A 113531-nucleotide genomic window follows, 5' to 3' on the forward strand; every position below is an offset into this window, starting at 1 on the left:
TCGACTGGCTGAGGTACGACCTGGAACGCACCCTGGACGAAGCCCGCGCCGAGCAGCCCGCTCCCCGTCCCGCGCCCAAACCGGCCTCCACACCCCCGGCCGGGCCACCGGACCCACCCGACATGCCCGGTCGGCCGACAGGCGGTCTGCTGAACTGGCTGCGCCGCCGGAGCGAGTGACGCACCTGGCTGCGCCGCCGGAGCCAGTGACGCACCTGTGCTACAGCGCCCGGAACAGTCCCTCCTGGACGACCGACACCAGCAGACGTCCCTCCAGGTCGTAGATGCGCCCACGGGCCAGCCCGCGTCCGCCGGTGGCGATCGGTGACTCCTGGTCGTACAGGAACCACTCGTCCGCGCGGAACGGCCGGTGGAACCACATCGCGTGGTCAAGCGACGCCATGTCGAAGTTCCGCGGACCCCACAGAGGCTCGACCGGAAGACGGACGGCGTCCAGGAGGGTCATGTCACTGGCGTACGTGAGCGCGCAGGTGTGGACGAGCGGGTCGTCGCCGAGCGGTCCGACCGCGCGCATCCACACCGCGCTGCGCGGCTCGGCTTCCTTGACGTCCTCGGCGCTCCAGCGCAACCGGTCCGCGTACCGGATGTCGAAGGGCTGACGGCGCGCCATCCGCTCCAACTGCTCGGGCAACGCGCCCAGATGTTTCCGGATCTCCTCGGTGACCGTCGGCAGGGACTCCGGGTCCGGAACCTCACGAGCCGGCGGCAGCTGGTGCTCGAAGGGACCTTCCTCAGGCTTGTGAAAGGAGGCGGTGAGATTGAAGATCGTGCGCCCCTGCTGCACGGCGGTGACCCGGCGGGTCGTGAACGACCGCCCGTCCCGCACGCGTTCGACCTGGTACACGATCGGCACACCCGGCCGGCCCGGACGCAGGAAGTACGCGTGCAGCGAGTGCACGGGCCGGTCTCCGTCGGTGGTCCGGCCGGCCGCGACCAGTGCCTGGCCCGCCACCTGGCCGCCGAAGACCCGCTGCAGGGACTCCTGCGGGCTGCGGCCGCGGAAGATGTTGACCTCGATCTGTTCGAGGTCGAGCAGATCGACGAGCCTCTCGGCCGGATTCGTCATCGGTGCGCTTCTCCTGTGCCCTCTTCTGTACCTGCTTCTGTACCTGCTTCGGGATTCACAACTGGCCGACGGAAGTGACCCGGACGACCGCGCGGCCCTCGGCGTCCGACGCCGTGAGGTCGACCTCCGCACTGATTCCCCAGTCGTGGTCGTCGTTGGGGTCGTCGAAGATCTGGCGGACCCGCCACAGGGCGTTCTGCGGCTCCTCCCGGATGACGAGCAACTTCGGCCCTCGGGCGTCCGGACCGGTGCTGAGGTCGTCGTACTCGTCCCAGTACTTGTCCATCGCCTCGCCCCACGCGTCGGCGTCCCAGCCGGACTCGGCGTCCATCCCACCGAGTTCCTCGACGTGGTCGAGAGCGGCGAGCTCGACACGGCGGAACATCGCGTTGCGGACCAGCACCCGGAAGGCACGCGCGTTGGCCGTCACCGGCTTGACCTCGTCGGCCTTCTCCTGGGCCTCCTCGGCGGTCATCTCCGCCGGGTTGGCGAGCTGCTCCCACTCGTCCAGCAGGCTCGAGTCCACCTGACGCACCATCTCGCCCAGCCACTCCACCAGATCCTGGAGGTCCTCCGACTTGAGGTCGTCCGGGACGGTGTGGTCGAGGGCCTTGTAGGCGCCGGCCAGGTAGCGCAGCACGATGCCCTCGGTGCGGGCCAGCTCGTAGTGGGACACCAGTTCGGTGAAGGACATCGCCCGCTCGTACATGTCACGGATGACGGACTTCGGCGACAACGGATGGTCACCGACCCACGGGTGACTCTTGCGGTAGGTGTCGTACGCGTGGAAGAGCAGCTCCTCCAGGGGCTTCGGGTACGAGACGTCCTGGAGGCGCTCCATCCGCTCCTCGTACTCGACGCCGTCCGCCTTCATCGCGGCCACCGCCTCGCCGCGCGCCTTGTTCTGCTGGGCGGCCAGGATCTGGCGCGGATCGTCCAAGGTGGACTCCACGACGGAGACCATGTCGAGAGCGTAGGAGGGCGACTCCGGGTCCAGCAGCTCGAAAGCCGCCAGCGCGAAGGTGGACAGCGGCTGGTTCAACGCGAAGTCCTGCTGGAGGTCCACGGTGAGGCGGACGACGCGGCCCGTGGCATCCGGTTCGTCGAGTTTCTCGACGATCCCGCCGTCCAGCAGCGAACGGTAGATCGCGATCGCGCGCCGGATGTGCCGCAGCTGCTGCTTGCGTGACTCGTGGTTGTCCTCGAGCAGGTGACGCATCGCCGCGAAGGCGTCGCCGGGCCGGGCGATCACCGACAGCAGCATCGTGTGCGTGACCCGGAAGCGGGACGTCAGCGGCTCCGGGTCGGACTCGATGAGCTTGTCGAAGGTGTTCTCCGTCCAGCCCACGAATCCTTCCGGCGCCTTCTTGCGCACCACCTTGCGGCGCTTCTTCGGGTCGTCGCCGGCCTTGTTGAGGGCCTTCTCGTTCTCGATCACGTGCTCGGGAGCCTGCGCGACCACCAGGCCCGCCGTGTCGAAGCCGGCCCGGCCGGCCCGGCCCGCGATCTGGTGGAACTCACGGGCCCGCAGGGTACGCACCCGGTTGCCGTCGTACTTGGTCAGCGCCGTGAACAGCACGGTGCGGATGGGCACGTTGACGCCCACGCCGAGGGTGTCCGTGCCGCAGATCACCTTCAGCAGGCCGGCCTGGGCGAGCTTCTCCACCAGACGCCGGTACTTGGGCAGCATCCCGGCGTGGTGGACGCCGATGCCGTGCCGCACGTAGCGCGAGAGGTTCTGGCCGAACTTCGTGCTGAAGCGGAAGTTGCCGATCAGGTCGGCGATCCGATCCTTCTCCTCGCGCGAGCACATGTTGATGCTCATCAGCGCCTGCGCCCGTTCCACCGCCTGAGCCTGCGTGAAGTGCACGATGTAGACGGGCGCCTGCTTGGTGACCAGCAGGTCGCTGAGCGTCTCCGTCATCGGCGTGTACCGGTACTCGTAGGACAGCGGCACGGGCCGGGTCGCCGAGCGGACCACCGACGTGGGGCGGCCGGTGCGCCGGGCGAGGTCCTTCTCGAAGAAGGACACGTCGCCGAGCGTGGCCGACATGAGCACGAACTGCGCCTGGGGCAGCTCCAGGATGGGAATCTGCCAGGCCCAGCCGCGGTCGCCCTCCGCGTAGAAGTGGAACTCGTCCATGACGACCTGGCCGACGTCCGCGTTCCTCCCGTCGCGCAACGCGATCGAGGCGAGCACCTCGGCGGTGCAGCAGATGACCGGGGCGTCGGAGTTCACGGACGCGTCGCCGGTCAGCATGCCGACGTTCTCGGTGCCGAAGATCTTGCACAGCTCGAAGAACTTCTCCGACACCAGCGCCTTGATCGGAGCCGTGTAGAAGGTGACCTCGTCGCGGGCGAGCGCCGCGAAGTGCGCCGCCGCCGCGATCATGCTCTTGCCGGAGCCGGTGGGCGTCGACACGATCACGTTCGCCCCGGAGACCACCTCGATCAGCGCCTCCTCCTGGTGGGGGTAGAGCGTCAGACCACGCTCCTGCGCCCAGGACTCGAAGGCTTCGTACAGGGCGTCGGGATCTGCGGTCGGCGGCAACTGATCGATGAGGGTCACGCCCCCATCTTGCCTGCCCGCGCCCCTGAGGGGGGAATCGGATGCCGGCCCGAAGATCACGACCGCTACGCTGTGTCGCCGACGGAGCGTCAACGCACCCGGTCAACTGGACAGCGGTATTCGAGGAATGGGGCGGGCCACGGCCATGATGGGACCAGCACACTCACTGTCGGGCGCCGCTGCCTGGCTCGGCGTCGGTGCGGCCGCCGCCGCGGCCGGGCACACGATGCCCTGGCCGGTCCTGCTAGCCGGTGCGCTGATCTGCGCCGGAGCCGCACTCGCCCCGGACCTCGACCACAAGGCCGCCACCATCTCCCGGGCCTTCGGACCCGTCTCGCGCTGGCTGTGCGAGATCGTCGACAAGCTCTCCTACGCCGTCTACAAGTCCACGAGGAAGCAGGGCGACCCGCGCCGCTCCGGCGGGCACCGAACCCTCACGCACACCTGGCTGTGGGCCGTCATGATCGGCGGGGGCGCCTCCGCGCTGGCGATCACCGGTGGCCGCTGGGCGGTGCTGGCGCTTCTCTTCGTGCACATGGTGCTGGCGATCGAGGGGCTGCTGTGGCGGGCGACCCGGGGATCCAGCAGCGATGTGCTGGTGTGGCTGCTGGCCGCGACCAGCGCCTGGATTCTCGCCGGTGTCCTGGACAAGCCGGGCAACGGCTCGGACTGGCTGTTCACCGAACCGGGCCGGCAGTACCTGTGGCTGGGGCTGCCGATCGTGCTGGGCGCCCTGGTGCACGACATCGGCGACGCGCTGACCGTCTCCGGCTGCCCGGTGCTGTGGCCCATCCCGATCGGGCGCAAGCGCTGGTACCCGATCGGTCCGCCCAAGGTGATGCGGTTCCGGGCGGGCAGCTGGGTCGAGCTGAAGGTGCTGATGCCCGTGTTCATGCTGCTCGGGGGAGTGGGCGGAGCCGCCGCCCTCAACTACATCTGACGCACCCGACGCACCCGACTCGCCCGGCTCACCCAACCCGTCCGGCGCGCGGCCCCACGGGCGTCGTCAGGGGCGGCGACCGCCGTGAGCAGGGCACGGGTGGTGGCCGCGCGGACCGCGATGGTGGACGGAGCCGGTTCAGGTCATCGCCCCGCCGTCGCCGTAGCGCCGCTCGAAGCGGGCCACCCGGCCCTCCGTGTCCACGGTCCGCGCCCTGCCGGTGTAGAAGGGGTGGCTCTCGGAGGAGATCTCCACGTCCACCACCGGGTAGGTCTCGCCGTCGTCCCACTCGATGGTCTGATCGCTGGTGGCGGTGGACCGGGTCAGGAAGGCGTATCCGGCGGTCCGGTCACGGAAGACGACCTCGTGGTAGTCGGGCTGCTTGTCCTGCTGCATACGTGCTCCTCGTACGGTGGAGGTGGCGGCGACCGGCCGGAAACGGCCGGGCCGGCCAGGGGCGGGTCAACCGGACAGGGCGTCCTCGTCGACGATGTGCATCGCGGCCTCCTCGGCGGAGGCCGCAGCGCCGTCGATGCCCACGTCCGTGGCGATCAGCGCGCTCTCCTCGTCCTCGTGAACCCCCTCGTCCGGTGCCACGAGCCGACCCGAGCGTGCGGAGCCGACCTCGTTGTCGAGGAGTTCCCCGTCGGTGCCGTCGCAGTCGCCGAGGCCGTCGCCGTCCGGCGCGTAGGGCTCCGGCACCTCCTCCGCGAGCCGCTGGTCCAGGCTCTCCCCCTCCCGGCGCTCCGCGGCGGTCACACCGGCGTGTTCCACCGCCCAGGGGCGGTCGGGCGGGGACCAGCCGCGGTCGAGGGGGTCCTCGACGCCGTCGTTCTCCAGCGTGTCCTCGCCGTCGAGCAGTCCGGCGTCGTCCTGGACGTCGGACGAGTCCGGCTGGTAGACGTCGTCTCCCCATCCGTCGGCACTGTTCACGGGTACCTCCAGGGGGTGACGTCCCCGTCCTCGTCGCGGTCGGCGGCAGGGTGCCGCCGCACGGGGCACCGGGCGGGCGCGGTGTGTTCCGGAGGGATCCCGACCGCCTTTCGCGCGGGTGCCGCTATCCAGCGTTCCACCCCCCTTCGGGACCGCGCAACGCCAGCGGCCGAGCCGAGGCGGGAGGGGACCGTCCCGGCCACGGCGAACGGGCCACGAACCGGGGGTGCCCCCTTCCGTGGGGCAAGGAGGTCACTGCCCGGCGCGGGGGCGCCCTCGGTACCCCCGACACGACCGTCCTCGCGCCCCCGCCCCACTCCCGGTACCTGCCGCGTCGCCCACGGCCGCCCAGCTGAAGGCACCCGCATCAGCACCCCCACCGGCGGCGATACCGGCGCCCTCACACCTCGCGTCGGTACACCTCGCGCCCTCACACCTCGCGCCGGCGTCGGCCGGCCGGGCGGGCCGGGTCGCTCCTCAGCCGTGCCACGACCGCCAGAGCGCCGCGTACGCCCCGTCCGCCGCGACCAGCTCGGTATGGCTGCCCATCTCGCTGATGCGACCGTTCTCCACGACGGCGATGACGTCGGCGTCGTGGGCGGTGTGCAGGCGGTGGGCGATGGCGACGACGGTGCGGCCGTCCAGGACGCGGGCGAGGGACCGCTCCAGGTGCCGGGCGGCACGCGGGTCGAGCAGCGAGGTCGCCTCGTCCAGCACCAGGGTGTGGGGATCGGCCAGTACCAGCCGGGCCAGGGCGATCTGCTGGGCCTGCGCCGGGGTGAGCGCGACACCGCCGGAGCCGACCTCGGTGTCGAGACCGCCGTCCAGGGCCCGGGCCCAGCCCTCCGCGTCGACCGCGCCGAGGGCCGCCCACAATTCGGCGTCCTCGGAGCCCCCGGTGTCCGCCGCGGCCGCCGAGGCCCCCTCGTCCGAGCGGATTCGCGCGTGGGGGAGGGCGAGCCGGAGGTTGTCGCGCAGCGAACCGACGAAGACGTGGTGCTCCTGGTTGACGAGCGCCACGTGGGAGCGGACCCGTTCGGCGGTCATCCGCGACAGCTCGGCCCCGCCGAGGGTGATCCGGCCGTCGCGCGGCGCGTAGATCCCGGCGAGCAGGCGCCCCAGTGTCGACTTCCCCGCACCCGACGGGCCGACCAGGGCCAGCCGGGTACCGGGGGACACCTCCAGGGTCACCTTGCGCAGCACGTCGACGCCCTCCCGGTACCCGAAATGGACCCGGTCGGCGTGCACGTCCCGCCCGTCCGGCACCAGCCGGGCGTCCCCGCCGTCCGGCTCGATGTCGCGCACTCCGACGAGACGGGCCAGCGAGACCTGGGCCACCTGAAGCTCGTCGTACCAGCGCAGGATCAGGTTCACCGGGTCGACGAGCATCTGCGCCAGGAGTGCGCCCGTCGTCAGCTGACCGACCCCGATCCAGCCCTTCAGTACGAACGCCCCGCCGAGCATGAGGACCGAGCCGAGCACCGTGACGTGCACGAGATTGATGACCGGGAAGAGCACCGACCGCAGCCACAGTGTGTAGCGCTCCCAGGCGGTCCACTGCTGGATGCGCTGCTCGGAGATCGCGATGCGGCGGTCGCCCAGCCGGTGCGCCTCGACGGTGCGGCCGGCGTCCACGGTCTCGGCGAGGGCGGCGGCCACGGAGGCGTAACCGGCGGCCTCGGAGCGGTAGCCGGCCGGCGCCCGCTTGAAGTACCAGCGGCAGCCCGCCACCAGCAGTGGCACCGCGACCAGGACGGCCGGTGCCAGCGGCGGCGCTGTGACGACGAGCCCGCCGAGCAGCAGCAGAGCCCACATCACGCCGATCGTCAGCTGGGGCACGGCCTCGCGCATCGCGTTGGCCAGGCGGTCGATATCCGTGGTGATGCGGGACAGCAGGTCGCCCGTTCCGGCGCGCTCAAGCACACCCGGCGGCAGCCGCACGGAGCGGACGAGGAAGTCCTCGCGCAGGTCGGCCAGCATCCGCTCACCGAGCATCGCGCCGCGCAGCCGCACCTGCCGTACGAAGGCGGCCTGGACGACCAGGGCGAGCACGAACATCGTGGCGACGAGCCCGAGGTGGAGCTCGCGCGCGCCGTCCGACAGCCGCTCCACGAGGTCGCCGAGCAGCCACGGACCCACCATCGAGGCGACCGTGGCGACCGTGTTCACGAGCAGGAGGAGCAGAAAGGCGCGGCGGTGCCGGCGCAGAAGTTCGGCCACGTAGGCGCGGACGGTCGCGGGGGCGCCGACGGGCAGCGTGTTCGCCGTCGTCGGGGCCGCCGGGTCGTATGCGGGCGGCGCCACGCCGATCATGCGGTCTCCTCGATCTCTTCGCGTTCGATCACTTCGACTTCGCCGTCTTCGAGTTCGTTGTCGTCCAGGTCCTGCAACACGCCGTGCAGGGAGGCGTCTTCGTCCCCGAGGGCCGCACCCAGCACGGCTTCCTCCTCGGTCTCCCTGGTCACCACGGCCCGGTACCGGGGTTCGGAGCGCAGCAGTTCGCGGTGCCCGCCCACCGCGACGGCCTCGCCCTCGTGCAGGAGCACCACCCGGTCGGCCCGGTCCAGCAGCAGGGGGGACGAGGTGAACACGACCGTCGTGCGCCCCGCCCGCACTTCGCGCAGGCCCTCGGCGATCCGTGCCTCGGTGTGCGAGTCGACGGCCGAGGTGGGCTCGTCCAGGACGAGGACCTCGGGGTCCGTGATGAGGGAACGGGCCAGCGCGAGCCGTTGCCGCTGGCCGCCGGAGAGGGACCGGCCGCGCTCGGTGATGCGGGCGTCCATGGGGTCCTCGGCGTCCAACGAGCCCTGGACGAGTGCGTCGAGGACGTCCCCGCACTGGGCGGCGGCCAGCGCCGCACCCGCGTCGATCCCACCCGAGGCCGGCACGTCGAGCAGCTCGCGCAGGGAACCGGACAGCAGCACCGGGTCCTTGTCCTGGACGAGGACCGCGGTGCGCGCGGAGTCCAGCGGCAGTTCGTTCAGCGGGACCCCGCCGAGCAGCGCCGAGGGGCTGTCCTCCGGGGGGTGCCCGCCCAGCCGCTCGGCCAGTCGTCCGGCGGCGTCCGGGTCGCCGCACACCACGGCGGTGAGCCGGGCGGCCGGCGCGAGCAGGTTGGTGACGGGGTCGTACAGATCGCCCGAGGGAGCGCCGGCGGCGCGTGACCCGCCGATGTCGGTGACCCGTTCCAGGGACAGCACGCGTGCGGCGCGTTTGGCCGACGGACGCGAGAAGGAGTAGGCCATCGCGATCTCCTCGAAGTGCCTGAGGGGATAGGCGAGGACCATGACGGAGCTGTAGACGGTGACCAGTTCGCCGACGGTGATGCGGCCCTCGCGGGCCAGGTGGACGCCGTAGCAGACGACGGTGATCAGCAGCAGGCCGGGCAGCAGCACCTGGATGGCGCTGATCAACGACCACATGCGCGCGCTGCGCACAGCCGCGTGACGGACCTCCTGCGAGGCACTGCGGTAGCGGTCGAGGAACAGTTCCTCGCCGCCGATCCCGCGCAGCACCCGCAGGCCGGCCACGGTGTCCGAGGCGAGTTCGGTGGCGCGCCCGGCCTTCTCACGCTGGAGGTCGGCCCGTCGCGTCGCCGGGGGCAGCAGGGGCAGAGCCGCGAGCGCGACGACGGGCAGACCCACGGCGACCACCACGCCGAGCGCCGGCTGGTAGACGACCAGGCCGACGCAGACCAGCAGGACCGTGAGCGCCGCGGCGGTGAAGCGGGAGACGGCCTCCACGAACCAGCCGATCTTCTCGACGTCACCGGTGGAGACGGACACGACCTCACCGGCCGCGACCCGCCGGGTCAGCGCGGAGCCGAGCTGCGCGGCCTTGCGGGCGAGCAGCTGCTGGGTCCGGGCGGCGGCGGTGATCCAGTTGGTGACGGCGGCGCGGTGCAGGAAGGTGTCGCCGATCGCGGTGGCGGCACCGCACAGAGCCATCACGCCGCCGGTGAGGGCGAGCCGGGTTCCGGAACGGTCCACAACGGCCTCGACGGCGAACCCGACGCAGAACGGCTGTGCCGAGACGGCGACGAAGTGCAGCAGCCCCCAGGCCAGGGCCTTGAACTGGCCGCCCAGCTGGTTACGGCCGAGCCACCACAGGAAACGGGGTCCTGAGCGTGCGTCAGGCACACCCGGGTCGGGGTACGGAAGGTCTTGGATCTGCATGACGTCCCAGTGGCTCGAGTCAGGGATGGGGGGAGGAGGGCGGAGGCCGGACGGGGGAGGGGGGTGGCGGGCGGGCGGGAAGGTCCGCGGGGAGCGGCAGCAAACCGTGCAAGGTTCGCGTCGCAGCGTGGTCAAAATCAACCGGTTTTCCGGGTCGGCGGCCGGATCCGGCAGCTGTCCGACACGGCCCGGATGTCCGGAACCTGGCGCTGGCGCCCGGAAAGTGGTGCGAGCATGGGCCGATGCGATCTGGCGATGGGCGGCGCCCGGGAGCCGCGACGGTGATCTGCGGCCTCCTGCTCACGGCTTTGGCCGCGTGCGGTGGTGCGGCCGTTGAACACGGGGGTGACGGTGCGTCGGGAGCGGGCGCCGGGAGAGTCGGTGCCTCGCCGAACGCAGCCGCGGCGACCGGTGTCCCGGGAGTGGGCGAGCGGTTGCAGCAGCGGATCCCGGCTGTTTCACGCCAGGTCGTGGCGGTGTACGGCGACGGGAAGGACTCCGGGAACTCCACCGTCGTGCTCTACGCCAGGAGTGGCCGCGGCTGGGAGCGCGTCCGGAGCTGGCGGGGGCACAACGGCAAGAGGGGTTGGACCGCCGAGCACCGCGCAGGCGACAACCGGAGCCCCGTCGGCGTGTTCACGCTCACCGACGCGGGCGGTGTGCTGGCCGACCCCGGCACCAGACTGCCGTACACACGGTCCGCCGCCTTCGCGGCGCCGCGCTGGTGGGCGAGGTCGCACTGGCACGACTTCGACTACGTCATCGCCATCGACTACAACCGCGTCAAGGGCGCGCCGCCCAACGACCCGGCGCGGCCGGAGGGGGAGGGGAAGGGCGGCGGGATCTGGCTGCACATGGACCACGGCAGCGGTACGTCGGCCTGCGTGGGCCTTTCCAGGACGGCGATGGAGTACCTGCTGCGCACCCTCGACCCGGATCGGCATCCTGTGGTGGTCATGGGGGACAGGGACGCGCTCACGTCCTAGGTGTTCTGCCTCGGGAGGTCGTGTCCTGGACCTCCCGGCGGAGGCGCTCCCGCTGAGGCGAACCCGGCGGAGGCGTCATTGCGGGGAGCGGTCGACTCCCCGTAGAACACCGGCAATGAGAAGCCGGATTATCATGTCCATGCTCACCGGAGTGATCCTCCTGGTGGGCACCGTCCTCGGGAGCGGCCGGGATCCTCGACGACGGCAGTGCACACCGCGTCGAGGTGTCGGTCGTCGGCGTCGCCGAGGGGCGGAGCGGCTGGAGCACACCGGTCAACGTGCTCGTCTGGCGGGACCCGGGGAAGGCCGTCGTCGGCGGGAGACTCCTCACGCACGACGCGGGTGAGCTCACCGACTCCACCACCTACACGCCCGGCACCGAGCACCGCGTCGACACCGCGGGCGGCCACCGTCTGACCGTCGCCGGGTACCTCGACACCTCGCACGGACGTGTGCGGACCACCGTGACCCGGACCCTCGCGAACACCTCCGCGCACCGTTGGACCGACGGCGAGACCGTGGACGGCCTCGACGCCTCCTGGACGGACGACGAGGCGGTCACCGTCGACGGCCGCGGAACGGCCCATGCGACACGCACCCATAGGGCGTACACGATGAACCCTGTCCGCGACCGCCTCCTCGCTGGGGGCCGTCCCCGCCGGCGCAGTCGCCCTGCTGCTGGGCGTGGACCGCATCATGGACTCGATGCGCGTGGTCACCAACCTCCTCGGCAACTGCGTGGCGGTCTTCGCCGTCTCCCGCTGGGAGGGCGCGCTGGACCTCGAGCGGGCGAAGAAGGTCCTGGACGGCGAGACCGTGCCCGCGGCGGACGGTGAGCCGGACGGCTCCGTGCGGCCGGGCGCCCCCGACAAGCCGGGCGCCCCCATCGTCTCGGACGCCCCCACCGAGCCGGACGGGTCCATCGAGCCGGACGCCCTCGCGAAGCCGGGCGGGTCCGAGCAGGCGGACGGGTCCGAGCGGGCGGAGAGTCCGGCGGAGCCGAAGGATTCGCAGAGTACGGAAACGGCGGCCGGGATTCCCGTGGTGGTCGTCCCCGCGGGGCTGGCCAGGGAGACGGCCCCCGAGATCGGTTGACGGACGGCGTCGGCGTACCGGGTCGTGGTCGTCCCTCCAACAGTGCGGAGGGGTGATCGCGGCCCGCCCTCGCGTGGTTCAGCAGCTCCGCCCCGGTCCCTGCCCCTCCCCCTGCCCGTGTCCTTGCCTCTGCTTCGGGGCTCTCGCGGACGCCCTGTCCGGCGTCCCGTCCACCAGCGCGTCCAGCAGTCCGCTCAGCACCTCGCGCTCCAGATCCGTCAGCGGATCGAGGATCTCCTCGGCGGCGGACATCCGCGCACCGCGCAGGTGCCGCAGGGCCCCGCGGCCGTCCTCCGTGAGCTCGATCCGGATCACCCGCCGGTTGGTGGGGTCCGGCATCCGCCGCACCTTGCCGCTCGCCTCCAACCCGTCGACCAGGGTCGTGACGGCCCGGGGGACCACCTCGAGCCGCTCGGCGAGGTCGGCCATGCGCGGCGGTGAGTCGCAGTGCGCCAGCGTGCGCAGCAACCGGGCCTGGGCCGGGGTGACGCCGAGCCCGCTCCGCTCCAGGTGGTGCTTCTGGATGCGGTGCACCCGGCGCGTCAGCCGCAGCAGCTGCTCGGCGAGCAGGCTGTCGGAATCGGGGGTGGTCATGTGGGAACAATATCAGGACGCCGTTCATTGTGAGTATAGGTAACAATGAGCTATGCTCCGTCAGTCCTCACCGTCTCACCCTCCGTAGGAGCCATGCCCCGCGACCACATCGACTGGACCCCCTCGCCCGGCACCTCGACCGACCAGCCCCGGCAGGTGCGCCGCATCCTCACGCTCTTCAAGCCCTACCGGGCCCGGCTCGCGGTCGTCGGCCTGCTGGTCGCCGCCGCCTCGCTGGTCACCGTGGCCACCCCGTTCCTGCTGAAGGAGACGCTGGACGTCGCCATCCCGCAGGGGCGCACCGGCCTGCTCGGCCTCCTCGCCCTCGGCATGATCCTCAGCGCCGTCCTGAGCGGCGTCTTCGGCGTCCTGCAGACCCTGATCTCCACGACGGTCGGCCAGCGCGTCATGCACGACCTGCGTACGGCCGTCTATGACCGCCTGCAGCGGATGTCCCTCGCCTTCTTCACGCGCACGCGTACCGGCGAGGTGCAGTCCCGCATCGCCAACGACATCGGCGGTATGCAGGCCACCGTCACCTCCACGGCCACCTCCCTGGTCTCCAACTTCACCAGCGTGGTCGCCACGATCATCGCGATGGTCGCCCTCGACTGGCGGCTGACCGTCGTCTCGCTGCTCCTGCTGCCGGTGTTCGTGTGGATCAGCCGGCGCGTCGGCAACGAACGCAAGAAGATCACCACCCAGCGTCAGAAGCAGATGGCCGCGATGGCCGCCACGGTCACCGAGTCGCTGTCGGTCAGCGGCATCCTGCTCGGCCGCACCATGGGCCGCTCGGACTCCCTGACGCGGTCCTTCTCCGAGGAGTCCGAGCAACTGGTCGACCTCGAGGTGCGGTCCAGCATGGCCGGCCGCTGGCGCATGGCCGTGATCGGGATAGTCATGTCCGCCATGCCGGCCGTCATCTACTGGGCCGCGGGCATGGCCCTCCAGTTCGGCGGGCCCGACGTGTCGCTCGGCACGATCGTCGCCTTCGTCTCGCTCCAGCAGGGCCTCTTCCGGCCCGCCGTCAGCCTGCTGTCGACCGGCGTGCAGATCCAGACCTCCCTCGCGCTGTTCCAGCGCATCTTCGAGTACCTCGATCTCCCCATCGACATCACCGAGCGCGACAACCCGGTCCATCTCGACCAGATCAAGGGCGAGGTCCGTTTCGAGGACGTCACCTTCCGGTACGAAGGCAAGGGCGGGCCCGTCCTCGACGGCATCGACGTCACCGTCCCCGCCGGCGGCAGCCTCGCCGTGGTCGGCCCGACCGGCGCCGGCAAGTCCACCCTCGGCTACCTGGTGCCGCGCCTGTACGACGTGACGGGCGGCCGGGTCACCCTCGACGGCGTCGACGTCCGTGACCTCGACTTCGACACCCTCGCGCGCGCGGTCGGCGTCGTCTCGCAGGAGACGTACCTCTTCCACGCCACGGTCGCCGACAATCTGCGCTTCGCCAAGCCGGACGCCACCGAGGAGGAGCTGCACGCGGCCGCGCGGGCGGCGCAGATCCACGACCACATCGCCGCCCTGCCCGACGGCTACGACACGGTCGTCGGCGAGCGCGGCCACCGGTTCTCCGGTGGCGAGAAGCAGCGGCTGGCCATCGCCCGGACCATCCTGCGCGACCCGCCGGTGCTGATCCTCGACGAGGCGACCAGCGCCCTGGACACCCGCACGGAACAGGCCGTCCAGGAAGCCATCGACGCGCTTTCGGCCAACCGCACCACACTCACCATCGCCCACCGGCTGTCCACCGTTCGCGGTGCCGACCAGATCGTGGTCCTCGACTCCGGTCAGGTGACCGAACGGGGCACCCACGAGGAGCTGTTGGCGCGGGACGGGCGGTACGCGGCCCTGGTGCGACGCGATGCCCGTCTGGAGCCGACAAGATGAAAATATGGCACGGTATGCCAGGTTTGTGACGATGTGAGGGTTACCGTGCCCGCATGCAGATGAACACTCCGCCTCGGAGCATGATTCGACTGACGCGCCGGGGCCGTCTCGTCCTCATCGCGACCGGAGCCGTCGTGGCCGGCACCGCCGTGGCGGTGCCGCTGCTGAGCCTGGAGAGCCCGAAGAAGGAAGCAAAGCCGGCGACCCTGGTCATCCCCGAGGGATGGCGCGCGAGCCAGGTCTACGAGGCCGTCGACAAGGCACTCGCCCTGCCGGCCGGCACCACCAGGAACGCGCTGCCGAAGGCCGGACTGAAGCTGCCGAACGACGCCGAGGGCAACCCGGAGGGCTATCTCTTCCCGGCGACGTACCCGCTGGACCGGAAGGCGACGCCACAGACCCTGCTGTCGTACATGGTCGAGACGGCCAACAAGAAGTTCGGCGGGGCGCCGATCGCGGCCGGAGCCCAGCGCAACACCATGAACGTCTACCAGACGGTCACCGTCGCCAGCCTCGTGCAGGCGGAAGCCGCCACCAAGGCGGACATGGGCAAGGTGGCCCGGGTCGTGTTCAACCGTCTGGAGCGCGGGATGCCGTTGCAGATGGACTCCACCATCAACTACGCGCTGAACCGCTTCACGCTGAAGACGACGGAGAACGACACCCGCGTCGCGAGCCCCTACAACTCCTACCAGCGCATGGGCCTGCCGCCGACGCCGATCGACAACCCCGGCGAGGAGGCGATGAGGGCGGCGATCAGCCCCACCCCGGGCGACTGGCTGTACTTCGTCACGGTCAAGCCGGGCGACACACGCTTCACGGCGAGCTACGCGGAGCACCAGCGCAACGTCGCCGAGTTCAACCGGAACCAGAAGAGCCCTGTGACCCCGAAGAGCCAGAAGCCCCCGAAGAGCCCTGTGACCCCGAAGACACCGAAGAGCCCTGCGACCCCGAAGAGCCAGTCCGCGGCGGCGGGGTGAGCCGACGGGGCATCAGGCGGCGACCGCCTCCTCCGCGAACAGCTGCCTGATGTCGCGTACGGCCGCGCGCCCCGCCCGGTTGGCGCCGATCGTGCTGGCCGACGGCCCGTAGCCGACGAGATGGATCCGCGGATCGGCGACGACACGGGTGTCCTCGACCCGGATACCGCCACCCGGCTCACGCAGCCGCAGCGGCGCCAGATGGTCGATGGCGGCCCGGAAGCCGGTCGCCCACAGGATGACATCGGCGGCGACCCGCCGTCCGTCGTTCCACTCCACGCCGTCCGGAGTGATCCGGTCGAACATGGGCAGCCGGTCGAGCACCCCGTCGGCGAGCCCCTGCCGGATCGCGTCGTTGAGCGGCAGCCCCGTCACGGACACCACACTCGTCGGCGGCAGGCCCTGTCGCACCCGCTCCTCCACGAGAGCGACCGCCGCCCGGCCCGCGCCCTCGTCGAAGGGGCCCTCGCGGAAGACGGGGGGCCGTCGCGTCACCCACGTCGTCTCCGCCGCGTACGGCGCGATCTCCAGCAGGTGCTGCGTACCGGACGCGCCGCCGCCCACCACGACCACCCGCAGACCGGCGAACGCCTCGGGCCCCGGATACGTCGCGGTGTGCAGCTGACGACCGTGGAACGTCTCCTGGCCGGGGTGGCGCGGCCAGAACGGCCGGTCCCAGGTGCCGGTGGCGTTGATCAGGGCCCGGGCGGACCAGGTACCGTCCGAGGTCTCTACGAGCAGTCGCCCGCCGGTGCCTTCGCGCACGGCCCGCACGTCGACCGGCCGCCGTACACGCAGGTCGAAGGCGCGCTCGTAGGCGTCGAAGTACTCGGCGACGACCTCGGACGACGGCCGGACGGGATCCGCGCCCGTCAGCTCCATCCCGGGCAGCGCGTGCATCCCGTGCACCTTGCCGTACGTCAGTGACGGCCACCGGAACTGCCAGGCGCCGCCCGGGGCGGGGGCGTGGTCGAGCACCACGAAGTCACGCCCCGGCTCGAAACCGGTGCGCCGCAGGTGGTAAGCCGCGGCCAGACCGGCTTGACCGGCGCCGACGACGACCACCTCGACCTCACGTACCTCGACCTCACGTACCTCGACCTCACGCACGTTGTTCACGGTTTCACCAACGGCAGGATGGGCGCGGATCTTCCCGATTCGGCTGTGAGCGGCGGTCCCCTCGCGTCACTGCCCGGTCCGCCGGGCAGGTGTGGAAGGCGGCGTATGGGTCAGGATGGGGGGCATGTCAGATGCGTTCACCACCCGAGTTCTGCACATCGCCTCAGGTTCCCGGGAGAGGGTCGTCGACCTCACCGGGGACTGCGAGACGTTCCTGCGTGACGTGGCCGCCGGTCGTGACGGCCTCCTGAACCTCTTCGTCCCGCACGCCACGGCCGGCATCGCGATCATCGAGACGGGGGCCGGGAGCGACGACGACCTGCTGGCCGCCCTGCACACCGTCCTCCCCGCCGACGACCGCTGGCAGCACCGTCACGGCAGCCCCGGCCACGGCCGCGACCACGTCCTCCCGGCCTTCGTGCCGCCCCACGCGACCCTGCCGGTTCTGGACGGGAAGCCGGCACTCGGCACATGGCAGTCGGTGTGTCTGGTCGACACCAACAAGGACAACCCCGACCGCCAGGTGCGTCTGTCCTTCCTCGGTCGGCTCTGAGACGGGGCGGTCTCAGGCCGGCCTGCGCCAGACGGAGATGTGCTTGGTGGAGTCCTGGGTGAAGGGCGCTCCGTCCCAGTCCGCGACGCGCCGTTCCAGGGCGAGCCCCGCGAGCCGTGCCATCAGGTCGAGTTCGGCGGGCCACGCGTACCGGTGGCGGGAGTTCCCGCGGCGGTAGTGACCGTCGTCGCCGTCGCGGGTGAAATGGTGCGAGACGAGGATCTGCTCGACGAGGTCGAAGGTGTCGAAGCCGAGGTGCCGCTCGGAGACGTCGAACGGCACCGCGACCTGCCCGGGCGGCAGGAACCGCAGCGGCGGCACCCCCAGCTCGATGACGAAGCGCCCGCCCGGCGCCAGGTGCCGTGCGGCGTTGCGGAAGCACTCGACCTGCTCGTCCTGCGTGAGCAGGTTCGTGATGGTGTTGTAGACGAGGTACACGAGGGTGAACTCGCCGGGGACGGTCGTCGTGGCCATGTCCCCGACGGTGACCGGGAGCGTGTCCTCGTCGATCTTGCGGCGCAGGACCGCCGCCATGGGTTCGGACAGTTCGACGCCCACCACGGGCACGCCGCGTCGCCGCAGCGGGACGCCCACCCGGCCGGTGCCGATGGCGAATTCCAGCGCCCGGCCGGCTCCGGCGAGGTCGGCGAGGAAGTCGACGGTCGGCCCGAGAACGGCGGCCGAGGACATCTCGCCCTCCTCGGTGTCGTAGCGGTCGGCGGTCGCGCGGGTCCACAGTTCGCTGCTCGTCACAGCCGACCACTCTGCCGGGTGCGGCGGCGGGCTGTCGACGCAATTCCCACCGCCGCACCCGGACCGCTAGGGGCCGACGATGTCCGGCGCCCGGCGCGGGCCCGTGCCGTCGGCCCGGGGCTCGGTGGGGACGCGGTGCCGACCGCCCGTCCCGGCCGTCCGCAGGGTCCGCAGCCGAGGACGAGTTCTCCTGGGACGCACCTCGTGTAATCTGAAAGTTAACCTTTCGCGTGTATTTGAGTTGTACGGGCTTGCGCGGCCGGTCCGGCGCCACGCGGGCGAAAGGTAGTGCGGTTGTATGGGCCGTGCTAGGCTTCAAGCTAGTTGCAGTTGTGGTTCCCGAAACTTCAAGTGCCTCGACGGCCCTCTGCCGTCGGGCATTTTTGTATCTCCGGTGCTTATCCGGACGGGGTTCATTGTGGCAACGCATGGGTCCACACGGTGTGGACCTCTGGGCACTGCCCCGAAGGAGATGTGACATGGCTACTGGCACCGTCAAGTGGTTCAACTCGGAAAAGGGCTTCGGCTTCATCGAGCAGGACGGCGGCGGCCCCGACGTTTTCGCTCACTACTCGAACATCGCCACCCAGGGCTTCCGTGAGCTTCAGGAAGGCCAGAAGGTGAACTTCGACGTCACGCAGGGCCAGAAGGGCCCGCAGGCGGAGAACATCACGCCCGCCTGACGCGAAGCGTATGTGGCAGCTGGGGCCCGCACCGTGTGGTGCGGGCCCCAGCTTGCTGCTTTTCCCGGTTTCCACCGGAATTCTTTCAGTCTCATTTTCAGTCTGGCTCTGGGTCTGGTCCGCGGCCCGCACTCCGGCTCGTGCTTGCAATTCATCCGGCTCATTCCTGCCGGGAATTCCTCGATGCGTGCCCCGTCGAGGAAGGTTCTCCCATGAACCGTTCAGCTCGCACGAATGACCGTTCCGAGTTCGCGCTGCCGGTCACCGTCACCCCCGCACTCCCCGCCGCCGCGACCTTCGGTGAACTGGACATGCCCAGCGAGTTGCTGGAGATGCTCGCCGGGCTCGGCCTGCACGAGCCGTTTCCGATCCAGGCCGCCACCCTGCCGAACTCGCTCGCGGGCCGTGACGTCCTGGGCCGCGGGCGCACGGGGTCGGGCAAGACGCTCGCCTTCGGACTGGCGCTGCTCGTGCGCACGGCCGGCCGGCGTGCCGAGTCGCGCAAGCCGCTGGCCCTGATCCTCGTCCCCACGCGTGAGCTGGCCCAGCAGGTCACCGATGCGCTCACCCCGTACGCCGGGCTGCTGAAACTGCGGCTGGCCACCGTGGTCGGCGGCATGTCGATCGGCAGGCAGGCCGGGGCGCTGCGGGCCGGCGCCGAAGTGGTCGTCGCGACTCCGGGCCGCCTCGCGGATCTCGTGGAACGCAAGGACTGCCGCCTGGACCGGGTGGACATCACCGTCCTCGACGAGGCCGACCAGATGGCCGACATGGGCTTCATGCCCCAGGTCACCCAGCTGCTCGACCAGGTGCGCCCCGACGGCCAGCGGATGCTGTTCTCGGCCACCCTCGACAGCAACATCGACGCCCTGGTCCGCCGCTACCTCCACGACCCGGTCGTCCACTCGGTCGATCCGTCGGTCGGCGCGGTCACCACGATGGAGCATCACGTGCTTCAGGTGCACGGTTCCGACAAGTACGCCACCGCCACCGAGATCGCCGCCCGAGAGGGACGCGTGCTCATGTTCCTGGACACCAAGCACGCCGTCGACCAGTTCACCCGGCACCTGCTGGGCAGTGGTGTCAGGGCCGCCGCGCTGCACGGCGGGAAGTCGCAGCCCCAGCGCAACCACACCCTGGCCAGGTTCAAGGACGGCCAGGTGACGGTGCTGGTGGCGACCAACGTCGCCGCCCGCGGCCTGCACATCGACGACCTCGACCTCGTCGTCAACGTCGATCCGCCCGCCGACCACAAGGACTACCTGCACCGCGGCGGCCGTACGGCCCGGGCCGGTGAGTCCGGCAGTGTCGTCACGCTCGTCACGCACAGCCAGCGCCGGGACATGGCCCGGCTGCTGTCCGACGCGGGCATCAGGGCGCAGATCATCCAGGTCCGCTCCGGCGAGGCCGAGCTGAGCCGCATCACGGGAGCCCGGACTCCCTCCGGCGTCCCCGTCGGCGGCAGCGGGCCCGCCGCCACGGAACGTCCGAAACGCGGCGGCGAACCCTTCCGCGGTATGGGCACCCGACCCGGCCAGGCCGGCCGTGGCGGCGGCGAGTCCCGCCGGGCCGCCGAGGCCCGCCAGACCGCCGAGGCGCGCGCGGCCGCCCGGGTGCGCCGGGGAGCCTAGGCCCCCGCTGGGCGGCACCCCTCGTACACCGACAGGCCCTAGGGTCGTCGCCATGAGCGAAGACTCCCTGCGCCACGTCACCATCGAGCGGACCGGTGCCGGTCGGTTCACCGCCACGAACGCTCGCGGTGGCACGATCGGCTTCGGTACCGGCGCCGGCCTCGAAGGCGGCACCGACTTCACCCCGGTCGAACTGCTGCTCGCGGCGATCGGCGGCTGCACCGCGGCCGACGTCGACGTCGCCACCGGACGGCACGCGGAGCCCGACGGGTTCACCGTCACCGTCACCGGCGACAAGATCAGCGACGAACTCGGCAACCGGATGACCGACCTCGCCGTCACCTTCTCCGTCACCTTCCCGGACGGGGCGTCCGGCGACCGGGCCCGAGTGATCCTGCCCCGGGCGGTCGCGGTCTCCCACAACCGGCTGTGCACCGTCAGCCGCACCATCGAGGTCGGTACTCCCGTCACCGCGACGGTCGCGGACGCCTGACCGGACCGCGGCATCACCGGCCCGATCTCTGCGGGCCGGTGACAAGGGCGCCGGCCGGCGCTGCGTTCTTGTGAGCACTTCCCCTGCGCGCGCTTTCCGCGGTCCTACGGTCCGGCTATGAACACGAGTCGTAGCAGAGGAAGGACGTGGCGCGGCGCGGCGCTGGCGGTGCTGCTGACCGCGGGGGCGCTCACCGCAGCCGCCCCGGACGCCCAGGGAGACGACGCGCGGACCGAGACGCCCGTGACGTCGACGCACCCGGCCGACGGCGTGACCGAATCGGTGGTACGGGTGAAGGTGCCGTTGCCGCGGTCCTTCGGGGACCGTCCGGCGGCCTGCGACCGGCTGTCGTATCTGCGCTACCGCTCCGCCGACGGACCGCGGGCATCGGCCGACGCCGACCGGATCCTGGTGGCCCAGCCCGGCATCCTGGAGGGCGCCGGAGCATTCGACAGCGTGGCCCGCGGCACGGTGGCGAAGGCGGCCGCGCAGGGGCGGCACATCGAGTTCTGGGCCCTGGACCGGCGCTCCAACTGCCTGGAGGACCGGACCGGCATCGCTTCCGGCGACCAGCACACCGCCGTCGACTACTACTACCGCGCCAAGCAGGTCGACGGCCGGGTCTTCGGGGGCTTCGTCGGCGACGGCCGGCTCGGCTGGATGGCGAAGCTCGGCATCGAACAGACAGTGCGGGACGAATACGACCTGCTGACCCGCGAACTGCCCGACCAGGGCCTGCGCAGGAGCAAGGTGCTGTGCGGCGGCCACTCGCTCGGCGGTGTGATCACCGGGTACTTCGCGGCGGCCGACTTCGACGGCGACCCCGCCACGGTGGCGGACGCGGGACAGAACCAGTGCGCCGGCTACTTCGCCCTCGACACGACGATCTCCACCTCGCTGACCGACCTGAGCGGCAGCCTGCCCGACGACACCGACCTGCCGGACGTCGGGCTCGGTTACACGGCCGTGCAGGCGGGGCTCGACACCGGGGTGCTGCCGCGATCGCTGTCCGCGCCGGTGCTGCTCAACCCGGAGACCATGACCCTGCTCGCCATCGCCGGCCTGGGCGCCGTACATGACCCGGACGGTGAGGCGGACCTGCCGGCCTACCTGCCCTCCGGCCTCAACATCGAGACCACCAACCGCTTCCTGTTCTCCAAGGACACCGCCACCTTCCTCATCGGCTCACCCGGGGTGAAGGACTTCCGGCTCACCAACGCCACGGTGCTCGGGGCGCTGATGGACGACAACTCCGTACCCCTGGCGTTCTTGCAGAGCAGCGTGGGCTTCTTCGACGGCGGGCCGGTCACGGACAAGAACTTCCCTGCCGCCAACGGGAGCGCGCAGCCGACGCAGCTGTTCGGCGTCGCGTACAAGGCCGTCCCCGCACAGCCCCACGGGCCGCTGTACACCTGGCGCGACTACGACCGGGTCGGCGACGCCGACGACCCCGGGTACCGGTCGGCCGACGGTACGCCCTTCACCGACGCGGGCAAGGAGGTCACCGACCTCCAGGAGCTGGCCCGCAGCCTGGCCGAGCAGCCGCTCGACTTCACCGAGCAGTACTTCCCGACCAAACTGGTGACCGACATCGAGCTGGCCACCTCGCCCCAGGTGAAGCGGCTGGTCGTCCATCCCGCGGGGCTGACGGCCAACCCGACGCTCACGGTCCTCGCGGGCGACGGGCTGCTCGCCGGCCGCATCCCGGCCGGCCTGCACCCCGTGGTCGCCGCCGGCTATCAGCACCTCGATGTGCTGACGGCGGCGCCCGTGCAGAACAACGGCCTGCCCGAGCCCGTGTCCGGGGCTCTCGCGACGTTCGCCCGCTCTCCCGGGTAGTCGCATCCCCCGCAGGCCGGCGGGGCCCGGGAGGCGATCCTCCCGGGCCCCGCCTTTGTGCCTCGTGCGTCGGAGCGGGTCAGACCCTGCCGGCGGCGAACGTGGCCGCCGCAGTGGCGTCGGAGGTGTAGCCGAGGTGCGCCAGTACGTCGTCCCCGCCGTTCTCGCAGATGGGGTCCCCGGTGGCGCAGAAGTCGATGGTGCGGCTCTGGTAGGTGCCGGTGACGCTCTTGCCGAGGGCCCGGATCGGGTTGCCGAACAGCAGCACCGCGGCGACCCTCGGCTCGACCGCCGCGGGCAGGGTGGCCACGATGGGGCTGCCGACGACCGCGCCGGCGCTGCTGATTCCGATGGAATTGTCGACGACATTCGCACCCTGCGAATAGCCGACGAGAATGAAACGCTGACTCGGGCAGGCCGCCGCCTGCGTCCTGATGTGGTTCACCAGGTCCGCGTTTCCCTGTGCGGCGGAGGTGAGGGAAAGGTCCGCGGGATAGTTCACCGCATAGCGGGACAGATTCCTGCCCGTCAGTTTCTTCTGGAGTGCGGAGAGTACCGGGTCGCCCACGATCAGGCCGAGCGTGCCCGGCTCGAAGGTGCCACGAGCGGCCGACGGCAGGACGATCCGGACCGGTGCGCTGCGGCCCAGCGCGAGGGAGGACACGGACACGTCGACGGTGCGCGGTCCCAGCCGGGTCGCGGCCCGGGCGCGCCCCGTGGCGCCGGTGGCGCCGAACAGGGCGGCCAGGCCGCCGGCCGCGACGGCCCTGGTGACGGCGCGTCGGGACGGTCGGGCGGTGTGCTGCGGCATGGCGGCTCCTCAGTCCGGTTCAGCGGGTCCGTCCGGTGCGGCGAGCAGTTGCCGCAGATGGGCGGCGATCTCGTCGACGTGCGGCGGGTCGAGCAGCGAGAGGTGGTGTCCCTGGACCGGCACGACCGTCAGGCGCGGGCAGATCCCGTCCCAGCCGAGGGCCTCGTCGTCCCGTTCGTACGCCGGGTCGCGCACGGTGTGCGGGGCCGGTCCGGTGGCCCGGTACAGGACCACGCGGCCGTCGTGGGGGCCCGGACGATGGGCCTCGCCGACCCGCAGGTCCAGGTAGGAGGCACGCTGGTGCTCCAGCGCGGCGGCCGGTACCTCGACGGCCCCGCGCAGGGTCTCCAGCACGAGGTCGATGCGCTCGCGGTCGTCCTCCATCGCCACGAGTTCGTCGTACGGCAACCTCAGCCGGGCCCCGTAGGTGCCGGCGACGTGCCGGGCGAAGCCTGTGAGGTGCGCGCGGACCCGGTCGGCCCCCGTACGGTCGGTTCGGAGGAGGGGCCGCACCGAGTCGATGAGTACGACCAGCGGTACGGCCCGCCCGGCGGCGGTGAGCTGTCGTGCCGTCTCCTGGGCGACGAAGCCGCCGAAGGACCAGCCGCCCAGCACACAAGGCCCGTTGGGGTGGACCGCGGTGATCGCCTCGACGTAACGGCGCGCCTTCTCCGGCACGGTACGGGCGTCCTCCACCCGCTCCAGGCCGTACACCGGGCGGTCGTCGCCCAGCCGTTCGGCGAGTGCGCGATAGACGTCGGAGCGGCCACCGGCCGCGTGGAAGAGGAACAGCGGCGGCTGGTGGCCGGCGGTACGCAGGGCCCGGAGGGGAGCGGTCTCGTCCGTTGCTGTTGTTGCTGTTGCTGTTGCTGTCGCTGTCGTTGTCGCCCGTGCCGCGGCCGACGGCGTGGGCGTCGGCTCGGCGGGGAGGGACTCCTCGATGCGAGTGGCCACTTCGTCGACGGTGGCGGCGCCGAGCAGGTCACGCAGCGGCAGTTCGATCCGGAACTCGCGCTCCAGGGCGGTACGGATACGGACGGCCATCAGCGAGTCCAGGCCGAGGTCGGCCAGTGCTGTCGCGGAGGTGACGCGGGCCGTCGGGTGGCCGGTGACGGCCGCGATGTGGTGGCTGAGGCGGGCGGCGACCGAGGGCGGCCCGTCGGAATCCCCGCCCGGCGCGGCGGCCTCCCCGGCCCATCGATCCGGTGCCGGTGCCGGTGCCGGTGCGGCTGCTTCCGCCGTTGCGCTTCCTGCCGTTGCCGTTGCCGTTGCTGCTGTCGTTGCCTTCGCCGCGTCGGGGGACCGGCCGTCCGTCCACCAGTACCGGGTGTGCCGCCAGCGTGGGGCGGGCAGGTCGATGACACGGCCGGGCGGCGGGGGCAGGGTCAGACCCTCGGCATACAGGGCGCCCAGCGCCGAGAGGAACCCGGCCGAGCCGTCCGCGTCCCGGCGCACGGTGCCCACGGCGAGGGCGCCGGGCACCGTGTCGGTGACCGGCCGGGCCAGGACGGGATGCGGCGAGATCTCCACGAAGGCGGTGTGGCCGTCGGCGGCGGCCGCGGCAAGGGCCCGGTCCAGGCGCACGGGACGGCGCAGGTTGGCGGCCCAGTGGGCGGCGTCGAAGCGGCAGTCGCCGCGCGGGTCGTCGAGGACGGTGGAGTAGACCGGGACGCGGGCCGGCCGGACCCGGATGCCGGAGAGGGCGGCGGTCAGTTCGGGGAGCAGCGGGTCCACCTGGGGTGAGTGTCCGGCGCCGGCCACCCGCATGGCCCGGGCGGCCCGGCCCCGCTCCTCCAGCCGTCGCACGAGCCGGGTGACCGCGAGCTCGTCGCCGGTGACGACCTTCTGCCGGGGCGAGGAGTGAACGGCGACCCGGACGCCCGGGAAGTCGTCCTCCAGAGTGGCCAGTTCGCCGTCGTCCAGGTCGACGACGGCCATCGCGCCACCGTCCAGCCCGCTCAGCAGGCGGGCCCGTACGGCGACGACCCGGGCCGCGTCCGGCACGTCCAGAGCGCCCGCGCAGACGGCGGCAGCCACCTCGCCCATGGAGTGGCCGATCACGGCGGCCGGTTCGGCGCCGTACGAGCGCCACAGCTCGGCCAATGCCAACTGGAAGCCGAACAGGACGGGTTGGGCGATCTCCAGACGGTCGAGAGGCGCGCCGGAGGCCAACCGGTCGTGGAGCGAGAAGCCGCATACGACGGCGAGTCGGGCGTCCAGCTTCTCCACGGCGGCGGCGAAGGCCGGTTCCTCCGACAGCAGCCGGCGTCCCATGCCGGGCCACTGACTCCCGTACCCGGAGAACACCCACACCGGGCCGCGACCGACGCCATCGCGATCGCCGGTCGACACCCGCGCGTGCGGCCGCCTCCGCGCCAACGCGTCCAGCGCGTCGGCCAGTTCCCCCCGGTCGTGGGCGACGACGCCGGCGCGCACCGGCCCGCGCCCGGCGCGTCCGGCGAGCGTACGGGCCACGTCGGCCGGACGCGCGGTGCTCCCCCCGGGCGTGCGGAGCCAGGCGGCGAGCCGGGCCGCGGTGTCCCGGACCCGCTCGGTGTCGACGTCGGACAGCAGGTGCAGCCGGGCGGCCGGCTCCTCGGCCGACGGCGGCAGGACGCCGGGCCGCCATTCCTCCAGTACCACATGGGCGTTGGTACCGCCGAACCCGAAGCCCGACACCCCGGCCGTGGCCGTGCCGCCGTAGCGCGGCCACGGCTCGGGCTCGCTCACCACCCGCAGTCGTACGTCGTCCAGAGCGCTGCCGTGAGCGCAGTGCAGCGAGGGCGGAAGGAGGTCGTGATGCAGCGCCAGGACGGTCTTCACCAGCCCCGCGACGCCCGCCGCGGACTCCAGATGACCGAGGTTGCCCTTGACCGAGCCGAGCAGCAGCGGCTGTTCCGGGTCACGTCCGGCACCGAGTACCGCGCCGAGCGCGCCCGCCTCGATCGGGTCGCCGAGCGGGGTGCCCGTGCCATGCGCCTCGACGTAGTCGATGTGCGTCGCCGTCAGCCCGGCCCGCGCGTAGGCGGTCCTCAACAGGGCCTGCTGGGCTGCCGGGTTGGGTGCGAGGAGACCGTTCGAGCGGCCGTCCGAGTTCACCGCGGTGGCACGGACGACGGCAAGGACGCGATCACCGTCCCGCTCGGCGTCGGACAGCCGTTTCAGCAGCACGGCCGCGCATCCCTCGCCGCGTCCGATGCCGTCGGCCGCCTTGGAGAACGGCTTGCAGCGCCCGTCCGGCGCGAGGGCGCCCGCCCGCGCGAACGCGACGCCGACGGCGGGTGACAGCAGCAGGTTGACCCCGGCGGCGATCGCCAGGTCGCTCTCGCCGGTGCGCAGGCTGACGCAGGCGTGGTGCACGGCGACGAGCGAGGAGGAGCAGGCGGTGTCGACGGCCATGCTCGGGCCGCGGGTGTCCAGGACGTACGACAGCCGGCCCGCGGCCACACTCAGCGCCGCGCCGGCCGGGGCCCACGGATCGACGGCGGCCGGGTCGGCGCCGGTGAGCCGGCCGTACTCGGGGGCGCAGATGCCGACGAAGACGCCGGTGTCCGTGCCGGCGAGGGAGGCGGCCGGGACGGCGGCGTGGCCGAGCGTCTCGTGGACGACCTCCAGCAGGATCCGCTGCTGCGGGTCCATCACCGTGGCCTCGCGCGGGGTGATGCGGAAGAACCCGGCGTCGAACCCGGCGATGTCGTCGAGGTAGCCGCCGTGGGTGGGCGCCTCGGCGGGCGGGAAGGCGGTGAAGTCCCGCCAACGGTCCCCGGGGACCGGCCCGATCGCGTCCACCCCGTCGCCCAGCAGCCGCCAGTAGTCGGCCGGACCGCGCACTCCGCCCGGCAGCCGGCAGCCGACCCCGATGACCGCGACGGGCTCGCCGGGCGCCGCGGGGGGAGGGGCCGCGGGCGTCGCGGTCGGCTGCCGCCCGGCCGGGCCGCGCAACTGCGTCACCACCGCTTCCAAAGTGGGCGCCGACCAGAGCAACGTCGCCGGCAGCTCGCGGCCGGTCAGCCGGGACAGCTCCCCGGCCAGGGCGACCGCGTCCCGGGAGGACATGCCGAGATCGGCCAGCGGCAGGTCCATCGGTACGTCGTCGCCGCCGGTGCCGCTCCAGGCGGCGACCCGCTCCGCGATCAGACGGCGCAGCGCGGTCTCGTCGACGGCCGTCATCGCGCGGTCCCCGCCCCGTAGGCGCCCGCCAGATACCGGGCCCGGGTCAGGGCGCGCGCCACCTTGCCGCTGGACGTCCGGGGCACGGTGCCGGGAGCGACGAGGAGGACGTCGGCGAGCCGCAGGCCGTGCCGGGCGGAGACGGCCGCGCGCACGGTCCGCGCCAGCGCCGGTACGTCGAGGTCGGCGACGCTCGCGGTCCGCGTGTGCTCGGCCACGACCACCACCCGCTCACCCTCACCGCCCGGTACGCCGAAGGCGGCGAGCCGGTCGCGCCGCACCGCCGGATGCGCGTCCTGCACGGTGGCCTCCACGTCCTGCGGGTAGTGGTTGCGGCCGTCGACGACGATGAGGTCCTTGAGCCGGCCGGTGACGATCAGCTGTCCGTCCAGCACCGTCCCCAGGTCGCCGGTGCGCAGCCAGTCGCCCGGTTCGCCGGTGAGCGGGGCGCCGAAGACGCGCCGGCTCTCGGTCTCCCTGTTCCAGTAGCCACGCCCCACGTTGGGGCCCCGCACCCAGATCTCACCGACCTCTCCCTCGGGCAGGGCGTCGTGGCGGTGGGGGTCGACGATGCGGACCCGCTGGCCCGCCGGGGTGCCGCAGCCGGTCAACCGCACGGCGTCGGCGTCGTCGGGCCGTGCGGGCAGGGCCTTTCCGGCGGCCAGGGCGTCCCGGTCGAGGGCGAACCGGCGCAGCGACTCGCCGGGGCGGGCGGCGCTGACGAAGACGGTGGCCTCGGCGAGCCCGTACGACGGACAGTGCACGTCCGCGGCCAGCCCCTGCGCGGCGAACGCCGCGTGGAAGCGGTCGGCGGTGCCGGGCCGGACCGGTTCACTTCCGTTGATCAACGCGGCGACACCGCCGAGCCGCAGCTCCGACTTCTGCGCGTCGGTGACGGTGGAGACGCAGTAGTCGTAGGCGAAGTTGGGCGCGGCGCTCACCGCGCGGGGATGCGCGGCGAGCAGCCGCAGCCAGCGTGCCGGCTCGCGCAGGAACGCGGCCGGGTCCATGAGGACCGACAACCGGCCCTGTACGACGGGGGCGGCGACGCTGAGCACGAGCCCCATGTCGTGGTAGAGCGGCAGCCAGCCCACGCAGGTCACCGGGTGCGCGTCGGCGCCGTAGGCGGTCAGCGCCTGGCGGGCGTTGGCGACCACGTTGGCGTGGGTGATCTCCACACCCGCCGGCGCGCGGGTGGACCCGGACGTGTACTGGAGATAGGCGGTCGCCCCGACGTCCGGCGCGGCCGGGTGCCGGTCCGAGGCGGTTGACGCGGGCCTGTCCAGAGCGGCCGCGTCCGGGTCCCGGGGAGCTGACGAGGGCCGGTCCGGACCGGCCGCGTTCCGGTCTCGGGTCGACGAGGGCCGGTCTGGACCGGCCGTGTCTCGGTCCCGGGTCGACGAGGGCCGGTCCGGGACGGCCGCGTCCCGGAGCCAGGGGGCTGACACGGGAGGGTCCAGGACGGTCGCGTGTCGGTCCCGGATGGTGGCGTGGGGTACGCGGTCCACCGCGATGACCGGGACGTTCGCGTGCTTCTCGCAGAACTCGGCAACCTCCGCCAGGGCCCGGCCGGTGGTCAGCACGACCGCGGGGCGGGCGTCGGCCAGAACCCCGGCGAGCCGGTCCCCGTGCCCGGGCAGGCCGGGCGGGTACAGCGGTACGGCGACCAGTCCGGCGGTGAGCGCCGCCAGGAAACCGGTGACGTACTCCGTTCCCTGCGGGCACAGCAGCGCCACCCGCGAGCCGGGCTCGGCCATCTCCGCGAGCCGGGCCGCCAGCGCCCCCACCCGCAGGTCCAGGCTCCGCCAGGTCAGTGTGCGGTGTACGCCGCGCGAGTGCGGGTCGGGATGGTCGACGAACGTGAACGCCCGGCGGTCGGGGGCGGATTCGGCCCAGTGGCGCAGGTACTCGGGCAGAGTCCGGTACGCGGGCGCGAGCGGGGGGCTGCTGCTGTCCATCGGGCGGGGCTCCTCACGTCGCGGTGTCGGCTCGCGGAACGGGCGGATCAGAGGGGGATGTTGCCGTGCCGGCGCTCCGGCATCGGGGCGCGTTTGCCGCGCAGTGCGCGCAGGGCGCGGCAGAGGTGCGCGCGAGTGTCGCGGGGGGCGATGACGGCATCAACGTAACCGCGTTCGGCGGCGGGATAGGGCGTCCCGTGGGTGGCCTCGTACGCGGCGACGAGACGGGCGCGCAGTGCCTCGGGATCGTCGGCGGCGGCCAGTTCACGCCGGTGCAGCACGCCGACGGCGCCCTCCGCGCCCATGACGGCGATACGGGCGGTGGGCCAGGCCAGGTTGAGGTCGGCGCCCAGGTGTTTGGACCCCATCACCGCGTATCCGCCCCCGTACGCCTTGCGCACCACCACCGTGATCTTCGGGACGGTCGCCTCGGCGTAGGCGTACAGCAGTTTGGCGCCGCGCCGGATGATGCCGGCCCGCTCCTGACTGACGCCGGAGAGATAGCCGGGGACGTCGGCGAAGGTCAGCAGCGGTATGCCGAACGCGTCGCAGAACCGCACGAACCGCGCGGCCTTCTCGGAGGCGTCGATGTCCAGGACGCCGGCCAGGTGCAGCGGCTGGTTGGCGACGACGCCGACCGTGCTGCCCTCGATCCGGGCCAGCGCACAGACGATGTTCGGCGCGAACAGCTCCTGCACCTCGAGCAGTTCGCCGTCGTCGACGACCGCGTGCAGGATGTCGCGCATGTCGTAGGCCCGGCCCGTCCGGTCGGGGACGACGTGGTCGAGCCGGTCGTCGGCGGGGGCGGCCCCGGGCGCGTACTGCGGGGGCCGCCCGAGGTTGTTGGCGGGCAGGTACGACAGCAGGTCGCGTACGGTGTCGAGGGCGTCCTCCTCGTCGGCGGCCAGGAAATGGGCGTTGCCGTTGACGGCGTTGCTCGCGCGGGCGCCGCCCAGGTCCTCGGCGGTGGTGCGTTCGCCGGTGACGGCCTCGATGACGTCGGGCCCGGTCACGAACATGTGCGAGACGCCGTCCACCATCACGGTGAAGTCGGTGATGGCCGGTGAGTACGCGGCGCCGCCCGCGCAGGGGCCCAGGACGACCGAGATCTGCGGGACGACGCCCGACGCCCGTACGTTGCGGTGGACCAGCTCGGCGTAGAGGGCGAGCGAGGCGACACCCTCCTGGATCCGGGCGCCGCCGGAGTCGTTGAGACCGATGACCGGGCAGCCGGTCTTCAGCGCGAGGTCCATGAGGGCCACCGTCTTCTCGCCGAAGGCCTCGCCCATGCTGCCGCCGAACACCGTGGAGTCCTGGGCGAACACGCAGACCGGCCGTCCGTCGACCGTGCCGTACCCGGTGACGACACCGTCGCCGTGGGGCCGGCGGGCGCCGTCCCCGGTGGACCGGGCCCGGACGAACAGGCCGGTCTCCGTGAACGAGCCCTCGTCCAGCAGCAGTTCGATGCGCCTCCGCGCACCCAGGGCCCCGTGTCTCCTGGGGGTGCCCGGCACCACCGCCCGTGCCCGACGGCGCTCCAGGTCCGCGATGCGTTCGGCGGTGCGATCGGCCGCGCCGCCTGCCGCTGTCCCTGTCCCCGTGGTCCGGGATGTTGTCGCCTCTCGCGTCACAGCCACCTCCGAAGTGGTTCTCGAATATGGCAGCGATGCGGGAGCGGCCCCGGAGGATCACCGTTCTGTTGGCGTGAGTTGAGTCCTGGGGGACGCGGGTTGGTGCCGACGTGACAAGGACGCCCCTGAGGAACATGCGCGGTCGGGGGTCGGTGACATCAACGGCATCAAAATGGGTGGCAGTTGACGCGACGTCGCGGGCGGGCGGCAGCGGTTCCCACGACAATGCCGGGCAGCGCCCCCGTCGTTCACCGCGGAGGCGTCCTGGGATAGGGTCCGTCCGTTCCGGCTACCGGGTGAGGACGCGCCGGTACGGGGAGTGGCGGAGGGCGGCAGAGCGATGGAATCGCAGGTGGGCGACGGCGGATCCGTGGACCTGGACGGCGAGCGGTTGGAGACGTTGGCTCCCGAACCGCTGCTGACCCGGGACTACGAGACCCGTCCCTCGCTCGTGTACGAGAGGCTCAGGCAGCGGCACGGTGCGGTCGCGCCGGTCGATCTGCTGGGGGTGCCCGCCTGGCTGGTCCTGGGCTACCGCGAGTCGCTCGAGGTGCTCCAGGACGACGCCGGGTGGCCCAAGGGGCTGGAGAACTGGCGGGCCCGCTCGGAGGGCCGGGTGCCGGCCGACTGGCCGCTCGGTCCGTCCCTCGAGGTCAACCATGTGCTGATCCAGGGCGGCCCCGGCTACCGGCCGTTGCGGACGGCGTGGGACGCGGCTCTCAAGCCCTTCCAGGACCCGCGCCACCCGCAGGCCAAGAGACTGAAGACGGCCGTCACCGCCTACGCCGACGAACTGATCAGCCTGGTGGGACAGGCCGGCGGCACGGGCTGGGCCGACCTGTCCGCCCAGTTCTCCCGGCCGCTGCCGCTGATGGTGGCCAGCCATCTGCTCGGCTTCCCCGGTTCACAGGGCGACGACGCGCTGATGGACATGTGGCGGGTACTGGACGCGGGTCCGGACGCGGAGCCCGCCCTGGAACGGCTGCTGGCGGCGCTGGCCGAACTGGGGGCCGGGAAGCTGGAGAAGCCGGGGGAGGACTTCCCCTCGTATCTGCTGGCCGCGCACCCCGACCTCTCCCTCGACCAGCTCGCCCGCGAGCTGTTCATGCTGCTCGGCATGACCTCGGACCACGTCGGCATCCTCATCTCCAACACGGTGGTCGAGGTGATCTCGGGTGAGGGCGGCGTGCGGGCCAGCCTGTCCGCCGGGATGGTCAGGGAGAGCATGAACCGGGTGGTCATGCGCAAGCCGCCGCTGGTGAACTTCGTACCGCGTTTCGCGGCCGAGGACACCCGGCTCGGGAACTACACCATCCGGGCAGGTGAGCCGGTGTGGGTCTCCTCCGCGGCGGCGCACGCCGACCCGCTCTTCGCCGGACATGTGGAGTCGGGCACCACGGTCAGCACCCGGGCGCACCTGGCCTGGGGCGCGGGCCCTCGCCAGTGCCCGGCGCGCGAGCTCGCGTCGACGGTCGCGGCGGTCGGCGTGGGCCGGCTGTTCGAGCGGTTCACCCACCTGGACCTCGCCCTGCCCGTCGACCAACTGCCCTGGCGTTCCTCGCCCTTCATGCGGGGCCTGCGCTCCCTGCCCGTACGGTACGAACTCGCCACGAGGCCGGAGCAACCGTCCGCTCAGGTCCCGGACACGGAACCGGCCGGGACCGATCTGCCCGACGCGGAGGTCCGGCAGCGCTCGTCGCTGTGGAGCTATCTGACGGGCCTCATAGGCATGGGCCGCTGACCCCGGGACGCGCCACGGACGCCCCGGGAGCATGGGCACGCATCGGACTACGGCCGTAGGAGGACCCGGCCCGGTTCGATGCGGGCGATGTGCGGGGCCCAGCCCGTCGCGCGAGCATCCGGCGGCTCGGCGCAGGGCTGGTCGCTGTCCGGCACGACGGCGTGGGCGTCCAGGGCCCGGACGGTCGCACAGGCGTAGGGTCCGGGCGGTTGCGCGGGCGTCCAGGCCCCTGACGATGCCGTCGACGGCGCCGGGGCCGTCGACGGCATCGTCCGCCGTGGGCGCCTCAGCCCATGCTCTTCGCGCCGTCCAGCGACTCGCGGATGATGTCGGCGTGACCGGCGTGCTGGGCCGTCTCGGCGACGATGTGCAGCAGGACCCGGCGGGCCGACCAGCGCACGCCCGACTCGAACCACGGTGCGGGCGGCAGCGGGTGCCCCGCGTCCAGATCGGGCAGTGACGCGACCAGCTCGTCGGTACGGCGCGCCACCTCGTCGTACTCCTTCAGCACACCCGCCAACGTCTCACCGGGCAGCATCCGGAACTCGTCGGCCCGGCGGGCCCAGTCCTCCTCCGTCATGTTGTTGAAGTCGCCCATCACCGACGGGCCGTCCACGATGAAGGCCGCCCACTTCCGCTCCATCGAGGAGACGTGCTTGATCAGACCGCCGAGACAGAGCTCGCCGGCGGTGGGCCGCAGGCCGACCTGTTCATCGGTGAGATCACGGGTGGTGAAGCGCAGGAAGTGCCGCTGCTTGGCGAGCGACTCCAGCAGATCGGCACGCTCCCCGCCGACGGCGGCTGCCGGTGCTGCTGCGGTCTCGTCGAGCCTGGTGGTGTGCTTGCTCATGGTCGCCTGCTTCCGTGAGTGCTGTTCCGCGGTCGAGCACCACGTTAGGAGCGATAGAGGTCAGATGCTGTCCTAGAGGCATCGGATTCAGCGTCCTTCCGCCTCCGCCGCCGCCTCCACCGTCGCCGCGGCCTCCACCGTGGTCACCGCCTCCGCCGTGGTCACCGTCTTCGCGTCCGCCGCCGCAACTTCCGCGTGCGCCGCCTCCCGTGCGGCCGTCGCCGCCGTCGCTCCCCAGGCCGCCGCGCACAGCGCCCGCTCGACCTCGCCGGTGTAGAGCGCGGCGGCCAGCCAGGCGCGGGCGAAGCGGCCCGGGTCCGCGGGGAGCAGCCGGCCGAAGGCGTCGCGTGAGCGGTCAGCCGCGGCGGCCCGGAGGTCACCGAGCAGGTCGGCCGCGGTGACGAGACCGACGCGCCGCAGCCGCCCGCCGTCACCCGTCCCGCTGTCCGGGAAGCCGAGCACTCGGCGGCCCCCGGACACGGCCTGGTGCACACGGCGGCGCAGGAGGTGCAACGGGGCCTCGTCCACCGGGGGAGCGCCGGCGGCGGGCGCGGCCGGCACCGTGGGCAGGTCCGCATGCTGGAGGCGGTCCAGGCCCAGGTCCAGCCGGGCACCGGGCCGGGCCGGGTGTTCGGCGGCGAGCAGCAGGGCACGCGGGAGCGGCCCCGGCGCGAGACGCGCGACGACCCGCAGCCGACCGCCCCGGGCGGCGGCCAGGAGCCGGAGGTTGTCGCGGTAGGGGAGCCCGGGGTCGTCGTGGGCCGTGGCGAGCCGGACCGCGAGGCCGTCGCAGTCGGCCAGCAGGCTGTCCCCCCTGGCCTCGCGGATCGCGCCCGCCAGGGTGACGTCGAGGAAGAGCAGATCCTGGCCGCCGTTCAGGGCGCGCGCGACCTGCTCGGCGACCGGCACCGTCCACAGCCGGTCCAGCGGCTCGGCGCTCCACTCGGCACCCGACGCGCGTACCGCCCGCACCCCGGCCCCCGCGCCGAGCCGGCCGGTCGGGGACACGGTGGCGCCGGAGACCGCGAGGCCCGCGCGCGACAGCTCACGGTGGGTCAGGGCGGTGTCACCGATCCGTACGGCTCGGTCGGCGGCGCCGGTCGCCCGGCCGGGCCCGCCCGGAGCCACGTCGGAGACCGTGTAGAGGCGGCCCTCGGCGTCGGCCGTCCAGGTGACGGCGCCCGCGTACCCGGTCGCTGTCAGGACGGGCTCGGAGAAGAGCCCGTACAGTCGCAGCGAACCGTCCGGGGTGTAGGGCTGACGTACGGTGCCGCGCAGTTCGGCCAGGTCGGGGCCGGTCGCGAGCGGCAGGCGGTGTGCCATACCGAGGACGGTGCGCAGGGCGTCGACAAGATCGGTCAGCCGGTGGGCGGGATCGGCGGAGCGGGCCGCGCGTATCCCGTTGACCACGGAGACCGCGGAGGCGGCGAACCGGGGGAGGCCCGCGAGTCGCGCGGTGTGGGCGGCACGCAGAAGCGCCGCCTGGAGCACGGCACCGGATCCGTCCGCACCGGCTTCGAGTACGGCGGCCCCCGCGTCGTACACGGCCCGTGCGGCGGCGAGTTGGGCCGGGGCGGCGGTTTCGGCGGCGTCCGGCGGCGGTGCCCCTTCGTCTTCCGGCTGCGGGGGAGTGCCGTCGGGCTGGTCGGCGGGCGTGCTGTCGGGAGTGTCGCCGGCCACCGGTGCGGCCGAGGCCGCCGCCGCGCGGTGCAGGCAGTCGGGGGCGAGCAGGCAACCGCAACGGATCGCGTCGGCGCTGGTCACCGCGCCCCCGGGGGCGCGCAGTTCGAGGTCGGTGTCGTCGTCGACGGCGATCCGTACGGTGTCGCCCGCACGGACCACCGGACGAGCCGCCAGCTTGGCGATGCCCGCGTCGAGCCGCTTGCGCAGCCGGGGCGAGAGCGCCTCGACGAGTTCCGCGGTGACGGACGGGGCGACCGGAGGCAACAGGTCCGGGCTCATGCGATCTTCTCCCCTACCCAGCGGGCGAGTTCGAGCGGACTGAGAGCGGCCACGGGCATGCCCGCGGTGACGAGTTGACCCGCGACGCCCGTGGAGTAGCGCGGCCGGCCCGTGTCGTCGAGGCTCGCGCAGCCCAGGACGTGACATCCCGCACCGACCAGCGCACGCACCTCGGAGAGCAGTCCGCCGAGCGGATATCCCTCCTCGAAGTCGCTGATGACCACGACCAGCGTCCGCGACGGGACGGTGACCAGTTCGCGAGCGTGCCGAAGACCCGCCGCGATGTGCGTGCCGCCGCCCACACTGACCTCCAGGAGCAGCGACAAGGGGTCCTCGACCTGGCCGGTGAGGTCGATGACCTCGGTGGAGAAGGCCAGGAAGTGCGTGGACAGCGTCGGCACCCCGGCCAGCACCGAGGCCGTCAGCGCGGCCCACACCGTGGACGCCTCCATGGACCCCGACACGTCCGTGACCAGGATCAGCCGCCAGTCGGCGGCCCGCCGCGCCCGGGTACGGAACACCGGGCGCTCGGGGATGACCCGGATCGTGCCGTCCGGGCCGCGCCGCGCGGTCGCCAGGTTGGCGCGCAGGGTGCGCGGGAGGTCGAGCCCGCCGCCCGGACGCCGGCTGGGACGCGGCAGGACCGTGCCGTGCAGGGCGGGGCGCAGCCGGGTGGCCAGCTCCCGGGTCAGCGCCTCGACCAGCCGGCGTACCAGCGGACGCAGCGCTGCCAGCCGGGCCTCGGGCAGCCCGCCCGCGTGCCGCAGCACCGTGCGCAGCAGATCGACCGAGGGGCGCACGCTGTCCGCGTCCAGCTCGGTGAGCACGTCGTTGCGGCCCGACGCGGCGGCCGCCGCAAGTACCTCCTCCCGGATGCCCGGCCCGAACAGCGCGGCCAGCTCCTGCGACCACTCCCGCACCCCTGGATACGACGCCTCCCGGCCGCCGCCGGCCCCCGGACCCGTCAGGTCCCCACGACTGCCCTCGCCCCGCCCGCTGCCGTAGAGCTCGTCCAGAGCCGTCGCCAGGGCGCGTGCGGAATGCGGGAGCCGGTCGCTTCGGCGGCCGAGCAGGAGCCGCCAGCGGTCGGCGGGGGCGAGAAGACGGTCCTCCCCGGCGGGTCCCGCCTCCTCGGTGGGAGCCTTGTCGGTGCGAGGCGCGGCGGCGGGCGCCTGTGCGTCGTCGTCGGGCGCCGGAAGCAGGCTCAGCGACCGCAGGGTGGCGCGGGCCGCGAGGTCCGCCCCCGCCCAGACGGCGAGCGCGGCCGGGTCGAGCCCCCCGGTGTCGGCCACGCGTCCCGTGCCCAGGCGTTCCTCGACAGCCGCGAGCAGACGGTCGCGGGCCGCGGGACTCAGGGTCTCGAAGCCGCCGCGCAGCGCGGGCAGCCGGTGGAGGAACTCCCGGTCGGGAAGCTCCGAGACCCGGCCCAACAGGGGCTCCAGCGCGGGTGCCGCCGCTTCCAGCAGCGGACCCGCGGCGCTCAGCAGCCCACTCAGCCGAGCCGTCAGGGCCGACCGCGATTCGGCGTCGACGGCTCCGTCCACCCAGGACGCGACCCGGTCGCCGAAGGCCCGGGCGCCCTCCTGCCCGAGCAGCACCCGGACGGCCCCGGCGGCGCCACGCATCAGCGGGGAGCCGTCGGCGGCCAGCCGGGCGAGGGCGTCGGTGAGCCGGATCCCGCCCAACAGGTCGGCCCGGTGCGCGAGTTCGACCAGGGCGTGGGCGTCGGCCGGATCCTCGGAACCGGTCAGCCCGTCTACCTGCCGCACCGCCGCCGCGGTGAGCAGCTCGGCCACGGCGGCCGCCCGCCGCGTACGCTCCCCGTCGGGGCCGAGCCCCGGCACATGACCGGCCCGCAGCCGGTCCGACAGGGCCAGCCCGGCCAGGAGTTCGGGCAGCGTCCCGGCCAGGGGCAGCACCTCGGCGACGTCGTCGAGCCGTTCGTCCGCCAGCGGCTGAAGGCCGCACTCCGCGGCCTGTGCGAGCCCTTGAAGCACCTGCGCGGCCGTCGATCCGCCCGCGTCCCGCTCCGCGCGCCGACGTTCCCGCAGCACACCGTCGGCGGCCTGCGCCGAGGTGACCCCGCGCACGCCGGCCGCGGTCAGCATGGCCGCCGTCGCCGGCGTCCACCTCACCTCCCAGCGCGAACCGAGGGCCTCGGCGCCGCCCGCGCCGACGACCTCCCGCGCCTCGCCGTAGGGCACCCCGCACACCGTCAGCCGGCGCAGCAGCAGCTCACGGCGCCGGTCGAGGTCCGAGCGCAGCGGGTCGAGCCGTAGGTCCCGCGCCGGGCCCCAGGCGTTCTCCGGCCCGGGCAGGCCCAGCCCCGCCACCTCGGCCTCGACCGCGGGGACGAGGCCGCTGCGCGGCGCGTCGGGCGCCGGCCGGCCGGTGCGCGTGCCGACCAGTACCCGTTCCATCGCCCTCGCGACGGCGCGTCCCCGCCCGTACGGCTCACCCTGCGCGAGGACCGTCTGCACCGCCTCGACCAACTCGCCCCGGCCCGCCGCCGGCAACCCCCGCAGCCGGGCCAGATCCGAGGCCAGCCGGGTGATCTCGCGCGCGTCGGCCGGACCGGACGGATGCCCGAGCTCCCGCAACGCCGCACACACCCGTACGGCCGCGCGTGTCAGCGCCTCCTCCAGCGCCGCCGGATCGCCAGCCGCCCGCAGGACCATGTCCTGCCACTCCGGGTCCCGGATACCGGCCGGGTAACCGGAACGCTCGTCCAGCAGGGCATAGGCGTACGGGATCAGCGAGGTCGTCCACGCCACCCGGCCCGGAACGCCGCTCGCGCGCCGTCCGCCCTCGCCCGAACCACCGTCTCCGGCTCGCCCGCCGACGGTGGAACCGGTGGCTTCGGCCCGGCCGGTGTCGGTCGGTCCGGTGGCTCCGGGGCGGTCCTCGAGGGCTGCGGCGGTGTCGTGGCCGGCGGCGGGCGGGCCGGTCAGTGCCGGTGCGTGGAAGGCGCCGACGATCACGGCGGCCCGCTCGCCCCGGGCGGTGGCCTCGGCGATCCGGGACCGCATCCATCGCTCGCGCCGCAGATCCAGCTCGGGCACCCCGCCGGAGGCGGCCGCGTCCTCGCGCAGCGCCCACCCGGTCAGCAGAGCCGCCCGGCGCACCGCCTCGGGCGGGGAGCCCGGGGCGGCGGCCTCGACGAGCCGGTCCCACAGGTCGTCCCCGGGACGGCCGGTGAGCCTGGCCCGCAGCGCACCGGCGAGCCCGGGAGACGTGCCCTGCTCGGTGCCGTCGCGGCCCTCGCCCCACGCCCGGTCCGCGAGGGGCAGGTCGCAGGCGAGCACCGGGACGCCGTGCCGGGCGGCCCAGCGCACGGCGGCCAGCTCGGGCGAGAAGTCGGCGAACGGATAGAACGCCGGGCCACCGCCCCCGCCGTCCCCGCTCCCGCCGACACCGGGCGCGGCGGCGAGCGCGACCGGGGCCAGGGTCTCCTCGTGCCCGAGCCAGGGCAGCCATTCCTGCATCTCGGCCGGCAGCTCGACGAGCACCACGTCGGGCTTCGCCTCGTCCAGCAGCGCGGGCACGGCCGCGGCCAGCGAGGGCGCATGATGCCGCACGCCGATGAGATAGGGCCCGGCCGGGCAGGTCAGGACCGCGAGAGCCTCGTCCGGATTCCCCGGGGAGTCAGGCAAGTCCGGGGAGCCAGGGGAGCCCGGACCAGGGGAGTCCGGAGAGGCCGCCGAGTCCGGGGGATCCGGAGAGTCCGTGGAGCCCGGAGAGGCCGAGGATTCCGCGGAGCCCGGAAAGCCCGGGGAGGCCAGGGAGCCAGGGGACTCCGGGGAGGCCAGAGAGTCAGGGGAGGGAGGGGAGGCCGGTGAGCCCGAGGAGTCCGGGGAGCCCGGGGAGTCCGGCAAGCCCGGGGAGCCAGGAGACTCCGGGGAGGCCAGAGAGGCAGCGGAGGGAGGGGAGGCCGGTGAGTCAGGGGAGGGAGGGGAGGCCGGTGAGTCAGGGGAGGGAGGGGAGGCCGGTGAGTCAGGGGAGGGAAGGGAGGCCGGTGAGTCAGGGGAGGCCGGTGAGCCCGGTGCGTCCGGTGCGGTGGGGTGGAGGGACACGGCTGTCAGCCCTCCAGGACCGTGCGCAGGTCCCACAGGGTGCGCCAGGTGGCGGAACCCTGTTCGGCGCGGCGCCGGACGGGCCCGTCCCAGTAGCCGCGCAGCCGGGCCGCGTCGGCAGGGTCGTCCTTGCGGACCACGCCCAGCAGATGGCCCGGCAGCAGCCCCAGAACATCCCGGTCGCCCGGGAAGTACGCCGCCGAGAGCGCCAGCGCGCCCGCGACGGACACGGCCTCAGCGGTGCTCATCACCGTGGAAGGCCGCTCGACCTCCCAGCCCTCCGCCGACCGGCCCTCACGGAGATCACGGAAGGCGGTGACCAGGGCCTCCAGCACGGCGTCGTCGACCTGGAAGGATGCCCCGACCCGCTCCACCGAGGCCCGGGCCTGGCTGCGCACCAGTGCCGTCTCGGCATCGAGGTCCGGGATCGGCCCGACCGTCTCGAAGTTGAAACGGCGCTTGAGGGCCGCGGACATCTCCGAGACGCCCCTGTCCCGGAGGTTGGCCGTGGCGATGAGGGTGAAGCCGGGCGCGGCGTGCGCCAACGCGTCCTCCGTGCCCGCGAGTTCGGGTACGGCGATGCGCCGCTCCGACAGCAGCGAGACCAGGGAGTCCTGCACCTCGGGCAGGCAACGTGTGATCTCCTCGACCCGGGCGACGGCGCCCCGCGACATCGCGGTGAGCACCGGCGAGGGCACCAGCGCCTGCCGGCTGGGCCCCTGCGCCAGCAACAGGGCGTAGTTCCAGCCGTACTTGAGCTGGTCCTCGGTGGTACCGGCGGTACCCTGTACGACCAGCCCGCTGGTGCCGCACACCGCGGTGGACAGCAGCTCGGACAGCATCGACTTGGCCGTACCGGGCTCGCCGACGAGCAGCAGCCCGCGCTCACCGGCCAGCGTGACCACGCACCGCTCCACCAGCGCCCGGTCGCCGACGAACTTCCCCTCCACCACCAGTCGGCGCGGCACCCCGTCGGGCGCCCCGGCTCCGTCGGGCAGCTTCAGGGCGCGGCCGTCGCTGCCCATGACGAACGTGACGACGGCGCGCGGGGTGAGCCGCCAGGCGGGCGGGCGCGGCCCGTCGTCGTACGCGGCCAGGAAGGCCAGCTCGTCTGCGTACCGGTCCTCGGGCGGGACGATCTGGCGGACGGGGCCGGCGGAGCCGGGGGAGGGGGCGGTGGTGATCATCGGCGCGCGCTCTTCCAGGTGGGGCGGGACAGTGGTCATCGGCGACGGCCCTTACGGGTGGCGCGGGTGGTGAGCTGCTCGTAGGCCGGGGCGTCGCCGGAGCGGACGCGCTCCCACGCGCGCGTGAACAGCTCGGGCACCGGCACCAGCGGCACCACGCCCGAGTAGGCGCGGACCGCGTACAGGCCCTCCTTCCAGATCTCCACCGGAAGCGCGGGGGACCTCAGGTCCAGCCAGCCGCACGGCAGGAAGAGGGTGCGCCCGGCACGCGCCCGCTTGGCCTCGACGACCAGGTCGCTCGCCGCGAGTTCGGCGCGTGCCTTCTTCGTCCGGGCGGGCTTCCAGCCGGTCCAGCGGGCACAGTTGCGGTCCGTCGGGTCCGGGAGAGCCAGCAACTGGAGGTAGAGCGCCGCCGCGTCCTCGCCCAGAGCGTGGTGCGCGGCGACCTCGGCGACCAGCTCCGGCACGGTGAAAGCCGGGTTCTGGGCGTGTCCTGCGGGTTCCCCGGGATCGCCCCCCGCCGCGAGCGCGCGGGTCAGTTCCCCGTCGAGGATGGTGCGCAGGGCCCACATGCCCTCGCTCCGTCCCGGCCCGACCAGCCCCTCGACCAGCCCGAACACGGGGTCGTCGGGAGAACGCAGCGCGCTCGGCCGGACCAGGACGGTCTCCTGGTCGCCGTACCACGGGCGCAGCACCAGCGCCTCGCCCACGTGCGTCAGACCGTGCGCGTCGGCGCCCCCGGTGGCGGGCAGCCCGTATGCCTTGCGCACTTCGACGGCGGTCGAGGAACCCTTGTCCGTCCATGCGATGTCCAGGTCGAGCAGCAGGCCCGGATCGGCGAGGCGGCGGCGCAACGCGGCGAGGCTCTCCGGCAGGACGGCCCGCAGGGGGTGCCCGAACGGCAGGTGGTACGCGAGGCCGGACAGGGCGGCCACGGCACCCCGCAGGTCGCTCTGACCGGGCAGCGCCGCCCGGTCCTCCGCGAACAGGTTGCCGTCCTTGTCCGGCCGCTGGACCGTGACGCGGCTGATCCAGGGGGTCAGCCGCGGATTCAGGATTTGCTCGGCGGAGCCGAGGGGCGTGCCGCCGAGGGAGAGTTCGGCGGCGAGATCCTCGGGCAGCCGCACGACCTTGCCGAGCCGCTCGGCCCACACCCGGCCCGCGGCCGCGGTGTCCGGCCCGGCCGTCCACAGGTCACCGGGGTTCGCGGGCAGCAGCGCGCCGACCAGGGCCGCCCGGTCACCGCTTGCGACCGTGGACAGCAGGGTGTCGCCCAGCTCCTTCTGGCGCGGCTTCAGCCCGGTCGCGGATATCACCTCGGCCGTGAGCTGTTTCGGTTTTCCGGCGAGCAGCAGAGCCGCCTGGAGCGGACCCAGCCCGCCGTGTGCCGCGGCGGCGAGGGCGTCGGACGCCTCAGGCTGCCAGGGCGCCGGGCCCTTGTCCCGGACGAGGGCGGTGACGGCGGCCAGCGCGTCGGCGGGGAACAGCGCCGGATGCGCGGTCTCCCGCTCCAGTGTGAAGTGGGCGATCGCACCGGATCCGCCGGCCGGATCGTGGTCCAGGGCGAGCCAGTGCACCCGCCCCGCCTGCCGGTCGACGTTCTGGCAGCCGAGCACCACGACGACACGGCCGTCCCGGCGCAGCACCTGACCGACGCGTTCCTGCTTCTCGTGCGGCTCGCTCAGCACGACCTCGCGCAGGGCGCCCCCGGCGGCGGCCAGCGGCCCGTCCGTGATCGCCTCGAACAGCAGCAGCAGCGCCTCGCGGTGCGCCTCGGTCACCGTGGCGGAGGCGGCGCGGTACGCGAGCGGGCGCAGCACGTCCAGCGCGGGTGTCCACACCAGGCCGATGCCCGGGAGGGTGAACTCGTCGCTGCGCCACCCGTCTGCGGCTCCGGTGGACCGGGCGGCCTCGGCCAGGGCCTTGCCGTCGGCCGGCTTCCCGGACAGCACGTGGTTCACGGCGCGGATCTGGCGCAGCGTGTTCCAGCGGGTCTCGCTGCCCCACCACCCGTGCAGCTCGGTGAGGCCGGTGGTGGCCTCGCGCAGCGTCGCGTCGTCGCCGTACTCGGGCCTGAGGTCGGCGAACATGCCGTCCACGCGCTGCCGTTCCGCCTTCGGCCGCTCGACCGGAGGTGCCACGAACGCGGCGGTCGACTCCCCGAGCCGGAGCGCCGCGCGCACGAGCGCGGCCACACCCGCGACGAGGTTCGCGTCGCCGAGCGAGGGCAGGGCGCGGGTCACGACCTCCTGGACGACCTCGTCGGCGGGCGCCACGACGGCACCGGCCTCCGAAGCCCCGTCGATCACCCGGGCCGCCGCCAGCTTCTCCTGCCGTCGCGTCAGCGCCTCCGCCGCCGCCCGCAGCACGTCGGCCGCCTGCTCGTCGGTCAGCGCGCGCAGCACCGCCGACGCGCGCTCGTCACGCGGACGAAGAGCGTGCCAGAAGCCGACCGGCGGGACGAACCGGGTGCCGGCGGCGAACTCGCCGCCGCGCTCCATCGGCGTCACCCGGCCCAGTTCCCCGGCGGCGGACGTGTCGTCACCCGCGTACAGGGCGATCTGCCGGTGCAGACCGACGGCGACGGGCTCGGCCCCGCCGGGCAGCCGCAGCGCGCCGAGCAGGACGCCCGGCGCCCGGCCACCGGCCCACGGCAGGGTGACCGTCCGGCCGTCCGGCGTACCGGCGACCGTACGGGCCTCGGCGCCCTCGCCCTCGGTGCGCACCCAGCGGCCGAGCACCGTGCCGTCCGTGCCGAACGGGCTCTGCTCCAGGCCGGGTTGGAGGGGAAGTACCTCGCAGTGCTGGGGCAGCAGGGTCGCGTCCTCGTGGATGCCGGATTTCAGGAAGGCGGGCAGGGAGGCCCGCCCGTGGGTGCCGCTGGCCGGGTCGTACTCGAGCCAGACCTGCTGCCGGCCCTGCCTGCCCTGGCGCCAGTACGTGGTGCCGTCACCGAGGATGCGACGGCCCGGCGGCACGACGGTGTCACCGGCGTGCAGTGTGCGTCCACCGGTGGCCCGACCGCCTGCGGGCAGCGGGATAGAGGGCTCACCCGCGTCGTTGCCGCCGTACCACTGCGGGATCTGCTCGCCGCCGAGGGGGAACACATCGGCCGGGCGGGCCGACCAGTAGCCGAACTGCTTGCCGTTCTGCCGCCACATGACGAGGAGTTCGCCGTCCGTGTAGCGGTAGCGCGGGCGCTGCCAGCGGTCCAGCTCGACGGGCAGCCGCAGATCGTGCTCCAGCAGGATCTCGTCGGGGCCGACGACCAGCACCTTGTGGGCGCGGGCCACGATGAGCGCGGGCCAGGCCTCGCTGACGCTCAGCGTGTCGTCGCGGTCGCGCCGGGTCTCGGCGTCGAGCCGCCGCAGCGCCTCGTCCAGCGCGGGCCAGCCCAGCTCGTCCAGGACGCCCGCGCGCAGCGTGTGCCCGAGCAGCGGTGCGACCGCGTGCGCGGCGACCTCGGCGACGGCCGCCGGGCTGACCCGGGCGGCCACCGCGCGCAAGGGGCGCAGCCGTTCCAGCGCCGCCCGTGCGGCGGGCAGGCCGACCGCCGAGGTCAGCTCCCCGGCCGCGTCGTCCAGCCACTCGCGCAGCACGTCACCGAGGACCGGGTGGGCGGCCAGGCCTTCCAGCACCTCGGGCGCGGGGCGGTGGCCGCTGACGGTGCCGATGTCGGCGTACAGCAGCCGTCGCAGCCGCGGGTCCGCCGCCGTCGCGGTCAGGTCGCGTCCGCCGGGCAGGGTTTCGCGCAACCAGCGGTCCAGGGACAGGTACACGACCTGGTCGGGGCCGGGCAGCGTCAGCGGCACGCCTTGCGCCGCGCACAGGTCCAGCAGGTCGAGATCGGCGCCGGCGTGCCAGCGGCCCGAGCACAGATCCACGGGACGGCCGACCTCGCGCAGCCGGGGCGCCATCCGCTCCACGAGGGTCAGGGTGGCCGGGGAACGGCGGCTGACGTTGCCACCGTGCTTGCGGTGCTGCGCCCACCGGCCGAGCCAGTCCGCCGGGTCCACGTCGGCGGGCGTCTCACCGGTGAGGAGCAGATCCGCCCCGCACTCCACGAGCAGCGCCAGCCAGAACTCGTCGTCCTCGACGGACCGCCCGAGGCCGGCCGGCATGATCTCCAACAGCCGCTCCCGCACCTGCGGTCGCCGCTCGGCGAGGACCGCGAGCGTCGTCCGGTAGGCGTTCCAGAAGGACGCGGGGGCCCGGACCGCGGCGGGCGAGGAGAGCAGTTCCGCGACCAGCCCGCACTCCTCGGTGACCCGGTCGAGACCGGCGGCCCTGATCAGCCCGCGCGCGTCCTGCGGCAGGGAGGCGTACGGCGGCATCCCGGCCGCGCAGCGCTCCACCGTCAACTGCCGGAACTGCGACCAGGCCTCGGCCGCGTCGAGCCGGGCCGCGAGAGCCTTGACGTGCTCCTTGAGCGCCTTGACCGTGAGCGCCCCGGCGAAGGCGAACTCCAGGAACACGGCCCGCTGCCGCTCCTCGTCCACCTTCAGCGCGTGCACCCGCTCGGCCTCGCGGGCCTTGCCGAAGAACGCGGACGCGTACGTGGTGTTCTCGTACTGGAGGAAGACACGGGCGGCCTGCTCGTAGAAGGTGGGCAGGAAGTGCGGCACCGCCCGGCCGAGCCGGGTGCCGAGCTCCTCGAAGCCGTCCTTGGCCGTGCCGGGGCGGGACTTGGCCTGCCGCGCGAACCGCTCGACGTCCTTGACCAGCGCCAGCGCGTGGTGGCCGTTCGCCGGGTCGTTGACCAGCGCCCAGGCAGGGAAGCCGAGCGTCTCCCGGCGCACCTGGCCGACCACGGGGGTCTTCGGGTCCCGGGCCAGTCCGAGGAACTCCAGCGCCAGGTCCTCGGCCTCGCCCAGGGTGCCCGGCACCAGCCGCACGATCTGCCGGTCGTCCAGCGCGGGATGGGAGTACCTGCGCACGGTGAGGGCGTCGGCGTCCTCGCGGTCGGTGCTGCCCGGGGGCAGGACGGCGCCCGCGTCGAGCAGCGCGCTCGCGGTGGCCTCGTCGTAGGTCGTCATGCCGCCTGCTCCTCGTCCTCGATGTCGCGCCCGGCGTACAGGGCCGCCGCCATGCGCATGCCCTCGGACCAGGCCACCGGCCCGATCTGCCCGAGCTTCAGCACCCGGCCCGCGGAGTCGGTGAACATCAGGGGGCCGGTCTCCGCCTCCTGGTGGCCCTCGTAGTCGCCGACCCACACCCGGGCCTCGACGGTGCGGTGGTCCTCGAGGACCGAAGCGACGGCGTGTCCGCCGCGCACGCGGTAGCCGAGCTGGGTGACCCGGCCGTGCAGGAACCGCTGCTCCTTGAAGGCGCCGCCCGCGTACTCCTCGACCGAGGTGCCCTCCGTGTCGAGCGTCGCTGGACGCCGCCACACCTCGCGGAAGAGCTGCTGGGCGCGCTGCCCTACACCGAGCTCGACGGCGAACTCCCGCAGTTCCTCCAGGTCGTCGAGGAGCACGGGGTGCGGGAGACGGACGAGTTCGGGCGTGATGCGGACGGTGTCGCCGTCGAGGTCGACCAGACCGAGGCCGCGCTCGGGATCGGCGTCCCGCAGGAATCCGGCCACCTCGCCGTCGGCTCCGGTGACGACCAGGTCGCGCAGCGCGGCCTGCCAGGCGGGGTCGGGCCACACCTGCGCGAGGACCGCGAACGGCACCGGCAGCGAGCGCACCATCCACCGCTCCACGTCGGCCAGGCACTGGCGTTCGTGCCGTTCCAGCCACTCGGTGAGCTGACGCAGGCCCACCACGGCCGGCTCGTCGGCGATCTTGGGCGGCACGGACTTCAACCGCCGCCCCGCCGCGTTGCGGCACACCACCTTGCCGTCATCGAGGGCGACTTCGTAGTCGCCGGCCGACACCCACCCCATGTGTGCCTCCCGCACCCGCAGTGATCAAGTGACGGGAACTGTAGATCAGGCCACTGACAACGGGATCCGGAAGACTACGGGGCGGGCGGCCCCCCGGGATCGAGGAGGACGGGAGTGCAGGCCGGCCCCCTGTTCGGGCAGGAAGGCAGCGCGGGCCATCGACCTGTGCCGGGCCTCATCGCGGACGCCACGCGTCCACGGCGAGGCGGGTGGCGTCAGCCCTCGACCCACCCATGGTTCTTGGCGAACTGCGCCAGCCCGGCGCGCACCTGGACGATCTGCTCACCGGTGAGCGAGGGCGCCGCCGTCAGCAGCGCCTCGGTGACGTCCCGGGTGAACTCCTCCGTGCTGAGCACATCGCACAGCACGTCGTCGTCGGCGGCGAGGGGCTGGCCGTCCGCACCTCGCGCGAGCCGTACGCCGGACGCCTTCGGACCGCGCTCGCCGTCCTCGATCTCGAACTCCACCACGATGCCCCGGCGCACCTGCGACTCGGGCATCAGCATGTCGTTGACGTGCAGGAAGACATCCTCCCCGCCGTCGTCGGGCGCGATGAAACCGTAACCGCGCTGACTGTCGAAGCGCACCACACGACCAGCGACCATCCCAACCCCCAGCAACCTCGAAACACCCACGTCGGTGGACCTGCCCAGATCGTAGTCAAACCGACGGGTTCCGGGCGACTCAGGGGATTCACGGTGCGCGGTACGACGTGGTGAGCAGCTCGACCACGGCCTGGGTCGCGGGGTGCGGGTCGGCGCGCCACCACACCGGACGGACGGCGACGGGCTCGGCGTTACGCACCGGCCGGCCGGTAGGCGACGCCGGGCCGCGAGCACTGGTCTGGCGGTCGGCTCGGCGGTCATCCCGACGCTGCGGCCGGTCTTCGGGGCGAAGAACCTGTCGCTGTACACGGCCGTCGACCGTGTCGGGCTCGGCCTCGCGGTGACCCTGGAGTTCCCCGGGCCGCCGGCCATGGCGCCGGCCGCCGCGCGCCGCCGGGTCGACGCCTGCTGCGCGATCATCGCGGCGGCGGGGCGCGGTCACCCTGATGCGCCCGCGGTCCTCGACCGACTACCTGGGGCTGGGGCTCGGCCTGCCGGCCGCCGTGTGCCGGGCGTCGTGCATCCTGCTCAACCGCACCGCCGGCCGGTGCGTCCCCGGCGCCCAGGCCCCGACGGCCGCCGCGACCGTCTCCGCCCTGCTGTTCCTGCCGGTCGGCGGTGGTCCCGATGCTGCGCCACCCGCCGGCAGCCCGGGACGTCGGCTGTGCCGTCGCCGCCGGGGTCCTCTCCTCCGCGGTGCCTCGCCGACCTCTTCACGCTGCGGCACGTGCCCGCTGCCACGTTCGGCCTGATCATGAGCGTCAGCCCGGTGCTCGCCGCGCTGGTCGGCCGGTTCGGGCTCGGGCAGCACCCCGGCCCCGTCGGCCATCGCCGCCGTCGTCTGCGCCAAGGCCCTCAGCATCCTGGTGCCGCGCCGACGACGACCGCGTCGACGGCCGGGGTCAGGACTCGGCCCGCTCCGCGTTGCGCTTCTTGATGCGGACGGTCTCCTTGCGGACCTCGGCCTGGGTGGCGCGCTCCTTCTCCAGCCACTCGGGCCGGGCGTCCTTGAGGGCCTCGATCTGCTCGGTGGTGAGCGCCTCGGTCACCCCGCCGCGGGCCAGGCCCGCGATGGAGACGCCGAGCTTGGCCGCGACCACCGGACGCGGGTGCGGGCCGGACTCGCGCAGCTCGACCAGCCACTCGGGCGGGTTCGCCTGGAGTTCGGTCAGCTCGGCGCGTGAGACCACGCCCTCCTGGAACTCGGCGGGCGTGGCGGGGAGGTGCACACCCAGCTTCTTCGCCGCGGTGGCGGGCTTCATCGTCTGGGTGCTCTGCTGCGACTTCATACGGTCCAGGGTATCGGCCGCCGCGGAGAGCTCCGACCACAGCCGGTAACCTGGCGGGATGACCGACTCGGCGGACTCCCCCTCGTTCCGGCTCGCGTACGTCCCCGGAGTGACGCCCGCCAAGTGGGTGCGGATCTGGCACGAGCGCCTGCCCGACACGCCCCTCACCCTCCTCCAGGTGCCCCTCGCCGAAGCCTCCGAGGTCTTGCGCGAGGGCGCCGCCGACGCGGCCTTCGTGCGCCTCCCGGTGGACCGTACGGTGTTCAGCGCGATCCCCCTGTACACGGAGACGACCGTCGTCGTGGTGCCCAGGGACCACGTGATCACGGCGGCCGAGGAGGTCACTCTGGAGGACCTCGCCGACGAGGTGGTCCTGCACCCCCTCGACGACGTCCTCGGCTGGGAGCAGCCGCCCGGCGAGGCCGCCTTCGAGCGTCCGGCCACCACCGAGGACGCGATCGATCTGGTCGCGGCGAACATCGGCGTCCTGGTCGTCCCGCAGTCCCTGGCCCGCCTCCACCACCGCAAGGACCTCACCTACCGCACGGTCGTCGACGCCCCCCGGTCGGACGTCGCCCTCTCCTGGCCCGAGGAGGCGACCACCGAGCTGGTCGAGGACCTCATCGGCATCGTCCGGGGCCGCACCGTCAACAGCACGCGGGGCCGTACCCCGCAGGCTCAGGAGCGCAAGGGCGAGCGGCGCAAGCCGCAGCCGGGTGGCGCCGCGCGCAAGAGCACGGCCGGGGGCGCCGCTGCCCGAGGCCGCAGCGGGGGAGCGAAGGGCGGGGGAGCGAAGGGCGGCGGCGCGAAGGGCGGGGGCGGCCGGCGCGGTACCGGCGGCGGCAAGCCCCGCCGCCGGTCGTAGCGACCTCTCCCCGGCGTCAGGGCACGTACGTCGCCCCGCGCGCGGTGCTCACCACCTTCGCTCCGTCGGCCGTGCCGAGCAGCCCGGCCGCGACCCACGCGTCCACCACCGTGCGCACCCGCGCCACCAGCGCCGGCTTCCCGGCGAACGGAGCTCCCGCCCACACCTCGTCGAGCAGGGTGGTGCCCTCCGCCTTCGCCGGGTTGGCCACGCCCGAGTCGGTGTCAGCGAAGACGATCCGGGGCTCGGCCCGCCGTATGTAGGCGTGTGTCGGATCCTCGGTGCCCTCGAGGAAGGGGGCGAACTCGGTGCCGTCGAGCGTGTAGTGCAGCGGTTTCCCGCTCACCGGCGTGAGAGAGGGCAGCAGGTCGCCGGAGAGGGCCGCGTTGCGGTAGAGGCCGAACTCCAGGTAGGTGGTGGCGGAGTTGCGGGCGACGAGGTTGACCGGGCCGTGGAACAGGGTCTGCAGGGACGGGTCGTCCAACGCCTTCTCCACCCGCAGCCGGAACGGCATCGCCACCCGGACGACGTCCCCGTCCCGCCAGGTCCGCGACACGGTGAAGTAACTGCCGGGCGTGGGCGTCCCGTGCACCTTCCGCCCGTTGACCGTGACCTGGAAACCGGCCGTCGCCCAGGACGGCACGCGCAGCCGCAGCGCGAAGGCGGCCCTGCGTCCCCGGACGGTGAGCGTGCTGCCCTGCTCGCGCGGGAAGCCGGTGCTCTGCGTGACGGTGACGCCCTGCTCCGCCCAGGTGAGCGTGGACGGGCTGTAGAGATTGACGTACAGCGAGCCGCCGTCGGCCGCCCTGAAGTACACCGAGTCCTGGTACTTGGTGGCGCTCTCCATGCCGGTGCCCTCGCAGCAGGTCGTGCCCTGCTTGGGGGTGTAGTCGCGCACATGGCCCGGGTTGAGCCCGATGAAGTACGTGACCAGCGGCTTCTCCGCGTCCGGGGTGTCCTGCCTGGAGCCGAGGACCTGGTTGTACAGGGCCCGCTCGTAGTAGTCCATGTACGCGGGGTCCTGCTCGTGGAAGAAGAGGGTCCGGCTCAGCTTCAGCATGTTGTACGCGCAGCACGTCTCGGCGGTGGTCGTGCCGATCGTCCCCGCGATGACGTCCCGCGCCTTCCAGAACTCGCCCGTGCTGGTGCCGCCGATGCCGTACACGCGGTGCGGTACGACCATCCGCCAGAAGTTCTTCGCGGCGGTGAGGTAGCGCGCCTCACCCGTCGCGTCGTAGAGCCGCACCAGCCCGGTGAAGATCGGGATGTGCTGGTTGGCGTGCAGGCCGTCGAGCGTGTCGGTGTCGGCCGCGCAGGCGTCGATGAGCTTGTCGAGGTCGAACAGCCGGGCCAGCGCCAGGTGTTCGTCGTTTCCGGAGAGGGCGTGCAGATCGCAGATCGCCTCGACGATGCCGCCGAACTCGCCGCTGGAGAAGATGCCCCACATGCGCTGGAGCGTCGCCGCGGGCAGCTTCGACAGGCGGGAGTACATCCAGTCGCACATCCCGGACGCCAGGTCCAGCGCGCGGTCGTCGTCGGTGGCGAGGTACGCGTCCAGCAGACCCCTGAGGATCTTGTGGGCGGTGTAGTAGGGCGCCCACACCTTCGTGTAGTCGCTGCCGGTCATCGACTCCAGCTGGATGAACTGGGTCTCCGGGCAGGCCGCGAGGAACCCGGGATGGCTGGGCCCGCCCCAGGTGCGGCGCAGGGTGGCGGTCAGGCCGCGTCCGGAGGAGTCCGCGAACGTGGATCCCGAGGTCTCGTCGAAGGCGTACGAGACGAGGTCGCCGGCTGCCCGCCCGTTCTGCAACCCGGTGACCTCGTCGGCGGTCAGCGCGCGTGACCAGACGTCGAAGCCGCCGAAGGCGCCCGCGAAGACGGGATCGGACGCGTAGTGGGACCGGCCGAGCCAGTGGCCGGTGAGGGTGCCGAGGGCGGCCGGGGTGAGTGACATGGCGGTGTTCCGGGCCACGGCCGTGCCGTTGACGTACAGGGTCCCGGTGCCACCGGTGAGGGTCACCGCCAGATGGCTCCACCGGCCGAGGGGCAGCGCGGCCGTGCCGTCGAGCCCCTGCTCGCCGCCCGCCCCGCCGGTGGTGATGGCGAACCGGGGCACGCCGCTCGCGTTGCGGGCGGCCAGGTACAGATAGCGGGTCGTGTCGTTGCCGAAGTCGAGGATCCGGGTCCAGCCGGCGTCGTGGGTGGGCTTCACCCAGGCGGCGAGGGTGATCGCCGTGGCGTCCCCGAGGACGCCGACGGGCAGGTCGACGTACTTGTAGGAGCCGCGGACGTTCTCCACCGCCGTACCGGACCGCCCGTCGGTGCTCAGGACGACGGGGTCGTGCCGCAGGGCCTCGCGGACCTCCGTCAGCGCGCCGACCGCCGTGCGGATACGGTCGGCGAACACCCGCTCGCCGGTACTCGCGTACGCCTGGGAGAGCATCGTCAGGAAGTGGCCGGTGTAGTGGCCGCGCAGGTTGCCGTTGGCCTCCCCGTCCAGACCTTCCCAGCCGCCGGGGGCGACCGCGCCGAGGGTGGAGAGGCCGGCGTTGGCTCGGAAGACCTGGAGCAGCCGGTTCACGTCGTAGCCGCGTGCGTGGTCGAGCATCAGCTGCCGCTTGGCGGCGAAGACGCCGGGGCCGAGCGTGACGTCCTCGAGGCCGAAGGGCAGGAGGGACCAGGCGGCCGGGGGCGGAGACTGCGTCGCCGAGGCCCGCGTGGCGGCCGTGGCGGAGAACACGGGAACGGCCGCCGCCGCGAGCATCGCGCTGCGCAGAAGCGTCCGTCGGGTGAGGGGCGGTGCCATGTGCTGCTCCTCCGGTCCACAGGTGATCGGCACAGGCGATCGCCATTCGTTGTCCGATATGACGAACGGTGTGCGGATGGTCGACCAGACGTTAGAGGGGTGATGAGGGGTCGTCAACGGTCCTGACGGGACGGAAAGTTGCGAACGCCGGCGTTACTTCCCGGCCGCCCGCCCGATCGACTCCACCAGCGGCAGCAGCCGGTGCGGCACCCGCTCGCGCAACGCGACCTCGGAGCGCGTGCGGACCACGCCGGGCAGGCTGATCAGCTTCTGGATCACGTCCTCCAGGTGTGCGTTGTCGCGCGCCACGACCCGGGTGAGGAGGTCGCCGCCGCCGGTGATGGAGAACGCCTCCACGATCTCCGGTACGGCGGCCAGCGCGTCGCCCACGTCGTCGAGGTGGCCCTGGGTGACCTCGATGTGCACGAACGCGAGCACCGGGTGGCCCAGCGCGGCGGGCGAGAGCGACGGCGCCGTGCCGGTGATCACGCCGTCCCGCTCCAGCCGGTCCAGGCGGGCCTGAAGGGTGCCGCGCGCGACGCCCAGGAGCCGGGCGTACTCCCGCACGCTCGTACGCGGCTGCTCGAGCAGCAGACGCAGGATGCGGGTGTCCAGCTCGTCCACGGCCATCCGGCGGACCTCCTCGCACGTTCGTGATCGGCGCCGACTGTACCAATGGCCCAGGGCGATGGACGGCGCGCGGGCCAACGGGAGTGGGGGAGCCCTCGACGACGGTGTGCCGTTGGCAGGCTGATGGCGGAGAGAATCTCCCCTCGACAGATCCAATGGCTCAGTGAAAGTGATCCCTGTTGAACCACCAGCCCTCCGGATGCTCAAATGGCGGAGTCGATGGCGCTGCGGACCCCCGCGGCGCCTTTTCCATGCGCCCACCGTGCGGTTGGGGCGCAGGGTGGGGAAGGGGCGGGGCAGCTTGCTGAAGAGGGCGTTCGTGGCACCGGATCCCGGGCGGGTGCGACTGCGGTTCGCCTCGCGCGCCGTGCTCGGTATCGGGCTCGCCGTCGCGCTGTGCGCTCTGACCGGGCATTCACTGGTGGCGACCATCACCGGTGGCCTGGCGGCGCTGCTCGCGCTGTTCACGGTCACGGACGCGACGGTGCGCGGACAGGCCGTGACCACCGCGCTGCTCCCGGTCGCCGGGCTGCCGGTGCTGACTCTCGCGGCCGTGCTGCACGACGTGCCCGTCGCCCGTGACGCGGCCTTCCTCGCCGTCGTGGGGGCGGGGGTGTACGCCCGGCGCTGGGGGCCGCGCGGGCACTCGCTGGGGGTGTTCGCGTTCATGACGTTCTTCGCCGCCCAGTTCCTGCACACCGTCCCCGGCCGGCTGCCCGAGCTGAGCGCGGCCGTCCTGCTGTCGATCGCCGCGTCGTCCGCGGTGCGGTTCGGGCTGTGGCCCTACGAGCGACGGCAGCCGGCGCCGGCGACCGTCGCCCCGCCGACCGGCGGGACGGGACTGGCGCGGATCACGACGCGGCAGGCGGTGCAGGCGACCGTGGGCGCCGGGATCGCCCTGGTCGTCGGGCAGGCGCTGTCGGACCAGCGGTGGTACTGGGCGGTGGGCGCCACCTGGTGGGTGTTCGTGAACACCACCTCGCGCGGCGAGACCCTCGTAAGGGGATTCCGGCGGTTCCTCGGGACCGTCCTCGGGATCGTGCTGGGCCTGGTCGTGGCCGTGCCCCTGCACGGGGAGCCGGCGGCGACCGCCGTGGTAGTCGCCGTCGGCGTCTTCGGGATCTTCTACTCGGCCGCCGTTTCGTACACCTGGATGATGCTCTCCGTCACCGTCATGGCGAGCGCGCTCTACGGGCTGCTCGGCCTGCTCGACCCGGCGCTGCTCGCCCTGCGGGTGACCGAGACGGCCGTGGGGGCGCTGGGGGCGGCGCTGGCGGTGCTGCTGGTGCTCCCGGTGACCACCCACTCCGTCACCGACGCCTGGGTGGAGCGTGCGCTGCGCTGTGTGCACCTCTGCACCGCCGAGGCCGCCGCCCGGCTCGCGGGGTCCGCGGCGGCGGACCCGGCCGGGCGAGTGGCCGAGCTGGAGCGGATCCTCGCCCGGGTCCGGCTGTCCCTGGCTCCGCTGGTGCATCCGCTCAGCCCCCTGCGGGCGCGTAAGGGCCGGGCCCGGCACGTGCTGGCGCTGCTGGACGACTGCGCCCGTGAGGTGCGCGGGCTGGCCTCGGTCGCCGCCGACCCCGAGGCCTCGCACGACACGCGGCTCGTCGCCGCCTGCTGGCGGGTGGAGGCCGCGGTCGAGGCGCTCACCGCCCCGTCGGCCGACGGACGGCGCGGCCCGGTGGAGACCGCCGCGGTCCCGCTCGGCGCGGCGTCCGAGCCCGTGCTGGCCCATCTGCACGCCCTGGAACAGGCCCTGCTCGAACTCGCCGGGCCGCTGCGCGGCTCCGGTCGCGTCTCGATCGGCGCCTGAGCGGGCGCGGCCTCGACGCGAAGGCTCACCGGCGTGGTGCCGTCCGCGCGTGAGCGTGCCTGGTCTAGACCGCTGGTGATCGACTGCTACCGTCACCCCGAGCAGCAGCGTCAGCAGCGGCAGCGGCGACCCGGGAGGGGACAGCGGTGGCAGACCTCGGCGGAAGGCGACGGCGGGCGTTCATCGGCTCGTTCACGGCGGCTGGAGGGCCCGGGATCGTGGCCGCCGCCGTGGATCCGGCCAACGGCGCGCTGACCGTCCTGAACAGCGTGAACGCCGTCCCCGACCCCTCCTACCTGGCCCTGTCCGCCGCCGGGGACACGCTCTACGCGGTCAGTGAGACGGTGGACGGCGCGGTGGTCGCGTACCGGGTGACGGGCGACGCGCCGGAACAGGCCGGGCCGCCCGTGCCGGTCGGCGCCAGCGGCCCCACACACCTCAGCGTGTTCGACGGGCACGTCCTCACCGCCAACTACGGCTCCGGCAGCGTCACCGCCGTCCCGGTGCGCCCGGACGGCACCCTCGCCCGGGTCGCCTCCGGCATCCTGTGGCACACCGGCTCCGGCCCGCACACCCGGCGTCAGCAGGGCCCGCACGCCCACCACGTGCAGCCCGACCCGAGCGGGCGCTGGGCGCTCAGCGTGGACCTCGGGACGGACTCCGTTCGGGTGTGCGACCTGCGCGACGGCAGCCCGGTCCTGCACCGGGAACACGCGATGCGCCCCGGTTCCGGACCGCGTCACCTGGCCTTCCACCCGGGCGGAAGACACGCCTACGTGGTCAACGAGCTCACCCCGACCGTCACCGTCTGCCGCTGGGACGCCTCGGACGGCTCACTGAAACCGCTGGCGGAGGCCGCCGTGCTGCCCGGCGCCCCGGCCGGGGACGCCTACCCCTCGGGCCTCGCCGTCTCACCCGACGGCCGGTTCGTCTGGACCGCCACCCGGGGCGAGGACGTGCTCTCCGTGTTCGCCGTGGAGGGCGCGGGGGAGGCGCTGCGGCTGGTCGGCACCGTGCCCTGCGCCGGACACTGGCCGCGGGCCCTCGCCGAGTCCGACGGATACCTGTACGTCGCGAACGAACGCTCCGGTGACGTCACCTGGTTCACACTCGACCCGGAGACCGGCCTCCCCCGCCGAGCCGGCTCGATCCCGGTCCCCGCGGCCTCCTGCGTCATCCTCGGCTGACCCGTTCCGGCCGGGGCCGGTGCCCCGCCCACCCCGGCCGCGCCCGGACCGCGTCGACGCGGAGGGCCCGCTCCGTACCCGGACGCTTTACCAACAGCGTCCGTACCCGGAGCGGGCCCTTCGTTCCTGCTGCGTCCGTACCCGGAGCGGGCCCTTCGTTCCTGCTGCGTCCGGACCCTCGGCTCAGCGGACCGGCGCGCCCTGCGGCTGCGGCGGGGCGATACCCAGCGCGGTCGTGTACTTGGCCAGCGCGAGCTTGCCGATGGCCGGGTAGGGGCCGAGCGCCTCGGCGGCGGCGCAACCCGCTTCCCTGGCCGCCTCCTCGATCAGCGTGGCGTCGATCTCCGGGCCGATCAGGTAAGGCGCCAGCGCCAGCTGCTGCGAGCCCGAGGAGCGCAGCTGCTCTGCGACGGAGGCGATGGAACCCTCCTGGTCGAGAGCCGCGGCCATCACCGGCACGGCGAGGCGCGCGGCGAGCAGCATGCCGGTGATCCCGGCGGCCTGCACGGCCTCCTCGCCGCCCACGGAGGCGAGGATGATGCCGTCAGCCGCCGTGGCCACGGTGAACAGCCGGGCGCGGTCGGCGCGGGCCAGACCCGCCTCGGACAGCCGCACGTGCAGGGCCTCGGCGAGCAGCGGGTGCGGACCGAGCACATCGGTCAGTTCGGCCGCGATCCGGCTCTCCATCACGGCCTGGCGGACCTGGCGCAGCAGCGCGCCGTCGGGACCGGCCAGCAGGGGCACGACCACGCCGACCGGGCCGTCGGGCTGCTTGACGTCCAGACCGGCGGCACGTGCCTGCTCGAAGCGGGCGGTGCGTTCGCCCGCGGCGTGCGCCAGGACGGACTGGAGGGTCGGGAAGCCGGCGTCGTCCCCGTCGAGGTAGCCGATGCGTGCGTCGAGGCCGGGCAGCTCGGAGCGGGCGATGCTCACGATCTCCTCGGCGAGGCCGCGGGTCGCGGCGCTCGGCGGGCCCGGCACCGCGAGGACGAGCGCGGGCGCGCCCTCGGGAGCCGCCAGCGGCTCGGGTCGGCGGTGCCGCCCGGGCTGGCGAGGCCGCGGCATTCGTACTGGCAGGCCGGACGCGGGCCCAGTGGGGGAGCTCATGGCGACGCATGTTACTGGCTTCCTGGGCTCCCCTGTTCGGGGAGGGTGCACGTGAGCGGTATCCGTCCGGTTTTGTCTGATGAGTTACGTACGGATCAGAAGTGATCAGCATGTTTTCCAGGTGACTTGCCCTCGGAGGGGGTAATCCCCCTTTTGGGGCATGACGTACGTTCCCTACGCACGATGCATCAGTCGGGCGTCAGCCGGGGCCCACCACCGACAGCAGTCTCTCCTCGCGCGGCAGCGTGAGCGCGCCCGTCGCCAGTGCGGTGGCGATGCGCAGGGCGCCGTCCAGCGGACCACCCCCGGCGGGCACCCGCAGGGCATGCGGCAGCAGTCTCGCCAGTTCCTCCGCCAGGGGAACGAGGAGGGGGTCGCCCACCTCGAACAGGCCACCGGCGAAGGCGATCCGGGGTTTCCCGCCGGCCGGGCACACGGCGGCCGCCGACTCGGCCATGTGCCGGGCCGCCGTACGCAGGACGCCGGCGGCGACCGCGTCGTCCCGGGCGCAGGAGGCCACCTGCGGCGCGAAGGAGGCGAGGACGGCCGGGCGGTCCGGGCGCGGGTAGAGCAGACCGGGCAGCCCGCTCATCGGCCCGAACCGCTCCTCGGCCAGGGCGAGCAGCGCGGCGGATCCACCGGGGCGCCCGTCGTACGCGCGCAGGGCGGCCTCCAGACCGGCCCGTCCGATCCAGGCGCCGCTTCCGCAGTCGCCCAGCAGATGGCCCCAGCCGTCCGCCCGCCGCCATGCCGTCAGGTCGGTGCCGATCGCGATCAGACCCGTGCCCGCGGCCACCACGGCGCCCGGCCGTGGCCCGAGCGCGCCGACGTAGGCGATGACGGCGTCGGCGGCGAGCGCGGTCGTACGGACGCCGAACTCCCGCGCCATGGCGCCCGGCAGCTCGGCGCGCAGCGCGTCACCCAGCGTGCCGAGCCCCGCCGCGCCCACGACCGCCGTGGCCGGCCGGGATATACCGGTCTCGGCCGACAACGCCCGGACCAACGGGGTCAGTTGCGCCATCAGATGGTCCGGGTCGATGCCCCGCGCACCGGTGCGCACGGGCACCTCGGACGACCGCCGGGCGAGGGCACCCCGCCCGGCGGTCCCCAACGCGACCCGAAGACCGGATCCACCCGAATCCACGGCGAGGATGCCGTCGCGGCCGTCGCTGCCACCCCCGCCGTTGTCACCGCGGGCGGTCGCGGTGCCGGGCCCGGAGCTGCCGCCGGTGCCCTCGCCGGAGCCGTCCCCGAAACCGTCGCCAGGGCCGGCGTCGGCGGTCACGGCAGGCGCCAGTCCACCGGCTGCCCTCCCTGCCGCACCAGCAGGTCGTTCGCCCTGCTGAACGGCCGTGAGCCGAAGAAGCCGCGGTCCGCAGACATGGGGGAGGGGTGCGCGGACTCCACCGAGGGCAGGTCCCCCAGCAGCGGACGCAGGTTACGGGCGTCCCGCCCCCACAGGATGGACACCAGGGGCTTGCCGCGCGCCGCCAGCGCCCGTATCGCCTGCTCGGTGACCTCCTCCCACCCCTTGCCGCGGTGCGCGGCCGGCTTGCGCGGAGCCGTGGTGAGCGCCCTGTTGAGCAGCAGCACCCCCTGCTGCGTCCACGGCGTCAGGTCGCCGTTGGACGGCTGGGACACGCCCAGGTCGGTACTGAGCTCCCGGTATATGTTGATCAGGCTGCCGGGCAGCGGGCGGACCTCCGCGGCGACCGAGAACGACAGACCCACCGCGTGCCCGGGCGTCGGATACGGGTCCTGCCCGACGATCAGGACGCGGACGTCGTCGAAGGGCTGCTGGAAGGCCCGCAGGACGTTCTGTCCGGCGGGGAGGTAGGTGCGTCCCGCGGCGATCTCCGCGCGCAGGAAGTCGCCCATCTCGGCGATCCTCCCGGCGACAGGTTCGAGGGCCTTCGCCCAGCCGGGTTCGACGATCTCATGCAAGGGTCGTGGTGCCACGGCGTCACCCTACTGCCGTACACACGGCGTTGATCAACCAGTGGCCAAGGCCGGCCGGCCGCCCCTCGCGCGCCGTTCGGCTCATCCGACCACCGCGGCCCGTACGCACAGGACGTCCGGCAGGTGCGAGGCCAACTGCCGCCAGCTGTCGCCGTCGTCGGCCGAGGCGTACACCTCGCCGTTGCGGTTGCCGAAGTACACGCCCGCCGGGTCCGCGTCGTCCGTGCACAGGGCGTCGCGCAGCACCGTGCCGTAGTGGTCCTCCTGCGGCAGGCCCGCCGTGAGCGGCTCCCAGTTCTTGCCCGCGTCCGACGTACGGAACACACGGCAGCGGTGGTCGGCGGGCACCCGGTCCGCGTCGGCGTTGATCGGGAAGACATACGCCGTCTCCCCGCGGGCCGGGTGCGCGGCGACGGCGAAGCCGAAGGTGGAGGGCAGGCCCGCGCCGATGTCCGTCCACTGCCCGCCTCTGTCGTCACTGCGGTAGACCCCCCAGTGGTTCTGGAGGTACAGGCGGTCCGGATTCGCCGCGTCCCTCGCGACCTTGTGCACGCACTGGCCGAACTCCGGGTTCGGATCCGGCAGGAACACGGCGGAGACACCGGAGTTGGCGGGCGCCCAGCTCGCGCCGCCGTCGGTCGTGCGGAACACCCCTGCGGTGGACACTGCCACGGTCACCGAGCGCGGGTCGCGCGTGTCGGTGAGGACCGTGTGCAGACCCTCCCCGCCGCCGCCCGGCACCCACTTCGAGCGGGTGGGGTGCTCCCACAGGGGGCGGACCAGCTCGAAGCTCTCGCCCCGGTCCTCCGAGCGGTACAGCGCGGCCGGTTCCGTGCCCGCGTACACCACGTCCGGCTCGGCGGCCGCCGGGTGCAGCTGCCACACCCGCTCCAGCGAGGCCTCCGTGTCCTGCGGGAACCTGACGGCGGGCGCGGCCGGTTCGGTCCAGGTCCGGCCGAGGTCGTCGGAGTGGAACACCGACGGACCCCAGTGCGCGCTGTCGCCGCCAGCCAGCAGCCGCGGGCGCTCGCCGCGGGTGTCGACGGCGACCGAGTAGATCGCCTGCGCGTTGAAGTAGGGGGATTCGTCGAACTCCCACGAGCCACCGCGCCGACGCCCGATGAACAGGCCTTTGCGCGTGCCCACGGCGAGCAGTACCTCGGTCATGCCGATCACCTCCGCTGTGCCTCTGACGTCCTTGTCACAGACACCGGCCAGTCTGCACCCCACCACTGACAGTCACCTCTGGAAACGCCGTCGCCGCAGGTCAGGGCGGCGACGGCAGGTCGGGAGCGCATGACGTCGGCCACTTTCGCCGGGACGCCTGCGCGGGCGACGGACCCGTGGGACCGTCGAAACGAGGGATTCGGCCTGAGCATCGGGGCCGCCCGCCCCGTATGGGAGGGCGGCCGGGGTGTTCATGTGCTCATGAGGAGGAAGCCTGCGATGGCGTTCCGTGGTCCGAAGGTGTGGCTGTGGCGCTGGCGGCGTAATCCGCTCAAGCGGCGCGCCGACACGGTGGAGGCCTGGGTCGTGCTCGGCGCGTGGGCGCTGACCGTCCTCGTCGGGATGGTGGCGGGGTGGGCGACAGCCGGGTCCGTCGAACACGGTCTGGCGCGGGAACGCGTCGAGTGGCGGCCCCTGACGGGGCGGCTGACCGAGCAGGCCCCGGGCAGGGCCGCGTCGAGCGGTTCCTCCAGCGGTGATCAGGTGTGGGCGAAGGTCGGCTGGATCGGACCGGACGGTTCCACGCACAACGGTCAGGTCCGGGTCGGACCCGGCAGCGCCTCGGGCACCCCGGTCACGGTCTGGACGGACCGGGAGGGCCGCCTGGTGACGAAACCCGCCACCGCCTCCCAGGCCAGACTGCGCGCCTCCCTCGTCGGCGGCCTGGCCGGGGTCGGCGCGGCGGCCCTCCCCTTCGCCGGTGGCCGTGTCCTGCGTGGCCGCCTGGAACGCCTGCGCGTGGAACAGTGGGACACCGACTGGGCCCGCTTCGACGCCTTGTGGGGCCGCCCGACCGGCTGACCCGCCCCGAGCCTCCGTCCTGGTGGACGCGGGCCCGGCGCACAGGCCACGCGCCCGTGCGACGCGGTCGCCTGGAGGCCATGCCGTCGTCCAGGCGGCACGCCGTCGTCCGGGTCACCCGCGGTCGGGTGCCTGTAGGGCCCCCGACGACCCGCCCCGAGCCTTCGTCCTGGCGGACGCGGGCCCGGCGCACCGGCAACGCGGTCGCCCGGACCGCATGCCGGCGTCCGGACCGCATTGCGGTCGTCGGAACAGGGCGTGGCCGGTCGTAGGGACAGTGCGCGTCCGGTCGCCGGGACAGTCCGGGTCGTCCGTCCGGGCAATGCGCGGTCGGCCGGCCGAGCCCGGTGTGACGCGCGTTCCGCACGGGCCGGTCGACCGGTCGCTGTCCGCGCGCGAGGTCAGTCCGTGGCGGGGAGGCTCCGCTCCAGGATCCCGTCGACGTCGGCGGCGTCCGGGAGGGTACCGAAGGCGTACCCCCAGTCGCCGCCCAGCCGGGTCGCGCAGAAGGCGTCCGCGACGGCGGGCGGGGCGTGCCGTACCAGGAGCGAGGCCTGGAGGGTGAGGGCCATCTGCTCCACCAGACGGCGGGCACCGGACGGTGTCGCCTCGCCCAGCCGGACCCGCAGCCGCGAGACGGCGGCGTCGAGGCGGGCGTCCGCCCCCTGCGCCAGGGCGAGTTCGCCGAACAGGGCGTCCGCGGTCGCCGGCTCCCGGGTCAACGCCCGCAGCACGTCGAGGGCGTTGACGTTGCCCGAGCCCTCCCAGATGGACAGCAGGGGCGCCTCGCGGTAGTGGCGTGGCATTCCGGAGTCCTCCACATAGCCGTTGCCGCCCAGGCACTCCAGGGCCTCCGCGGTGAAGGCCGGACCCCGCTTGGTCACCCAGTACTTGCCGACGGCGGTGGCGATCCGGCGGAAGGCCTGCTCGGCCCCGTGGCCGTCGTCTGCGCGGACCGCCCGGTCGGCGGCCCCGGCCAGCCGCAGCGTGAGCGTGGTGGCGGCCTCCGACTCGAGCGCCAGGTCGGCCAGCACGTTGCGCATCAGCGGCTGGTCCAGCAGCCGCGCCCCGAACGCGCTGCGGTGCCGTACATGGTGCCCCGCCTCGACGAACGTCTTGCGCATCAGCGTCGCCGACATCATCACGCAGTCCAGCCGCGTGCAGTTGACCATCTCGATGATGGTCTTCACGCCCTGTCCCTCCGGCCCGACCAGCCAGGCCACGGTCCCGTCGAACTCGGGCTCGGCGGAGGCGTTGGAGCGGTTGCCCAGCTTGTCCTTCAGCCGCTGGACACGGAACGTGTTGCGGGTGCCGTCGGGCAGCACGCGCGGCACCAGGAAGCACGAGAGCCCGCCCGGCGCCTGCGCCAGCACCAGGAAGACGTCGCACATCGGCGCCGACGTGAACCACTTGTGCCCGCGCAGCGTGTACACACCGGGCTCTGCCGTTGGCGTGGCCGCCGTCGTGTTCGTCCGGACGTCGGAGCCGCCCTGCTTCTCCGTCATCCCCATGCCCGCGAGCAGCCCGCGCTTCGTCGTCGGCACCCGCAGCCCCGGGTCGTACTCCCGGCCGGTCAGCAGCGGTTCGTAGACGGCGGCGAGCTCCGGCTGGCGGCGCAGCGCCGGGACGGCCGCGTAGGTCATCGACGTCGGACAGCCGTGCCCGGCATCCGTGTGGCCCCAGGCGAGACCGCCCGCCGTGCGCGCCACGTGGGCGCCCGGCCGGTCGTCCGCCCAGGGGGCGCCGGCCAGCCCCTCCGCGACCGCGACCCGCATCAGCTCGTGCCAGCTGGGGTGGAAGTCGACCTCGTCCACGCGATGGCCGTACCGGTCGTGCGTGCGCAGTACCGGCTCGTGCCGGTTGGCCAGCTCGCCCCACTCCTGCGCCTGGACGCCGCCCGCCAGCAGGCCGATCCGGCGGACGTCCGGCTCCGCCCACCCGGCGCCCTCCCGCCGCAGACCCTCGAGCAGGGCTACGTCGTCGGAGGCGTCGTACGGCGCCAGGGGCGGCGGCTGATTGGTGACGTCGTGCGTGCCGGACGCCGAGACGGAAGACGGAGGCTGCGCCTGCACCTGTACCTGCGGCTGAGCCTGCGCCTCCACCTGCGGCTGAGCCTGCGCCTCCACCTGGGACTGAGCCTGCGCCTGCGCCTGCGTCTGGGGCTGCGACGGAGGCCGCGACGGCGTCTCGGACGGAGCGAGTGTCTGGACCTTGGCAACCATGGCAACCATGTTGCACCTGCTCTACGGCTGTAGCAATAGTGCAACACCTGAGGCGCACGTACAGTACGTCCCCATGCGGATGAACGTCTCGGCGCGGCCCGGCGAGGTCGACCTGCCCCCGCTGTCCGCGCGGTCGGTGGTCCTGAGCCTGTTGCTGGGCATACACCCGCCCGAGCTCGCGGCGAAGGAGCTGGTGCGCGGGGTGGAGCCCTTCGGCGTCGGCGGGTCCACGGTCAGGGCCGCGCTCAGCCGGATGGTGACGGCCGGCGATCTGCGCCGGACGGACGGCGTCTACCGGCTCAGCGACCGGTTGCTGGAGCGCCGGCGTCGCCAGGACGACGCCGTGCATCCGGACACGCGCGTGTGGGACGGCGGCTGGGAGATGGCCGTGATCACCGCGACCGGTCGCGGCCCCGCCGAGCGCGCCGAACTGCGCGGCCGGCTGAGCGCCCTTCGGCTCGCCGAGCTCCGCGAGGGCGTCTGGCTGCGGCCCGCCAATCTGGGCCGGCCCTGGCCCGTGGATCTCGGGAACGTCCTCCAAAACTTCACCGCCCGCCCCGACACGCCCGCTCCTGACCTGGCCGCCGCTCTGTGGCCGCTCGACACCTGGGCGCGAACGGCCCGGGCCCTGCTGGCCCACGTCGAGGGCTCCCACCGGCCCGCCGACCGCTTCACGGCCCTCGCGGCGGTCGTACGGCATCTGCTCGCCGACCCGGTGCTGCCGGCCGAACTCCTCCCCGCCGGCTGGCCGGGACCCGCCCTGCGCACCGCCTACCTCCACCATCGGCACAGGCTGACGGCCATGGTGCCGGGGCCGGACGCATAGGTACGGCGGCCGCGCCCCGGGTGCGGCGGCCCTGTCGTAGGTGCGGCGGCCGTGCGAAGCGCCGTGCGGGGACGCTTCGTACGGCCGCCTTCTCACCGTGGGGGGACCGGAGGGGGCATTACTTGTAGGTGATGTCGGACGAGGCGTACTTGCAGTAGGTCCCGTCCGCACCGGTGCCGTTGGTGGTCGGCTCCTTGCCCGTGTTGTTTCCGATGTACTTCTGGCACGGGATGATCTTCTTGCTGCTGTCCCCGACGATGGTGATCTTCTTCAGGGTCGCGCTGTCGCCGTAGTTGGTGTTGATGCCGACGAGCCGACTGCCCTTGTACGTGGCCTCGATGGTGTTGAGGTTGATCGTGCGCTTGTACTGGCCGCTCTTGCAGTTGCCGCAACTGCGCACGAAGGTCCCGAAGTTCTGGACGGCGAAGTTCGAGACGTTCAGCGTCCCGGCGCCGTTGAACTGGAACACCTTGTCGCTGGCCTCCTTCGCCCCGCCGCCGGAGACGGTGTAGACGTTGGACGACGAGGAGCCCAGGAAGGTCGCGGCGTCCTCGCCGACGTCCTCCCACCAGACGTTCTGCAGCGTGCAACTGCCCAGGCAGTGGATGCCGTCGGCGGCGGGGGACCCGATGATGACGTTCTTCAGGACCGCGCCGGCCGCGAGCTCGAGGATCGGGCCCTGGTCCTCGTCCTGGCCACCGGTGCCGAGGTCGCCGTCGCCATAGAGGCGCTTCATCCCGTAGTCCTTTGTGCCGGAGACGGAGATGGTGGCGGTGACCGCCTGGCTGCCGTTCGCGGTGGGCCAGGTGGCGGCGCTCGCGGGGGTGAGCGCTCCACTAGTCATGATCATGCCAACTGTGAGGCCGACGGCGGCGAGCCCGCCGGTGAGTGCGCGGGTGCGCCGAGGTGCTGCCGGACTTGCTGGTGAAGCCATGTCCCGATGCCTTCTTCCAGGTGGGGGGTGGGGAGAGCGCCCCGGATGGCCGGAGCGCTCCGGGTGGACCGGGGGTTACCGAGGGAGGGTCGGGACCGCCGCCGTCGCTGGAGTGGCGGTCGCCGCTCCGGGGGCGGACCTTTGCGCCTGCGTATGCGGGGGCCCTCCATGTATGCGGTTGCGTCCCTTCGGTGAGGAAGAGGATGAAGTTGATGGTCAGGTATGTGAATGTCGTGCGTCACGCTGCATGACGAATGTAGGCGGTGTGGCCCTCTGTGGGGTCGAGGTGAGCGGCTCGGTCACACTGCTGAACGGAACGTAGAGGGCAAGCGCTTTCTAGTCAACGCTTTGCGCAGAACACATCCGGCCACCCGGCCGGGCTTCGGTCAATGAGCAAGGGCTTGCGGAGAGTTGCTGTGGGAGCGCTTCCATGACCGGCATGCGCATGCCACCATGCGAATCGGACGCCTCCCTCCATGACCTGTCGGGAGGTGGGCCGCCGCGCCGACACCATCCGCTGTGCCGCACCGACGCCGTCCGCGGAGCCGCCGCTTCTTGCTCGCGTCCCGGGTCCCGCCGGTGCACCACGTTCCCGCTCGCACACCTCGGGTCCCCGCTCACGCACCTCACGTACGACGCCCCCGAACCGCTACCGGAAAGGGACAAGCGCGTGTCGAACTCCTTTGGGAGAGCCCTGCGTTCGTCGTTGGGGGCCTTGCTGCTCCTGCTCGCCGCCGCTCTCCTCACCGCTCCCTCCGCCTCCGCGCGCCCGCAGGCCGCCACGCCGGTCCCGGCCGCCACCCTCACCGAGGTCACCGGCTTCGGTGCCAACCCCAGCAATCTCCAGATGTACGTGTACGCGCCGGCCACCGTCACCGCCCACCCGCCGGTACTCGTCGCCGTGCACTGGTGCGGGGGCTCCGGGCCCGCGATGTACTCGGGCACCGAGTACTCCCAACTCGCCGACCGGTACGGCTTCGTGGTGGTCTATCCGTCCGTCACGCGCAGCAGCAAGTGCTTCGACGTCTCCTCGCCCCAGGCGCTCAGGCGCGGTGGCGGCAGCGACCCGGTCGGCGTCAAGTCGATGATCGACTGGGTGACCGCCGCCTACGCGGCCGACACCGGCCGGGTCTACGCCACCGGTATCTCCTCCGGGGCGATGATGACCAACGTCCTGCTCGGCGACTACCCCGACGTGTTCGCCGCCGGATCCGCCTTCTCCGGCGTCCCCTTCGGCTGTTTCGCCACCACCGACGGCTCCGAGTGGAACAGCGCCTGCTCGGGCGGCACCGTGATCCACACCGCTCGGGAGTGGGGCGACCTCGTCCGCGGGGCCTACCCCGGCTACGCCGGGTCCCGGCCGCGGATGCAGGTCTGGCACGGCACCGAGGACGACGTGCTGCGCTACCCCAACTTCGGTGAGGAGATCAAGCAGTGGACCGATGTACGGGGCGTGGGCCAGACCCCCGCCGCCACCGACTCGCCCGCCTCGGGCTGGACCCGCACCCGGTACGGCGGTACGGGTGACCAGGCTCCCGTGGAGGCCGTCAGCCTCCAGGGCGTGGGCCACAACCTGTACGCCTGGGGCATGGCCGCCCGCGTGATCACCTTCTTCGGCCTGGACGCCTCCGGCCCCACCCCGCAACCCCAGCCCGGCAGTTGCCGGGTGACCGCGACGACCAACGCCTGGAACACCGGTCTGACCGCCTCCGTGACCCTCACCAACACCGGGACCACCACGGTCGACGGCTGGCAGCTCGGCTTCACCCTGCCCTCCGGCCAGCTGATCACCAACGGCTGGGGTGCCACCTACGCGCCGTCCTCCGGAGCGGTGACGGCGACCAACGCGGCGTACGACGGCAGACTCGCCCCCAGCGCGAGCGTCACCATCGGCTACCAGGCGAACCACACGGGCAACAGCGCGGCCCCCGGCGCCTTCACGCTCAACGGAGCGGCGTGCGGCACGAGTTGATGTTCAGGGGGTGGTCGGGTGACCGGCCGCCCCCGGCGGGTCGGACGCCTTGTCGACCTCACCGGTGTTGCTGCCGTGTCTCCCGTGCACCGGCCGCGGCCGGACCCGCCGCCGTCCGCAGCGCCGCCCAGTCCGGCAGCTTCACCACACCCCTCCCCAGAGAGGCCCCCAGTTCCGCCTCGGCCCGTTCGATCGCCAGCCAGCCGGCCCATCCGACGGGTTCGGCTCCGGCGGCCCGCAGCAGCCCGAGCGGTTCGCCGGGAAGCTCCCGCCGTACGAGGGCGGGGCCGTCCGCCAGCAGCGACGTCGCCGTCTCCTTCGCGCACGGCCGGTTGGTGCCGATGACCCCGGTGGGGCCCCGCTTGATCCAGCCCGCCACGTACTCGCCCGGCGCGACCGCCCCGCCGCGCAGCACGCGCCCCGCCAGATGCGGCACCGTGCCCCGCTCCGGATCGAACGGCAGCCCCTCCAGCGGCACCCCGCGATAGCCCACCGACCGCAGTACCAGCTGCGCCTCGATGTCCTCGTGCCGGCCGGTGCCCGTCACCCCGCCGTGAGCGTCCGGAGCGGTCCGCTCGAAACGTACCGCGCCCACCCGGCCGCCGTCGCCGAGCAGTTCGACGGGCCGCAGGAAGAACCGCAGCCGGATCCGTCGCCGGGCGCCCGGGGCCGGTGTGGCCGCCGCCCAGCCACGCAGCACCTCCACGTTGCGCCGCTGTGCGGCGGGCAGGCCGGAGGAGTCGCCGTACGCCGGATCCAGTGCCAGCTCCGCCTCGTCCACGACCACCTCGGTGTCCGGCAGACCGGCCAGCTCGCGCAGCTCCTTGGTGGTGAAACGGGCCTGGGACGGGCCGCGCCGTCCGACCATGTGGATCTCGGTGACCCCGCTCGCCGCCAGCGCGGTCAGCGCCGCCTGGGGCATGTCGGTCGGACTCAGCTCGGCCGCCCGCCGGGCCAGGATCCTGGTGACGTCCACCGCGACGTTCCCCACGCCCACCACCACGGCCGAGCGGGCGCCCCGCCGGAAACCGTCGGCGGCAGCGTCGGGGTGAGCGTTGTACCAGGAGACGAACTCCGTCGCCGACCAGCTGCCCCGTAGTTCCTCGCCGGGGACACCGAGGTGCCGGTCGGTCGCGGCACCCACGCAGTACACGACCGCGTGGTACAGCTCGCGCAGCCGGGCCGTCGGCACCCCGTCCGTTCCGACCCTGATCCCGCCGAGGAAGCGCACCCGCTCGTGTTCGAGCACCGAGCGCAGGTTGTTCTGCAGCGACTTGATCTTCTCGTGGTCGGGAGCGACGCCGTACCGCACGAGCCCGTACGGGCACGGCAGCCGGTCCAGGACGTCGACGAGCACGTCGGGGTCCTGCTGGACCAGGCTCTGGGCGGTGTAGACCCCACTCGGTCCTGAGCCGACGACGGCGACACGCAGCACGGCGGAACTCCTTACCCAGGGGGACGGAGGAGATCGCTGGTGCCTCCAGCATCGCACCAGGGTGGCTCCGCTGACAGGGTGCCGCGCGGGCTCGGTGCACGCGTGTCCGTTCGTATGGAATGTGATCATGCGGTTACGTTGCGTGTGTGCTAGAAGCATCGTTTCTTGATCTTTCTGATCGTTCCGCCGAGGACGGCACAGTGTCCGTGTGGCCGGCGTGGGAGATCCGGGAGGCCGGAGGCGCCACTTGCTGGTTCCACGTCCGGCTGGGGTTCACCGACGGCGCGCACGTCGAGCTGCTGGCCGTCGTCTCCGGGGAACGCGTCTCCGTCGAGGACGTCCGCGCCCAGCCGCCCCTGTCACTCGTGGACCTGACGGTGCTCGCGGACTGGATCGGGGGACCGCTGTTCGAGAGGTGCGGCCAAGGCGGTTCCGAGGCGGAAGACCCGGCGGTCATGGAGGACCCGCAGGGCGCGCAGGACCCGGAGGGTGCCCACGGCTTGCACGGCTTGCACGGCTTGCACGGCTTGCACGGCTTGCACGGCTTGCACGGCGTCGATTCCGTCGACGGTGTGGACGACGTGCGCGATCTGACCGCTGCCGGGGAGGCCGGCGAGCGGCTCGGTCCCGGGCGGGCCCGCCCGGCCTGGCCGCGCGGCATGGAGGGACGGCGGCTGGTGGCGCGGGAGTACCGTGCGGCCCAGGACGAGGGATCGGACCCCGTCCTGGCGGTCATGTGCGCGACGGGACGCAGTCGTCGCAGGTCACTGAGGCTGATCGCGCAGGCGCGCGACGCGGGCTACCTGACACCGCGTCACGCACGACGCTGACCCGGTCCGTGGCCCTGATCGACGGATGGGATCCGGGGACGGGATCCGGGGACGGGATCCGGGGACGGGATCCGTGGATGGGATCCGTGGACGAGGTGCGCGGACCGGGCCCGTCGACGAAAGGTGTTACCGCATCCCGCGCATCCGCGTGATCTCACTCGTCTGCTGTGCGATCACGTCGTCCGCCATCTCCTCGATCCGCACGTTGTTGCCGTGGGCCTTGACGTCCGCGGCCATGGTGAGGGCGCCCTCGTGATGGGTGATCATCAGGGTGAGGAAGAGCGCGTCGAACGCCTTGCCGTGCGCCGCGCGCAGCTCGGTCAGCTGTGCCTCGGTGGCCATCCCGGGCATCGCGGTGTGCTCGTGCTCGCCGCTCGCCTCGTCCTCCCCGTAGGTCTCGAGCCAGCCCTTCATGGCCTTGATCTCCGGCCCCTGCGCGGCGCCGATCCGTGCGGCGAGGCCCTTGACCGCCTTCGACTCGGCCTGCTTCGGGACGAGTCCGGTCATCTCCAGGGCCTGGGCGTGGTGCTGGATCATCATCCGCGCGTATGCCACGTCGGCGGAGTTGGGCGTGTCGTCGTCGGCGCGCTGATCGGCCGCGTCCTGGGCGGAGAGGGTCCGGTTCGACTCGCCCGGCTTGCCCGGCGCGATCACCGAAGGGCCGCTCGCCGCGCCCGACTTGGTGTCCGGCGCGGAGTCGCACCCCGCGAGGGCGAGCGCGAGCAGCAGCGAGGCTGAGACGAGGGGCACGCGGCGGACGAGCACAACGACCTCCTGAAGCAGGTGAGTTGAGGGCGGGGGACCGTCCTCGACTGGATCTTTGCACCATGGATCGCGCTACGAGTCGGAAAGATTCATTACGAGTGCGTTGCCAGCCTTTGATATGTGCATGATGAAGACGATACTTCGGAGCACCGCGAACCGTTCCTCGTGAACGGCGACAAGGGAGGACACAGTGACCCTGTTGAACGACCTTCGAACGCGCCGCAGACGGCTGGGGGTGGCCGCCGCGTGTACCGGACTCCTGGCCGCGCTGCTGACGGCCGTCCCGGCGGCCGCGACCCCCGACCCGGGGGACGGTCCGGCCGTGGAGCAGCAGGTGTCCCAGGGTGCCAGGGCCGAGGCGGCGGCGGCGATCGCCGACGGCGAGATACCGGGACAGGACGAGATCGTCCATTCCGACAACATCGAGCACCTGGCGAACATCCCCAAGGACGCCTTACCCGGCACCAACTCGGACCTCGCCTTCCAGGGCAGGTACGCCTTCTCCGGCAACTACGACGGCTTCCGCATCTTCGACATCAGCAACCCGAAGTCCCCGAAGACGGTCGCCCAGGTGCTCTGCCCCGGCTCGCAGAACGACATCTCCGTCTCGGGCGACCTGCTCTTCCTGTCGACCGACTCCTCGCGCAGCGACAGCAGTTGCAACAGCACCACGCAGCCGGTGACCGAGAAGTCCTCCTGGGAGGGCATGAAGGTCTTCGACATCAGCGACAAGGCGAACCCCAAGTACGTCGCCGCCGTCGAGACCGCCTGCGGCTCGCACACCCACACCCTGGTGCCCGAGCGCAAGAACGTCTACATCTACGTCTCCTCGTACTCGCCGAACGCCGCCTACCCGGACTGCCAGCCCCCGCACGACGGCATCTCGGTCATCAAGGTGCCGCGCAAGACGCCGGAGAAGGCCGCGCTCGTGGGCTTCCCCGTGCTGTTCCCGGGGGAGGGCCCGGACGGCGGCGGCAACCCGGGCTCGCCCACCAACCCCGGCGTCTCCAAGACGACCGGCTGCCACGACATCACGGTCCTGCCCTCCAAGGACCTGGCGGCGGGCGCCTGCATGGGTGACGGCATCCTGTTCTCCATCAAGGACCCGGAGCACCCGAAGGTCATCGACCAGGTCCAGGACAACGTGAACTTCGCGTTCTGGCACTCGGCGACCTTCAACCAGAAGGCGAACAAGGTCGTCTTCACCGACGAGCTGGGCGGCGGCGGCGCTGCCACCTGCAACGCGGCGACCGGCCCGGACAAGGGCGCCGACGGCATCTACGACATCGTCGGAAAGGGCGACAAGCGCAAGCTGGTCTTCCGCGGCTACTACAAGATCCCCCGCCACCAGGCGGACACCGAGAACTGCGTGGCCCACAACGGCTCGCTGATCCCGGTCAAGGGCAAGGACATCATGGTGCAGGCCTGGTACCAGGGCGGCGTCTCGGTCTGGGACTTCACCGACTCCTCGAAGCCGAAGGAGATCGCCTACTTCGAGCGTGGTCCGCTCGACACCCAGGTGCTCAGGGGTGGCGGCTCCTGGTCGGCGTACTACTACAACGGTTACATCTACTCGAACGACATCGCCAAGGGCTTCGACGTGCTGAAGCTCAACGACCGGCGCACGGACCCGGCGAAGCGGGTCCACCTGCGTGAGCTCAACGTCCAGACCCAGCCGGACTACTTCGACTGATCCACGGCCGACTGATCCACGGCCGACTGATCCACGGCCGGGTGATCCACGGCCGGATGATCTCCGACCAGCTGATCCCCGCCCGACCGATCCCCGTCCGACCGATCCCCGGTCGGACGGGGGCCGGCCGGCGCTTCCGTCGCGAAGAAGCGTGACAGATCGGTGCCGGTACTCCCGCCGGGCGCCTCGGCGTCCGGCGGGATCCCCTGCTCCCAGCCGAGCCGGTAGCGCGCGAACAGTTCGGCGCGCAATGTCGTGAGCGGCAGGGGCACGTTCGGCAGCACCATCGCGTAGACGGCTCCCATCAACTGGGAGCGCAGCATCGGGTAGTCGTGACCGATGTCCTGCGAACCGTGCCGGGCGGCGGTCTCGCGCAGCAGTTCGGCCAGCCGCTGCTGCTCCGGGCACTGCACGAAGCCCTCGGCCTGCAGCAGTCCCGCCATGTGCTGGCGCATCAGCACCGTGCGGTCCCGGGCCAGCCCCAGGATGCCGTCGATGGCCCGCGCCATCAGCTCCCGGCCGTCCTCGGTGCGCGGCTCCCGCTCCAGCGCCTCCTCCAGCGTGCGGTGCATCAGCCGGTGCACGGCCGACTGGACCAGCTGCCGCTTGCCGGGAAAGTAGTACGACACCAGACCTCGCGCCGAACCGGCCCGGTCCGCGATGTCACCGAGCGTCGTCGCCTCGTACCCGTGCTCGCTCACCAGCTCCACCGCGGCCTGAAGGAGCCGCTCCCGGGAACGCCGCCGCAATTCTTCATTGACCGAGGCGCTGCGCGGGGACATTCTGTAACTCCTGCGTTGACTGGCTGCCAGCCAACTATACTCAGGGCATCCCGGTGGGTTCCGCTTCGGAACACGCCGGCTGCCGCCTGCTCTGGGCGACGCGGGGGATCGTCCAGAGTGGGCGTGCTTTTCCCGTAACGGTGGCCTGAGGCGACCGTCAGCGGCCGGCACGCCGGGGGCCCACGACGCCGGGGCCCGCGGGTCACCCCACCAGATCGAGCACCGCCCGCAGGGCGTCCGGACGTTCGGGCGCCGGCAGATGGTCCACGAAGTGCACCGCACAGCCCAGCGCCGCCGCTCCGCCGTCCGCGCGGCGGTCGTCGCCGACCATCAGGGTCGTGCCGGGATCGGCGTCCAGCCTCTCGCACGCGAGCGTGAACAGCCGTGGATCCGGCTTCTGAATCCCGTGTTCGTACGACAGCACGTACGCGTCGACGTACCGGTGCAGGCCGTGCTCCCGGAACACCGGCCTCAGGTCCCAGCCGATGTTGCTGATCACGCCGATCCGGCAGCCGCGCTCGCGCAAGCCGCTCAGCACAGGGAGGGCGTCGGGGTAGGGGGCCCAGGCCGCCGGCATTCTGTGCCGTTCGTACAGCGCGTCGTGCAGCGCCGGATCCGGCAGCGTCACCTGGCGGGACAGGCCGGTGTACGCGGCCCGGTGCAGCTCGGCGCTCTCGTCCCGCACCCGCCACAGTCCGGCCACCTCGGCGGGCAACCGGACGGGAGCCGCCCCACCCGGCAGCGCGCCGGCCGTCTCCAGCGCCCGCGCCTTCTCGACGAGCTCGGACTGGGGCAGCGGGCTGCCCGCCGCTTCCAGTACCGCCCGCAGCCAGGACTCGGCGGACTCGATACGGAACAGGGTCCCGGAGAAGTCGAACAACACGGCTGTCATGCACATGGGTCGAGTCTACGAACCGTGCGGCTCGCGCGGGCCTCGTGCTTCTTTCCCACCCTGTCGGCCTTGCCGAGCGAGCGGAGTCACGTTCCAGGCGAGCGGGAGATCGCTGTCGCAGAACACGCAGACGAACACTCCCTCCCGCACGACGTTGTTCTCCTCGCAACCCTCGCAGCGCCGGAACACCAGCGCGTGGGTGAAGCCGTCGGAACGGCCGATGCCGGCCCGGTCCAGTGCGGCGGCCACGGCGGGCCAGGAGTCGGGGTCCGGGCAGTAGCCGGTGGACTGATTACTGACCTCGTGGACGTGCGGCCCGTGCGGGGTGCGGCGGAACGAGATCTCGCCCGCACCCAGAACGTCCCCGCCGCCCGCGCAGGCCACGTGCTCGCTGCGCCGGGGCGCGAGCCGCAGCAGGCCGTCGAGACCCACCACGTACGTGAACGGTTCCCCGTCCTCCGCCTCCGTGTACGGGTCCAGGTCCTCGGCGCGGCGGATCACCCGGCCGCCGGCACCGGGAAGGACCGCTCGCCGCACGTCCTCGGGTCCCACGTAGGTGTAACACCGCCCCGGCAGTGTCATGGACGCCATCGCAACCGTGCCGCGATCGCGAGCGCCACCAGCGTGCCGCCCAGCAGCCAGCCGCCCAGGACGTCCGTGGGCCAATGCACACCGAGCCAGATCCGGGTCAGTCCCACGCCCACCACGGAGATCACCGCCACCGCCAGCGCCGTACGCCACAGGGCAGGGGCGACGCCGTGCCGGTGCAGCAGCCACAGCAGAAGGCCGAACACCACCGTGGCGGTGAGTGCGTGCCCGGACGGGTACGCCGCGTAGTGGGCGGAGTCGACCGGGTCGGGCCAGACCGGACGGGCGCGGCCCGCCCCCGCCTTGAGAGCCTGCTGGATCAACGTGCCCACCGCCGACGTGGCGACCAGCCACCCGGCCGTCCACCAGGCCGCGTGCCGCCACACCAGCCACACGGCGACCGCCGCACCCAGCAGCCGTATGGTCAGGGGGTCCCACACCCAGTCCGTGAGGATGCGGCAGGCCTGTGTGACGCCGGGGCCGGCGACGGCCCAGCGGTGTGTGGTGCGGGAGATGTCCCCGTCGACGGAGATCAGGGGACGCCACTCGGCCGCGACCAGGACGAGGAGCAGGGCGGAGCACAGCCCAAGGGTCAGTCCGGTCCGGAGAGCCGTGCGCAGGGCCGAGAAGCGGGGCGGGGGGCCGACGGACGGGGGGTACATGGGGAAATCCTCGCCGAACGGTGGGTCCGGAGGCGAACCGGAGGTGGTGTGCCCCGGCTCCCGGCCGGCCGGCAGGCAGGCAGCTTCGCCCTCTCGTGCGGCTCGTTCGTCCTCCCGTGCGGCCCTCTTGCCCCCAGTGCGGCCCTCTCGTCCTCCCGTGCGGCCCTCTCGCGTTCCGCCGCCGGCTGTCCGGTCCGGGCCGGCTGTCCTCGTCCCGCGTGGCCGTCGTGCTCCGGGGGCGGCGGGCAACCCACCCTGCCTGTCGCCCGCCCCGGCTCCGGCGCGGCCAATTGCGTTTCCGGGGTGGGTCGTTCGGCTCGGTGGCGCTCAGCCCAGGGTGCGCAGGGCGGGTGCCAGGGTTACCAGTACCGGGATCACCGGGACGAGTGAGGCCGTCGCCGTCAGCCGTAGTCTGCGGGCCGCGGTGAGCCGGTCGGGCGGTGTGAGCAACCGGTGTACACGTTTGGGGACATGAGCCTGCGGGGCGGGGGAGGGTCCGAACACGCCCCGTTCCTCGTTGAGTTCGACCAGCGCCAGCGCGGTGGTCAGCCGGCCGAAGCGGCGCGAGGCCATGTCGTCGGCCGACAACTCGACCAGCCGGTGCATCTCGTCGCGGAACGCGGCGAACACCGGCACCTGCGGAAACCCCGTGGCCAGCGCCTTCGAGCAGTTCAGCAACCAGTCGTGACGTGCCTGGGCGTGCCCCTGCTCGTGCGCGAGTACGGCATCGACCTGACGTCCCTTCAGTCGGCGCAACGCAGCAGTGGTGACCACCAGTTGAGGCGTCGGACCGGCCAGCCACCAGGCATCGGTCCGCTCGGCCTCCAGTACGAGCAGCCGACCGGTCACGGACTCCTCGCCCGGCAACAACGGCGCGCGCAACCGGAGTTCGGCGTGCCGGGTCCGGCGTCCGGCCCGGCTCCGCAGGACCTCCCGCACGAGCATCGCCCCGGTCCACAGCCCTCCGCACGCGAGCGCCACCGCGGTCGCGGCCGCCCAAGGACCCGTCGTGCCCGGCGCGTACGCCTCCACCACCGAGCGCGGGGCCGGCGCGAAGACGTGACCGCGCACCGCCTGCCAGGCCGCCGCCGCGCTGAGCGTCATCGCCAGCGCGCAGCACAGCAGGACCGCGGCCACCACGCACTGCCACGCCCACAGGGCGACCACCGGTTCGCGGTCCGGCCAGTCGGCCCGGGCGATCAGCCGGGGGGCGATCACGGCGGTCAGGGCACCGAGCAGCAGCAGTACCGCGGGGACCATCATGGGCAGCACCCTACGAGCGGCGCACCGCTCAGGGGTACGGCCGGCCACGGCGAAGTGACGCAGACCACGCACCGGCCGCGCACCGGCCCGGTTCACATCGTCAGCAGCATGGCGAGCATCCCGATCCCCATGGACAGCCGGCACGCCCGCGCCACTTCGGGCCGGTCGCTCCAGGCGACGGCGGCGACGGCGGCTCCACCCGCTCCGGGCACCGGCAGCAGCCGGACCCCGGCGAGGAGGACGTATCCGGTGAAGTACAGCAACAGCACCTCCGTCAGGATCGGCACACCGGATCCGCCGTGTCCGTGCGGGTGCGCGGGCGCGGCGGCCATCGCGGCCGCCATGTAGACCATGGCCCCGGCGCCGACCAGATGGTGCAGATGATGGGCGCTGGTGCGGGCGGCCCACAGGGCCCGCAGCGCGGCCGCTCCGAAGACCGCCGCGAACGCCGGCCAGGCCCACGCCGGCGGAGTGAACGCGGCCGGGGGCACGGCCATCGCGGCCATCCCGAAGCCCATCAGCGCCTCGCCGCCCGCGGCCCTGCGCTGTTCCTCGACCCCGCTGCGCATCCGCAGCAGGCAGTAGGCCCCGGTCGCCGCACACAGCGCCACCAGCAGCCAGCCGGGCGAAGCCGGTCCGTGCACGCGCACCTCCCCGCTCGACGTCGCAAGTCGAGGATTGCGATGCCCACGGCGCACCAAGCGCACGCGGGCGCAAGGGGGTACACGGGGAGCGTTCGAAGAGGCACGAGATATTTCACGGGTAAAACACATGCTAAATTCACATGTATGAGCAGTGCGACCCCCCAGCGCCCCCAGCGCCCCCAGCGCCCCCGACGTTCCCGCCCGGCGAGCGGTTCCGGATCCCGCCCCGGACACCGCTTTCCGATCGCCGGTGTACTGCGCCTCGGCCGGCCCTCGGACATCTGGTTCAAGCCCGCCCTGAGCGTGATCGCCGCGGTCGCCCCGCCGAATCTGATCCTGCTGGCGCTGGGGCGGCTCGACCTGGCGATGTACACGATGGCCGGGTCCCTCTGCGCGCTGTACGCCCACAACCGCCCCTACGCGGCCCGGGCCCGTGTGCTGGCCCGGGTGGTCCTGGGCATGACCGGCGGCCTCGCCGTCGCCCTGCTCGCGGCCTCGCTCACCACCGACGCCGTCGCCCTGGTCACCGTCGGTGCCCTCCTCGCGGCCGCCCAGAAGGTCCTCTGCGACGCGACCCGCCTCGGCCCGCCCGGCAACGTCGTCCTCACCTTCATCAGCTCCGCCGCGCTGTTCATCCCGCAGACCCTAGGGCAGGTCCCCGCTCATCTGGGGCTGGCGCTCGCCGCGGGCGTCTGGGCCTGGCTGATCGGCATGGCGCCCGGGCTGCTGCGGCCGCACGGGCCCGAGCGTCGCGCCACCGCACACGCCCTGAACGCGGCCGCCGCCCACGCCGCGACGGACGGCACCGCCGACGGCCACGCCCGGACCCGCGCCGCCGCGGCCGCCGCGGTGCACGCCGCCTGGCAGACCCTGCTGTCGGCCCGGGCGACGGAGACCCGGCGGGCCCTGGAACGTCTCGTCGTCCGAGCCGAGATCGCCCTCGCCGCCCCCACCGACACCGACCCGGCGCGGCTGCGCGACTGGGCCCGCGAACTGCGCGGCACCGGCCCGGTCCGGCACCCGGGCGACCTCGTGGACGACGACGAACTCCTCGGCATCGACGCCGAACTCGCCTACGGGCGACCGTCGTTGTGGCTCCGTCTCGGCCCCCTCGCGCCGATCGCCGCACGCACCGCCCTCGGCTGCGCCTTCGCGGGGTATGTCTCCCTCGCCCTCGGTGTCGGCCGCCCCTACTGGGCCCTGGTCACCGCCGCCTCCCTCTATCAGGCGAACGTGACGCTCACCTGGAGGCGCGCAGTCCAGCGCGTCGTCGGCAACCTGCTCGGCGTTCTCGCCTTCGCCGCGCTCGTCCCGCTCACCCACCTCACCCAGGCGGCCCTCGTCCTGGTCTGCCTCGCCCTGAACTTCGGCGCCGAGGCCCTGATCAGCCGCAACTACTGGCTCGGCAGTGTCTGTGTGACCCCGATGGCTCTGCTCATCACCGAGTTCGCGCAGGTCCAGGACTCGGGCCGACTGATCACCGAGCGGCTCGTGGACACCCTCGTCGGTGCCGTGGTCGGCTTCGTCGCCGCGGTCGCCGTCACCAACCGCCGGGCCGGCGATCGGCTCGGACACGCCCTGACGGCCGTCGAACGGGCCCGCGAACAGGCCGCCCGCCTCCTGGCGGACCCGCGCCCCGCCCCCGGCGCCCTGGAGTCCGCCCGCCGCGGCCTCGCCGCCGCTCTGGTCGACCTGCGGGACACCGCCGACGCGGCGTCCGGCGAGTGGTGGCAGCGGGCGCTGCCCGAGGAGCGGGTCGTGTCGGCCGAACAGTCCGGACACCGTACGCTCGCGGCGACGGTACGGCGCCAGGGGCTGCTCCTGGACCGGGAGGCGAGCACGGGAGCGGAGGACGTACGGCGATGACGGCGACGCAGAGACGGGCGGCGGCCGGGAACGAGACGAACGGGTCGGACGGGGCGCGGGAACCCTCGGCGACCGAGGACGCACCACGGGAGCGACGGCCCTCGGCCGACGAACCCGAAACCCCCGACGACCGCCCGAGAACCGTCGGCGGGGCCACCGCCGGACGCGCCGCCGGGCCTACGAGTGGCACCGGGCCGAGTGACCCCGCGCAGGGCAGTGACCCCGCGCAGGGCAGTGACCCCGCGCAGGGCAGTGACCCCGCGCAGGGCAGTGACCCCGCGCCGGACAGTGACCCCGGTCCGGTCAGTGGCACCGGTCCGGACAGTGACGCCGGGTCGGCGAGTGGCGACAGGGCGGGTGTCGGTGACCCGGGGCGGAGTGACACGGTCGCCGCGGTCGTGAGGCAGTGGCAGACCGTTCGGCCCGACCTCGACACCGGCCCCATGGAGATCATCGGCCGCGTCAACCGCTGCGCCGCCCTCCTCCAGCAGGCCGAGGACGCCCCCCTGCGCCGGGCCGGCCTGAGCCGTTCCGAGTTCGACCTGCTCGGCGCGCTGCGCCGCACCGGCCATGAGCTGACCCCCGGCGAACTGGCCCGCGAGACCTTCTCCTCCGGGGCGGCCGTCACCAAGCGTCTCAAGCAGCTCACCGAGCGCGGCCTGGTGGAACGTCGCGTCGACACCCGGGACCGCCGCGTCGCCCACCTCCGCCTCACGGACGCGGGGCGTGACCTCGTCGACGGCATCATGCCCGAGCAACTCGTCTACGAGAGCGCGGTACTGTCCGCCCTGGACGACGGCCGGCAGGGCGAACTGGCGGATCTGCTGGGTGAGTTGCTGAGCCGGCTGGAGGGGCAGATGCGGGCGCTGCGGGTGTGAGCGACGGTCACCCCTCGTCTCCCGCCCGGTACACGCCGAACACGGCGCCCTGCGGGTCCCGCAGTACGGCGATCCGCGGACCGTCCGGCACCGAGGTCGGTTCCATGAGCGCGGTGCCGCCCGCGCCGACCGCCGTCCGCGTGGACGCGTCCACGTCCGCCACCGCGAAGTACGGCAGCCAGTGCGGCGGCACCTCGGGCGGGAACTTCTCGTCCATCGCGATCATGCCCCCGAAGTCCGCGCCACCGACGCCCCATTGGACGTAGTTCTCCGAGGAGCCCACGGTCCAGCCGAAGACCGTCGTGTAGAAGGTCTCCGCCCGGACGGCATCACGGGTCAGCAGCTCGACCCAGCCGAGCGAGCCGGGCGCGTTGAAGAGCCCGGCGCCCGGGAACGCCCGCGCCTGCCACAGCTGGAACGCGGCGCCGCCCGGATCGAGGGCGACCGCGAAACGACCCACGTCGAAGATGTCCATCGGGCCGACCAGCACCTTGCCGCCGGCCTCCGTGAGCAGCCGCGCGCTGACATCCGCGTCGGTGACCGCGAACGACACGTTCCAGGCGCACGGCTGGGCCTCCTGGTACAGGGGACTGAGCGCGGCGACGGCCGTGTCGCCGAGGTGCGCGACCGTGTAGCCGCCCGCCTCCTGACGTGCGTCCGTCTCCGCGCGCCAGCCGAACAGCTCCGCGTAGAACCGCTTCGCCGCCTCCAGGTCACTGGTCCCCAGCTCGGTCCAGCAGGGCCCGCCGGGCACGGGCGCTTCGAGCTTCATGGCGTTCCTTCCGAAAGGGACCCCTTCCAGCACGTTATGCCTCGGCCCGCCCCACGGCATCCGGTGGCATCCGGCGCCCGGCCCGCCCCGCGAAACCCGTCCCGGCCTGCCCTTATGTCCCTGCCCTTGTGTCCCTGCTCTGATGTCGCTTCCTGATGTCCCTGCCCGATGACCGAGATCGAGTCCCGATGGCCCCGCCACGCTCCGGCGGACTCAGATCCCGGGGCGGTACCGGATCGGATGGTCCGCCGGTACCTCGACCAGGACGATCGGTGTGCCGTCCGGATCCTCGATCCACATCTCGAGCAGTCCCCAGGGCTCCCGCACCGGCGGCCGGACGACCGCGACCCCCTCGGCACGCAGTTCGTCGTGCGCCGCCGCCACGTCCGCCACCTGGAGCCAGAGCCGTACGGCGGGATCCGGCGGTGTCTCCGAGCGGCCCGAGACCTCCAGGAAACCGCCCCCGAGGAAGTAGACGACCCCGCGCTCGGGCCCCGTTCCGAACTCGCGGTAGACGGCCAGGCCCAGCTGCTCACCGTAGAAGGTGCGGGAGCGCTCGGGATCGGCCGGGCGGAGCAGGATCCTGCTGCTGAGTACGTGCACCATGCATCCGGAGCCTACCGGCGCAGGGTCTAGGCTTCTCGTGCCCCAGCCGTGTCAGAGACCGGAGACCGTCCAGATGGACACCGCCGCCACCGCATTCACCTTCCGCGACGCCACCGACACCGACGTGGACGCACTCGTCGCCCTCATCGAGTCGGCCTACCGGGGGGATTCCAGCCGGAGCGGGTGGACGACGGAGGCGGACATCCTCCACGGGCAGCGGACCGACCCCGACGGCGTGCTCGCGGTCGTCAAGGCGCCCGACAGCCGACTGCTCACCGTCGAGCGGGACGGCCGGATCGTCGCGTGCTGCCAGCTCGAACACCGCGGCGGCCACGCCTACTTCGGCATGTTCGCCGTCAGCCCCGCGGTCCAGGGCGCAGGCCTCGGCAAGACGGTCATGGCGGAGGCCGAGCGGCAGGCCCGCGAGACCTGGGGCGTCACCGAGATGCACATGACCGTGATCTCGGTACGCGAGGACCTCATGGCCTGGTACGAGCGGCGCGGCTACCGCCGTACCGGTCGCACGACCCCGTTCCCCTACGGCGACGAGCGCTTCGGTATCCCGCAGCGCGACGACCTCGAGTTCGAGCTGCTGGTGAAGGAGCTCGTCTGACCGCCGGGACCGCTCCTGCGCCGTTGAAGTCCTGCGCCGTGAAGTCCTACGCCGTGAACCGGCCGGTGCGCCTGATCTCGGGGTAGTCGGTGGTCGCGCCGTCCAGTTCCAGGGCGCGGACGAGCCGCAGCTGGTCCTGCGTGTTGACCACCCAGCCGATGATCCGCAGGTCCCGCTTGCGGGCCTCCTCGACGATCTCCAGGGTGAGCCGGCGCAGATTGAGGCAGACCGTCGCCGCGCCGGCCTCCACGGCGCGGTCGACGATGTCGAGGCCGTAGCGGCTGCCGATGAGCGCGGTGCGCACCCCGGGGACCAGGCGGGCGATCTCGGCGACGGCCTCGTCGTGGAAGGAGGACACCTCCACGCGGTCCAGCAGGTCCCGCGCGTGCATCACCTCGGCCAGCGCCCGTGCCGCCTGCACGTCCTTGATCTCGGCCTGGAGCGGGAGCCGCACGGCGTCCAGGACCTCCTCGAACAACGGGACACGCTCCCCGCGTCCCGCGTCGAGGGTGCGCAGCTCGGCGCGCGTCCGGTCGGCGATGGGCCCGGTCCCGTCGGTCGTCCGGTCGACATCGGGGTCGTGCATGACCACCAGAGCACCGTCCTTGCTCAGGTGCAGATCGAGTTCGACGACGTCCAGGCCGGCGTGCTCCGCGGCGACGAAGGAACGCAGGGTGTTCTCGGGCTCGACACCCATGACTCCGCGGTGACCGATGGTGAGGAAGTTCAAGACACGACTCGCTTCCGTCGACGGCTGGGCCGGAGGAGCACGCAGCCTAGTGGCCCCGGGCCGACAAGGACATGCGCGTGCACCGAGGGTTCCTCTACCCGCCCAGCCCGGAGATTCGACCCGTCGGACAGGCTGTAGCGGAAGTCGTCGCTCCTCCGGTGTCCGACAGGAAAAAGTGCGGTGAAGAAGCGAGGGCGCAGGATAATTTCCCGAAGATCTACTTGCTGGAGGAATGGTCATATGCATACGGTGTCCTGACGCGAGTTTCTCCAGCGAAGGATGGGACATGACGGAAATTCTTGTGCAGGCAGCTACGGAGGAGCAGGTTCCTCCGGCGACCAGGGTGGTGGAGCACCCGGCGTGGCGCGTGCTCAAGGATGCCGTGGAGCGGATCCGGCCCTGGCAGTCGAAGGACGGATCGATCGACTTCGCGGCCGAGAGCGCACCCGGGCGCACGGACGCCGAGCAGGCCGTCCTGCGTGTGATCGAGGCCGTCGAGGAGCTGTCCCCGCTGCTCCCGCACGACGCCGACTACCACCGTGCGCTGGCCAAGGACCTGCGGGTCTGGGCCGACGGCGGTTTCGAGGTGCCCGACTTCCTCGACTCGCTGCTGGCCTTCCAGCCCGCCGCCAACCGTCGCGACGGGCTGACGCACCTGGTCGTCTTCCCGATGTACACGCAGAACGGCAACCCGGACCGCAACCTGGAAGCCGTCGTGCTGCGCATGGTCTGGCCGGAGTGGCTGGCCGAGCTGGAGCGCACCCGCTACGACAACCCGCTGTTCTGCGGCATCACCTTCGAGGACTTCACGGCCGGATACGACACCAACTCCGCCGTCCTCTTCCCGGAGACCATCGCCGTCCGCGAGGCGCCGGAACGTTTCTCCTGGGGTGGCATCTTCTGCGACCGTGAGGCCGCCCGCTTCCGCCGCGTGACCGACGCCGCCGTCGACATCCTGGGCCTCTCGCTGCCCGAGGACATCGCCGCGATGGTCCACGACCAGAAGCGCTGCGAGGAGGCCTTCGTCCTGTGGGACATGGTCCACGACCGCACCCACAGCCACGGCGATCTGCCCTTCGACCCCTTTATGATCAAGCAGCGCCAGCCGTTCTGGATGTACGGCCTGGAGGAGCTGCGCTGCGACCTCACCGCCTTCAAGGAGGCCGTGAAGCTGGAGGCCGACGGCGTCCCGCAGGCCCGTGACGTGCAGTACGCGGTCCTCTTCGACCGCATGTTCCGCTTCCCCGTCACCGGCGAGCGCGTGCGCAACTACGACGGTCTCGGCGGCCAGTTGCTCTTCGCCTACCTGCACAAGCACGACGTCGTCCGCTGGACCGACAACAAGCTGCACATCGACTGGCAGCGGGCCCCGCAGGTCACCAACGAGCTGTGCGCCGACATCGAGCGACTCTACCGGGACGGCATCGACCGACCGAAGCTCGTCCACTGGTTCGCCGGCTACGAGCTGGTCTCCACGTACCTCGCGCCGCACCCGGGTTCCAAGTGGGCCAAGGGCCCCGACGCCCTCGACCTGACCCAGCCACCCCGCAGGCTCGTGGACGACGTGCTTCCGGACGAGTTTCCGCTGAGCATGTTCTATGAGGCACTGTCCAAGAAGCTGAAGAACGTGATCGCCTCGACCAAGGGCATCACGGCGGACAGCGCCGAGCGGATCGCCGCGTGAGCGACCTGCGTACCGAGAACACTGCTCAGGAGGCGAAGACCATGGGGAACGGGGCTCTCAGCGGTGCGGTGATCGCGGTGGCCGGTGCGGGCGGGCCGGCCGGCCGGGCGGCGCTGCTCAGGCTCGCCGAGGCGGGCGCGACCGTCGTCGGCGCGGACAACGACCCCGAGCGCCTGGCGGAGGCCGTCGACGCGGCCCGCTACGGGGCCGGGGGCGCCACCGTCACCGGCGAACCGGTCGACCTGCTCGACCTGGACTCGACCCGGGACTGGGCGCTCCGCGTCGAGAAGGAGTTCGGCCGGATCGACGGAGTGGTCCACCTCGTCGGCGGCTGGCGGGGGAGCGAGACGTTCATCAAGACCAGCCTGGACGACTGGGACTTCCTGGAGCTGCTGCTCATCAAGACCGTGCAGCACACCTCGCTCGCCTTCTTCGAGGGACTCCAGCGCAGCGAGCGCGGCCGGTATGTGCTGATCAGCGCCTCCGGCGCCTCGAAGCCCACCGCGGGCAACGCCGCGTACGCCGCCGCCAAGGCCGCCGCCGAGGCCTGGACCCTCGCGCTCGCCGACGCCTTCCGCAAGGCAGGGGGCGCCGGGGGACCGACCTCCGCGGCAGCGATCCTGGTGGTGAAGGCGCTGGTGCACGAGGCGATGCGCGCCGACCGCCCCAACGCGAAGTTCGCGGGCTTCACGGACGTCAAGGACCTGGCCGAGGCCATCGCCGGGGTCTGGGAGAAGCCCGCCACCGAAGTGAACGGACAGCGTCTGTGGCTTACCGAGACGCCGTGAACCCTTCGAAGACCGACGCGCGACGCCATCACGACCCGGAGATCCGCGGTTTCGCCAGCGACAACTACGCCGGGGCCCACCCGGAGGTGATGGCCGCCCTGGCCCTGGCCAACGGCGGCCACCAGGTGGCATACGGCGAGGACGACTACACCGAGCACCTCCAGACGGTGGTCCGCAGCCACTTCGGCGCCACGGCGGAGGCCTTCCCGGTCTTCAACGGCACCGGCGCCAACGTCGTCGCGCTCCAGGCGGTCACCGACCGCTGGGGTGCGGTGATCTGCGCCGAGAGCGCCCACATCAACGTCGACGAGGGCGGCGCGCCCGAGCGGATGGGCGGCCTGAAGCTGCTCACCGTCGCGACACCCGACGGCAAGCTCACACCTGAGCTGATCGACCGGCAGGCCTGGGGGTGGGAGGACGAGCACCGCGCGATGCCGCAGGTCGTCTCGATCACCCAGAGCACGGAACTCGGCACGCTCTACACGCCCGACGAGATCCGCGCGATCTGCGACCACGCCCACGCGCACGGCATGAAGGTGCACCTGGACGGCTCCCGGATAGCCAACGCGGCGGCCTCGCTGGACGTCCCGATGCGGACGTTCACCAACGCGGCCGGCGTCGACATCCTCTCGCTCGGCGGGACGAAGAACGGCGCGCTGTTCGGCGAGGCGGTAGTCGTGGTCAACCAGGACGCCGTCCGGCACATGAAGCACCTGCGCAAGCTGTCCATGCAGCTCGCCTCCAAGATGCGCTTCGTGTCCGTGCAGTTGGAGGCCCTGCTCGCCAGGGACCTGTGGCTGCGCAACGCCCGCCACGCCAACGAGATGGCCCAGCGGCTCGCGGAGGGCGTGCGGGCCGTGCACGGCGTGGAGATCCTGTACCCCGTGCAGGTCAACGGCGTGTTCGCGCGGCTCCCGCACGACGTGAGCGAGCGCCTCCAGAAGAAGTTCCGGTTCTACTTCTGGGACGAGGCGGCGGGCGTCGTGCGCTGGATGTGCGCGTTCGACACGACCGAGGAGGACGTGGACACGTTCGTCGCCGCGGTCAAGGAGGAGATGGCCCGGTAGCGCCGACAGCGTCGCCGTACGGCATCGCCGACACATGGCCTGATGCATAGGTATGCGATCACCTGAAAAGTCATTGACTCATGGGTGATCGCTTTCCTATGCTCTCCAGCCATGGAGCTTATCCAGGAGAATCCCGACCTTTCCGCCTATCTGGCCGCTGACGAGGTCATCGACCATCACCATCCGCTGGTGCGGGAGACGGCCGCGCGCCTTGCGAAAGAAGCGGAAGACTCGTATGCCTATGCACGTCTCGCCTTCGACTTCGTCCGCGACACCGTTTCCCACTCGCAGGACGCCGGCGACCCGCGCGTGACCTGGCGCGCCTCGGACGTACTGGCGCAGGGGACGGGCATCTGTCACGCCAAGGCGCACGCGCTGACCGCGCTGCTGCGGGCCGAGGACATCCCGACCGCGCTGTGCTACCAGCGGTTCGCACACGACGGCGGTGACGGTCACGTCGTGCACGGACTCGTCGCCGTGCGCTTCAACGGGGCCTGGCACCGCCAGGATCCACGCGGCAACAAGCCGGGCGTGGACGCGCGGTTCTCCCTGGACGGCGAGCAACTGGCCTTCCTCCCCGACCCCGGGGCGGGCGAGCTGGACTACCCCGGCCTCTACGCCGCACCGCACCCGGCCGTCCTCGGCGCGCTGCGTACCGCCCCCGACCGGCCGCATCTGTGGAAGATCCTCCCCACCGCACTGTGAGCACCCCGGCCTGTCGCGGTCGCCGACCACCCCGGCGGGCCTGATCGGAGGAGAGGGCCGAGAGGCCGGCGCCGGTGCGACCGGGGAGCCGGGGCGGGGCGTTCCGCCCGAGCCGGGCGGTTCTCCAAGGCCCCGGCCAGCGGCGCGATCACCAGTGGCGCGACGCGCAACGGCGGCAGCGCGTCGGGGGTCGTGCGCCGCGCTTCCGCTACGGCCGGGAGCCGGCCGCCGCCGCTCGCGCGGGGACGCGGCAACGGGCCCCGGCAGGCGAACCGGCCGGGGACGACTGCGGGGGCTTCGAGGCGGGCGGACCCGCGTCAGCGCGCCTCGGCCTCGCGGACCTGCTCCGGCGTGGGAGCCGTGCCGCCCAGGTGGGCCGGCATCCACCAGGTGTCGTTCGCGTCCTTCGGGCGGACGGGGTAGGCGCGCTGAGCGGCCTCCAGCAGCTCCTGGACGCGCTCGCGCAGCTGCCGGGTGATCGCTCCGGCGTACTTGTCGCGGGAGGCCTCCATGGCCTCGCCGACGCGAATGGTGACCGGGGTGTGGCTGCGCTTGAAGTTGCGCGGGTGACCCTTGGTCCACAGCCGCTGTGTGCCCCACAGGGCCACCGGGATCAGCGGGACGCCGGCCTCCTGGGCCATCCGGGCCGCGCCCGACTTGAAACTCTTGAGCGTGAACGACTGCGAGATCGTGGCCTCGGGGAAGACCCCGATGATCTCGCCCGAGCGCAGCGACTCGAGTGCGTGCGCGTAGGCCGTCTCGCCCTGGTTGCGGTCCACCGGGATGTGCTTCATGCCGCGCATCAGCGGACCCGAGATCCGGTGGCGGAAGACGGACTCCTTCGCCATGAAACGAACGAGACGTTTCTGCGGGAGCGCTGCCAGACCGTCGAAGATGAAGTCGAGGTAGCTGATGTGATTGCTCACCAGCACGGCACCACCCGAGCGCGGGATGTTCTCCGACCCCTTGCAGTCGATCTTGAGATCCCAGGCCTTGAACAAGGTCTGTGCGAGGCCGACGACGGGGCGGTAGACAAGCTCTGCCATGGGCGTGGCGAACCCTTCCTTCTCTTTGCCGGGGATGCCTCCCGGCGGCAAAGTTACGCAGCCGTAGGTTTACGGCATCTCGCAGATCGTGCCCGAAGAACGGCCGGGGAGCCAGCCCTGGTGCCCGGGAACGGCGAGATCCTCGTCACTTCAACCCCCTTGATCCACCTCGGGCTTTTACGCCGCCTTTACTCCGCCCGTACCGCGACCCGGCGTACGAGCAGGTACATCTCGCATCCGAGGCAGTACCCGAAAGCAGCATTGAGGAAGGCGGCCGCCAGTGCCGCCCCGGTCGCCGCGAGGCCGAGCCAGCCGGGACCGAGCGTCAGCCCGACGAGGCCGACACCCGCGAACAGCAGGCCCACCGCCTGTGCGAACCGCGGCGGCTCCGGCGCCTCGAACTCGGTCGGCGGCCCGATCCGCGGCCGCACGGCCCTGCGGAACACCCAGCCGTACGGCGACCGCCCGACTCCGCCCGCCGCGCCGAGCGCGAACGCCAGGGTCTGCCACGCCAGCAGCCAGGCGCTGCCGGTGATCAGCACGACCGCGAGCACCACGGTCGTCACGGCGGCTCCGAAGCGCGGGCCCCTCGCATCAATGTCCATGAATCAAGCATTCCGCAACGGAAAGCATTCCTGGGGCGGGAATCTTTGCAGTCTCGTGAACGCTGGAGGCTCTGATGACCGGACTGGTGGTGTGCGTGGTGGTGCTCGCGGCGGCGAGCGCCTACGGAGTGCTGCAACGACGGCGGAGCGGGAGGGTGCGGGTGCGCGGGCGTGACGACGGCAAACGGCTCGGAGCGGACCGGCTCGGCGGCGAACTCGGTGAACGGGCCACGCTCGTGCAGTTCTCCAGCGCCTTCTGCGCGCCCTGCCGGGCGACCCGCCGGGTCCTCGGCGAGGTGGCCGGCGTGGTCCCCGGGGTCACCCACATCGAGATCGACGCCGAGGCGCGCCTGGACCTCGTCCGCGACCTCGACATCCTCAAGACCCCGACCGTCCTGGTGCTCGACGCCGACGGTCACATCGTCCGGCGCGCCACCGGCCAGCCCCGCAAGGCGGACGTCATCGCCGCCCTGGGGGAGGCTGTGTGATCCGCCGTCGGGGGGCGGTGAGGCGTCTCCCGGATGCCGGGACGTACTTGACTGTGCGCACCGACCATCGTCAGCCTGACCGTATGCCTGAGGAACTCCTGCTCCACGGCCGGGTCCACGTCGACCTGGTCCGTACCGCGAGCGCGCGCTGTCCGGTCCGTTGAGCACCCACGGCCCAGCTCACCACCTCTCGCAGAAGGACCACTCCATGACGGCCACGCCCGGCCTCGGCTCCCCGCACCTGGCCTCTCCCGATCTTCTGCGCTCAGTCTTCCGGCGGCATGCCGCGGGGGTCGCCGTGATCACCGCCCCCGGCGAGAGCGGCCCGGTCGGCTTCACCGCCACCTCGCTCAGCTCCGTCTCCGCGGAACCCCCGATGCTCTCCTTCGGTATCGGGACCGGCGCCTCCAGCTGGCCGGCGCTGTCCCGGGCCACGCACGTGGGCGTCCACATACTCGGCGAGCACCAGCAGGCGCTGGCCGCCACCTTCGCGAGGAGCGGGGCGGACCGCTTCGGGGCGCCGACCGCGTGGCGCGAGGGTCCGCAGGGCGTTCCCGTCCTCGACGAGGTGCTCGCGTGGCTGGTGTGCCGTGTCGTCACGCGCGTGCCGGCGGGGGACCACCGCATCGTGCTGGCCGAGGTGGTCCTGGGCGACCCGGAGGGTGTGGGCCGCCCCTTGCTCTACCACCAGGGGCGGTTCACCGCTCTGCGGGATTGATCACCCCCGGCGCTCCCGCGAAGTCGTCGGATTCCGATTACGCTGCGTTGCAAAGGTCACAGTTCAAAGCGCTTGCTCAGCGGGAACGAACTGGGTGTACTGGCGAGTAATATTTCGGTCGGAGCGCGGGCCGCCCCGTACCGGGATCGGCCGCTTGTGGCGCCTATGCTGCCTGGAAGAAGGCAGCCGAGAACTGACGATGCAGTAGGAGAGCCGGCGTGAGCTTGAGGATCGTTGTCACTGTGAAGTACGTGCCCGACGCCACTGGCGACCGGCACTTCGCCGATGACCTGACCGTCGACCGGGACGACGTGGACGGTCTGCTCTCCGAGCTCGACGAGTACGCGGTCGAGCAGGCGCTGCAGATCTCCGAGAACTCCGACGACGACGTGGAGATCACCGTCCTGACGGTGGGCCCCGAGGACGCCAAGGACGCGCTCCGCAAGGCCCTCTCCATGGGCGCCGACAAGGCGATCCACGTCGAGGACGACGACCTGCACGGTACCGACGCCATCGGCACCTCTCTCGTGCTGGCCAAGGCGATCGAGAAGGCCGGCTACGACCTGGTCATCTCCGGTCTGGCCTCCACCGACGGCACCATGGGCGTCGTCCCGGCCCTGCTGGCCGAGCGCCTGGGCGTCCCGCAGGTCACCCTGCTCTCCGAGGTCTCCGTCGAGGACGGCACCGTCAAGGGCCGCCGGGACGGCGACGCCGCCTCCGAGCAGCTCGAGGCCTCCCTGCCGGCCGTCGTGTCGGTCACCGACCAGTCGGGCGAGGCGCGTTACCCCTCGTTCAAGGGCATCATGGCGGCCAAGAAGAAGCCGGTTCAGTCCTGGGACCTGTCGGACCTGGACCTGGAGGCCGAGGAGGTCGGCCTCGAGGGTGCCTGGACCGCGGTCGACAGCGCCACCCAGCGTCCCGCCCGCACCGCGGGCACGATCGTCAAGGACGAGGGCGAGGGCGGCAAGCAGCTCGCCGAGTTCCTCGCGGGCCAGAAGTTCATCTAAAGGCCCTTCGCCGACCGCCCCTCAACTTCGTTTCGCAGGAGAGCAATCCCATGGCTGAAGTCCTCGTCTACGTCGACCACGTGGACGGTGCCGTCCGCAAGCCCACCCTCGAGCTGCTGACCCTGGCCCGCCGCATCGGCGAGCCGGTCGCCGTGGCCCTCGGCGCGGGCGCCGAGAACACCGCCGCCGCGCTGGCCGAGCACGGCGCCGTCAAGGTGCTGACCCACGACGCGTCCGAGTACGCCGACTACCTGGTCGTACCGAAGGTCGACGCCCTTCAGGCCGCCGTCGCCGCCGTGTCGCCGGCCGCCGTGCTGGTCCCGTCCTCCGCCGAGGGCAAGGAGATCGCCGCCCGCCTCGCGCTGCGCATCGGCTCCGGCATCATCACCGACGCCGTCGACCTCGAGGCCGGCGACGAGGGCCCGGTGGCCACCCAGTCGGTGTTCGCCGCGTCCTTCACCACCAAGTCCCGCGTCTCCAAGGGCATCCCGGTCGTCACCGTGAAGCCGAACTCGGCCGCCGTCGAGGCCGCCCCGGCCGCCGGTGCCGTCGAGTCCCTCGCGGTGACCTTCTCCGCGCAGGCGACCGGTACCAAGGTCACCGGCCGCACGCCGCGTGAGTCGACCGGCCGCCCCGAGCTGACCGAGGCCGCGATCGTGGTCTCCGGCGGCCGCGGCGTCAACGGCGCCGAGAACTTCGGACTCATCGAGTCCCTCGCCGACTCCCTCGGCGCGGCCGTCGGCGCCTCCCGCGCGGCCGTCGACGCCGGCTGGTACCCGCACACCAACCAGGTCGGACAGACCGGCAAGTCCGTCTCGCCGCAGCTCTACATCGCCAACGGCATCTCCGGCGCCATCCAGCACCGCGCCGGTATGCAGACCTCGAAGACCATCGTGGCCGTCAACAAGGACGCCGAGGCCCCGATCTTCGACCTCGTCGACTACGGCGTCGTCGGCGACCTCTTCGACGTCGTGCCGCAGCTCACCGAGGAGATCAACACCCGCAAGGGCTGATCACCCGGCGGTCGCAGGACTGTCCGAGGCCCCCATGACCGCTCGGTCACGGGGGCCTCGGCTCATTTCGGGCCCAAGGACGCCCGTACCGGCAGATGATCGCTCGGGTACTGGCCGTTCACGGTGAAGGGGTCGGTCCACTCGCGGTGGACCTCGAAACCGGGTGTCGCCAGGATCCAGTCGATGCGGTCCCCGCCCGGTATCAGCGGCCGGTACCCGTGGAAGGTGGCATACGCCCCGCCACGCGCGCGTGCCGTGTCCCAGGTGTCGACCAGGCCGGCGGCCAGCAGCGTGTCGTAGACCGGATTGACGTGTGCGACGGCGTTGAAGTCACCGGTCAGCAGCAGGGGCAGCGCGGGGTCCAGCCGGGCGATCCGCGCCGCGATCAGTGAGGCGGACCGCATGCGCGCGTACTGGCTCGCGTTGTCGAGATGGGTGTTGAGGACGTAGAACTGCCGCCCCGCCGCCCGCAGATCACGGAAGCGGACCCAGGTGACCATGCGGGGGTGGGCTCCGCCCCAGGTGTTGGAGCCACGCACCTCGGGGGTGTCGGAGAGCCAGAAGTGCGCGTGCCCGGCCGGGGCGAGCCGGCGCGTGTCGTAGAAGACGGCCATCGCCTCGTCGTCGCCCACGCCACGGCTGGTCCCGATCCACTCGTAGTGCGGCCCGAGGTCGGCCTCGATGTCCCGCAGCTGCTGCGGCCGGCCCTCCTGGGTGCCGATGACGTGCGGGGCCGCCCGGCGCAGCAGCGCGCGCATCACCGGGCGGCGGTCCGCCCAGCTGTTGGGCTCCTCGGCGGATGCGAAGCGCAGGTTGAACGTCATGACCTCCAGCGGGGTCACGGGGGCCGGCCGGAGTGTTCCGCGCGGCCGGCTCTCGTGCTGTGCGGCCGAGGCCCGCACCATGCCGAGCAGGGGGACGGCTGCCACGGCGGCCACCACGGTTCTCAGCCCCGCCCGGCGGGTCGGCCCACTGCTGCCCGTCATGTGCTCCCCTTTGTCTCGTGAGCCAGGATGAAGGTGTGAGCCCCCGGTACGGAAGAGGGCCCGGGTGCGGAGCGGTACGGGAGGGGCCACGCCCTGGGCAGGGTGTTGACCAGTCGGAATCCGCACAGATAACTTCGCTGTACGGAGTATTGATTCCGTACAGCGGAAAACTGGAGGATGTGGAATGGGCCAGGGCCAACAGGAGACCGTCGCGACGAGCCTCGCGGGCACCGTCAGCGAGAAGATCAGCGCCTCCCTCGCCCCCGTCGACGCCGAACTGGACCGCCGCTACCCCGGCGACCCCGGCACCCGCCAGCCCGTCCACACCGTCTACGTCCCCGGCGACGCCTTCGACGCCGACACGATCCGCTCCTGGGGCGACAGGGCCCTCGCCGCCCTCGACGAGCACGCCCCCGACGCCGCTTCCTTCGCCGCCTGCCTCGGCCTCTCCGACGACCTGGCCGAGCCCGTGTACGCGCGCGTGCGGGCCAAACTGGAGCGTGAGCCCATCGAGGACCTGCGCGTCGACTTCGAGGACGGCTACGGCCCCCGTCCCGACGCCGAGGAGGACGAGACGGCCGCCCGGGCGGCCCGGCTGATCGCGGAGGCGGGCGCGAAGGGCACCGCGGCCCCGTACATGGGCATCCGCATGAAGTGCATGGAGGCCGCGGTACGCGACCGGGGCATCCGTACCCTCGACATCTTCCTCACCGGCCTGATGGAGAACGGCGGTCTCCCCGACGGCCTGGTCCTGACCCTCCCGAAGGTGACGTATCCGGAGCAGGTCACCGCGATGGTCCGGCTCCTGGAGGCCTTCGAGAGGGCGCGTGGGCTCGACGCCGGACGGCTCGGTTTCGAGATCCAGATCGAGACCAGCCAGGCCATCCTCGCCACGGACGGCACCGCGACGGTCGCCCGCATGATCCAGGCGGCCCGCGGCCGGGCCACCGGCCTCCACTACGGCACCTTCGACTACAGCGCCTGCCTCGGCGTCTCCGCCGCCTATCAGGCCGCCGACCACCCCGTCGCCGACCATGCCAAGGCGATCATGCAGGTCGCGGCGGCCGGCACCGGGGTACGTGTCTCGGACGGCTCCACCAACATCCTGCCGGTCGGCCCGACCGAGCGGGTCCACGAGGCCTGGCGCCTGCACTACGGCCTGACCCGGCGCGCCCTGTCCCGCGCCTACTACCAGGGCTGGGACATGCACCCCGGCCACATTCCCACCCGCTACGCGGCCGTCTTCGCCTTCTACCGGGAGGGCTTCGCCCAGGCCGCCGAGCGGCTCGCGCGGTACGCCGACCGGGCCGGCGGCGACGTGATGGACGAGCCCGCGACCGCCAAGGCTCTCAGCGGCTACCTGCTGCGCGGTCTGGACTGCGGCGCTCTCGACCTCGCCGAGGTGACCGGCACGGCCGGACTCACCCGGGCGGCCCTGGAGGGCTTCGCGGCGCCTCGGCGAGGCGATCTGACGGTCTCCGCGCAGTAGCGCCCGAGGCGGGGCGGTCGCGGGGGCGCCCCTGCGGCGGGCCGGTCCCCGGCTTCCCCGCTTCCCCGGCACCGCGCCCGATGCCCGCCTCCTCTCCCGAGGAGGCGCCGGGCGCGGGGGCGGAGCGTCCTCGCCGAGGACCGGCACCGCTTGTCGGTACCGTGCGGCCCTGCCCCACCGGACTCCGCTCAGCGGTGACCACCGCTGCGGGACACTACTGCTGAGGGATCGCGTACGGGCGCGTGATGATCTCCATGCCGTGCCCGGCGGGATCCATGAAGTACACGCCCCGGCCGCCGTGGTGATGGTTGATCTCGCCCGGTCGCCTGCCGTGCGGATCGGCGAAGTACGTGATCCCCGCCCGCTCGATCCGGTCGAAGGCCGCGTCGAACTCCTCGTCCGAGACGAGGAACGCGTAGTGCTGCGTGACGATCGACTCCGCCGGGACGGCGGCGAAGTCCAGGGTGACCCCGTTGCTGGTGGCCACCGGGACGAACGGACCCCACTCGGCCCCGACTTCGAGTCCCAGGATGTGGGCGAGGAACTCGGCGGACTCCCGGTTGTCGCGGGAGTGGATGATGGTGTGGTTCAACTCGACTGACATGTGTGGAATGCCTCCGTAAGGCAAACTCACGGGCACCTCCATGCCTCACCCGGCCGGTGACCGACACGCGACGCCGTTCGATCACCTTAACCGACGTGCAGGTGTTCCAGGCCGGACGCGGTCACCAGCTTCTCTTCCGCGAACAGTCGGGTGCCTTGCTCGCACCGCCGCGCGTCGGCCCGGGCGCGGGCGCAGAACTCCTCCGGGGTCTCTCCGAAAAGCAGTCGCAACGGCGGCGAGGACAGCAGGAGTTCGGTGATCAGGGCGCGCTGCCCGGGGTGGCGGCGCGGGATGCCGTCGCCGTTGTGCAGCACTCCATGATGATTCACGTACGCGAACGCATCAAGGAGGGGCTCCCCGTTCTCCAGCGCCACCCGGAAGCCCGGCGTGGGCAGCAGGACCCGGTCGTAGTTCGGCTCCGTCGCGTCCACCAGCGCCAGTTGTTCCGCGTCCAGCCAGATGACGAACAACTCCCTTGTGACGGCGGGGGCGTGGACGGGGGACGCGGACACGTACCCGGCACGGCTGACATGCGCCGAGACGCCGATGTCGATGCCCGTCACCCGGGCCCGCACCATTGGGATGGGCGAGGAGACCCCGAACTCGGCCATCTTGTGCCGTAGTTGGGCCGGGCTGGCATTGGAGCCGACGGCCACGACCGGCGTGCGGCCGGGATGCGTCAGCCGGTCCAGCGGCAGCAGTTCGTCCCCGTCGAGCAGTCCGGACCGTGCGGGCCAGGCACCGGGATAGCTCAGCGGGTGGTCGCGCGGCGCGTCGGCCAGGCCCAGCGCCTGAAGCGTGCGGTGCTCGTGACGGGCGTCCACGGGTGCCTCAGTCGGCCGGCGGCAGCTCGCCCGAGCCGCGCCTGACGAGCCGGGTCGGCAGTTCGATGCGTTCGGGTGTGATCAGGGTGCCGTCCAGCTGCCCGAACAGGCGCTCGGCGGCGGTACGGCCGAGCGTGGCCGCGTCCTGGGCGATCACGGTGACCCCCGGCTGCAGCAGGTCGGCGAGCTCCAGGTCGTCGAAGGCCACCAGGGCGACCCGGCGGGTCCGCTCGGCGAGCACCCGGATCACCGTGACCGTCACCCGGTTGTTGCCGGAGAAGATCGCCGTGACCGGTGCGGGCCCGGACAGCATCTCCTCGGCCGCACGCCGCACCCGCAGGGGATCGGTGGCGCCCAGCGACATCCAGGCGTCCTCGACCGGTATGCCCGCGTCCTCCATCGCCGTGCGGTAACCACGCAGACGCTCGGCGGCGGTGTGGATACGGGGCATGTCGCCGATGAATCCGATCCGGCGGTGCCCGTGCGCCACGAGATGGGTCACGCCCTCATGGGCGCCGCCGAAATTGTCCGACAGGACGCAGTCGGCGTCGATCTGCCCGGCCGGCCGGTCGACGAACACCGTGGCGACACCCGCCTTGATCTCGGGCTCCAGATACCGGTGGTCGTCACCGGCCGGGATCACCACCAGGCCGTCCACCCGGCGTGCGCACAGGGCCAGCGCCAGTTCCTGCTCCCGGTCCGGGTCCTCGGCGCTGGAGCCGTTGATGAGCAGCGCGCCGTGGGCCCGGGCGATCTCCTCCACCGCGCGGCTGAGCGGTCCGTAGAACGGGTCGGCGAGGTCCTCCAGAACCAGACCTATGCTGGCCGTGCTCCCCTTGCGCAGCACGCGGGCGCTGTCGTTGCGGCGGAAGCCGAGCGCGTCGATGGCCTCCTGGACCCGGCGTTCCGTCTCGGGTGTGACCCCCGGCTCGCCGTTCACCACGCGCGAGACCGTCTTGAGGCCGACTCCGGCACGCGCGGCGACGTCCTTCATGGTGGGACGGTTGCCGTAACGGCTCTCGGGCCGGCGCTGCGTCTCGGGCACGATGCTGTGTCCTGTCCTGTCGTCCACGGGAGGTCGGCCATGCACGCCGTCCGCGCAATGTCGCGCACGGGGGGTGCGTGGGCCCCAGGGTTGTATGAGGATGTGGCGTCGAGCATAGAGCCTGGACAACGTTGTCAGATGCGGGAGACACTGTCCACCGCAATCTCCGGCCCGCGTCCTCCGACCGCTGGACCGGCCAGCTCTTTTCCTTGGTGGACCGGGAGAACCCAGACTGATGCACACCGACCTAGTGGCCGCGCTCGACATCGGCGGCACCAAGATCGCCGGAGCGCTGGTGGACGGCGACGGCACGATCCTGGCCCGCGCGCAGCGCCCCACGCCCGCACGGGAGCAGGGCGACACCGTCATGCGGGCCGTCGAGGAGGCGCTGGCGGAGCTGACCGCGTCACCGCTGTGGGGACGGGTGCACGCCGTAGGCATCGGCAGCGCGGGCCCCGTGGACGCCTCGGCGGGCACGGTCAGCCCGGTGAACGTGCCCGGCTGGCGTGACTATCCGCTGGTCGACCGGGTCCGGGCGGCGACCGGGAACCTTCCGGTCGAGCTCATCGGCGACGGCGTCGCGATCACGGCGGCCGAACACTGGCAGGGCGCCGCCCGTGGCCACGACAACGCGCTGTGCATGGTGGTCTCCACCGGCGTCGGCGGCGGTCTGGTCCTGGGCGGCCGGCTGCACCCGGGCCCCACCGGCAACGCCGGACACATCGGCCACATCAGCGTCGAACTCGACGGTGACCCGTGTCCGTGCGGCGGTCGCGGCTGCGTGGAACGCATCGCCAGCGGTCCCCACATCGCCCGTCGGGCCGTGGAGAACGGCTGGCTGCCCGGCCCCGACGGCGACACCTCCGCGGCCGCGGTGGCCGCCGCCGCCCGCGCGGGCGACCCGGTCGCCGTGGCCTCCTTCGAACGGGCCGCCCAGGCCCTGGCCGCCGGGATCGCGGCCACGGCGACCCTCGTCGAGATCGACATCGCCGTGATCGGCGGGGGCGTCGGCAAGGCGGGCGAGGTGCTCTTCACCCCCCTGCGCCGGGCGCTCCGCGACTACGCGACCCTCTCCTTCGTCCAGCGCCTGACCGTGACGCCCGCGCAGATGGGCACGGACGCGGGACTGGTGGGCGCGGCCGCGGCAGCGCTGGCGAGGAGGACGGGGGCCGGGGCGGGAGCCACGGCAGCGGGCGTCTGACGCGGGGCCGCCCGCTCGGAGGACCGTTCCGGCACCGAGGTGTGGGTGTGGGTGCGGGGCGGCGGTCAGTCGGTGGTCCGGCGGGCTGCCGTGACGGCCTCCCAGCCGGTCCAGGTGGGGATGTCCTCGCGGGCCCGGCGCCAGGGGGCGGGGATGTCGTCCGTGCCGGTCCGGGACGCGACGACGCCGCCGACGATGGCGCAGGTCGTGTCGCGGTCGCCCCACCCGCCCACGGTCTGCCACAGAGCCTCGGGCAGATCGTCGAGGTGCCCCGCGGCGGACCAGAGGGCGAACGGCACCGTGTCCGGAGCCGAGATCAGAGTCCCCGAACCCAGCACGGCCGCCGCGTGGCGCACCGAGGCACGCTCGGGGAGGCTCGCGGCCACCAGCAGCCCGGAGCGGACGTCGCTGTCCGGCAGGGACGAGGCGACCTCCCGCAGGAACGCGGCCCGCGCAGGGGCACCCCGGCCCGCGCCCGCCGCCGCCAGCGCGGCGGCGACCGCCACGGCCACCGCGCCCGCGACCGCCTCCGGGTGGGCATGGGTGGCCAGCGCGGACAGCCGCGCCTGCTCGCGGGCCGCCGAGAGGTCGTCCCGGAACCAGGCTCCCAGCGGCGCGACCCGCATCGCGGCGCCGTTGCCGTACGAACCCTGTCCGCCGAACTGTCCCGTCGTCACCGCCCGCCAGTCCTCGCCCTCGCCGATGTGCCGCAGCACCCGGTGCATGGACGGGCCGTACTTGCGGCCCGGGTCGCGGCGGTACTCGGCGGCGAACTCCCGGGCCAGGTCGCCCGGCCGGACCTCTCCGTGCTCCGTGAGGTGGGCGAACAGGACGAAGGCCATCGCCGAGTCGTCCGTCCACGGCCACGGCGCGGGACGCGGCTCCCGCGCCGCCCACAGCTCCTCGGCGGGCTCGTCGGAGCGGGTGAACCAGCTGTCGCCGAAGGCGTCGCCCGTCACGAGACCGTCCAGACTGGCGTGGGCATGCTGCGGGCCGATCATGGCGAAGCTCCTCTGAACCGTCGTCGACCCCGGCATTCTCGCCGCAGGCCGGCCGATCACGCGCGCGGATTACCGGGTGACGCGTGACCCCGTACCCGTTGACGCCGTTGATCCCCGCATGAAGAAGCGCAGCATGCTCGCCATCGCCTCCCTCGCCACCGGCTTCGTCGTCGCGGCGATCACCCCCTCGCACGGTCTGGCCGCCGAGGACCTCGACGGCCAGACCGTGGGCGACACCATCAGCACGCTCGACCACACCATCGCCGGCGACAGCCTGGCCGTCGAAGACAGCGCCCTGGGGCAGAACGACTGACGGACCAGGGCGAGGACCTGGGACCTGGACCTGGAGCAGAACCCGGACCAGGGCCAGGACCCGGACCAGACAGGGACAGTGAACGCCGGGGCGCCGGCGCCCCACCGCGCGGGGTGCCGGCGCCCCGGCGCCCGTGCGCCCTCAACGGGAACTGGTTTCCGTGGCAGGGTGGAGCGGGCAAGCCACAGGGGGCCAACAGAAGAGGGGGAACCGTGACCGTCGTCTGGATCAACGGCGCGTTCGGTGCGGGGAAGACCACCACCGCACGGGAATTGATCGACCTGATCCCGAACAGCACACTCTTCGACCCCGAGATCATCGGCGGAGCGCTCCCGCACCTGCTGCCGCCCAAACGTCTCGCCGAGGTGGGCGACTTCCAGGACCTGCCGATGTGGCGACGGCTCGTGATCGACACGGCGGCCGCGCTCCTCGCCGAGCTGGGCGGGACCCTCGTCGTCCCCATGACGCTGCTGCGCCAGGACTACCGCGACGAGATCTTCGGCGGTCTCGCCGCCCGCCGGATCTCCGTCCGGCATGTCCTCCTCGCTCCGGGGGAAACGATCCTGCGCAAGCGAATAGCCGACCGGGAGGTCCCCCCGGACCTCCCCGACGGCGAGATACGGATCAGGCAGTGGTCGTACGACCACATCGAGCCCTACCACGCCGCCCTCGCCTCCTGGCTCACCGCCGACGCCCATCCCGTCGACAACGGAGCCCTCACTCCGCACCAGACGGCCGCCCGGATCGCCGAGGCCGTCGGCAGCGGCACCGTGGCCGCGTGCGACATCGTGCAGACCCCCGAGCCCACGGCCGAGACCGTGGCCGCCGGGGTGCTCCTCTTCGACGAGCAGGACCGGGTGCTGCTCGTGGACCCGACGTACAAGCCCGGCTGGGAGTTCCCCGGCGGGGTGGTGGAGCCCGGCGAGGCCCCCGCGCGTGCGGGCGTGCGCGAGGTTGAGGAGGAGACCGGGATCCGGCTGGTCGACGTACCCCGGCTGCTGGTCGTCGACTGGGAACGGCCGGTGGCTCCCGCCTACGGAGGACTGCGCCTCCTCTTCGACGGCGGACGGCTCGACTCCGCGGCCGTGTCGGGGCTGCTGCTGCCCGGTCCCGAACTGCGGGCCTGGCGGTTCGTCACGGAGGAGGAGGCGGCCGGTCTCCTGCCGCCGGTCCGCTACGAGCGACTGCGCTGGGCGTTGCGGGCCCGCGAGCGCGGGGCGGCGCTGTACCTGGAGGCGGGCACGCCCACCGAGTGAGCGCCGCTACCGGGACGCGGCCCGCCGCAGCGCCCCCGCAGGCCGGCTGTCCGCCCGGAACCGCCGCTCGGAACGCCTCAGCACCTCTGTCACCGGGCTGAGGGCCGACGAGCGCGGCGGCTCCGTCCGGAGATGCCCTCGGGTCGCGGAGCCTCGGCGAACGCGCGCACGACGAACGCGCGTTCCGCACCGCCTTGCTCGACCGCACTGCGGGGCGCGGCGGTTGTCGGCGGCCTTCAGATGTCCGCCGCCCTTCGCAGAACCGCGGACGCCCGTCGGGTCACCGGGTCGCCATGGCCGAAGCAGGCCATGTCGGCGTCCAGGGCGGCCAGTCGGCGGAAGGAGGCGAGAGCCAGCGGTCGGTCCAGATGGAAGACGCCCGGCAGCACCGTGCCGTCGACGGGCGAGGCGGCGGCGGAGTCCCCGGTGAACAGAACCCCGTGCGCAGGGAGTTGGACTGCGATACTGCCGTGCGTGTGTCCGGGCACATGCACCACCCGGGCACCGTCACCGAACCCCAGGACGGTTCCGTCGCCCACCTCGGTGATCCGGTCGGGTCGCACGAACTCCCCCTGAGGCAGGTGCTGTTGTGCGGCGGAGTGCAGGGGGCGCTCCCAGTCCTCCAGCACCGGTGGAGGTCCGGGGACTTCGCCGCGCAGTACGGACGCCTCCGCCGCGTGCGCCAGGATCTCCGACCCCGCGAGCGCCGCGAACTCGGCCGCACCGCCCGCGTGATCCTCGTGGAAGTGGGTCAGGACGATCCGTCGTACGGCCCCGGGGGTATGCCCCAGGGCCGTGACCGCCGCCGCGAGGGCCGCGCCGGAGCCGGGTGGCCCGGCGTCGACGAGCGTCAACTCATCGCCGTCACACCAGAGATAGGCCTGTCCGACGGGGAAGCGCAGGAGGTGGAGCCGGGGGAGGAGTTCGACGACGTCCATGGGACGACCGTAGAGCGGGCCCCGCCCGGTGGGCGAGGCCCTCTGCCGACGGCAGAGCGGCTCAGTCGGCCGCGTAGTTCCGCAGGAACAGGGCCTCCGCCACCGACAGCCGCTCCAGCTCCTCGGGGGACACGCTCTCGTCCACCGCGTGGATCTGCGCCTCCGGCTCGCTCAGGCCGATGAGAAGGATCTCCGCCTGCGGGTAGAGAGCGGCCAGCGTGTTGCACAGGGGGATGGAACCACCCTGCCCCGCGTACTGCATGTCCTGTCCGGGGTAGGCGATCGACATCGCGTCGGCCATCGCCGCGTACGCCGGGCTGGTGGTGTCGGCGCTGAACGCCTGGCCCTGGCCGATCTGCTCGGTGCTCACGCGCGCGCCCCACGGCGTGTGCGCCTCCACGTGGGCCTGGAGCAGCTTTGTCGCCTCGACCGCGTCCACACCCGGCGGAACCCGCAGGCTGATCACCGCGCGGGCGCTCGCCTGCACGGACGGGGTGGCGCCGACGACCGGCGGGCAGTCGATGCCCAGCACGGTGACGGCGGGACGGGCCCAGATGCGGTCGGCGACCGTGCCGGAACCGATCAGCCCGACGCCGTCCATGACCTTGGCGTCCTTGCGGAACTGCGCCTCGTCGTACTGCAGGCCGTCCCAGTGCGTGCCGTCGGTGAGGCCGTCGACGGTCGTGGAGCCGTCCTCGGCGCGCAGCGAGTCCAGCACGCGGATCAGCGCGCCCAGCGCGTCGGGCGCGGCCCCGCCGAACTGGCCCGAGTGCAGATTGCCCTCGAGGGTGTCGATCCGCACCCGCATCATGGTCATACCGCGCAGGGTGGAGGTCACGGTCGGCAGGCCGACCCGGAAGTTGCCCGCGTCGCCGATGACGATGGTGTCGGCCGCCAGCAGGTCGGGGTGCTGCTCGGCATACCGCTCCAGACCGCCGGTGCCCTGCTCCTCGGAGCCCTCCACGATCACCTTCACACCGACCGGGACGCCTCCGTTCGCCTTGAGGGCGCGCAGCGCGAGCAGGTGCATGATGACGCCGCCCTTGCAGTCGGCGCTGCCCCGGCCGTACCAGCGGCCGTCGCGCTCCGTCAGCTCGAAGGGCGGGGTGGTCCAGGCGGCCTCGTCCAGCGGCGGCTGCACGTCGTAGTGGGCGTAGAGCAGCACCGTCCTGGCTCCGGCGGGGCCCGGCAGGTAGCCGTACACCGACTGGGTGCCGTCCGGGGTGTCGAGCAGGGCCACCTCCTGGAAGCCCTCGGCGCGCAGGGCGTCCGCGATCCAGTTCGCGGCGGCCTCGCTCTCGCTCCTGGGGAACTGGTCGAAGTCCGCCACCGACTTGAAGGCCACCAGCTCGGTGAGCTCCGCCCGTGCCCTGGGCAGTAGTGAGGCGACGGTCTCGGCGACCGAATTCGACGACATGGGCACGCTCCTTGTGGGTGCGACGTTGTACTGGTGTGTACTGGTCCGTACGGGTGACCGTGCGAGCGTACGCGCCTGCCGGGACGGGGGGCGCCCACGCCGCCGATCCTCCCACGGCGGACCGTGGCGATCTCCGCCGTAGGATGCGGGGAACAGGTGCGGCAAGCGGCTTGATCAGGAGCAGTAGACCATCGTGAGCAGCGAGAACTCTCCGGCGGACGACGAGAACTCTTCGGCGGACGACGCGCGGCAGGTGTGGGACGTCGTCGTGGTGGGCGGAGGCCCCGCCGGGGCTTCGGCCGCCTACGCGGCGGCGGTCACGGGGCGGCGCGTGCTGTTGCTCGAGAAGGCCGAGCTGCCCCGCTACAAGACGTGCGGCGGCGGCATCATCGGTCCCTCCCGCGACGCGCTGCCACCCGGCTTCGAGTTGCCCTTCCGCGACCGGGTGCACGCGGTGACCTTCTCGCACAACGGGCGTTTCACCCGCACCCGTCGTTCCCGGCAGATGCTGTTCGGGCTGATCAACCGGCCCGAGTTCGACCAGCAGCTCGTCGAGCACGCCCAGAAGGCGGGCGCCGAGCTGCGCACGGGTGTCACCGTGCAGCGGGTGGAGCAGCACGGCTCGGCGGTACCGGACCGCCGCACGGTCGCGGTCGTCCTCCAGGGCGGCGAGACGCTGCTGGCCCGCGCGGTGGTGGGCGCGGACGGCAGCGCGAGCCGGATAGGAGCCCACGTCGGTGTGAAGCTCGACCAGGTGGATCTCGGTCTGGAGGCGGAGATCCCGGTGCCGGAGACGGTCGCCGAGGACTGGAAGGGCCGGGTCCTCATCGACTGGGGCCCGATGCCCGGCAGCTACGGCTGGGTGTTCCCCAAGGGGGACACGCTGACCGTCGGCGTGATCTCGGCGCGCGGCGAAGGCGCCGCCACCAAGCGTTACCTGGAGGACTTCGTCGGGCGGCTCGGCCTCGCCGGGTTCGAGCCGAGCGTCTCCTCCGGACATCTCACCCGCTGCCGGGCCGACGACTCCCCGCTGTCACGCGGGCGCGTTCTCGTGTGCGGCGACGCGGCGGGGCTGCTGGAGCCGTGGACCCGCGAGGGCATCTCCTTCGCGCTGCGCTCGGGCCGCCTCGCGGGCGAGTGGGCGGTCCGGATCGCCGAGGCGCACGACGCGGTGGACGCCCGCCGCCAGGCGCTGAACTACGCCTTCGCGATCAAGGCCGGCCTCGGCGTGGAGATGAGCGTCGGCAAGCGGCTGCTCGTCCTCTTCGAGCGCCGACCCGGACTCTTCCATGCCGGGCTCACCGGTCTGCGCCCGGTCTGGCGGGCGTTCACCGACATCACCCGTGGCCGGACTACCCTCGGTGAACTCGTCCGCTCGCATCCGATGGCCCAGCGGGCACTGACCGCGCTGGACCGGCGGCAGGAGCGGCAGGAGGAGCCGGCGAGGGAGTCCGCGCCGGCGGCCGAGGAGAGCGGTTCCTGACCGGAAGGGGGCGGATCACCGCCGGTTCGTGACGGTGATCCGGAACACCGGGTGGTCAGGGGCGATACGCCGCATCTCGGCGTCGGGAGAGTCCGGGCCCACCCCGTTGAAGAAGACGCCGACCTCGGCCTTCCAGCGCTTGAGGTAGGCGCGCAGCAACGGCGTCTTGTCGTCGTCGGCGACCTCGACCGCCGTGAACTCCTCCACGTTCTTGCCGAGGTGCAGCTCACCGCCGCCCGCCACCCGCATGTTGTGCGTCCACTGGACGTGGCCGCGAGGCGCGACCAGATACTGCTGCCCGTCCACGGTCAGCAGGTTCACGGGCGTGGTCCGCCACTCACCGCTCTTGCGGCCGCGGACCGCCAGGACCCGGGACCCCCACACGCTCAGACCCGACGGGTCAGCCAGGCCACGGCGCGGTTGAAGACGTTGACGGTGAACCAGCCGGGCTTCTGCACGTGGGTGGACATGGCTGCTGCCTCCTGAAGAGAAAGTGTGAGCACCGCTCTCACTTGAGTGGCAGTCTGCCCGAGACGACCGCTCCAGAGCAAGAGCGCTGCTCTCTTCTTTGTTCACCGATCTCGATTGGGTGCAGCGCTCTGCTTCCGTGCGACACTGAAACGCATGAGCAGCACCGTTCGTGGGGCACGAGCCCGCGCCAGGATCGAAGTCACCGCCGCCATCTTGGAAGAGGCGCGCAGACAGCTCGCGTCCGAGGGCGCGACCAAGCTCTCGCTGCGAGCCGTGGCCCGTGAACTCGGCATGGTCTCCTCCGCGCTCTACCGCTACTTCCCGAGCCGTGACGACCTGCTCACCGCGCTCATCATCGACGCCTATGACTCCCTCGGCGAGTGCGCGGAGGCCGCGCACTCGGCCGTCGCCGACGCCGCTCCCGTCGAGCGCTGGGTCACGGTGGGCGAGGCGGTGCGCGGCTGGGCGCTGGCACATTCGCAGGAGTACGCGCTGATCTACGGCACACCGGTGCCCGGCTACAGCGCGCCCCGGACGACCGTCCCGGCCGCCGCCCGTGTCGGCCTGCTCCTCGTCGGCATCGTGCGGGACGCGCACCAGGGCCAGCGGCTGGACGTACCGCCGCTGACGGACGAGCTGGTCCCCGAGGCGGTCCGGATGGGAATCGACCTCGCCCACGACCTCCCGCCGGGTGCGGTCACGGCACTCGTGGCGGCGTGGGCCCAGTTGTACGGACTGGTCGGGTTCGAGCTGTTCGGTCAGTTCAACCGGGTCGTCGAGGAACGCGAGCCGTTCTTCCGGTACGCGGTCACGCGCCTCGCCCACGGGGTGGGGCTCCGCTAGCCGGGGTGGGGATGCGCCAGGACCGGTCCCGCCGGCCGGCCGTCGCGCGCCGGCCACCGTGCCCTGTTCGCGGCGTGACCGGCGGGGCCGACCCTGGTACGGAGGCGCCCAGGACCCGACGCGCCTGCCGGCGCCCACGGGAACCGGCCACCCGGAGGCGCCGCCGCCCGTCCGTCGAGGTTGCCGACGGTTCCCGTGGCGGCGCGTACTTCCAGGGGAGTACGGCTGATCACCTCGCCCGGCGGACGTCCGGCGCGGACCGCGGCGTCTAGCGTGGCGGGCATGGACGAAGAGCGGACGCGCGGGCGCGGCGGCCCGGGGAACCGGTGGAGGTACGGGCCGCCGCCCTTGCCGCGCCGCGGGGAGGGCCGCAGGGAGGGCCGGGAGGGCGGGGCGGACCCGGAGTCGCGGGCCGCACGGTGGCCCTGGCGATCCACCGTGCTGATCACCGCCTTCGTCCTGTTCGGCTCGAACTTCGCGGCCCATGCGCAGGAAGGTGCGCGGGCGCCGCTCGACGCCTTCGCGCGCGTGCTCCTGGTGGTCGCCTCCGGACTGCTGCTGTGGCGGCGGCGACACCCGGTGGCCGTCGTGTTCGGCACGGCGGCGGCCGCCGCCCTCTACCTGGGCGCCGGCTACCCCTACGGACCGGTCTTCCTGACCGTGGCCGTGGCCTGCTTCACCGCTGTCGTCGCCGGTCACCGGCAGGCCGCCTGGACGGCCCTGGGCCTGCTGTGGGCCGTCCATGTGCTGGTCGCGCACTGGCTCTACCGGTGGCTGCCGCCCGCCGGCGACGCCCCGGCCCCCTTCGGGCAGGAGATCGTCGTCGCGGGGTGGGCGGTGGCGATCGTGGCGATCGCGGAGCCGGCCCGGATCCGGCGTGAACAGTGGGCCCGTGAGCGGGCCGAGCGCGCCCGGGCCGTCCGCCGGCGGGCCGATGAGGAACGGCTGCGCATCGCGCGCGAACTGCACGACGTCCTCGCGCACAGCCTCTCGGTGATCAACGTGCAGTCGGGCGTGGGCCTCGCACTCCTCGACTCCGACCCGGAACAGGCGCGCACGGCGCTCACCACCATCAAGTCCGCCAGCAAGGAAGCGCTGGGCGAGGTGCGCCAGGTGCTCGACAGCCTCCGTACGCCGGGGGACGCGCCGCGCACCCCTGCCCCCGGCCTGGACCGGCTGCCCGAGCTCGTGGAACAGGCGGCGCGCGCGGGCCTCACGGTCGATGTGACCGGGGGGCCGCCCCGGCTGCCGCCCCATACGGACCTCGCCGCCTTCCGTATCGTCCAGGAGGCACTCACCAACGTCGTACGCCACTCGGGTTCGCGGCACGCGCGCGTGCGGCTCGATCAAGGGGACGGCACGCTACGGATGCGTATCGACGACGACGGGCCGGCGACCGGTGCCGACGCGGGCGGCAGCGGCAACGGTCTCGCCGGAATGCGGGAGCGGGCCGCGGCGCTGGGTGGCACGATCGAGGCGGGACCGCGCCCCGACGGAGGCTTCCGGGTGCTCGCCGTACTGCCCACGAGGGCCGGGGAGGGCCAGTGAACGGGTCAGGACCGGCGAACGGGTCAGGACCGGCGAACCACGGGTCAGGACCGGTCCAGGGGGCCGGACGGGTGGACGAGGGAGGGCCGGTGAGCGGGGAAGCACCGGTGAGCGAGGGGCGGCCGGTGATCCGTGTACTGCTCGCCGACGACCAGTCGTTGGTGCGGGCGGGATTCCGGGCGCTGCTGGACGCGCAGCCGGACATCGAGGTGGCGGCCGAGGCCGCCGACGGGGAGGAAGCGGTGCGCGCGGTGCGTGAACTGCGGCCCGACGTCGTCCTGATGGACATCCGGATGCCCCTCCTCGACGGCCTGGCCGCCACCCGGCGGGTCACCGACGACGAGGCGCTCTCCCGGGTCAAGGTCATCATGCTCACCACCTTCGAACTCGACGAGTACGTCTTCGAGGCGATCCGCTCGGGCGCTTCCGGCTTCCTGGTGAAGGACACCGAACCGGAGGAACTCCTGCGTGCCGTACGGGCGGTGGTGGCCGGGGACGCGCTTCTCTCGCCGGGAGTCACTCGCCGGCTCATCGCCGAGTTCGCCGCCCGCTCCAAGGAGCCCGCGGCGGCCGACGCGCTGACCCGGCTCACCGATCGGGAGCGGGAGGTGATGGCACTCGTCGGGATCGGCCTGTCCAACGAGGAGATCGCCCGCAGGCTGGTGGTCAGCCCGCTCACCGCCAAGACCCACGTGAGCCGCACGATGGTGAAGCTGGGCGCCCGTGACCGGGCCCAACTGGTCGTCCTGGCCTATGAGTCGGGGCTGGTCCGGCCGGGCTGGCTGGGCTGAGAGGCGGTCCGGAGACGGACGAGCACGGAGACCACCCGGACCGCGAACACCGCGGGGGCGAGCGCCAGGCCCGCCCGCAGCAGCAACTTCTCGGCCACAGCCGGCAGTTCGAACAGCAGCGCCGGTCCGGCGACCGCCCCGAAGAGCACCGCCGCCGCGAACGCCGCACTGAGCAGCGCGTATCCGATCTCGACGGTGATCATGTCCCGCTCGGCCTGCGTGCGTCGGCCCCCGTACCCGCTCATACGGCGAGTGTCACAGGTGTGCGCCCGGCGGGGCAATCGGCCCCGCCGGGCGCATCCTCGGAGACAGGTTTCCCTCCGGATCCGGAACCGGAACCGGAAACCGGCCGGACGGATCCGGTTCCTGTCCTAGTCGCGTGCTCCCACGGGCTCCACGTCCGCCTCCGGCACGGTGGACCGGGCGATCACGACGGAGCCCTGGGTGCGCCGGGTGCGCAGTCCGGGGAGGGTGATGAGCAGGCCCGCGGCGGCGACGAGCGTCACCACGACCAGCCCGGGCCGGTAGCTGTCGAGGACGGCCTGCGGGGTGGGGTCGGCCGGGGCGCCCGCGGTCACCACCGCCGTCACCACCGCCAGGAAGATCGCGCCACCCACCTGCACCGAGGTGTTGAGCAGTCCCGAGACCATGCCCTGCTCATGGTCGGCCACGCCGTTGGTGGCCTGGATGTTGAGCGAGGGGAAGACCAGTGCGCAGGCCGCGCCGATCAGCAGCATGGTGGGCAGGATGACCGCCGCGTACACCGGGTCGAGATCGACGCGCAGGAACAGCGCGTATCCGGCGACCATGAAGGCGAAGCCGGCCGCGATCAGCCGCGGCGTGCCGAACCGGTCGACGATCGAGCCCATCTTGGTCGAGGACACGGCCACCAGCGCGCCGGCCGGCAGGAACGCGAGTGCCGTGTGCAGCGCCGACCAGCCGAGCAGCGTCTGCATGTACAGGGTGGCCAGGAACTGGAAGCCGACGTACGAACCGAAGAAGGCCATCGCGCCGACCTGGGCGCGGATCTGGCTGCCGGAGCGCAGGACGCCGAGCCGGATCAGCGGGCCGGCCGAGCGGCGCTCGACGCGGACGAAGACGGTCAGCATGACGGCGACGGCGAGGAACGACAGCAGCGTGCGTGCGGACGTCCAGCCCGACTCCGGCGCCTGGACCACGGTGAAGACCAGCAGCAGCATCGACGCGGTTCCCAGGACGGCGCCGGGCACGTCGTAGCCGTTGTGGTCCTTCTCGCGTTCGCTGCGCGGCAGCAGCTTCAGGCCGACCGCCAGCGCGATCAGCGCGATCGGCGCGGGCAGCAGCATGGTGAGGCGCCAACTCGCCTCGGTGAGCAGGCCGGAGAGGACCAGGCCCATCGAGAAGCCGGTGGCGGCGCAGGTGGTGTAGATGGAGAGGGCACGGTTGCGCAGCGGGCCCTCCGGGAACGTCGTGGTGATGATGGACAGGCCGGCCGGGGCCGTGAAGGCCGCGCTCAGGCCCTTGATGAACCGGCTCGCGATCAGCAGCGGACCCGAGTCGACCAGCCCGCCGAGCAGCGAGGCCAGCGCGAAGACACCGAGAGCTACCAGGAACACCTGGCGGCGGCCGAGCAGGTCCGCCGTGCGGCCGCCGAGGAGGAGCAGCCCGCCGTAGCCCAGGATGTAGCCGCTGACGATCCATTGCAGGGTCGAGGTGGAGAGGTCGAGGTCGGAGCCGATGGACGGCAGGGCGACGCCGACCATCGACACGTCCAGCGCGTCCAGGAACATCGCGGCGCACAGCACCAGCAGGGTGCCCCACAGCCGGGCGGTCCAGCGGCCCTCGGGGAGAGGGGACGCGGGGGAGGGGAGCGGAGAGGTCATGCCGCAGACACTACATGCACACACATTGAATGCAAGCGCATTTATTTCCGATGCAATCAACTGCGTTCTCTGCTACGGTGCGCCCCATGGCGGCGGCGAAGAAAGGCGGGACGGGGGCCGAGCAGGCGCTCGTTGAGCAGTGGCGGGACATGCTTGCCCTGCACGCGAGGACCCAGTGCGAACTCGACCGGGCTCTGCACCAACATGGCTTGTGCGGCAGCGACTTCGAGGTGCTCGACGTCCTCGCGGAGTCGGCGGCGCCGGACGGCTCGTGCAGCTACCGCGTCCAGGAGATCGCCGAGCGGGTCCACCTCAGCCAGAGTGCGTTGTCGCGGCTCGTCGCCCGCCTGGAGAAGGACGGTCTCGTCGAGCGGGGCATGTGCGCCGAGGACCGCAGGGGTGTTCGGGTCGCGCTCACCGGGAAGGGGCGCGCGCTGCACGGCGACGTACGGCCGGTGCAGCGCGCGGTGTTGAGCCGGATGCTGGCGGACTGACCCGGGCGGTGTCGGCGGACTGACTCGCGCAGCGCCTGCGGACTGGCTCGGGTGGCGCCTGCGCGCCGGCTCGGGCGGCGTCTGAGGGCTGACGTGTGCGGCGCCGGTGGAACGACTCGGGCGGTCTGTCAGCCCACGGCGGACTTCTCCCGCCACAGCGTCGCCAGCGTGGCGTCCCCGGTCACGGCGGGGAACGGCGACCGGTTCCACAACGACAGGTAGAGCAGCGCCGCAGGGCCGGACACCTCGCAGTCGGCGTCCCCCTCGGCGTCCCCCTCGGCGTTCCGCTCCGTCACCGGCGGCTCGGGCGACAGCCGTACGGTCCACACGCCGTCGGGCGTGTCCGTCGCCCGCACCCGCAGGACCCGGGGCGCCTCGGTGCGCACCCTGCTCCTGGCGCGTGCGTGGAATCCGCGCAACAGTTCGTCGATGCCGTCCGCCGCGAAGCCGATGCCGAGTTCGCGGGCGATCTCCTCGGGTGTGCGGCCGCGGGCCGATTCCGCGTCCACGCGGTGCACGGCCGTCTCGTGCGCCTGCCGCCTCGCCCAGAAGGCCAGCGGTGACGGCGCGGGCATGAACTGCCAGCACTCGACATCGGGCGAGGCTGCGGACAGGGTGCCCACGAGCCGCAGGTGCCCCTCGCGGAACCCGTCAAGCAGCGCGTCGCCGTCGAGGTCCGGCGGGTCGACGAAGGGGCTGGGCGAGGGATTGCCCTCGGCCACGAACGACGTCGCCCAGCGGTGCACCGCGCCCGTGTGCCGCAGCAGGTCCCTGACCTGCCACTCCGGGCAGGTCGGCACTTTCGCGTCGGGGCCCGCTTCCGCCGCCGCGGCGGCCAGCGACCGGCCCTCCTGGTCCAGCACGCTGATGTACTCGGCAGTCTCCATGTGGGGGAGTGTGCCGGATGGAGCGCGGTCCAGGGGAGGAACAGTGGTGTTCAGCCGGATGTCGCCCGTCTCCGTCACCCGCCCGTTCTGCGCGGCCCGCGACCGCAGCCGCCTGACGGCCGACGGCCGGATGCGCACCTGCCTGTTCGCCCGCGAGGAGCCCGGCCTTCGCGCGGCGCTGCGCTTTGGCGCCGACGACGAGGAGATCGCCCGCATCCGGCGCTCGGCGATGTGGGCAAGAAGGCAGGCGCGGGCCCCGACGCCCCGACCTTCGTCCAGCCGGACCGGCCCACGTCCGCGATCGGAGGCTGGACAATTCCCTCCGGGCAGGATGGAGGAACCGCCGCGGCACCCCCCTCTCCTCCCGCGCGCCCGGCCTCAGTGGGCGACTCCCAGCCGGAGCAGAACGGCGGTGTCGGGGCGGGGCAGGCGGACGGTGAGGGTTCCTTCCGCCGCGTCCCACTGCGCGGTGGCGCCGGACGGGCCGGTGTGGAGGACCTCCGGTACGAGGGGAACGCCCCGTAGACGGGGCACGAAGACCGTGCGGCTTTCCACGCCCCCGCCCCCGCGCCACACCGTCAGGAACGTGGACCGCCGACCGCGCAGACCGTGCGCGATCCAGGCGTCCTCCCATGTCGGCAGGCCGAGGGGCCAGAAGGGGTGCGCCGAGGCGATCTCCGGCCGGATCTCCTTGTAGACGCGGACCGCGGAGCGTACGAGGTCGAACTGCTCGTCACTCATGAGGCTGAGGAAGCCGGAGAGGTGTCTGCGGCCGAGGAGTGCCGGTGAGGGTGAGGCGATTTCGTCGAGGCTGTGGTTCGGCTGGGGTAGGCCCAGACGGCGGCCTGCTCGGGTGTCGCGGCGGTGGCGGCCGCGGCGGCGATCGGGGGGTAGCGGAATGGGTCCTGCTGGTCGCTGGTGGACTGCAGCTGCGCCACGGCCAGCTGCGCGTAGTCCATGCGCAGGCCGCCCGACCCGCAGTTCTCCAGGACGAGACGGGGATGCCGGTCGAGGAGCGAGGCCATCCAGTCCAGGTGGGCGCGGTTTCGAGCACCTCGTGCGCCCACTGCATCTGAGCCCGGACCGAGGAAGCGCCCGGACCCAGGCTGGACGGGCCGCTCAGGCAGCGGGAAGACCGGCAGGGCTTGCCTCGCCGTCGACTGAGGCTGCCGCCCGCGACGGATGTACTGCCAGTACACCCCTCACCAGTGCCTCGCTACCCACACGAAATGCCTGTTCTCTGGGTGGCGTGGCACTCCGCCGCCCGGCCCTTTCGATGCGGCCGGTCCCCCAGGAACAGGACAAGGCAATGGCTCTGGACAACTACATCTTCGACTCGGACGAGAACGTCACCCGCACCCCGGTGTCGTACAAGAACCGGTACGGGATCACGCTCTCGGCGGATCTCTACCGGCCCGAGGACTTCGACGCCTCCCAGCAGCACCCCGCGATCGTCATCGGTGCCCCGTAGGGCGGCGCCAAGGAGCAGGAGCGGGGCGTCTACGCCCAGAACCTCGCCAAGCGCGGCTTCGTGGCCCTCACCGAAGGAATTCCACGTCGTCCCGGACGCGGGCCACGTCGACCTCTACGACCGGACCGACAAGATCCCCTTCGCCAAGCTGGACGAGTTCTTTACCAAGAACCTGGCCTGACCACCCTCGAAGTCCGGCACCCGACAAGCAGTAAGAAGCAACAAGCAAGGAGACACAGGCATGCGTGGAGTAGTGATGTACACGGCCGGCGACGTCCGGGTGGAGGAGCGCGAGGATCCGAAGATCGTCGAGCCCACCGACGCGATCGTGAAGCTGACCGCGACCTGTATCTGCGGCTCCGACCTGTGGCCGTATCGCGGCATCGAGCCCGCCGACCACACGCTCATGGGCCATGAGTACGTGGGCGTGGTCGAGGAAGTCGGCTCGGATGTGAAGACTGTCAAGCCCGGGGACTTCGTGGTCGGATCGTTCGTCATCTCGGACAACACCTGCGAGATCTGCCAGGCCGGGTTTCAGTCCAAGTGCGTGCACGCCGAGTTCGTCCACGCAGGGATCGGCACCCAGGCCGAGAAGGCCCGCATCCCGCACGCCGACGGCACCCTCGTCGCCACCCCGGGACAGCCCGACCCCGAGCTGATCCCCGCACTGCTGGCCGCCTCCGACGTGCTCGGCACCGGCTGGTACGCCGCCGTCGCCGCCGAGGCCGGACCCGGTAAGACCGTCGCGGTCGTCGGCGACGGCGCGGTCGGCCTCATGGCCGTCCTCGCCGCCAGGCAGCTCGGTGCGGAACGCGTCATCGCCATGTCCCGCCACCCCGAGCGGCAGAAGCTGGCCCGCTACTACGGCGCCACCGACATCGTCGAAGAGCGCGGCGAGGAGGGCATCGCGAAGATCAAGGAACTCACGAACGGGCTGGGCGCGCACTCGGTCGTCGAGGCGGTCGGCACGCAGGAATCGTTCATGCAGGCCGTCGGCGCCACCCGCGGAGGCGGACATCTCGGCTACGTGGGCGTCAACTACGACGTGACCATCCCCGGTATCGAGCTGTTCTTCGCCGGCATCCACACCCTCGGCGGCCCGGCCCCGGTACGCCGCTTCCTGCCCGAGCTGATCCAGCTCATCTGGGACCGCAAGATCGACCCCGGCAAGGTCTTCGACCTCACCCTGCCCCTGGAGCAGGCCCCCGAGGGCTACAAGGCGATGGACGAGCGCCGTGCCACCAAGGTGCTGCTCACCCTCTGAACCCTCTGGCCGTGCCTGCGCGTGCTCCGGCGCTGCGCGGTGGCGGCCGCCTGGTGGTCATCGGCTTCGACGGCCTCGGCTCGGCCGCCCTGGACCGCGTCCGGCACACGTGCCCTGCGCGGCGGTGGTGGAAGCGCCGGCCCCGGGCCGGGCACCCGTCCGTCCCGCGGTATGGGCCGACGACCGCTGGGCCGCCCGGGCCGCCACCGCACACCTGCCGGCGCTCGGGCACGAAACTGTGCACCACGGAGCGATTCCCGCCTCGACCGGGACCCGGCGCTCGGCGAGACCTCGCGCCGAAGGCCGGCGTCAGGCCCTGACATCGGCCGGCGTCACCGCTCCCTGCCGGCCCCGTTCGGTGGCGA

At 72.6% G+C, this 113531-nt stretch carries 95 protein-coding genes and 7 pseudogenes (2 of these 102 cut by a window edge); 45 read left to right on the forward strand and 57 right to left on the reverse strand.

The window, feature by feature from the left end; translation table 11 throughout:
• A protein-coding gene (locus ACFWBB_RS04685) for a DUF6397 family protein (protein ID WP_385266922.1) crosses the window boundary here: on the forward strand, positions 1–179 show its end. It extends 709 nt beyond the left edge of the window; 179 of the gene's 888 nt are visible here — the last part of the coding sequence; its start codon lies beyond the left edge, outside the window; it ends in the stop codon at positions 177–179.
• Between the two features lie 40 nt (positions 180–219).
• On the opposite strand, the gene ACFWBB_RS04690 is transcribed toward ACFWBB_RS04685, so the two are convergent.
• Together ACFWBB_RS04690 and ACFWBB_RS04695 are read right to left on the reverse strand one after the other, a co-directional pair.
• The gene (locus ACFWBB_RS04690; RefSeq protein WP_385266925.1) at positions 220–1086 is read right to left on the reverse strand and encodes an acyl-CoA thioesterase; all 867 of its coding nucleotides are present in this window, start codon (positions 1084–1086) and stop codon (positions 220–222) included.
• Positions 1087–1141: 55 nt separating this feature from the next.
• The gene (locus ACFWBB_RS04695) at positions 1142–3655 is read right to left on the reverse strand and encodes a DEAD/DEAH box helicase (RefSeq protein ID WP_385266928.1); all 2514 of its coding nucleotides are present in this window, start codon (positions 3653–3655) and stop codon (positions 1142–1144) included.
• A 145-nt stretch (positions 3656–3800) separates the two neighbouring features.
• On the opposite strand from ACFWBB_RS04695, the gene ACFWBB_RS04700 reads away from it, so the two are divergent.
• Positions 3801–4595: a metal-dependent hydrolase gene (locus ACFWBB_RS04700; RefSeq protein ID WP_385266932.1), complete on the forward strand. Its 795-nt coding sequence runs from the start codon at positions 3801–3803 to the stop codon at positions 4593–4595.
• A 138-nt stretch (positions 4596–4733) separates the two neighbouring features.
• Here ACFWBB_RS04700 and ACFWBB_RS04705 read toward each other — a convergent pair whose 3' ends face one another.
• The 4 genes from ACFWBB_RS04705 to ACFWBB_RS04720 form a co-directional block, all read right to left on the reverse strand.
• Positions 4734–4991 (reverse strand): type B 50S ribosomal protein L31, encoded by a 258-nt coding sequence (locus ACFWBB_RS04705; RefSeq protein ID WP_385266935.1) that lies wholly within the window; start codon positions 4989–4991, stop codon positions 4734–4736.
• A gap of 66 nt (positions 4992–5057) precedes the next feature.
• Positions 5058–5528 (reverse strand): DUF5709 domain-containing protein, encoded by a 471-nt coding sequence (locus ACFWBB_RS04710; protein WP_385266937.1) that lies wholly within the window; start codon positions 5526–5528, stop codon positions 5058–5060.
• A 477-nt stretch (positions 5529–6005) separates the two neighbouring features.
• Entirely contained in the window at positions 6006–7841 is a 1836-nt protein-coding gene (locus ACFWBB_RS04715) for an ABC transporter ATP-binding protein (RefSeq protein ID WP_385266940.1), read from the reverse strand.
• Positions 7838–9703, reverse strand: a complete 1866-nt coding sequence (locus tag ACFWBB_RS04720; protein ID WP_385266944.1) for an ABC transporter transmembrane domain-containing protein — start codon at positions 9701–9703, stop codon at positions 7838–7840. The genes ACFWBB_RS04715 and ACFWBB_RS04720 overlap by 4 nt, the downstream gene beginning before the upstream one ends.
• Before the next feature lie 242 nt (positions 9704–9945).
• Between ACFWBB_RS04720 and ACFWBB_RS04725 the strand changes: the two genes are divergently transcribed.
• The 3 genes and pseudogenes from ACFWBB_RS04725 to ACFWBB_RS04735 form a co-directional block, all read left to right on the forward strand.
• A complete protein-coding gene (locus tag ACFWBB_RS04725; protein ID WP_385266947.1) occupies positions 9946–10689 on the forward strand; it encodes a L,D-transpeptidase family protein in 744 nt (247 codons plus the stop codon).
• A gap of 185 nt (positions 10690–10874) precedes the next feature.
• A pseudogene (locus ACFWBB_RS04730) lies at positions 10875–11309 on the forward strand (peptide-N4-asparagine amidase); the annotation flags it as partial.
• A 1-nt stretch (position 11310) separates the two neighbouring features.
• A pseudogene (locus ACFWBB_RS04735) lies at positions 11311–11784 on the forward strand (cation:dicarboxylate symporter family transporter); the annotation flags it as partial.
• 78 nt (positions 11785–11862) lie between these two features.
• Here the strand turns inward: ACFWBB_RS04735 and ACFWBB_RS04740 are convergent.
• Entirely contained in the window at positions 11863–12378 is a 516-nt protein-coding gene (locus tag ACFWBB_RS04740; RefSeq protein ID WP_385266950.1) for a MarR family winged helix-turn-helix transcriptional regulator, read from the reverse strand.
• A 93-nt stretch (positions 12379–12471) separates the two neighbouring features.
• On the opposite strand from ACFWBB_RS04740, the gene ACFWBB_RS04745 reads away from it, so the two are divergent.
• Complete coding sequence (locus ACFWBB_RS04745; RefSeq protein ID WP_385266953.1) at positions 12472–14274, forward strand: ABC transporter ATP-binding protein; 1803 nt, start codon at positions 12472–12474, stop codon at positions 14272–14274.
• A 53-nt stretch (positions 14275–14327) separates the two neighbouring features.
• Positions 14328–15254 (forward strand): endolytic transglycosylase MltG, encoded by a 927-nt coding sequence (gene mltG, locus ACFWBB_RS04750; protein ID WP_385266955.1) that lies wholly within the window; start codon positions 14328–14330, stop codon positions 15252–15254.
• Positions 15255–15266: 12 nt separating this feature from the next.
• Here mltG and ACFWBB_RS04755 read toward each other — a convergent pair whose 3' ends face one another.
• A complete protein-coding gene (locus tag ACFWBB_RS04755; RefSeq protein WP_385266958.1) occupies positions 15267–16373 on the reverse strand; it encodes an NAD(P)-binding domain-containing protein in 1107 nt (368 codons plus the stop codon).
• 124 nt (positions 16374–16497) lie between these two features.
• Here ACFWBB_RS04755 and ACFWBB_RS04760 point away from each other — a divergent pair, with 124 nt between their 5' ends.
• Positions 16498–16926, forward strand: coding sequence for a YjbQ family protein (locus ACFWBB_RS04760; protein WP_385266961.1), 429 nt, complete (start codon positions 16498–16500; stop codon positions 16924–16926).
• 12 nt (positions 16927–16938) lie between these two features.
• On the opposite strand, the gene ACFWBB_RS04765 is transcribed toward ACFWBB_RS04760, so the two are convergent.
• The gene (locus tag ACFWBB_RS04765; RefSeq protein WP_385266964.1) at positions 16939–17679 is read right to left on the reverse strand and encodes a class I SAM-dependent DNA methyltransferase; all 741 of its coding nucleotides are present in this window, start codon (positions 17677–17679) and stop codon (positions 16939–16941) included.
• A gap of 479 nt (positions 17680–18158) precedes the next feature.
• Between ACFWBB_RS04765 and ACFWBB_RS04770 the strand changes: the two genes are divergently transcribed.
• The 4 genes from ACFWBB_RS04770 to ACFWBB_RS04785 all read left to right on the forward strand — a co-directional run bounded on the left by ACFWBB_RS04770 (position 18159) and on the right by ACFWBB_RS04785 (position 22325).
• Entirely contained in the window at positions 18159–18362 is a 204-nt protein-coding gene (locus tag ACFWBB_RS04770) for a cold-shock protein (protein ID WP_020125862.1), read from the forward strand.
• Positions 18363–18574: 212 nt separating this feature from the next.
• On the forward strand, positions 18575–19993 hold the full coding sequence (locus tag ACFWBB_RS04775) for a DEAD/DEAH box helicase (RefSeq protein WP_385266967.1): 1419 nt from the start codon (positions 18575–18577) through the stop codon (positions 19991–19993).
• 52 nt (positions 19994–20045) lie between these two features.
• Positions 20046–20486 (forward strand): OsmC family protein, encoded by a 441-nt coding sequence (locus tag ACFWBB_RS04780; protein ID WP_385266969.1) that lies wholly within the window; start codon positions 20046–20048, stop codon positions 20484–20486.
• Between the two features lie 117 nt (positions 20487–20603).
• On the forward strand, positions 20604–22325 hold the full coding sequence (locus ACFWBB_RS04785; RefSeq protein WP_385266972.1) for a hypothetical protein: 1722 nt from the start codon (positions 20604–20606) through the stop codon (positions 22323–22325).
• A gap of 79 nt (positions 22326–22404) precedes the next feature.
• Here ACFWBB_RS04785 and ACFWBB_RS04790 read toward each other — a convergent pair whose 3' ends face one another.
• The 4 genes from ACFWBB_RS04790 to ACFWBB_RS04805 form a co-directional block, all read right to left on the reverse strand.
• The gene (locus ACFWBB_RS04790) at positions 22405–22995 is read right to left on the reverse strand and encodes a cutinase family protein (protein WP_385267142.1); all 591 of its coding nucleotides are present in this window, start codon (positions 22993–22995) and stop codon (positions 22405–22407) included.
• A gap of 150 nt (positions 22996–23145) precedes the next feature.
• Positions 23146–27306 (reverse strand): beta-ketoacyl synthase N-terminal-like domain-containing protein, encoded by a 4161-nt coding sequence (locus ACFWBB_RS04795; RefSeq protein WP_385266974.1) that lies wholly within the window; start codon positions 27304–27306, stop codon positions 23146–23148.
• Positions 27303–29264 (reverse strand): fatty acyl-AMP ligase, encoded by a 1962-nt coding sequence (locus tag ACFWBB_RS04800; RefSeq protein WP_385266976.1) that lies wholly within the window; start codon positions 29262–29264, stop codon positions 27303–27305. Before ACFWBB_RS04800 ends, ACFWBB_RS04795 begins: the two co-directional genes overlap by 4 nt.
• 47 nt (positions 29265–29311) lie before the next feature.
• On the reverse strand, positions 29312–30895 hold the full coding sequence (locus tag ACFWBB_RS04805; RefSeq protein WP_385267144.1) for an acyl-CoA carboxylase subunit beta: 1584 nt from the start codon (positions 30893–30895) through the stop codon (positions 29312–29314).
• Positions 30896–31235: 340 nt separating this feature from the next.
• Between ACFWBB_RS04805 and ACFWBB_RS04810 the strand changes: the two genes are divergently transcribed.
• On the forward strand, positions 31236–32636 hold the full coding sequence (locus ACFWBB_RS04810) for a cytochrome P450 (protein ID WP_385266978.1): 1401 nt from the start codon (positions 31236–31238) through the stop codon (positions 32634–32636).
• Between the two features lie 286 nt (positions 32637–32922).
• Here ACFWBB_RS04810 and ACFWBB_RS04815 read toward each other — a convergent pair whose 3' ends face one another.
• The 8 genes and pseudogenes from ACFWBB_RS04815 to ACFWBB_RS04850 all read right to left on the reverse strand — a co-directional run.
• A complete protein-coding gene (locus ACFWBB_RS04815) occupies positions 32923–33486 on the reverse strand; it encodes a DinB family protein (RefSeq protein ID WP_385266981.1) in 564 nt (187 codons plus the stop codon).
• An 87-nt stretch (positions 33487–33573) separates the two neighbouring features.
• Entirely contained in the window at positions 33574–35448 is a 1875-nt protein-coding gene (locus ACFWBB_RS04820; RefSeq protein WP_385266984.1) for a hypothetical protein, read from the reverse strand.
• A complete protein-coding gene (locus ACFWBB_RS04825) occupies positions 35445–39101 on the reverse strand; it encodes a DUF5682 family protein (protein ID WP_385266986.1) in 3657 nt (1218 codons plus the stop codon). Before ACFWBB_RS04825 ends, ACFWBB_RS04820 begins: the two co-directional genes overlap by 4 nt.
• A 425-nt stretch (positions 39102–39526) precedes the next feature.
• On the reverse strand, positions 39527–40708 hold the full coding sequence (locus ACFWBB_RS04830) for an AAA family ATPase (protein ID WP_385267146.1): 1182 nt from the start codon (positions 40706–40708) through the stop codon (positions 39527–39529).
• Between the two features lie 35 nt (positions 40709–40743).
• Positions 40744–45744 (reverse strand): hypothetical protein, encoded by a 5001-nt coding sequence (locus ACFWBB_RS04835; protein WP_385266989.1) that lies wholly within the window; start codon positions 45742–45744, stop codon positions 40744–40746.
• On the reverse strand, positions 45741–46595 hold the full coding sequence (locus ACFWBB_RS04840) for a DUF4132 domain-containing protein (RefSeq protein ID WP_385266992.1): 855 nt from the start codon (positions 46593–46595) through the stop codon (positions 45741–45743). The genes ACFWBB_RS04835 and ACFWBB_RS04840 overlap by 4 nt, the downstream gene beginning before the upstream one ends.
• Before the next feature lie 215 nt (positions 46596–46810).
• On the reverse strand, positions 46811–47200 hold the full coding sequence (locus ACFWBB_RS04845; protein WP_385266994.1) for a cold-shock protein: 390 nt from the start codon (positions 47198–47200) through the stop codon (positions 46811–46813).
• Positions 47201–47288: 88 nt separating this feature from the next.
• A pseudogene (locus ACFWBB_RS04850) lies at positions 47289–47482 on the reverse strand (LysR family transcriptional regulator); the annotation flags it as partial.
• On the opposite strand from ACFWBB_RS04850, the pseudogene ACFWBB_RS04855 reads away from it, so the two are divergent.
• Positions 47469–48078: pseudogene (locus tag ACFWBB_RS04855) on the forward strand (DMT family transporter); the annotation flags it as partial. The pseudogenes ACFWBB_RS04850 and ACFWBB_RS04855 sit on opposite strands and share 14 nt — an antisense overlap.
• A 24-nt stretch (positions 48079–48102) precedes the next feature.
• Here the strand turns inward: ACFWBB_RS04855 and ACFWBB_RS04860 are convergent.
• Positions 48103–48489 (reverse strand): DUF5997 family protein, encoded by a 387-nt coding sequence (locus ACFWBB_RS04860; RefSeq protein ID WP_385266997.1) that lies wholly within the window; start codon positions 48487–48489, stop codon positions 48103–48105.
• Between the two features lie 58 nt (positions 48490–48547).
• Here ACFWBB_RS04860 and ACFWBB_RS04865 point away from each other — a divergent pair, with 58 nt between their 5' ends.
• Entirely contained in the window at positions 48548–49354 is an 807-nt protein-coding gene (locus ACFWBB_RS04865; RefSeq protein ID WP_385266998.1) for a LysR family substrate-binding domain-containing protein, read from the forward strand.
• Between the two features lie 16 nt (positions 49355–49370).
• Here ACFWBB_RS04865 and ACFWBB_RS04870 read toward each other — a convergent pair whose 3' ends face one another.
• Both ACFWBB_RS04870 and ACFWBB_RS04875 read right to left on the reverse strand, forming a co-directional pair.
• Positions 49371–52160, reverse strand: coding sequence for a beta-L-arabinofuranosidase domain-containing protein (locus ACFWBB_RS04870; protein WP_385267001.1), 2790 nt, complete (start codon positions 52158–52160; stop codon positions 49371–49373).
• A gap of 153 nt (positions 52161–52313) precedes the next feature.
• Complete coding sequence (locus ACFWBB_RS04875) at positions 52314–52790, reverse strand: Lrp/AsnC family transcriptional regulator (RefSeq protein WP_385267004.1); 477 nt, start codon at positions 52788–52790, stop codon at positions 52314–52316.
• A gap of 301 nt (positions 52791–53091) precedes the next feature.
• Between ACFWBB_RS04875 and ACFWBB_RS04880 the strand changes: the two genes are divergently transcribed.
• Positions 53092–54603 (forward strand): FUSC family protein, encoded by a 1512-nt coding sequence (locus tag ACFWBB_RS04880; protein ID WP_385267006.1) that lies wholly within the window; start codon positions 53092–53094, stop codon positions 54601–54603.
• Between the two features lie 146 nt (positions 54604–54749).
• Complete coding sequence (locus ACFWBB_RS04885; protein ID WP_385267009.1) at positions 54750–55790, forward strand: lactonase family protein; 1041 nt, start codon at positions 54750–54752, stop codon at positions 55788–55790.
• Between the two features lie 183 nt (positions 55791–55973).
• Here ACFWBB_RS04885 and ACFWBB_RS04890 read toward each other — a convergent pair whose 3' ends face one another.
• From ACFWBB_RS04890 to ACFWBB_RS04905, 4 genes are all read right to left on the reverse strand, one after another.
• A complete protein-coding gene (locus ACFWBB_RS04890) occupies positions 55974–56897 on the reverse strand; it encodes a sirohydrochlorin chelatase (RefSeq protein WP_385267012.1) in 924 nt (307 codons plus the stop codon).
• Between the two features lie 199 nt (positions 56898–57096).
• Positions 57097–58050, reverse strand: a complete 954-nt coding sequence (locus ACFWBB_RS04895) for an N-acetylglucosamine kinase (protein ID WP_385267149.1) — start codon at positions 58048–58050, stop codon at positions 57097–57099.
• A gap of 128 nt (positions 58051–58178) precedes the next feature.
• Positions 58179–58856, reverse strand: coding sequence for a uracil-DNA glycosylase (locus tag ACFWBB_RS04900; RefSeq protein ID WP_385267015.1), 678 nt, complete (start codon positions 58854–58856; stop codon positions 58179–58181).
• A gap of 81 nt (positions 58857–58937) precedes the next feature.
• Complete coding sequence (locus ACFWBB_RS04905; RefSeq protein ID WP_385267017.1) at positions 58938–60089, reverse strand: WD40/YVTN/BNR-like repeat-containing protein; 1152 nt, start codon at positions 60087–60089, stop codon at positions 58938–58940.
• Between the two features lie 213 nt (positions 60090–60302).
• On the opposite strand from ACFWBB_RS04905, the gene ACFWBB_RS04910 reads away from it, so the two are divergent.
• On the forward strand, positions 60303–60884 hold the full coding sequence (locus tag ACFWBB_RS04910) for a hypothetical protein (RefSeq protein ID WP_385267019.1): 582 nt from the start codon (positions 60303–60305) through the stop codon (positions 60882–60884).
• Positions 60885–61285: 401 nt separating this feature from the next.
• Here ACFWBB_RS04910 and ACFWBB_RS04915 read toward each other — a convergent pair whose 3' ends face one another.
• Positions 61286–63106: an acyl-CoA dehydrogenase family protein gene (locus ACFWBB_RS04915; protein WP_385267021.1), complete on the reverse strand. Its 1821-nt coding sequence runs from the start codon at positions 63104–63106 to the stop codon at positions 61286–61288.
• Positions 63107–63179: 73 nt separating this feature from the next.
• Here ACFWBB_RS04915 and ACFWBB_RS04920 point away from each other — a divergent pair, with 73 nt between their 5' ends.
• Positions 63180–63932, forward strand: coding sequence for a PaaX family transcriptional regulator C-terminal domain-containing protein (locus tag ACFWBB_RS04920; RefSeq protein ID WP_385267023.1), 753 nt, complete (start codon positions 63180–63182; stop codon positions 63930–63932).
• Between the two features lie 118 nt (positions 63933–64050).
• On the opposite strand, the gene ACFWBB_RS04925 is transcribed toward ACFWBB_RS04920, so the two are convergent.
• Positions 64051–64866 (reverse strand): pectate lyase, encoded by an 816-nt coding sequence (locus ACFWBB_RS04925; protein ID WP_385267025.1) that lies wholly within the window; start codon positions 64864–64866, stop codon positions 64051–64053.
• 670 nt (positions 64867–65536) lie between these two features.
• On the opposite strand from ACFWBB_RS04925, the gene ACFWBB_RS04930 reads away from it, so the two are divergent.
• A complete protein-coding gene (locus ACFWBB_RS04930; RefSeq protein WP_385267028.1) occupies positions 65537–66838 on the forward strand; it encodes a PHB depolymerase family esterase in 1302 nt (433 codons plus the stop codon).
• Positions 66839–66896: 58 nt separating this feature from the next.
• Here ACFWBB_RS04930 and ACFWBB_RS04935 read toward each other — a convergent pair whose 3' ends face one another.
• Positions 66897–68273 (reverse strand): FAD-dependent oxidoreductase, encoded by a 1377-nt coding sequence (locus tag ACFWBB_RS04935; protein WP_385267030.1) that lies wholly within the window; start codon positions 68271–68273, stop codon positions 66897–66899.
• A gap of 206 nt (positions 68274–68479) precedes the next feature.
• Here ACFWBB_RS04935 and ACFWBB_RS04940 point away from each other — a divergent pair, with 206 nt between their 5' ends.
• Entirely contained in the window at positions 68480–69103 is a 624-nt protein-coding gene (locus tag ACFWBB_RS04940; protein WP_385267151.1) for a DUF6214 family protein, read from the forward strand.
• A gap of 126 nt (positions 69104–69229) precedes the next feature.
• Here the strand turns inward: ACFWBB_RS04940 and ACFWBB_RS04945 are convergent, their stop codons facing one another.
• Positions 69230–69868: a DUF305 domain-containing protein gene (locus ACFWBB_RS04945; protein WP_385267032.1), complete on the reverse strand. Its 639-nt coding sequence runs from the start codon at positions 69866–69868 to the stop codon at positions 69230–69232.
• Positions 69869–70058: 190 nt separating this feature from the next.
• On the opposite strand from ACFWBB_RS04945, the gene ACFWBB_RS04950 reads away from it, so the two are divergent.
• The gene (locus tag ACFWBB_RS04950) at positions 70059–71561 is read left to right on the forward strand and encodes an LVIVD repeat-containing protein (protein WP_385267035.1); all 1503 of its coding nucleotides are present in this window, start codon (positions 70059–70061) and stop codon (positions 71559–71561) included.
• Positions 71562–71674: 113 nt separating this feature from the next.
• Here ACFWBB_RS04950 and ACFWBB_RS04955 read toward each other — a convergent pair.
• The 6 genes and pseudogenes from ACFWBB_RS04955 to ACFWBB_RS04980 all read right to left on the reverse strand — a co-directional run.
• A pseudogene (locus ACFWBB_RS04955) lies at positions 71675–72343 on the reverse strand (TetR/AcrR family transcriptional regulator); the annotation flags it as partial.
• A gap of 202 nt (positions 72344–72545) precedes the next feature.
• Positions 72546–73235: an HAD family hydrolase gene (locus tag ACFWBB_RS04960; protein WP_385267153.1), complete on the reverse strand. Its 690-nt coding sequence runs from the start codon at positions 73233–73235 to the stop codon at positions 72546–72548.
• Between the two features lie 15 nt (positions 73236–73250).
• Positions 73251–73817: a hypothetical protein gene (locus ACFWBB_RS04965; protein ID WP_385267037.1), complete on the reverse strand. Its 567-nt coding sequence runs from the start codon at positions 73815–73817 to the stop codon at positions 73251–73253.
• Positions 73814–74485: a phosphatase PAP2 family protein gene (locus tag ACFWBB_RS04970; protein ID WP_385267040.1), complete on the reverse strand. Its 672-nt coding sequence runs from the start codon at positions 74483–74485 to the stop codon at positions 73814–73816. Before ACFWBB_RS04970 ends, ACFWBB_RS04965 begins: the two co-directional genes overlap by 4 nt.
• Before the next feature lie 327 nt (positions 74486–74812).
• Complete coding sequence (locus ACFWBB_RS04975) at positions 74813–75748, reverse strand: M56 family metallopeptidase (protein ID WP_385267043.1); 936 nt, start codon at positions 75746–75748, stop codon at positions 74813–74815.
• Between the two features lie 92 nt (positions 75749–75840).
• Entirely contained in the window at positions 75841–76392 is a 552-nt protein-coding gene (locus ACFWBB_RS04980) for a DUF5134 domain-containing protein (RefSeq protein WP_385267045.1), read from the reverse strand.
• Between the two features lie 144 nt (positions 76393–76536).
• On the opposite strand from ACFWBB_RS04980, the gene ACFWBB_RS04985 reads away from it, so the two are divergent.
• Both ACFWBB_RS04985 and ACFWBB_RS04990 read left to right on the forward strand, forming a co-directional pair.
• Positions 76537–78258, forward strand: coding sequence for an FUSC family protein (locus tag ACFWBB_RS04985; protein WP_385267047.1), 1722 nt, complete (start codon positions 76537–76539; stop codon positions 78256–78258).
• Positions 78259–78656: 398 nt separating this feature from the next.
• Positions 78657–79136: a MarR family winged helix-turn-helix transcriptional regulator gene (locus ACFWBB_RS04990; protein WP_385267156.1), complete on the forward strand. Its 480-nt coding sequence runs from the start codon at positions 78657–78659 to the stop codon at positions 79134–79136.
• Between the two features lie 7 nt (positions 79137–79143).
• On the opposite strand, the gene ACFWBB_RS04995 is transcribed toward ACFWBB_RS04990, so the two are convergent.
• Together ACFWBB_RS04995 and ACFWBB_RS05000 are read right to left on the reverse strand one after the other, a co-directional pair.
• On the reverse strand, positions 79144–79908 hold the full coding sequence (locus ACFWBB_RS04995; protein WP_385267050.1) for a VOC family protein: 765 nt from the start codon (positions 79906–79908) through the stop codon (positions 79144–79146).
• Between the two features lie 213 nt (positions 79909–80121).
• Positions 80122–80514: a VOC family protein gene (locus tag ACFWBB_RS05000; protein WP_385267053.1), complete on the reverse strand. Its 393-nt coding sequence runs from the start codon at positions 80512–80514 to the stop codon at positions 80122–80124.
• 73 nt (positions 80515–80587) lie between these two features.
• On the opposite strand from ACFWBB_RS05000, the gene ACFWBB_RS05005 reads away from it, so the two are divergent.
• Positions 80588–81127 (forward strand): GNAT family N-acetyltransferase, encoded by a 540-nt coding sequence (locus tag ACFWBB_RS05005; protein ID WP_385267055.1) that lies wholly within the window; start codon positions 80588–80590, stop codon positions 81125–81127.
• A gap of 46 nt (positions 81128–81173) precedes the next feature.
• Here ACFWBB_RS05005 and ACFWBB_RS05010 read toward each other — a convergent pair whose 3' ends face one another.
• On the reverse strand, positions 81174–81857 hold the full coding sequence (locus ACFWBB_RS05010) for a glycerophosphodiester phosphodiesterase (RefSeq protein WP_385267057.1): 684 nt from the start codon (positions 81855–81857) through the stop codon (positions 81174–81176).
• A 286-nt stretch (positions 81858–82143) separates the two neighbouring features.
• Here ACFWBB_RS05010 and ACFWBB_RS05015 point away from each other — a divergent pair, with 286 nt between their 5' ends.
• The 4 genes from ACFWBB_RS05015 to ACFWBB_RS05030 all read left to right on the forward strand — a co-directional run bounded on the left by ACFWBB_RS05015 (position 82144) and on the right by ACFWBB_RS05030 (position 86101).
• Positions 82144–83541 carry a DUF6421 family protein gene (locus tag ACFWBB_RS05015; protein WP_385267059.1) on the forward strand — a complete coding sequence of 466 codons (1398 nt, stop codon included), beginning with the start codon at positions 82144–82146 and terminating at the stop codon, positions 83539–83541.
• 41 nt (positions 83542–83582) lie between these two features.
• Positions 83583–84329, forward strand: a complete 747-nt coding sequence (locus tag ACFWBB_RS05020; RefSeq protein ID WP_385267158.1) for an SDR family NAD(P)-dependent oxidoreductase — start codon at positions 83583–83585, stop codon at positions 84327–84329.
• Positions 84326–85396 carry a threonine aldolase family protein gene (locus ACFWBB_RS05025; protein WP_385267062.1) on the forward strand — a complete coding sequence of 357 codons (1071 nt, stop codon included), beginning with the start codon at positions 84326–84328 and terminating at the stop codon, positions 85394–85396. Before ACFWBB_RS05020 ends, ACFWBB_RS05025 begins: the two co-directional genes overlap by 4 nt.
• A 111-nt stretch (positions 85397–85507) precedes the next feature.
• Entirely contained in the window at positions 85508–86101 is a 594-nt protein-coding gene (locus tag ACFWBB_RS05030) for a transglutaminase family protein (RefSeq protein WP_385267064.1), read from the forward strand.
• Between the two features lie 317 nt (positions 86102–86418).
• Here ACFWBB_RS05030 and ACFWBB_RS05035 read toward each other — a convergent pair whose 3' ends face one another.
• Together ACFWBB_RS05035 and ACFWBB_RS05040 are read right to left on the reverse strand one after the other, a co-directional pair.
• A complete protein-coding gene (locus ACFWBB_RS05035) occupies positions 86419–87147 on the reverse strand; it encodes a lysophospholipid acyltransferase family protein (protein WP_385267066.1) in 729 nt (242 codons plus the stop codon).
• 188 nt (positions 87148–87335) lie between these two features.
• The gene (locus ACFWBB_RS05040; RefSeq protein WP_385267069.1) at positions 87336–87752 is read right to left on the reverse strand and encodes a DUF4395 domain-containing protein; all 417 of its coding nucleotides are present in this window, start codon (positions 87750–87752) and stop codon (positions 87336–87338) included.
• Between the two features lie 74 nt (positions 87753–87826).
• Here ACFWBB_RS05040 and ACFWBB_RS05045 point away from each other — a divergent pair, with 74 nt between their 5' ends.
• The 4 genes from ACFWBB_RS05045 to ACFWBB_RS05060 all read left to right on the forward strand — a co-directional run bounded on the left by ACFWBB_RS05045 (position 87827) and on the right by ACFWBB_RS05060 (position 90978).
• Positions 87827–88240, forward strand: a complete 414-nt coding sequence (locus ACFWBB_RS05045; protein ID WP_385267072.1) for a TlpA family protein disulfide reductase — start codon at positions 87827–87829, stop codon at positions 88238–88240.
• 208 nt (positions 88241–88448) lie between these two features.
• Positions 88449–88958 (forward strand): flavin reductase family protein, encoded by a 510-nt coding sequence (locus tag ACFWBB_RS05050; RefSeq protein WP_385267074.1) that lies wholly within the window; start codon positions 88449–88451, stop codon positions 88956–88958.
• A gap of 218 nt (positions 88959–89176) precedes the next feature.
• Positions 89177–89965, forward strand: a complete 789-nt coding sequence (locus ACFWBB_RS05055) for an electron transfer flavoprotein subunit beta/FixA family protein (protein ID WP_385267077.1) — start codon at positions 89177–89179, stop codon at positions 89963–89965.
• Between the two features lie 50 nt (positions 89966–90015).
• Positions 90016–90978, forward strand: coding sequence for an electron transfer flavoprotein subunit alpha/FixB family protein (locus ACFWBB_RS05060; protein ID WP_385267080.1), 963 nt, complete (start codon positions 90016–90018; stop codon positions 90976–90978).
• Positions 90979–91040: 62 nt separating this feature from the next.
• Here the strand turns inward: ACFWBB_RS05060 and ACFWBB_RS05065 are convergent, their stop codons facing one another.
• The gene (locus tag ACFWBB_RS05065; protein WP_385267083.1) at positions 91041–91964 is read right to left on the reverse strand and encodes an endonuclease/exonuclease/phosphatase family protein; all 924 of its coding nucleotides are present in this window, start codon (positions 91962–91964) and stop codon (positions 91041–91043) included.
• Between the two features lie 184 nt (positions 91965–92148).
• On the opposite strand from ACFWBB_RS05065, the gene ACFWBB_RS05070 reads away from it, so the two are divergent.
• A complete protein-coding gene (locus ACFWBB_RS05070) occupies positions 92149–93453 on the forward strand; it encodes a DUF6986 family protein (protein WP_385267086.1) in 1305 nt (434 codons plus the stop codon).
• Positions 93454–93667: 214 nt separating this feature from the next.
• On the opposite strand, the gene ACFWBB_RS05075 is transcribed toward ACFWBB_RS05070, so the two are convergent.
• From ACFWBB_RS05075 to ACFWBB_RS05085, 3 genes are all read right to left on the reverse strand, one after another.
• Positions 93668–94057 carry a VOC family protein gene (locus ACFWBB_RS05075; RefSeq protein ID WP_385267088.1) on the reverse strand — a complete coding sequence of 130 codons (390 nt, stop codon included), beginning with the start codon at positions 94055–94057 and terminating at the stop codon, positions 93668–93670.
• Positions 94058–94143: 86 nt separating this feature from the next.
• Positions 94144–94881, reverse strand: a complete 738-nt coding sequence (locus tag ACFWBB_RS05080) for a hypothetical protein (protein WP_385267091.1) — start codon at positions 94879–94881, stop codon at positions 94144–94146.
• Between the two features lie 7 nt (positions 94882–94888).
• Positions 94889–95926, reverse strand: coding sequence for a LacI family DNA-binding transcriptional regulator (locus ACFWBB_RS05085; protein WP_385267093.1), 1038 nt, complete (start codon positions 95924–95926; stop codon positions 94889–94891).
• A gap of 235 nt (positions 95927–96161) precedes the next feature.
• Between ACFWBB_RS05085 and ACFWBB_RS05090 the strand changes: the two genes are divergently transcribed.
• Entirely contained in the window at positions 96162–97127 is a 966-nt protein-coding gene (locus ACFWBB_RS05090; RefSeq protein ID WP_385267095.1) for an ROK family protein, read from the forward strand.
• Between the two features lie 65 nt (positions 97128–97192).
• Here the strand turns inward: ACFWBB_RS05090 and ACFWBB_RS05095 are convergent, their stop codons facing one another.
• A complete protein-coding gene (locus ACFWBB_RS05095; protein ID WP_385267097.1) occupies positions 97193–98128 on the reverse strand; it encodes an ADP-ribosylglycohydrolase family protein in 936 nt (311 codons plus the stop codon).
• Between the two features lie 118 nt (positions 98129–98246).
• Here ACFWBB_RS05095 and ACFWBB_RS05100 point away from each other — a divergent pair, with 118 nt between their 5' ends.
• Both ACFWBB_RS05100 and ACFWBB_RS05105 read left to right on the forward strand, forming a co-directional pair.
• Positions 98247–98441, forward strand: coding sequence for a hypothetical protein (locus ACFWBB_RS05100; RefSeq protein WP_385267100.1), 195 nt, complete (start codon positions 98247–98249; stop codon positions 98439–98441).
• Positions 98442–98653: 212 nt separating this feature from the next.
• Positions 98654–99697, forward strand: coding sequence for an NUDIX domain-containing protein (locus tag ACFWBB_RS05105; protein ID WP_385267102.1), 1044 nt, complete (start codon positions 98654–98656; stop codon positions 99695–99697).
• Between the two features lie 236 nt (positions 99698–99933).
• Here the strand turns inward: ACFWBB_RS05105 and ACFWBB_RS05110 are convergent, their stop codons facing one another.
• Both ACFWBB_RS05110 and ACFWBB_RS05115 read right to left on the reverse strand, forming a co-directional pair.
• The gene (locus tag ACFWBB_RS05110; protein ID WP_385267105.1) at positions 99934–100635 is read right to left on the reverse strand and encodes an MBL fold metallo-hydrolase; all 702 of its coding nucleotides are present in this window, start codon (positions 100633–100635) and stop codon (positions 99934–99936) included.
• Positions 100636–100696: 61 nt separating this feature from the next.
• Positions 100697–102052, reverse strand: coding sequence for a dipeptidase (locus ACFWBB_RS05115; RefSeq protein ID WP_385267108.1), 1356 nt, complete (start codon positions 102050–102052; stop codon positions 100697–100699).
• 193 nt (positions 102053–102245) lie between these two features.
• On the opposite strand from ACFWBB_RS05115, the gene ACFWBB_RS05120 reads away from it, so the two are divergent.
• A complete protein-coding gene (locus tag ACFWBB_RS05120) occupies positions 102246–103535 on the forward strand; it encodes a geranylgeranyl reductase family protein (protein WP_385267111.1) in 1290 nt (429 codons plus the stop codon).
• Positions 103536–103550: 15 nt separating this feature from the next.
• On the opposite strand, the pseudogene ACFWBB_RS05125 reads toward ACFWBB_RS05120, so the two are convergent.
• Positions 103551–104005: pseudogene (locus tag ACFWBB_RS05125) on the reverse strand (nitroreductase family deazaflavin-dependent oxidoreductase).
• 154 nt (positions 104006–104159) lie between these two features.
• Between ACFWBB_RS05125 and ACFWBB_RS05130 the strand changes: the two are divergent.
• The 3 genes from ACFWBB_RS05130 to ACFWBB_RS05140 all read left to right on the forward strand — a co-directional run bounded on the left by ACFWBB_RS05130 (position 104160) and on the right by ACFWBB_RS05140 (position 107188).
• Positions 104160–104849, forward strand: a complete 690-nt coding sequence (locus ACFWBB_RS05130; RefSeq protein ID WP_385267113.1) for a TetR/AcrR family transcriptional regulator — start codon at positions 104160–104162, stop codon at positions 104847–104849.
• A gap of 282 nt (positions 104850–105131) precedes the next feature.
• A complete protein-coding gene (locus ACFWBB_RS05135; RefSeq protein ID WP_385267115.1) occupies positions 105132–106397 on the forward strand; it encodes a sensor histidine kinase in 1266 nt (421 codons plus the stop codon).
• Positions 106398–106522: 125 nt separating this feature from the next.
• A complete protein-coding gene (locus ACFWBB_RS05140) occupies positions 106523–107188 on the forward strand; it encodes a response regulator (RefSeq protein ID WP_385267161.1) in 666 nt (221 codons plus the stop codon).
• Here ACFWBB_RS05140 and ACFWBB_RS05145 read toward each other — a convergent pair.
• The gene (locus ACFWBB_RS05145; RefSeq protein WP_385267117.1) at positions 107149–107433 is read right to left on the reverse strand and encodes a DUF6332 family protein; all 285 of its coding nucleotides are present in this window, start codon (positions 107431–107433) and stop codon (positions 107149–107151) included. The two genes, ACFWBB_RS05140 and ACFWBB_RS05145, sit on opposite strands and share 40 nt — an antisense overlap.
• 126 nt (positions 107434–107559) lie before the next feature.
• Positions 107560–109050 carry an MFS transporter gene (locus ACFWBB_RS05150; protein WP_385267119.1) on the reverse strand — a complete coding sequence of 497 codons (1491 nt, stop codon included), beginning with the start codon at positions 109048–109050 and terminating at the stop codon, positions 107560–107562.
• Between the two features lie 86 nt (positions 109051–109136).
• Here ACFWBB_RS05150 and ACFWBB_RS05155 point away from each other — a divergent pair, with 86 nt between their 5' ends.
• The gene (locus tag ACFWBB_RS05155; RefSeq protein WP_385267121.1) at positions 109137–109544 is read left to right on the forward strand and encodes a MarR family winged helix-turn-helix transcriptional regulator; all 408 of its coding nucleotides are present in this window, start codon (positions 109137–109139) and stop codon (positions 109542–109544) included.
• A 128-nt stretch (positions 109545–109672) separates the two neighbouring features.
• Here ACFWBB_RS05155 and ACFWBB_RS05160 read toward each other — a convergent pair whose 3' ends face one another.
• Entirely contained in the window at positions 109673–110431 is a 759-nt protein-coding gene (locus ACFWBB_RS05160) for a maleylpyruvate isomerase family mycothiol-dependent enzyme (protein WP_385267124.1), read from the reverse strand.
• A 67-nt stretch (positions 110432–110498) separates the two neighbouring features.
• Between ACFWBB_RS05160 and ACFWBB_RS05165 the strand changes: the two are divergent.
• Positions 110499–110740, forward strand: a pseudogene (locus tag ACFWBB_RS05165) (GTP 3',8-cyclase MoaA); the annotation flags it as partial.
• A gap of 69 nt (positions 110741–110809) precedes the next feature.
• On the opposite strand, the gene ACFWBB_RS05170 reads toward ACFWBB_RS05165, so the two are convergent.
• Together ACFWBB_RS05170 and ACFWBB_RS05175 are read right to left on the reverse strand one after the other, a co-directional pair.
• Positions 110810–111172, reverse strand: coding sequence for a hypothetical protein (locus tag ACFWBB_RS05170; RefSeq protein WP_385267164.1), 363 nt, complete (start codon positions 111170–111172; stop codon positions 110810–110812).
• Positions 111169–111456, reverse strand: coding sequence for a hypothetical protein (locus ACFWBB_RS05175; protein ID WP_385267127.1), 288 nt, complete (start codon positions 111454–111456; stop codon positions 111169–111171). The genes ACFWBB_RS05170 and ACFWBB_RS05175 overlap by 4 nt, the downstream gene beginning before the upstream one ends.
• 284 nt (positions 111457–111740) lie before the next feature.
• On the opposite strand from ACFWBB_RS05175, the gene ACFWBB_RS05180 reads away from it, so the two are divergent.
• Both ACFWBB_RS05180 and ACFWBB_RS05185 read left to right on the forward strand, forming a co-directional pair.
• Entirely contained in the window at positions 111741–111902 is a 162-nt protein-coding gene (locus tag ACFWBB_RS05180; protein ID WP_385267130.1) for a hypothetical protein, read from the forward strand.
• A 241-nt stretch (positions 111903–112143) separates the two neighbouring features.
• Complete coding sequence (locus ACFWBB_RS05185; RefSeq protein ID WP_385267133.1) at positions 112144–113166, forward strand: zinc-dependent alcohol dehydrogenase family protein; 1023 nt, start codon at positions 112144–112146, stop codon at positions 113164–113166.
• A 332-nt stretch (positions 113167–113498) separates the two neighbouring features.
• Here ACFWBB_RS05185 and ACFWBB_RS05190 read toward each other — a convergent pair whose 3' ends face one another.
• Positions 113499–113531 carry the 3' end of an alpha/beta fold hydrolase gene (locus ACFWBB_RS05190; RefSeq protein ID WP_385267135.1) on the reverse strand. It continues 282 nt past the right edge of the window, so only the last 33 of its 315 coding nucleotides appear in the window; the start codon falls outside the window, past its right edge — the gene reads right to left on this strand; the stop codon is at positions 113499–113501.

Origin of the sequence: Streptomyces sp. NPDC060000, assembly GCF_042737375.1 — a bacterium.
GTDB lineage: Bacteria > Actinomycetota > Actinomycetes > Streptomycetales > Streptomycetaceae > Streptomyces.

Excerpts from the sequence above, each read along its gene's own strand:
- ACFWBB_RS04690 (WP_385266925.1), bottom strand. The coding sequence starts at position 1,086 with ATGACGAATCCGGCCGAGAGGCTCGTCGATCTGCTCGACCTCGAACAG.
- ACFWBB_RS04700 (WP_385266932.1), top strand. The coding sequence starts at position 3,801 with ATGATGGGACCAGCACACTCACTGTCGGGCGCCGCTGCCTGGCTCGGC.
- ACFWBB_RS04705 (WP_385266935.1), bottom strand. The coding sequence starts at position 4,991 with ATGCAGCAGGACAAGCAGCCCGACTACCACGAGGTCGTCTTCCGTGAC.
- ACFWBB_RS04715 (WP_385266940.1), bottom strand. The coding sequence starts at position 7,841 with ATGATCGGCGTGGCGCCGCCCGCATACGACCCGGCGGCCCCGACGACG.
- ACFWBB_RS04720 (WP_385266944.1), bottom strand. The coding sequence starts at position 9,703 with ATGCAGATCCAAGACCTTCCGTACCCCGACCCGGGTGTGCCTGACGCA.
- ACFWBB_RS04725 (WP_385266947.1), top strand. The coding sequence starts at position 9,946 with ATGCGATCTGGCGATGGGCGGCGCCCGGGAGCCGCGACGGTGATCTGC.
- ACFWBB_RS04740 (WP_385266950.1), bottom strand. The coding sequence starts at position 12,378 with ATGACCACCCCCGATTCCGACAGCCTGCTCGCCGAGCAGCTGCTGCGG.
- ACFWBB_RS04745 (WP_385266953.1), top strand. The coding sequence starts at position 12,472 with ATGCCCCGCGACCACATCGACTGGACCCCCTCGCCCGGCACCTCGACC.
- mltG (WP_385266955.1), top strand. The coding sequence starts at position 14,328 with ATGCAGATGAACACTCCGCCTCGGAGCATGATTCGACTGACGCGCCGG.
- ACFWBB_RS04760 (WP_385266961.1), top strand. The coding sequence starts at position 16,498 with ATGTCAGATGCGTTCACCACCCGAGTTCTGCACATCGCCTCAGGTTCC.
- ACFWBB_RS04770 (WP_020125862.1), top strand. The coding sequence starts at position 18,159 with ATGGCTACTGGCACCGTCAAGTGGTTCAACTCGGAAAAGGGCTTCGGC.
- ACFWBB_RS04775 (WP_385266967.1), top strand. The coding sequence starts at position 18,575 with ATGAACCGTTCAGCTCGCACGAATGACCGTTCCGAGTTCGCGCTGCCG.
- ACFWBB_RS04780 (WP_385266969.1), top strand. The coding sequence starts at position 20,046 with ATGAGCGAAGACTCCCTGCGCCACGTCACCATCGAGCGGACCGGTGCC.
- ACFWBB_RS04785 (WP_385266972.1), top strand. The coding sequence starts at position 20,604 with ATGAACACGAGTCGTAGCAGAGGAAGGACGTGGCGCGGCGCGGCGCTG.
- ACFWBB_RS04795 (WP_385266974.1), bottom strand. The coding sequence starts at position 27,306 with ATGACGGCCGTCGACGAGACCGCGCTGCGCCGTCTGATCGCGGAGCGG.
- ACFWBB_RS04800 (WP_385266976.1), bottom strand. The coding sequence starts at position 29,264 with ATGGACAGCAGCAGCCCCCCGCTCGCGCCCGCGTACCGGACTCTGCCC.
- ACFWBB_RS04810 (WP_385266978.1), top strand. The coding sequence starts at position 31,236 with ATGGAATCGCAGGTGGGCGACGGCGGATCCGTGGACCTGGACGGCGAG.
- ACFWBB_RS04815 (WP_385266981.1), bottom strand. The coding sequence starts at position 33,486 with ATGAGCAAGCACACCACCAGGCTCGACGAGACCGCAGCAGCACCGGCA.
- ACFWBB_RS04820 (WP_385266984.1), bottom strand. The coding sequence starts at position 35,448 with ATGAGCCCGGACCTGTTGCCTCCGGTCGCCCCGTCCGTCACCGCGGAA.
- ACFWBB_RS04830 (WP_385267146.1), bottom strand. The coding sequence starts at position 40,708 with ATGATCACCACCGCCCCCTCCCCCGGCTCCGCCGGCCCCGTCCGCCAG.
- ACFWBB_RS04835 (WP_385266989.1), bottom strand. The coding sequence starts at position 45,744 with ATGACGACCTACGACGAGGCCACCGCGAGCGCGCTGCTCGACGCGGGC.
- ACFWBB_RS04840 (WP_385266992.1), bottom strand. The coding sequence starts at position 46,595 with ATGGGGTGGGTGTCGGCCGGCGACTACGAAGTCGCCCTCGATGACGGC.
- ACFWBB_RS04845 (WP_385266994.1), bottom strand. The coding sequence starts at position 47,200 with ATGGTCGCTGGTCGTGTGGTGCGCTTCGACAGTCAGCGCGGTTACGGT.
- ACFWBB_RS04860 (WP_385266997.1), bottom strand. The coding sequence starts at position 48,489 with ATGAAGTCGCAGCAGAGCACCCAGACGATGAAGCCCGCCACCGCGGCG.
- ACFWBB_RS04865 (WP_385266998.1), top strand. The coding sequence starts at position 48,548 with ATGACCGACTCGGCGGACTCCCCCTCGTTCCGGCTCGCGTACGTCCCC.
- ACFWBB_RS04870 (WP_385267001.1), bottom strand. The coding sequence starts at position 52,160 with ATGGCACCGCCCCTCACCCGACGGACGCTTCTGCGCAGCGCGATGCTC.
- ACFWBB_RS04875 (WP_385267004.1), bottom strand. The coding sequence starts at position 52,790 with ATGGCCGTGGACGAGCTGGACACCCGCATCCTGCGTCTGCTGCTCGAG.
- ACFWBB_RS04890 (WP_385267012.1), bottom strand. The coding sequence starts at position 56,897 with ATGAGCTCCCCCACTGGGCCCGCGTCCGGCCTGCCAGTACGAATGCCG.
- ACFWBB_RS04910 (WP_385267019.1), top strand. The coding sequence starts at position 60,303 with ATGGCGTTCCGTGGTCCGAAGGTGTGGCTGTGGCGCTGGCGGCGTAAT.
- ACFWBB_RS04915 (WP_385267021.1), bottom strand. The coding sequence starts at position 63,106 with ATGGTTGCCAAGGTCCAGACACTCGCTCCGTCCGAGACGCCGTCGCGG.
- ACFWBB_RS04920 (WP_385267023.1), top strand. The coding sequence starts at position 63,180 with ATGCGGATGAACGTCTCGGCGCGGCCCGGCGAGGTCGACCTGCCCCCG.
- ACFWBB_RS04925 (WP_385267025.1), bottom strand. The coding sequence starts at position 64,866 with ATGGCTTCACCAGCAAGTCCGGCAGCACCTCGGCGCACCCGCGCACTC.
- ACFWBB_RS04960 (WP_385267153.1), bottom strand. The coding sequence starts at position 73,235 with ATGACAGCCGTGTTGTTCGACTTCTCCGGGACCCTGTTCCGTATCGAG.
- ACFWBB_RS04965 (WP_385267037.1), bottom strand. The coding sequence starts at position 73,817 with ATGACACTGCCGGGGCGGTGTTACACCTACGTGGGACCCGAGGACGTG.
- ACFWBB_RS04970 (WP_385267040.1), bottom strand. The coding sequence starts at position 74,485 with ATGTACCCCCCGTCCGTCGGCCCCCCGCCCCGCTTCTCGGCCCTGCGC.
- ACFWBB_RS04975 (WP_385267043.1), bottom strand. The coding sequence starts at position 75,748 with ATGATGGTCCCCGCGGTACTGCTGCTGCTCGGTGCCCTGACCGCCGTG.
- ACFWBB_RS04985 (WP_385267047.1), top strand. The coding sequence starts at position 76,537 with ATGAGCAGTGCGACCCCCCAGCGCCCCCAGCGCCCCCAGCGCCCCCGA.
- ACFWBB_RS04995 (WP_385267050.1), bottom strand. The coding sequence starts at position 79,908 with ATGAAGCTCGAAGCGCCCGTGCCCGGCGGGCCCTGCTGGACCGAGCTG.
- ACFWBB_RS05000 (WP_385267053.1), bottom strand. The coding sequence starts at position 80,514 with ATGGTGCACGTACTCAGCAGCAGGATCCTGCTCCGCCCGGCCGATCCC.
- ACFWBB_RS05005 (WP_385267055.1), top strand. The coding sequence starts at position 80,588 with ATGGACACCGCCGCCACCGCATTCACCTTCCGCGACGCCACCGACACC.
- ACFWBB_RS05015 (WP_385267059.1), top strand. The coding sequence starts at position 82,144 with ATGACGGAAATTCTTGTGCAGGCAGCTACGGAGGAGCAGGTTCCTCCG.
- ACFWBB_RS05020 (WP_385267158.1), top strand. The coding sequence starts at position 83,583 with ATGGGGAACGGGGCTCTCAGCGGTGCGGTGATCGCGGTGGCCGGTGCG.
- ACFWBB_RS05030 (WP_385267064.1), top strand. The coding sequence starts at position 85,508 with ATGGAGCTTATCCAGGAGAATCCCGACCTTTCCGCCTATCTGGCCGCT.
- ACFWBB_RS05035 (WP_385267066.1), bottom strand. The coding sequence starts at position 87,147 with ATGGCAGAGCTTGTCTACCGCCCCGTCGTCGGCCTCGCACAGACCTTG.
- ACFWBB_RS05040 (WP_385267069.1), bottom strand. The coding sequence starts at position 87,752 with ATGGACATTGATGCGAGGGGCCCGCGCTTCGGAGCCGCCGTGACGACC.
- ACFWBB_RS05045 (WP_385267072.1), top strand. The coding sequence starts at position 87,827 with ATGACCGGACTGGTGGTGTGCGTGGTGGTGCTCGCGGCGGCGAGCGCC.
- ACFWBB_RS05050 (WP_385267074.1), top strand. The coding sequence starts at position 88,449 with ATGACGGCCACGCCCGGCCTCGGCTCCCCGCACCTGGCCTCTCCCGAT.
- ACFWBB_RS05060 (WP_385267080.1), top strand. The coding sequence starts at position 90,016 with ATGGCTGAAGTCCTCGTCTACGTCGACCACGTGGACGGTGCCGTCCGC.
- ACFWBB_RS05065 (WP_385267083.1), bottom strand. The coding sequence starts at position 91,964 with ATGACGGGCAGCAGTGGGCCGACCCGCCGGGCGGGGCTGAGAACCGTG.
- ACFWBB_RS05070 (WP_385267086.1), top strand. The coding sequence starts at position 92,149 with ATGGGCCAGGGCCAACAGGAGACCGTCGCGACGAGCCTCGCGGGCACC.
- ACFWBB_RS05075 (WP_385267088.1), bottom strand. The coding sequence starts at position 94,057 with ATGTCAGTCGAGTTGAACCACACCATCATCCACTCCCGCGACAACCGG.
- ACFWBB_RS05090 (WP_385267095.1), top strand. The coding sequence starts at position 96,162 with ATGCACACCGACCTAGTGGCCGCGCTCGACATCGGCGGCACCAAGATC.
- ACFWBB_RS05095 (WP_385267097.1), bottom strand. The coding sequence starts at position 98,128 with ATGATCGGCCCGCAGCATGCCCACGCCAGTCTGGACGGTCTCGTGACG.
- ACFWBB_RS05100 (WP_385267100.1), top strand. The coding sequence starts at position 98,247 with ATGAAGAAGCGCAGCATGCTCGCCATCGCCTCCCTCGCCACCGGCTTC.
- ACFWBB_RS05110 (WP_385267105.1), bottom strand. The coding sequence starts at position 100,635 with ATGGACGTCGTCGAACTCCTCCCCCGGCTCCACCTCCTGCGCTTCCCC.
- ACFWBB_RS05115 (WP_385267108.1), bottom strand. The coding sequence starts at position 102,052 with ATGTCGTCGAATTCGGTCGCCGAGACCGTCGCCTCACTACTGCCCAGG.
- ACFWBB_RS05130 (WP_385267113.1), top strand. The coding sequence starts at position 104,160 with ATGAGCAGCACCGTTCGTGGGGCACGAGCCCGCGCCAGGATCGAAGTC.
- ACFWBB_RS05135 (WP_385267115.1), top strand. The coding sequence starts at position 105,132 with ATGGACGAAGAGCGGACGCGCGGGCGCGGCGGCCCGGGGAACCGGTGG.
- ACFWBB_RS05145 (WP_385267117.1), bottom strand. The coding sequence starts at position 107,433 with ATGAGCGGGTACGGGGGCCGACGCACGCAGGCCGAGCGGGACATGATC.
- ACFWBB_RS05150 (WP_385267119.1), bottom strand. The coding sequence starts at position 109,050 with ATGACCTCTCCGCTCCCCTCCCCCGCGTCCCCTCTCCCCGAGGGCCGC.
- ACFWBB_RS05155 (WP_385267121.1), top strand. The coding sequence starts at position 109,137 with ATGGCGGCGGCGAAGAAAGGCGGGACGGGGGCCGAGCAGGCGCTCGTT.
- ACFWBB_RS05160 (WP_385267124.1), bottom strand. The coding sequence starts at position 110,431 with ATGGAGACTGCCGAGTACATCAGCGTGCTGGACCAGGAGGGCCGGTCG.
- ACFWBB_RS05170 (WP_385267164.1), bottom strand. The coding sequence starts at position 111,172 with ATGAGTGACGAGCAGTTCGACCTCGTACGCTCCGCGGTCCGCGTCTAC.
- ACFWBB_RS05175 (WP_385267127.1), bottom strand. The coding sequence starts at position 111,456 with ATGGCCTCGCTCCTCGACCGGCATCCCCGTCTCGTCCTGGAGAACTGC.
- ACFWBB_RS05180 (WP_385267130.1), top strand. The coding sequence starts at position 111,741 with ATGGCTCTGGACAACTACATCTTCGACTCGGACGAGAACGTCACCCGC.
- ACFWBB_RS05185 (WP_385267133.1), top strand. The coding sequence starts at position 112,144 with ATGCGTGGAGTAGTGATGTACACGGCCGGCGACGTCCGGGTGGAGGAG.